The 112,123-nt window shown below is 65.0% G+C and carries 103 protein-coding genes, 6 tRNA genes, 1 other RNA gene, 4 pseudogenes and 1 riboswitch (1 of these 115 cut by a window edge); of the genes and pseudogenes, 73 read left to right on the forward strand and 41 right to left on the reverse strand.

All coding sequences use genetic code 11. The annotated features are described in order from the left end of the window. Window positions 1-161, forward strand: a pseudogene (locus tag AB4Y73_RS02235) (L-idonate 5-dehydrogenase); the annotation flags it as partial. A 42-nt stretch (window positions 162-203) separates the two neighbouring features. Here the strand turns inward: AB4Y73_RS02235 and AB4Y73_RS02240 are convergent. Next, the gene (locus AB4Y73_RS02240) at window positions 204-932 is read right to left on the reverse strand and encodes a FadR/GntR family transcriptional regulator (RefSeq protein WP_441867956.1); all 729 of its coding nucleotides are present in this window, start codon (window positions 930-932) and stop codon (window positions 204-206) included. Window positions 933-1,105: 173 nt separating this feature from the next. Here AB4Y73_RS02240 and gndA point away from each other — a divergent pair, with 173 nt between their 5' ends. Further along, window positions 1,106-2,542 carry an NADP-dependent phosphogluconate dehydrogenase gene (gene gndA / locus AB4Y73_RS02245; RefSeq protein ID WP_441867958.1) on the forward strand — a complete coding sequence of 479 codons (1,437 nt, stop codon included), beginning with the start codon at window positions 1,106-1,108 and terminating at the stop codon, window positions 2,540-2,542. A gap of 109 nt (window positions 2,543-2,651) precedes the next feature. After that, window positions 2,652-3,506 (forward strand): oxidoreductase, encoded by an 855-nt coding sequence (locus tag AB4Y73_RS02250; protein WP_441867960.1) that lies wholly within the window; start codon window positions 2,652-2,654, stop codon window positions 3,504-3,506. 3 nt (window positions 3,507-3,509) lie between these two features. On the opposite strand, the gene epsC is transcribed toward AB4Y73_RS02250, so the two are convergent. The 3 genes from epsC to msrA form a co-directional block, all read right to left on the reverse strand. After that, window positions 3,510-4,094 carry a serine O-acetyltransferase EpsC gene (gene epsC / locus AB4Y73_RS02255; protein WP_441867962.1) on the reverse strand — a complete coding sequence of 195 codons (585 nt, stop codon included), beginning with the start codon at window positions 4,092-4,094 and terminating at the stop codon, window positions 3,510-3,512. Window positions 4,095-4,133: 39 nt separating this feature from the next. Beyond that, window positions 4,134-5,069 (reverse strand): cysteine synthase A, encoded by a 936-nt coding sequence (cysK, locus tag AB4Y73_RS02260; protein WP_441867964.1) that lies wholly within the window; start codon window positions 5,067-5,069, stop codon window positions 4,134-4,136. A 65-nt stretch (window positions 5,070-5,134) separates the two neighbouring features. Beyond that, the gene (gene msrA / locus AB4Y73_RS02265) at window positions 5,135-5,659 is read right to left on the reverse strand and encodes a peptide-methionine (S)-S-oxide reductase MsrA (protein ID WP_441867966.1); all 525 of its coding nucleotides are present in this window, start codon (window positions 5,657-5,659) and stop codon (window positions 5,135-5,137) included. A gap of 99 nt (window positions 5,660-5,758) precedes the next feature. Between msrA and AB4Y73_RS02270 the strand changes: the two genes are divergently transcribed. Further along, the gene (locus tag AB4Y73_RS02270; protein WP_441867968.1) at window positions 5,759-6,676 is read left to right on the forward strand and encodes a Nif3-like dinuclear metal center hexameric protein; all 918 of its coding nucleotides are present in this window, start codon (window positions 5,759-5,761) and stop codon (window positions 6,674-6,676) included. 77 nt (window positions 6,677-6,753) lie between these two features. Further along, window positions 6,754-7,491: a zinc ribbon domain-containing protein gene (locus tag AB4Y73_RS02275; protein ID WP_441867970.1), complete on the forward strand. Its 738-nt coding sequence runs from the start codon at window positions 6,754-6,756 to the stop codon at window positions 7,489-7,491. Window positions 7,492-7,557: 66 nt separating this feature from the next. Here AB4Y73_RS02275 and AB4Y73_RS02280 read toward each other — a convergent pair whose 3' ends face one another. After that, on the reverse strand, window positions 7,558-8,322 hold the full coding sequence (locus AB4Y73_RS02280) for a YaaA family protein (RefSeq protein ID WP_441867972.1): 765 nt from the start codon (window positions 8,320-8,322) through the stop codon (window positions 7,558-7,560). Window positions 8,323-8,383: 61 nt separating this feature from the next. Further along, entirely contained in the window at window positions 8,384-9,211 is an 828-nt protein-coding gene (locus AB4Y73_RS02285) for a slipin family protein (protein ID WP_441867974.1), read from the reverse strand. 131 nt (window positions 9,212-9,342) lie between these two features. On the opposite strand from AB4Y73_RS02285, the gene rnpB reads away from it, so the two are divergent. The 4 genes from rnpB to AB4Y73_RS02305 all read left to right on the forward strand — a co-directional run bounded on the left by rnpB (window position 9,343) and on the right by AB4Y73_RS02305 (window position 12,645). Further along, window positions 9,343-9,728, forward strand: an RNA gene (gene rnpB / locus AB4Y73_RS02290) — RNase P RNA component class A. A 256-nt stretch (window positions 9,729-9,984) separates the two neighbouring features. After that, entirely contained in the window at window positions 9,985-11,463 is a 1,479-nt protein-coding gene (locus AB4Y73_RS02295) for a glyceraldehyde-3-phosphate dehydrogenase (RefSeq protein WP_441867976.1), read from the forward strand. A gap of 81 nt (window positions 11,464-11,544) precedes the next feature. Further along, entirely contained in the window at window positions 11,545-11,748 is a 204-nt protein-coding gene (locus tag AB4Y73_RS02300) for a hypothetical protein (RefSeq protein WP_441867978.1), read from the forward strand. 99 nt (window positions 11,749-11,847) lie between these two features. After that, window positions 11,848-12,645, forward strand: coding sequence for an HNH endonuclease family protein (locus AB4Y73_RS02305; RefSeq protein WP_441867980.1), 798 nt, complete (start codon window positions 11,848-11,850; stop codon window positions 12,643-12,645). Between the two features lie 15 nt (window positions 12,646-12,660). Here the strand turns inward: AB4Y73_RS02305 and def are convergent, their stop codons facing one another. The 3 genes from def to orn all read right to left on the reverse strand — a co-directional run bounded on the left by def (window position 12,661) and on the right by orn (window position 14,173). Beyond that, entirely contained in the window at window positions 12,661-13,233 is a 573-nt protein-coding gene (gene def / locus AB4Y73_RS02310) for a peptide deformylase (protein WP_441867982.1), read from the reverse strand. A gap of 114 nt (window positions 13,234-13,347) precedes the next feature. Further along, window positions 13,348-13,420, reverse strand: a tRNA-His gene (locus AB4Y73_RS02315). A 129-nt stretch (window positions 13,421-13,549) separates the two neighbouring features. Beyond that, complete coding sequence (gene orn, locus AB4Y73_RS02320; RefSeq protein ID WP_441867984.1) at window positions 13,550-14,173, reverse strand: oligoribonuclease; 624 nt, start codon at window positions 14,171-14,173, stop codon at window positions 13,550-13,552. A gap of 163 nt (window positions 14,174-14,336) precedes the next feature. Between orn and mptB the strand changes: the two genes are divergently transcribed. After that, window positions 14,337-15,893, forward strand: a complete 1,557-nt coding sequence (gene mptB / locus AB4Y73_RS02325) for a polyprenol phosphomannose-dependent alpha 1,6 mannosyltransferase MptB (protein ID WP_441867986.1) — start codon at window positions 14,337-14,339, stop codon at window positions 15,891-15,893. Here mptB and AB4Y73_RS02330 read toward each other — a convergent pair. Both AB4Y73_RS02330 and AB4Y73_RS02335 read right to left on the reverse strand, forming a co-directional pair. Continuing rightward, entirely contained in the window at window positions 15,890-16,573 is a 684-nt protein-coding gene (locus AB4Y73_RS02330; RefSeq protein WP_441867988.1) for a DNA alkylation repair protein, read from the reverse strand. The two genes, mptB and AB4Y73_RS02330, sit on opposite strands and share 4 nt — an antisense overlap. 69 nt (window positions 16,574-16,642) lie before the next feature. Then, window positions 16,643-17,737 (reverse strand): LacI family DNA-binding transcriptional regulator, encoded by a 1,095-nt coding sequence (locus AB4Y73_RS02335; protein WP_441867990.1) that lies wholly within the window; start codon window positions 17,735-17,737, stop codon window positions 16,643-16,645. A 177-nt stretch (window positions 17,738-17,914) separates the two neighbouring features. Here AB4Y73_RS02335 and AB4Y73_RS02340 point away from each other — a divergent pair, with 177 nt between their 5' ends. Genes AB4Y73_RS02340 through AB4Y73_RS02350 form a run of 3 tightly spaced genes read left to right on the forward strand, consistent with a single transcriptional unit; the run spans window position 17,915 to window position 21,152 of the window. Further along, entirely contained in the window at window positions 17,915-19,084 is a 1,170-nt protein-coding gene (locus tag AB4Y73_RS02340; RefSeq protein WP_441867992.1) for a Gfo/Idh/MocA family protein, read from the forward strand. Further along, on the forward strand, window positions 19,084-20,298 hold the full coding sequence (locus tag AB4Y73_RS02345) for a dihydrodipicolinate synthase family protein (RefSeq protein WP_441867994.1): 1,215 nt from the start codon (window positions 19,084-19,086) through the stop codon (window positions 20,296-20,298). The genes AB4Y73_RS02340 and AB4Y73_RS02345 overlap by 1 nt, the downstream gene beginning before the upstream one ends. Beyond that, entirely contained in the window at window positions 20,295-21,152 is an 858-nt protein-coding gene (locus AB4Y73_RS02350) for a sugar phosphate isomerase/epimerase family protein (RefSeq protein WP_441867996.1), read from the forward strand. Before AB4Y73_RS02345 ends, AB4Y73_RS02350 begins: the two co-directional genes overlap by 4 nt. 123 nt (window positions 21,153-21,275) lie before the next feature. On the opposite strand, the gene AB4Y73_RS02355 is transcribed toward AB4Y73_RS02350, so the two are convergent. After that, a tRNA-Arg gene (locus AB4Y73_RS02355) sits at window positions 21,276-21,348 on the reverse strand. Between the two features lie 215 nt (window positions 21,349-21,563). Here AB4Y73_RS02355 and AB4Y73_RS02360 point away from each other — a divergent pair. The 3 genes from AB4Y73_RS02360 (at window position 21,564) to ettA (ending at window position 24,511) form a co-directional block, all read left to right on the forward strand. After that, complete coding sequence (locus tag AB4Y73_RS02360; protein WP_441867998.1) at window positions 21,564-22,094, forward strand: single-stranded DNA-binding protein; 531 nt, start codon at window positions 21,564-21,566, stop codon at window positions 22,092-22,094. 107 nt (window positions 22,095-22,201) lie between these two features. Then, window positions 22,202-22,783, forward strand: a complete 582-nt coding sequence (locus tag AB4Y73_RS02365) for a DUF6993 domain-containing protein (RefSeq protein ID WP_441868000.1) — start codon at window positions 22,202-22,204, stop codon at window positions 22,781-22,783. Between the two features lie 45 nt (window positions 22,784-22,828). Continuing rightward, on the forward strand, window positions 22,829-24,511 hold the full coding sequence (gene ettA / locus AB4Y73_RS02370; RefSeq protein ID WP_441868002.1) for an energy-dependent translational throttle protein EttA: 1,683 nt from the start codon (window positions 22,829-22,831) through the stop codon (window positions 24,509-24,511). 82 nt (window positions 24,512-24,593) lie between these two features. On the opposite strand, the gene AB4Y73_RS02375 is transcribed toward ettA, so the two are convergent. Then, window positions 24,594-25,577, reverse strand: a complete 984-nt coding sequence (locus tag AB4Y73_RS02375) for an acyl-CoA thioesterase (RefSeq protein ID WP_441868004.1) — start codon at window positions 25,575-25,577, stop codon at window positions 24,594-24,596. A gap of 63 nt (window positions 25,578-25,640) precedes the next feature. Here AB4Y73_RS02375 and AB4Y73_RS02380 point away from each other — a divergent pair, with 63 nt between their 5' ends. Then, window positions 25,641-26,297 (forward strand): hypothetical protein, encoded by a 657-nt coding sequence (locus tag AB4Y73_RS02380; protein WP_441868006.1) that lies wholly within the window; start codon window positions 25,641-25,643, stop codon window positions 26,295-26,297. Here the strand turns inward: AB4Y73_RS02380 and AB4Y73_RS02385 are convergent. Continuing rightward, entirely contained in the window at window positions 26,294-26,746 is a 453-nt protein-coding gene (locus AB4Y73_RS02385) for a globin (RefSeq protein ID WP_441868008.1), read from the reverse strand. The genes AB4Y73_RS02380 and AB4Y73_RS02385 overlap by 4 nt on opposite strands. 4 nt (window positions 26,747-26,750) lie before the next feature. Beyond that, window positions 26,751-27,443: a mechanosensitive ion channel family protein gene (locus tag AB4Y73_RS02390; RefSeq protein ID WP_441868010.1), complete on the reverse strand. Its 693-nt coding sequence runs from the start codon at window positions 27,441-27,443 to the stop codon at window positions 26,751-26,753. Between the two features lie 117 nt (window positions 27,444-27,560). Here AB4Y73_RS02390 and AB4Y73_RS02395 point away from each other — a divergent pair, with 117 nt between their 5' ends. Beyond that, window positions 27,561-28,553 carry an NAD-dependent epimerase/dehydratase family protein gene (locus AB4Y73_RS02395; RefSeq protein ID WP_441868012.1) on the forward strand — a complete coding sequence of 331 codons (993 nt, stop codon included), beginning with the start codon at window positions 27,561-27,563 and terminating at the stop codon, window positions 28,551-28,553. A gap of 83 nt (window positions 28,554-28,636) precedes the next feature. Here the strand turns inward: AB4Y73_RS02395 and AB4Y73_RS02400 are convergent, their stop codons facing one another. Together AB4Y73_RS02400 and pepN are read right to left on the reverse strand one after the other, a co-directional pair. Beyond that, window positions 28,637-29,110, reverse strand: a complete 474-nt coding sequence (locus AB4Y73_RS02400) for an OsmC family protein (protein WP_441868014.1) — start codon at window positions 29,108-29,110, stop codon at window positions 28,637-28,639. 9 nt (window positions 29,111-29,119) lie between these two features. Continuing rightward, window positions 29,120-31,687, reverse strand: a complete 2,568-nt coding sequence (gene pepN, locus AB4Y73_RS02405) for an aminopeptidase N (protein WP_441868016.1) — start codon at window positions 31,685-31,687, stop codon at window positions 29,120-29,122. A 109-nt stretch (window positions 31,688-31,796) separates the two neighbouring features. On the opposite strand from pepN, the gene AB4Y73_RS02410 reads away from it, so the two are divergent. The 3 genes from AB4Y73_RS02410 to AB4Y73_RS02420 are packed head-to-tail and all read left to right on the forward strand — an operon-like array spanning window position 31,797 to window position 34,246. Next, window positions 31,797-32,813, forward strand: a complete 1,017-nt coding sequence (locus AB4Y73_RS02410; protein WP_441868018.1) for a hypothetical protein — start codon at window positions 31,797-31,799, stop codon at window positions 32,811-32,813. Window positions 32,814-32,864: 51 nt separating this feature from the next. Beyond that, window positions 32,865-33,359: a ribose-5-phosphate isomerase gene (locus AB4Y73_RS02415; protein ID WP_441868020.1), complete on the forward strand. Its 495-nt coding sequence runs from the start codon at window positions 32,865-32,867 to the stop codon at window positions 33,357-33,359. Next, window positions 33,359-34,246 carry an Fpg/Nei family DNA glycosylase gene (locus AB4Y73_RS02420; RefSeq protein WP_441868022.1) on the forward strand — a complete coding sequence of 296 codons (888 nt, stop codon included), beginning with the start codon at window positions 33,359-33,361 and terminating at the stop codon, window positions 34,244-34,246. Before AB4Y73_RS02415 ends, AB4Y73_RS02420 begins: the two co-directional genes overlap by 1 nt. 63 nt (window positions 34,247-34,309) lie before the next feature. On the opposite strand, the gene AB4Y73_RS02425 is transcribed toward AB4Y73_RS02420, so the two are convergent. Beyond that, a tRNA-Gly gene (locus tag AB4Y73_RS02425) sits at window positions 34,310-34,383 on the reverse strand. A 144-nt stretch (window positions 34,384-34,527) separates the two neighbouring features. On the opposite strand from AB4Y73_RS02425, the gene AB4Y73_RS02430 reads away from it, so the two are divergent. From AB4Y73_RS02430 to AB4Y73_RS02455, 6 genes are all read left to right on the forward strand, one after another. Beyond that, window positions 34,528-34,602, forward strand: a tRNA-Pro gene (locus AB4Y73_RS02430). 83 nt (window positions 34,603-34,685) lie between these two features. Continuing rightward, window positions 34,686-36,074 (forward strand): trigger factor, encoded by a 1,389-nt coding sequence (gene tig / locus AB4Y73_RS02435; RefSeq protein WP_441868024.1) that lies wholly within the window; start codon window positions 34,686-34,688, stop codon window positions 36,072-36,074. A gap of 252 nt (window positions 36,075-36,326) precedes the next feature. Next, complete coding sequence (locus AB4Y73_RS02440; protein WP_441868589.1) at window positions 36,327-36,950, forward strand: ATP-dependent Clp protease proteolytic subunit; 624 nt, start codon at window positions 36,327-36,329, stop codon at window positions 36,948-36,950. 38 nt (window positions 36,951-36,988) lie between these two features. Next, the gene (locus AB4Y73_RS02445; protein ID WP_441868026.1) at window positions 36,989-37,648 is read left to right on the forward strand and encodes an ATP-dependent Clp protease proteolytic subunit; all 660 of its coding nucleotides are present in this window, start codon (window positions 36,989-36,991) and stop codon (window positions 37,646-37,648) included. 178 nt (window positions 37,649-37,826) lie between these two features. Further along, a complete protein-coding gene (gene clpX, locus AB4Y73_RS02450) occupies window positions 37,827-39,107 on the forward strand; it encodes an ATP-dependent Clp protease ATP-binding subunit ClpX (RefSeq protein WP_441868028.1) in 1,281 nt (426 codons plus the stop codon). 62 nt (window positions 39,108-39,169) lie between these two features. Continuing rightward, a complete protein-coding gene (locus AB4Y73_RS02455) occupies window positions 39,170-39,781 on the forward strand; it encodes a mycothiol-dependent nitroreductase Rv2466c family protein (RefSeq protein ID WP_441868030.1) in 612 nt (203 codons plus the stop codon). A gap of 375 nt (window positions 39,782-40,156) precedes the next feature. Here the strand turns inward: AB4Y73_RS02455 and valS are convergent, their stop codons facing one another. After that, on the reverse strand, window positions 40,157-42,775 hold the full coding sequence (valS, locus tag AB4Y73_RS02460; protein ID WP_441868032.1) for a valine--tRNA ligase: 2,619 nt from the start codon (window positions 42,773-42,775) through the stop codon (window positions 40,157-40,159). A gap of 82 nt (window positions 42,776-42,857) precedes the next feature. On the opposite strand from valS, the pseudogene AB4Y73_RS02465 reads away from it, so the two are divergent. Beyond that, window positions 42,858-43,662 (forward strand): annotated as a pseudogene (locus AB4Y73_RS02465) (SDR family oxidoreductase). A gap of 12 nt (window positions 43,663-43,674) precedes the next feature. Here the strand turns inward: AB4Y73_RS02465 and AB4Y73_RS02470 are convergent. Continuing rightward, a complete protein-coding gene (locus AB4Y73_RS02470; RefSeq protein ID WP_441868034.1) occupies window positions 43,675-44,739 on the reverse strand; it encodes an endonuclease/exonuclease/phosphatase family protein in 1,065 nt (354 codons plus the stop codon). A gap of 403 nt (window positions 44,740-45,142) precedes the next feature. Between AB4Y73_RS02470 and ileS the strand changes: the two genes are divergently transcribed. Genes ileS through ndk form a run of 4 tightly spaced genes read left to right on the forward strand, consistent with a single transcriptional unit; the run spans window position 45,143 to window position 50,744 of the window. Continuing rightward, on the forward strand, window positions 45,143-48,475 hold the full coding sequence (gene ileS, locus AB4Y73_RS02475) for an isoleucine--tRNA ligase (protein WP_441868036.1): 3,333 nt from the start codon (window positions 45,143-45,145) through the stop codon (window positions 48,473-48,475). 3 nt (window positions 48,476-48,478) lie between these two features. Beyond that, window positions 48,479-49,837 (forward strand): bifunctional folylpolyglutamate synthase/dihydrofolate synthase, encoded by a 1,359-nt coding sequence (locus tag AB4Y73_RS02480; RefSeq protein WP_441868038.1) that lies wholly within the window; start codon window positions 48,479-48,481, stop codon window positions 49,835-49,837. 2 nt (window positions 49,838-49,839) lie between these two features. Next, window positions 49,840-50,286 (forward strand): DUF4233 domain-containing protein, encoded by a 447-nt coding sequence (locus AB4Y73_RS02485; protein WP_441868040.1) that lies wholly within the window; start codon window positions 49,840-49,842, stop codon window positions 50,284-50,286. Between the two features lie 38 nt (window positions 50,287-50,324). Beyond that, complete coding sequence (gene ndk / locus AB4Y73_RS02490; RefSeq protein ID WP_131683949.1) at window positions 50,325-50,744, forward strand: nucleoside-diphosphate kinase; 420 nt, start codon at window positions 50,325-50,327, stop codon at window positions 50,742-50,744. Window positions 50,745-50,838: 94 nt separating this feature from the next. Here the strand turns inward: ndk and AB4Y73_RS02495 are convergent, their stop codons facing one another. Further along, entirely contained in the window at window positions 50,839-51,543 is a 705-nt protein-coding gene (locus tag AB4Y73_RS02495) for a vitamin K epoxide reductase family protein (protein ID WP_441868042.1), read from the reverse strand. A 465-nt stretch (window positions 51,544-52,008) separates the two neighbouring features. On the opposite strand from AB4Y73_RS02495, the gene AB4Y73_RS02500 reads away from it, so the two are divergent. The 13 genes from AB4Y73_RS02500 (at window position 52,009) to AB4Y73_RS02560 (ending at window position 65,604) form a co-directional block, all read left to right on the forward strand. Continuing rightward, window positions 52,009-55,365, forward strand: coding sequence for an Rne/Rng family ribonuclease (locus AB4Y73_RS02500; protein ID WP_441868044.1), 3,357 nt, complete (start codon window positions 52,009-52,011; stop codon window positions 55,363-55,365). A gap of 118 nt (window positions 55,366-55,483) precedes the next feature. Then, window positions 55,484-55,581: riboswitch (TPP riboswitch) on the forward strand. 93 nt (window positions 55,582-55,674) lie between these two features. Next, a complete protein-coding gene (locus tag AB4Y73_RS02505) occupies window positions 55,675-57,246 on the forward strand; it encodes a bifunctional hydroxymethylpyrimidine kinase/phosphomethylpyrimidine kinase (RefSeq protein WP_441868592.1) in 1,572 nt (523 codons plus the stop codon). 272 nt (window positions 57,247-57,518) lie between these two features. Further along, complete coding sequence (gene rplU, locus AB4Y73_RS02510) at window positions 57,519-57,827, forward strand: 50S ribosomal protein L21 (protein ID WP_441868595.1); 309 nt, start codon at window positions 57,519-57,521, stop codon at window positions 57,825-57,827. 59 nt (window positions 57,828-57,886) lie between these two features. Continuing rightward, complete coding sequence (gene rpmA / locus AB4Y73_RS02515) at window positions 57,887-58,150, forward strand: 50S ribosomal protein L27 (protein ID WP_009372867.1); 264 nt, start codon at window positions 57,887-57,889, stop codon at window positions 58,148-58,150. Window positions 58,151-58,266: 116 nt separating this feature from the next. Further along, on the forward strand, window positions 58,267-59,856 hold the full coding sequence (gene obgE, locus AB4Y73_RS02520) for a GTPase ObgE (RefSeq protein WP_441868046.1): 1,590 nt from the start codon (window positions 58,267-58,269) through the stop codon (window positions 59,854-59,856). After that, window positions 59,846-60,997 carry a glutamate 5-kinase gene (proB, locus tag AB4Y73_RS02525; protein ID WP_441868048.1) on the forward strand — a complete coding sequence of 384 codons (1,152 nt, stop codon included), beginning with the start codon at window positions 59,846-59,848 and terminating at the stop codon, window positions 60,995-60,997. Before obgE ends, proB begins: the two co-directional genes overlap by 11 nt. A 26-nt stretch (window positions 60,998-61,023) precedes the next feature. After that, window positions 61,024-62,400 carry a glutamate-5-semialdehyde dehydrogenase gene (locus tag AB4Y73_RS02530; protein ID WP_441868050.1) on the forward strand — a complete coding sequence of 459 codons (1,377 nt, stop codon included), beginning with the start codon at window positions 61,024-61,026 and terminating at the stop codon, window positions 62,398-62,400. A 79-nt stretch (window positions 62,401-62,479) separates the two neighbouring features. Next, window positions 62,480-62,713 carry a hypothetical protein gene (locus AB4Y73_RS02535; RefSeq protein ID WP_441868052.1) on the forward strand — a complete coding sequence of 78 codons (234 nt, stop codon included), beginning with the start codon at window positions 62,480-62,482 and terminating at the stop codon, window positions 62,711-62,713. Then, window positions 62,652-63,383, forward strand: coding sequence for a nicotinate-nucleotide adenylyltransferase (nadD, locus tag AB4Y73_RS02540; RefSeq protein WP_441868054.1), 732 nt, complete (start codon window positions 62,652-62,654; stop codon window positions 63,381-63,383). The genes AB4Y73_RS02535 and nadD overlap by 62 nt, the downstream gene beginning before the upstream one ends. A gap of 7 nt (window positions 63,384-63,390) precedes the next feature. Further along, window positions 63,391-64,662: a hypothetical protein gene (locus tag AB4Y73_RS02545; protein ID WP_441868056.1), complete on the forward strand. Its 1,272-nt coding sequence runs from the start codon at window positions 63,391-63,393 to the stop codon at window positions 64,660-64,662. A 45-nt stretch (window positions 64,663-64,707) separates the two neighbouring features. Then, window positions 64,708-65,109 (forward strand): ribosome silencing factor, encoded by a 402-nt coding sequence (rsfS, locus tag AB4Y73_RS02550; protein ID WP_441868058.1) that lies wholly within the window; start codon window positions 64,708-64,710, stop codon window positions 65,107-65,109. A gap of 98 nt (window positions 65,110-65,207) precedes the next feature. Then, window positions 65,208-65,280 (forward strand) — tRNA-Ala (locus AB4Y73_RS02555). A 248-nt stretch (window positions 65,281-65,528) separates the two neighbouring features. Then, window positions 65,529-65,604: transfer RNA gene (locus tag AB4Y73_RS02560), tRNA-Ala, on the forward strand. Window positions 65,605-65,688: 84 nt separating this feature from the next. Here the strand turns inward: AB4Y73_RS02560 and AB4Y73_RS02565 are convergent. Further along, window positions 65,689-66,996: a class I SAM-dependent methyltransferase gene (locus AB4Y73_RS02565; protein WP_441868060.1), complete on the reverse strand. Its 1,308-nt coding sequence runs from the start codon at window positions 66,994-66,996 to the stop codon at window positions 65,689-65,691. 84 nt (window positions 66,997-67,080) lie between these two features. Between AB4Y73_RS02565 and AB4Y73_RS02570 the strand changes: the two genes are divergently transcribed. The 4 genes from AB4Y73_RS02570 (at window position 67,081) to AB4Y73_RS02585 (ending at window position 71,086) form a co-directional block, all read left to right on the forward strand. Next, a complete protein-coding gene (locus AB4Y73_RS02570; protein ID WP_441868062.1) occupies window positions 67,081-67,434 on the forward strand; it encodes a zinc ribbon domain-containing protein YjdM in 354 nt (117 codons plus the stop codon). Between the two features lie 19 nt (window positions 67,435-67,453). Further along, window positions 67,454-68,512: an NAD(P)-binding domain-containing protein gene (locus AB4Y73_RS02575; protein WP_441868064.1), complete on the forward strand. Its 1,059-nt coding sequence runs from the start codon at window positions 67,454-67,456 to the stop codon at window positions 68,510-68,512. A gap of 41 nt (window positions 68,513-68,553) precedes the next feature. Further along, complete coding sequence (locus AB4Y73_RS02580) at window positions 68,554-69,726, forward strand: class I SAM-dependent methyltransferase (RefSeq protein WP_441868066.1); 1,173 nt, start codon at window positions 68,554-68,556, stop codon at window positions 69,724-69,726. 157 nt (window positions 69,727-69,883) lie between these two features. Beyond that, window positions 69,884-71,086, forward strand: coding sequence for an ROK family transcriptional regulator (locus AB4Y73_RS02585; protein ID WP_441868598.1), 1,203 nt, complete (start codon window positions 69,884-69,886; stop codon window positions 71,084-71,086). A gap of 24 nt (window positions 71,087-71,110) precedes the next feature. Here the strand turns inward: AB4Y73_RS02585 and AB4Y73_RS02590 are convergent. Further along, a pseudogene (locus tag AB4Y73_RS02590) lies at window positions 71,111-71,836 on the reverse strand (integrase catalytic domain-containing protein); the annotation flags it as partial. Window positions 71,837-72,008: 172 nt separating this feature from the next. Further along, the gene (locus tag AB4Y73_RS02595) at window positions 72,009-72,344 is read right to left on the reverse strand and encodes a hypothetical protein (RefSeq protein ID WP_441868068.1); all 336 of its coding nucleotides are present in this window, start codon (window positions 72,342-72,344) and stop codon (window positions 72,009-72,011) included. A 217-nt stretch (window positions 72,345-72,561) separates the two neighbouring features. On the opposite strand from AB4Y73_RS02595, the gene AB4Y73_RS02600 reads away from it, so the two are divergent. Genes AB4Y73_RS02600 through AB4Y73_RS02610 form a run of 3 tightly spaced genes read left to right on the forward strand, consistent with a single transcriptional unit; the run spans window position 72,562 to window position 75,710 of the window. Beyond that, window positions 72,562-73,914 carry an extracellular solute-binding protein gene (locus AB4Y73_RS02600; protein WP_441868070.1) on the forward strand — a complete coding sequence of 451 codons (1,353 nt, stop codon included), beginning with the start codon at window positions 72,562-72,564 and terminating at the stop codon, window positions 73,912-73,914. Between the two features lie 3 nt (window positions 73,915-73,917). After that, complete coding sequence (locus AB4Y73_RS02605; RefSeq protein ID WP_441868072.1) at window positions 73,918-74,829, forward strand: carbohydrate ABC transporter permease; 912 nt, start codon at window positions 73,918-73,920, stop codon at window positions 74,827-74,829. Further along, window positions 74,826-75,710, forward strand: a complete 885-nt coding sequence (locus AB4Y73_RS02610; RefSeq protein ID WP_441868074.1) for a carbohydrate ABC transporter permease — start codon at window positions 74,826-74,828, stop codon at window positions 75,708-75,710. The genes AB4Y73_RS02605 and AB4Y73_RS02610 overlap by 4 nt, the downstream gene beginning before the upstream one ends. A 19-nt stretch (window positions 75,711-75,729) precedes the next feature. Here AB4Y73_RS02610 and AB4Y73_RS02615 read toward each other — a convergent pair whose 3' ends face one another. Further along, complete coding sequence (locus AB4Y73_RS02615; protein ID WP_190988178.1) at window positions 75,730-75,927, reverse strand: hypothetical protein; 198 nt, start codon at window positions 75,925-75,927, stop codon at window positions 75,730-75,732. A gap of 155 nt (window positions 75,928-76,082) precedes the next feature. Between AB4Y73_RS02615 and AB4Y73_RS02620 the strand changes: the two genes are divergently transcribed. The 8 genes from AB4Y73_RS02620 (at window position 76,083) to metE (ending at window position 85,054) form a co-directional block, all read left to right on the forward strand. Continuing rightward, window positions 76,083-77,090 (forward strand): AAA family ATPase, encoded by a 1,008-nt coding sequence (locus AB4Y73_RS02620; protein WP_441868077.1) that lies wholly within the window; start codon window positions 76,083-76,085, stop codon window positions 77,088-77,090. A gap of 8 nt (window positions 77,091-77,098) precedes the next feature. Further along, the gene (locus tag AB4Y73_RS02625; RefSeq protein ID WP_441868079.1) at window positions 77,099-77,983 is read left to right on the forward strand and encodes a DUF58 domain-containing protein; all 885 of its coding nucleotides are present in this window, start codon (window positions 77,099-77,101) and stop codon (window positions 77,981-77,983) included. Then, on the forward strand, window positions 77,973-78,440 hold the full coding sequence (locus AB4Y73_RS02630; RefSeq protein WP_441868081.1) for a hypothetical protein: 468 nt from the start codon (window positions 77,973-77,975) through the stop codon (window positions 78,438-78,440). The genes AB4Y73_RS02625 and AB4Y73_RS02630 overlap by 11 nt, the downstream gene beginning before the upstream one ends. After that, window positions 78,440-79,426, forward strand: coding sequence for a vWA domain-containing protein (locus tag AB4Y73_RS02635; protein ID WP_441868083.1), 987 nt, complete (start codon window positions 78,440-78,442; stop codon window positions 79,424-79,426). The genes AB4Y73_RS02630 and AB4Y73_RS02635 overlap by 1 nt, the downstream gene beginning before the upstream one ends. Then, the gene (locus AB4Y73_RS02640) at window positions 79,423-80,529 is read left to right on the forward strand and encodes a vWA domain-containing protein (RefSeq protein ID WP_441868085.1); all 1,107 of its coding nucleotides are present in this window, start codon (window positions 79,423-79,425) and stop codon (window positions 80,527-80,529) included. Before AB4Y73_RS02635 ends, AB4Y73_RS02640 begins: the two co-directional genes overlap by 4 nt. Before the next feature lie 143 nt (window positions 80,530-80,672). Further along, window positions 80,673-81,365, forward strand: a complete 693-nt coding sequence (locus AB4Y73_RS02645) for a hypothetical protein (protein WP_441868087.1) — start codon at window positions 80,673-80,675, stop codon at window positions 81,363-81,365. A 318-nt stretch (window positions 81,366-81,683) separates the two neighbouring features. Further along, window positions 81,684-82,664 (forward strand): methylenetetrahydrofolate reductase, encoded by a 981-nt coding sequence (locus tag AB4Y73_RS02650; RefSeq protein ID WP_441868089.1) that lies wholly within the window; start codon window positions 81,684-81,686, stop codon window positions 82,662-82,664. A 50-nt stretch (window positions 82,665-82,714) separates the two neighbouring features. Beyond that, window positions 82,715-85,054: a 5-methyltetrahydropteroyltriglutamate--homocysteine S-methyltransferase gene (gene metE, locus AB4Y73_RS02655; protein ID WP_441868091.1), complete on the forward strand. Its 2,340-nt coding sequence runs from the start codon at window positions 82,715-82,717 to the stop codon at window positions 85,052-85,054. Between the two features lie 68 nt (window positions 85,055-85,122). Here the strand turns inward: metE and AB4Y73_RS02660 are convergent, their stop codons facing one another. From AB4Y73_RS02660 to AB4Y73_RS02670, 3 genes are all read right to left on the reverse strand, one after another. Further along, window positions 85,123-85,827: a DUF4386 family protein gene (locus AB4Y73_RS02660; protein ID WP_441868093.1), complete on the reverse strand. Its 705-nt coding sequence runs from the start codon at window positions 85,825-85,827 to the stop codon at window positions 85,123-85,125. A gap of 61 nt (window positions 85,828-85,888) precedes the next feature. Next, a complete protein-coding gene (locus AB4Y73_RS02665) occupies window positions 85,889-86,395 on the reverse strand; it encodes a DUF2004 domain-containing protein (RefSeq protein WP_441868095.1) in 507 nt (168 codons plus the stop codon). Window positions 86,396-86,440: 45 nt separating this feature from the next. After that, the gene (locus AB4Y73_RS02670) at window positions 86,441-87,358 is read right to left on the reverse strand and encodes a LysR family transcriptional regulator (RefSeq protein WP_441868097.1); all 918 of its coding nucleotides are present in this window, start codon (window positions 87,356-87,358) and stop codon (window positions 86,441-86,443) included. A 124-nt stretch (window positions 87,359-87,482) separates the two neighbouring features. On the opposite strand from AB4Y73_RS02670, the gene AB4Y73_RS02675 reads away from it, so the two are divergent. Genes AB4Y73_RS02675 through AB4Y73_RS02685 form a run of 3 tightly spaced genes read left to right on the forward strand, consistent with a single transcriptional unit; the run spans window position 87,483 to window position 90,993 of the window. Further along, window positions 87,483-88,886 (forward strand): NAD(P)/FAD-dependent oxidoreductase, encoded by a 1,404-nt coding sequence (locus AB4Y73_RS02675; RefSeq protein WP_441868099.1) that lies wholly within the window; start codon window positions 87,483-87,485, stop codon window positions 88,884-88,886. After that, window positions 88,883-89,614, forward strand: coding sequence for a DUF1365 domain-containing protein (locus tag AB4Y73_RS02680; protein WP_441868101.1), 732 nt, complete (start codon window positions 88,883-88,885; stop codon window positions 89,612-89,614). The genes AB4Y73_RS02675 and AB4Y73_RS02680 overlap by 4 nt, the downstream gene beginning before the upstream one ends. After that, window positions 89,611-90,993, forward strand: a complete 1,383-nt coding sequence (locus tag AB4Y73_RS02685; RefSeq protein WP_441868103.1) for a class I SAM-dependent methyltransferase — start codon at window positions 89,611-89,613, stop codon at window positions 90,991-90,993. The genes AB4Y73_RS02680 and AB4Y73_RS02685 overlap by 4 nt, the downstream gene beginning before the upstream one ends. 85 nt (window positions 90,994-91,078) lie before the next feature. On the opposite strand, the pseudogene AB4Y73_RS02690 reads toward AB4Y73_RS02685, so the two are convergent. Then, window positions 91,079-92,580: pseudogene (locus AB4Y73_RS02690) on the reverse strand (DUF222 domain-containing protein). Between the two features lie 202 nt (window positions 92,581-92,782). On the opposite strand from AB4Y73_RS02690, the gene AB4Y73_RS02695 reads away from it, so the two are divergent. After that, complete coding sequence (locus tag AB4Y73_RS02695) at window positions 92,783-94,570, forward strand: long-chain-fatty-acid--CoA ligase (protein ID WP_441868105.1); 1,788 nt, start codon at window positions 92,783-92,785, stop codon at window positions 94,568-94,570. 9 nt (window positions 94,571-94,579) lie between these two features. On the opposite strand, the gene AB4Y73_RS02700 is transcribed toward AB4Y73_RS02695, so the two are convergent. Then, window positions 94,580-95,095 (reverse strand): TspO/MBR family protein, encoded by a 516-nt coding sequence (locus tag AB4Y73_RS02700; protein ID WP_441868107.1) that lies wholly within the window; start codon window positions 95,093-95,095, stop codon window positions 94,580-94,582. A 410-nt stretch (window positions 95,096-95,505) separates the two neighbouring features. Here AB4Y73_RS02700 and nrdH point away from each other — a divergent pair, with 410 nt between their 5' ends. The 4 genes from nrdH to nrdF all read left to right on the forward strand — a co-directional run bounded on the left by nrdH (window position 95,506) and on the right by nrdF (window position 99,541). Further along, window positions 95,506-95,751 carry a glutaredoxin-like protein NrdH gene (nrdH, locus tag AB4Y73_RS02705; protein WP_190988196.1) on the forward strand — a complete coding sequence of 82 codons (246 nt, stop codon included), beginning with the start codon at window positions 95,506-95,508 and terminating at the stop codon, window positions 95,749-95,751. 53 nt (window positions 95,752-95,804) lie between these two features. After that, entirely contained in the window at window positions 95,805-96,278 is a 474-nt protein-coding gene (gene nrdI / locus AB4Y73_RS02710) for a class Ib ribonucleoside-diphosphate reductase assembly flavoprotein NrdI (RefSeq protein ID WP_441868109.1), read from the forward strand. A 74-nt stretch (window positions 96,279-96,352) separates the two neighbouring features. Then, window positions 96,353-98,473 carry a class 1b ribonucleoside-diphosphate reductase subunit alpha gene (gene nrdE / locus AB4Y73_RS02715; RefSeq protein ID WP_441868601.1) on the forward strand — a complete coding sequence of 707 codons (2,121 nt, stop codon included), beginning with the start codon at window positions 96,353-96,355 and terminating at the stop codon, window positions 98,471-98,473. Window positions 98,474-98,566: 93 nt separating this feature from the next. Then, window positions 98,567-99,541, forward strand: coding sequence for a class 1b ribonucleoside-diphosphate reductase subunit beta (gene nrdF, locus AB4Y73_RS02720; RefSeq protein WP_441868111.1), 975 nt, complete (start codon window positions 98,567-98,569; stop codon window positions 99,539-99,541). Between the two features lie 190 nt (window positions 99,542-99,731). Here the strand turns inward: nrdF and AB4Y73_RS02725 are convergent, their stop codons facing one another. The 3 genes from AB4Y73_RS02725 to AB4Y73_RS02735 are packed head-to-tail and all read right to left on the reverse strand — an operon-like array spanning window position 99,732 to window position 101,769. Next, on the reverse strand, window positions 99,732-100,499 hold the full coding sequence (locus tag AB4Y73_RS02725) for an SCO1664 family protein (RefSeq protein ID WP_441868113.1): 768 nt from the start codon (window positions 100,497-100,499) through the stop codon (window positions 99,732-99,734). Then, window positions 100,499-101,053 carry a DUF3090 domain-containing protein gene (locus AB4Y73_RS02730; protein WP_441868115.1) on the reverse strand — a complete coding sequence of 185 codons (555 nt, stop codon included), beginning with the start codon at window positions 101,051-101,053 and terminating at the stop codon, window positions 100,499-100,501. The genes AB4Y73_RS02725 and AB4Y73_RS02730 overlap by 1 nt, the downstream gene beginning before the upstream one ends. Window positions 101,054-101,076: 23 nt before the next feature. After that, window positions 101,077-101,769, reverse strand: a complete 693-nt coding sequence (locus AB4Y73_RS02735) for an MSMEG_4193 family putative phosphomutase (RefSeq protein WP_441868117.1) — start codon at window positions 101,767-101,769, stop codon at window positions 101,077-101,079. A 285-nt stretch (window positions 101,770-102,054) separates the two neighbouring features. Here AB4Y73_RS02735 and AB4Y73_RS02740 point away from each other — a divergent pair, with 285 nt between their 5' ends. Beyond that, window positions 102,055-102,318 carry a hypothetical protein gene (locus tag AB4Y73_RS02740; RefSeq protein ID WP_441868119.1) on the forward strand — a complete coding sequence of 88 codons (264 nt, stop codon included), beginning with the start codon at window positions 102,055-102,057 and terminating at the stop codon, window positions 102,316-102,318. 99 nt (window positions 102,319-102,417) lie between these two features. Here the strand turns inward: AB4Y73_RS02740 and AB4Y73_RS02745 are convergent, their stop codons facing one another. The 4 genes from AB4Y73_RS02745 to AB4Y73_RS02760 form a co-directional block, all read right to left on the reverse strand. Continuing rightward, entirely contained in the window at window positions 102,418-103,014 is a 597-nt protein-coding gene (locus AB4Y73_RS02745) for a hypothetical protein (RefSeq protein ID WP_441868121.1), read from the reverse strand. A gap of 110 nt (window positions 103,015-103,124) precedes the next feature. Next, window positions 103,125-103,754, reverse strand: a complete 630-nt coding sequence (locus AB4Y73_RS02750) for a TMEM175 family protein (RefSeq protein ID WP_441868123.1) — start codon at window positions 103,752-103,754, stop codon at window positions 103,125-103,127. Next, on the reverse strand, window positions 103,751-104,314 hold the full coding sequence (locus AB4Y73_RS02755) for a hypothetical protein (protein WP_441868125.1): 564 nt from the start codon (window positions 104,312-104,314) through the stop codon (window positions 103,751-103,753). Before AB4Y73_RS02755 ends, AB4Y73_RS02750 begins: the two co-directional genes overlap by 4 nt. A gap of 7 nt (window positions 104,315-104,321) precedes the next feature. Next, on the reverse strand, window positions 104,322-104,849 hold the full coding sequence (locus AB4Y73_RS02760) for a hemerythrin domain-containing protein (protein ID WP_441868127.1): 528 nt from the start codon (window positions 104,847-104,849) through the stop codon (window positions 104,322-104,324). A 142-nt stretch (window positions 104,850-104,991) separates the two neighbouring features. On the opposite strand from AB4Y73_RS02760, the gene AB4Y73_RS02765 reads away from it, so the two are divergent. Further along, the gene (locus AB4Y73_RS02765; protein ID WP_441868129.1) at window positions 104,992-105,819 is read left to right on the forward strand and encodes a VOC family protein; all 828 of its coding nucleotides are present in this window, start codon (window positions 104,992-104,994) and stop codon (window positions 105,817-105,819) included. Window positions 105,820-105,876: 57 nt separating this feature from the next. Here the strand turns inward: AB4Y73_RS02765 and AB4Y73_RS02770 are convergent, their stop codons facing one another. The 3 genes from AB4Y73_RS02770 to AB4Y73_RS02780 form a co-directional block, all read right to left on the reverse strand. Then, window positions 105,877-106,725 (reverse strand): SDR family NAD(P)-dependent oxidoreductase, encoded by an 849-nt coding sequence (locus AB4Y73_RS02770; RefSeq protein WP_441868131.1) that lies wholly within the window; start codon window positions 106,723-106,725, stop codon window positions 105,877-105,879. 94 nt (window positions 106,726-106,819) lie between these two features. Continuing rightward, window positions 106,820-108,007: a TerC family protein gene (locus tag AB4Y73_RS02775; protein WP_441868133.1), complete on the reverse strand. Its 1,188-nt coding sequence runs from the start codon at window positions 108,005-108,007 to the stop codon at window positions 106,820-106,822. Window positions 108,008-108,207: 200 nt separating this feature from the next. Continuing rightward, on the reverse strand, window positions 108,208-108,402 hold the full coding sequence (locus tag AB4Y73_RS02780; protein ID WP_441868135.1) for a three-helix bundle dimerization domain-containing protein: 195 nt from the start codon (window positions 108,400-108,402) through the stop codon (window positions 108,208-108,210). 90 nt (window positions 108,403-108,492) lie between these two features. On the opposite strand from AB4Y73_RS02780, the gene AB4Y73_RS02785 reads away from it, so the two are divergent. After that, window positions 108,493-108,906, forward strand: coding sequence for a hypothetical protein (locus AB4Y73_RS02785; RefSeq protein ID WP_441868137.1), 414 nt, complete (start codon window positions 108,493-108,495; stop codon window positions 108,904-108,906). 204 nt (window positions 108,907-109,110) lie between these two features. Here the strand turns inward: AB4Y73_RS02785 and AB4Y73_RS02790 are convergent, their stop codons facing one another. Next, complete coding sequence (locus tag AB4Y73_RS02790; protein ID WP_441868139.1) at window positions 109,111-109,848, reverse strand: DUF4386 family protein; 738 nt, start codon at window positions 109,846-109,848, stop codon at window positions 109,111-109,113. Between the two features lie 325 nt (window positions 109,849-110,173). On the opposite strand from AB4Y73_RS02790, the gene AB4Y73_RS02795 reads away from it, so the two are divergent. Together AB4Y73_RS02795 and AB4Y73_RS02800 are read left to right on the forward strand one after the other, a co-directional pair. Beyond that, the gene (locus AB4Y73_RS02795) at window positions 110,174-110,920 is read left to right on the forward strand and encodes a hypothetical protein (protein WP_441868141.1); all 747 of its coding nucleotides are present in this window, start codon (window positions 110,174-110,176) and stop codon (window positions 110,918-110,920) included. Window positions 110,921-110,930: 10 nt separating this feature from the next. Beyond that, a protein-coding gene (locus AB4Y73_RS02800) for an HAD-IA family hydrolase (RefSeq protein WP_441868143.1) crosses the window boundary here: on the forward strand, window positions 110,931-112,123 show its start. The gene runs 1,972 nt beyond the window's last position; 1,193 of the gene's 3,165 nt are visible here — the first part of the coding sequence; it begins with the start codon at window positions 110,931-110,933; its stop codon lies off the right edge, out of view.

The following is a 112,123-nucleotide window of genomic DNA, read 5'->3' on the forward strand; positions in this document are numbered from 1 at the left end:
ACGAAATCGACGACGTCATCACCGCCCTCGCCGACGGCACCCTGCACATCGAACCCGTCATCACCCACGACTACCCGCTCACCCAGGGCCTGGAGGCCTTCACCACCGCCAAAAACTCCGCCGAATCAGGCAAAGTCCTGCTCAACTTCGGGCCCGAGTAGGGCCCGTGGGTGCGGCCGATCGGGTCAGTTCCTGCACTTCGTTCAGGTCCGGCGGACCGGGATAAACACCCGGGGCTGATCTGTCCAGGTTCCAGAAAGCCTGGAGGTGGTGCGCCGCATGATCTGTTCGGAGGCGCTGCGGGCGGCCGCGGCGTCTCCTGCTGCCACGGCCTCGGCCAGGTCAATATGCCACTGCAGGGCGCCTTCATGGGGGTGCTCCGGCATCAGGCCATGGACGGTGCGGCCGGTGAGGGTCTCGGCCACCTGGCCCATCAGGTTGGCGAACATTTCGTTGCCCGAGCCGGAAAGGAGTACCGAGTGGAAGGCGATGTCCAGCTCCAGGAACTTCTGCGCCTCCCCGTTGTGGCCGGCGTCGCGCATGGCATGGGCAATGTCCACAAGTTCAGTGCGCAGCTCCGCCGGTGCGTTGTTCGCGGCAAGTTCTGCAGCGGCGGGCTCGACGGCGGACCGCAGTTCGATCAGCGACCGCAACTGGGCGCCCCGTCCGTCACTGGAAAGCCGCCAACGGATCACCTGCGGATCAAAGGGATTCCAGCGGCTGGGCGGCAGTACACGGATGCCAACACGCTTGATGGTTTCCACGAGACCCAGCGACTGAAGAACACGCACAGCTTCACGGACCACGGACCGGGAAACCTTCAGCTCTTCCTCCAGCTGCTCGGCCAGCATAACGTGTCCGGTGGGGAGGTCGCCCTTGATGATTCGGGTGCCAACATTCTCAATGGCACGGTGATGCAAGCTGGTGGACATGGTGTCAAGCCTAAACGGGGTTTGGCCGGCTGTGTTCCACGAAGTGGGAGCCGCTTCCCCTCAGCGCGTCGAATATATATGCTTTAATCGGATCCATCGGTTCGTGAGAGCGTGCTTCGCAGCGAACGCGGAGCCATCTGCACGTCCATTGCACACAATGAATTGGAGTTTTGATGTCTGCACACATCGGTGTCACCGGCCTTGCGGTGATGGGAGCCAACCTGGCCCGCAACCTAGCCCGCAACGGTTTCACGGTTGCCCTGCACAACAGGTCCGTGGAAAAGACTGACGCACTGCTCGAAAAGCACGGCACGGACGGCAACTTCGTCCGCACCGAAACCCTGCAGGAGCTGGTCGACTCCTTGGAGAAGCCGCGCCGCGTCCTGATCATGGTCAAGGCCGGCAAGCCGGTGGACTCCGTCATCGAGCAGCTTGAACCGCTGCTGGAAGCCGGTGACATCATCATCGACGCCGGCAACTCGCACTACGAGGACACCCGCCGCCGCGAAGCCGCACTGGCCAAGAAGGACCTGCACTTTGTGGGCGTCGGCGTTTCCGGCGGCGAAGAGGGCGCGCTGAACGGCCCGTCCATCATGCCCGGTGGTTCGAAGGAGTCCTACAAGGCCCTCGGTCCGCTGCTCGAGAAGATCTCCGCCAAGGTGGACGGTGAGCCCTGCTGCGCCTGGATTGGCACGGACGGCGCCGGACACTTCGTCAAGATGGTCCACAACGGTATCGAATACGCCGACATGCAGGTCATCGGCGAAGCCTTCGACCTCCTCCGTTCAGGTGCCGGCATCGAGCCCGCCGAACAGGCCAGGATTTTCACCGAGTGGAACAAGGGCGATCTGTCCTCCTTCCTGATCGAAATCTCCGCCGAGGTCCTCGGTCACGTTGACGCCAAGACGGGCAAGCCGTTCGTTGACGTCGTGGTCGACGCCGCAGGCCAGAAGGGTACCGGCCGCTGGACGGTCATCTCCGCCCTTGAGCTCGGTTCGCCGGTTTCCGGTATCGCCGAGTCCGTTTTCGCCCGCGCTCTTTCTTCCCAGGCCGAGCAGCGCAAGCTCGGTCAGGAGCTGCTGGCAGGCGGGGAAGCCGCCGTCGAAATCCCGGAAACCTTTGTTGAAGACGTCCGTAAGGCACTGTACGCCTCCAAGCTGGTCTCCTACGCACAGGGCCTGGACATGCTGACTTCCTCTGCCAAGGAGTACGGCTGGGACCTCAAGCTGGACGAGATTGCCTCCCTGTGGCGGGCCGGCTGCATCATCCGCGCCGAACTGCTCAAGGACATCACCAAGGCCTATGCCGCTGACGAGAAGCCCGCAAACCTGTTGTTCGCGCCGGCCTTCACCCAGGCCATTGCCGACGCCCTGCCGGCCTGGCGCCGCGTGGTGGCCACGGCTGTCCAGCTGGGCATCCCGGTGCCGGTGTTCTCCTCCTCCCTCGCGTACTACGATGGCCTGCGCCGCAAGCGCGTGGCTGCCGCCCTGATCCAGGGTCAGCGTGACCTCTTCGGCGCCCACACCTACGGCCGCGTCGACGCCGAGGGCACGTTCCACACCCTCTGGGGCGAGGACAAGTCCGAAATCGAAGCGGTGGACACGCACTAACACCGCTTACTGCATCACCCTGCGGCCGGCACTTCCGAAGATAGTCTGGGAGTTGCCGGCCGTTGGTGTGTGCGCCAACCGCGGTGTCCGTCCAGCCAAGGAGTCCAAGGTGCCCAAGCCAGTCGCATTCATCACGGGAGCGTCCACCGGAATCGGGTTCGAGGCGGCAAAAGCGCTCAGCGGCCATGGCTTCCTGGTGTATGCGGGAGCCCGCCGGGTGGACAGGATGGAGGCGCTGGCGGCGCTCGGCATCCAGGTCCTGGCACTTGACGTGACAGACGAGGACTCGATGCGTGCCGCCGTCGGACGTGTCCTGGAGGAACGGGGACGGATAGACGTCCTGGTCAACAACGCCGGCTACGGATCCTACGGGGCGCTGGAAGAGGTGGATTTGGCCGAAGGCCGGCGCCAGTTCGAGGTGAATGTCTTCGGGCTGGCCAGGATGACGCAGCTGGTTTTGCCCGCCATGCGGCAGGCCGGCCGGGGCAGGATCATCAACATTTCGTCCATCGGCGGAAAATTCTATGAGCCGCTCGGGGCCTGGTACCACGCCTCGAAGTTCGCGGTGGAGGGCCTCAGTGATTCGCTGCGGCTGGAGCTGAAGCCACACGGGGTCAGCGTGTCGATCATCGAGCCCGGCGGCACCATTTCAGAATGGGGGCGCGTGGCCGCCCGGGGGCTGTATGAGACCAGCGGCACTGGACCATACGCCTCCCAGGTGCAGCTGATGTCCGGTGCCTTGGCCTCCACGGACCGGGCCGAAACCTCCACACAGCCGGGGGTTATCGCCGCGGCGATCGTGCACGCAGCCACGTCACCCCGGCCCCGGACCCGCTACCCGGCCGGAAGGGGAGCCCGGGCAATCCTGACCCTGAGGCGGATCCTTCCCGACCGTCTTTTCGACCCCCTGGTGATGCTGGTGCTGAAACGGGTCGCCGGAGGAAAAGCCGCAGGACGGGAGTAAGCGTCAGATCCGGTATTCGATGTCGTACTCGGCGGGGTCAACCGCGGGTTTGGTCTCGCGCTGGGCGTCGCGGTGGCGCCATCTGGCCGGCACACCCGTAACTATCGACTCCGGCGGCGCGTCCTTAACCACCACGGCGTTGGCGCCCACGGCGCTGTCCCGGCCGATGGTGATGGGCCCCAGGATCTTGGCGCCGGCACCGATGGTCACCCGGTCCTCGATGGTGGGGTGGCGCTTGACCTTAGCCAGAGACCGTCCACCGAGCGTTACGCCGTGGTAAATCATGACGTCTTCACCGATGTCGGCTGTCTCCCCAATGACCACGCCCATGCCGTGGTCGATGAAGAAACGGCGGCCGATCGTGGCGCCCGGGTGGATCTCGATCCCGGTCGCAAACCGTCCGAGCTGAGACAGCAGGCGTGCGGGAAAGCGCAGCGCAGGATTTTGCCACAGCCGGTGCGTCAGCCGATGGATCCAGATGGCGTGCAGCCCTGAATAGGCGAAAAAGTTCTCAAAAGAACCTCGAGCCGCCGGGTCGTGGGACCGGGCGGCGTCGAGGTCTTCCTTTAGTCTTGCGAAAAAGCCCACAAAGTTCTTTCTACAGGAAACGGGGCGACAACGGCTGGATCAGCCGCGGATGTCGTCATAGAGCACGGTGGAGATGTAACGCTCGCCGAAGTCGCATACAACGGCAACGATCAGCTTGCCGGCGTTCTCGGGGCGTTTTGCAAGTTCCAGGGCGCCCCAGACGATGGCGCCGGAGGAGATGCCGCCGAGGATGCCTTCCTTGACGCCGAGGTCACGTGCCACCCGCACGGAATCCTCCAGGGTGGCGTCCAGGACCTCATCGTAGACGCTGGTGTCCAGCAGTTCCGGGATGAAGTTGGCGCCCAGGCCCTGGATCTTGTGCGGGCCCGGGGCGCCGCCGTTCAGGATGGCTGAGTCCTTCGGTTCCACAGCCACGATCTGGACCTCGGGCTTGCGCTCTTTCAGGACCTGTCCGACGCCGGTGATGGTTCCGCCGGTGCCGATGCCGGAGACAAAGATATCCACCTTGCCATCGGTGTCGGACCAGATCTCCTCGGCGGTGGTTTCGCGGTGGATCTGGGGGTTTGCCTCATTGGCAAACTGCTGGGCCCAGATGGCGTTCTCGGTGTTGGCCACGATTTCCTGGGCCTTCTCCACGGCGCCGCGCATGCCCTCGGAACCCGGGGTCAGCACAATCTCGGCACCGAACGCGCGGAGCATCACGCGGCGTTCGGTGGACATGGTTTCCGGCATGGTCAGGATGACCTTGTAACCGCGGGCTGCGCCCACCATGGCGAGGGCAATGCCCGTGTTGCCTGATGTGCCTTCAACAATGGTGCCGCCGGGCTTGAGGGCCCCCGACTTCTCGGCGGCGTCCACGATGGCTACGCCGATGCGGTCCTTGACGCTGTTGGCCGGATTGTAGAACTCAAGCTTGACCGCCACGGTGGCGTCCAGTCCTTCGCTCAGCCGATTCAGTCGAACCAGCGGGGTTCCGCCGACCAGCTGCGTTACATCGTCATAGATCCGTGCCATGTACATACGCCTATCTCAAGAAGGATGAATACTGAGGTCAGCCTAACGACGGCCTGCTGCCGCTGCTAAGCATTAAGCCATGCAGAGTAATATTTCCGGGCCTTGGCCAGCTTGGGGTTGATGATCACCTGGCAGTAGCCCTGCTCAGGGTACTTGGCGTAGTAGTCCTGATGGATGTCCTCAGCCACATGGAACCGTGACAGCCGGCTGACTTCGGTGACGATCGGACGGGACCACAGGGCCTGGTTCCGGTCAATGGCCTCTTCGAAGAGAATCTTTTCCTCAGTGGTCTCATAGAACATCGCCGACCGGTACTGCGTACCCACGTCATAGCCCTGGCGGTTAAGCGTGGTGGGATCGTGCAGCGCAAAGAACATGTCCAGGATGACTTCCGCGGGAACGACGGCCTCGTCGAAGGTCACTGCCACCGCTTCGGCATGGCCGGTGGTTCCACTGCAGACCGAGTAGTAGTCAGGCTGCGGATCGTGGCCGCCTGTATAGCCGGAGATCACTGAGCTGACGCCCTTGGTTTTCTGGTAGACGGCGTCCAGGCACCAGAAGCAGCCTCCGCCGAGAACAAAAGTTTTCATGACCTCTTCAATGGTTGAGCGCCCCGGATGATTCCCTGACCACCCTACGAGACTGTGGCACGTGCCTGCCAAACGGCGTGATGGGGTAAAACTGAGTCTATGGAATCTGCAGACACCGGCGTTACAGATGCGGACAGGGACGGCACCGGCTCCGGGGACAGCACTGAGGCAGAGGCCCCGCTTGCGCCCACCCTGGGCCAGGTCCTGCTCGCCGTTGAGGAGCTCTGGCCCGAGTCCCTGGCCGAAAACTGGGATGAAGTGGGTCTGGTGGCAGGCCACCCCTCTGCTTCCGTAACCCGGGTGATGTTTGCCGTGGACCCCACGCTGGCGGTAATAGACGAGGCCGTGGAGTGGGGTGCCGAGCTGCTGATTACCCACCACCCGTTGCTGCTTAAGGGGGTCACGTCGGTGGCTGCCACCACCGCCAAAGGTCAGGCAATCCACCGGCTCATTGAGTCCGGTACGGCGTTGCTGACCGTGCACACCAACGGCGATTCCGCCGTCGGTGGAGTTTCTGATGTCCTGGCCGATGCGCTCGGACTGGAGGATGTTGCGCCGCTGACCGTCGCGGCGAACGGGCTCCCCGAGGAGGGCATTGGCCGCGTGGGTGATCTTTCGGAGGTCATGAGCCTGGGTGATTTCGCCGCGCGTGTTTTCGGCATCCTGCCGTCCGTAGCCGGGGGAGTCCGCGTTTCCGGCGACAAGGACGGCCTGGTGCGGCGCATTGCGGTTTGCGGTGGTGCTGGAGACTCGCTGTTCGACGAGGTGCGGGCAAGCAGCGCCGATGTTTATGTCACCGCCGACCTCCGGCACCATCCCGCGTCCGAAGCCCGGGAATCGGCAGTGAACGGCAGGCCTTACCTCATCGACGTGTCGCACTTCGCCAGCGAATGGCTCTGGCTCCCGGCGGCCGCATCGGCACTGGGCAATGTGCTCGCTGACCAGGGCCACGATGTGGAGATCCGCGTCAGCGACACCAACAGCGATCCGTGGGACTTCATTCTGACTCCCGGCTAAGCAGGCTAGGCGCTAGAGTCTAGGGAGCGCCGATCGGTGCCCGGTTCCGGCCGGCAGGAATTAAGCGGAGGTAGCAGTTGGCTAAGGCAGCACCGGCAGAACAGTTGAAATTGCTCGAACTGCAGGGGCTGGACGCAAAGCTCAAGTCCCTGTCGAACCGCCGCCGCACCCTTAACTCTGATCCGCGGATCACCGATCTTGAGGCTGCACTCTCTGTCGCCAACGGCGAACTTGGCGGGGCCAAGGTGGCTGTCCATGACGCCGAAGCCGAGCTGAAGCGCGCGGAGGCCGACGTCGAGCAGGTCGCCAACCGCATTGAACGGGACGAGGCCCGGCTCAACAGCGGAACGGGCCTGTCCAAGGACCTCGTGGCACTCCAGAAGGACATCGCCTCGCTCAACAAGCGCCGCTCAGACCTTGAGGACGTGGAACTCGAAGTTCTGGAACGCCTCGACTCCCTGCGGGCCCGGCAGGCCGCCCAGCAGCAGATTGTTGACGACATTCAGGGCTCCTTCAGCGGCATCCGTGCCGAGCTCGATGCGGCCCTGGCTGAAGTGGATGCTGAAGAGCAGGTTGTTCGAAGCCAGCGTGACGAATTCGCCGCGGGGCTCGACGCCGGAATGCTGGCTATTTATGAAAAGACCCTCGCCAAGCGCGGCGTGGGCGCAGCACGGCTCTTCCACGGCACGTCCGAGGCCTCCGGAATGAAGCTGAGCCCCGGGGATCTTGCGGAGATCAAGGCCGCCGCCGAGGACGACATCGTGTTCTGTCCTGACTCCGGCGCCATCCTGGTGCGCTCCGCCGAATGGAACTAGGCTTTCCTGGGCCCACGCCGCCAGGGTTCCCTGGCCGAGCTTGCGAGGCGAGGGTGGCGGTGGGGATTAGTTGGGCAGGATGATGTTCAGCGCGTGGGGTTTCCGCTCTGAACCGTCCACCAGCTCCGCATCCCACTTTTCGCGCGTGGCTTTGAGCAGCTGAGCCGGGGATTGCGGGGCATTGCCGCGGCGGGACAGCAGGTGCCGTGCCAGCTCACCGCGGGTATGTTTCGCGAAGTGGCTCACCACCTTGCGCACGCCGTTCACCTCAGTGAACACGTTGACCGCCACGGTTTGCGACGGCGGGGGCGCCCACGCCGCGGCGTAGGTGCTGGAGCGGCAGTCCACCAGCAGGTGCCCGGCAGCCGCCTCAGCGAGGGCTTCCGAAAGCTGCGGCTTCCAGAAAGAGGCAAGGCGGCCGACGTCGGGCAGTGCAGTTCCCATCGACAGCCGGTACGCAGGTACCCGGTCAGCGAAGCGGATGGCGCCCCAGAGCGCGGAAACCACCAGTACCGATTCGTCCGCTTTGCGGCGCTGCGTCGACGTCAGCGTTTTGTACCCGAGGGCGTCGTACAGAACGCCGGAATAGATCTGGTGGGCGGGCGCCGCGGGTTCGGCATGGAGCCGGGTGTTGCGTTCGACGTCGTCCCTTAGTGAGGCGCCCACGCCCAGCAAAGCGAGCGCGTCCTCGTGCGCGCTGACCGTCCCCAATGCTTCGAGGGCTTTCGCCCGGTACGTGTTGAGTGCCGGAAAGCTCAGCGCGGGCCAGTCGACGGCGGATCCGCGGACTGCGGGGGTCTTGCCTTCGGAGGGGGGAAGCAGAATCAGCACCGTACGATCCTACCGGCGACCGCCCCACGCAGTTGTCGGGCGGGGATCAGATCCGCAGCCTTTAGGCAGCCTTGATGGGAGTGGCGGCCGCGTTCCCGGCATTGTGGGCCTGCGCCGCGAGGTTTTCGCGTGCCAGGAATGCGGAGAGCTCGCCGATGGTGCTCATCAAGGGGGCGGGGAACACCACCGTGGTGTTCTTGTCCACGCCGATTTCCACGAGCGACTGCAGGTTCCGCAACTGCAGAGCCAACGGGTGGGCCATCATGGTGTCCGAGGCGTCCCCGAGGGCAGTGGCCGCGATGGATTCGCCTTCGGCGGCGATGATCTTGGCCCTCTTCTCACGCTCAGCCTCAGCCTGCCGCGCCATCGCCCGTTTCATCCCCTCAGGGAGCTGGATATCCTTCAGTTCGACAAGGGTCACCTCCACGCCCCAGGCGAGGGTGAGCGCGTCCAGGATCTCCCGGATGTCACTGTTGATGCGCTCCGTCTCGGACAGCGTCTGGTCCAGGCTGTGCCTGCCGACTACCTTCCGAAGGGTGGTCTGGGCGATCTGGTTGATCGCCGCGGCGACGTTCTCGATGGCCACTACTGACTTCACGGCGTCCACGACCCGGTAGTAGGCCACCGCAGAGATGTCCACGCTGACGTTGTCCTGGGTGATGATGCCCTGTGACTGGATCGGCATGGTCACGATCCGCAGGCTGACCAGCGGAAGCCTGTCAACCACAGGAATGATGAAGCGCAGTCCCGGCATCCGCACACCGGCCACCCGGCCCAGCCGGAACAGGACACCCTGCTCGTATTGGCGCACAATCCTGGCTGACATCCTGGCGAGGATGACCACCACAAGCAGGACGAGGAGGAGTACAACAACGGCGGTGAGGTCCATATGATCACTTCCCGGTCTGGACGGTCCCGGGCCGTCACTAGCGGCCGGTTCCTCCCTCAATTGTCCCACCAGGCCCGCGGAAAGGATCCGGCGACGGCGGGGCCTCCTTCCCCGGTAGACTTGGTTCCGGATGGGTTGACCAGGCGGCCGCGCGTCACGAAAGTGGCTCGAGGAACGTCCGGGCTCCGTAGGGCAGGGTGGTGGGTAACGCCCACTCGGGGTAACCCGCAGGCCAGTGCCACAGAGAACAGACCGCCTGTGTTTTCCGTTTTCGGAAGGCTGCAGGTAAGGGTGAAACGGTGGTGTAAGAGACCACCAGCTTCCCGGGTGACCGGGAAGGCTAGGTAAACCCCACCCGGAGCAAGGCCAGACAGGGCACGTTTGAGGGCAGCCCGCCCGAGTGCCCGGGTAGGCCGCTGGAGGGCGTCGGCAACGGCGTTCGTAGATGGATGGCCGCTACTCCCGTGCTGGTAACGGCGCGGGAGCACAGAACCCGGCGTATCGGTCAACCCATCCCGCTAGATCTGCATGAATGGCATGTGAGTGACTTCACGTCCTCCACGGCTGTCCGGCACGGGCGCCCAGCCTAGAATAGAGAGCGAACGTAGAAGTTCTACCACCGGGTCTGCGTTCGCGCCGGTGGTTTTTCTTTGCGCTTCTCCACGGCACCCGGGATGAACAGAATCCCGCCGGTGCCAGAGCCCCTGGACAACGTCAGGTGGCCGACAACCGCATACGAGGACGTATGCGGCTGAACCGAGGAAGGTAGTTCTGTGAGCCAGACGTCAGATTCTTGTCTTGATACGTGGATGGGCCGGGAGGCTCTCGCCGAGGCCATGATTCCGGTGATTGGCCGGCTGTACCGCGAAAACAACGTGGTGACCAGCATCCACGGCCGCAGCCTGATCAACAAGTCCACCATGAACATCCTCAAAGCGCACCGGTTTGCCCGCCGCATGAGCAACACCGAGCTTCTGCTCGAAGAGACCGCGCCGCTGCTGAACGCCCTGGCCGAGCTGGAGCTCGGCGCGGCAGCCATCGATGTGGCCCGGCTGACCGAGAAGTTCAAGCTCGAAGGCAACGGCGCTTCCCTGGAAGAGTTCCTCCGCGCCGAATTGGCCGATGTTGTTGGCAAGCGCGGCGCTGATGACCGCACCAGCACCGACGTCGTGCTGTACGGCTTTGGCCGGATCGGCCGCCTGCTGGCCCGCCTCCTGATCGAAAAGGCAGGCGGCGGGCACGGCCTGCGCCTGCGCGCCATCGTGGTCCGCCGCGGCTCGGACAAGGACCTCACCAAGCGTGCCAGCCTGCTGCGCCGCGACTCGGTCCACGGCTCCTTCGAGGGCACCATCCGCGTTGACGAGGAAGCCAACACCATCACCGCCAACGGCGTCCAGGTCCAGGTCATCTACTCGGACAACCCGGCAACGATCGACTACACCGCCTACGGCATCAAGGATGCCCTGGTGGTCGACAACACCGGCCGCTGGCGCGACGCCGAAGGCCTGTCCCAGCACCTGCAGAGCAAGGGCGTTGCCCGCGTGCTCCTCACCGCTCCGGGCAAGGGCGCGCTGAAGAACATCGTGCACGGCATCAACCACGGCAGCATCGAGGATACTGACCAGATCGTCTCGGCGGCCTCCTGCACCACGAACGCCATCACTCCGGTCCTGAAGGCCATCAACGACAAGTTCGGCGTGATCCACGGGCACGTGGAAACCGTCCACTCCTTCACCAACGACCAGAACCTGATCGACAACTTCCACAAGGGCGACCGCCGCGGCCGTTCTGCCGCGCTGAACATGGTCATCACCGAAACCGGTGCGGCCACGGCAGTAGCAAAGGCACTGCCCGAACTCCAGGGCAAACTTTCCGGCAGCTCCATCCGCGTCCCCACGCCGGACGTCTCGCTGGCCATCCTGAACCTGAGCCTGGAAAACGGCACCACCAAGGATGAGGTGAACGATTACCTGCGCCAGATGTCCCTGCATTCGGACCTGCGCAAGCAGATCGACTACATCGATTCCCCAGAGGTGGTGTCAACGGACTTCGTTGGTTCCCGCCGCGCCGGCATCGTGGACGGCCTTGCCACCATCTCCAATGACAAGAACGTCATCCTCTATGTCTGGTACGACAACGAGTTCGGCTACAGCTGCCAGGTTGTCCGGGTCATGGAGGAGATGGCCGGAGTCAACCCGCCGTCCTTCCCTGCGAAGGAAGCTGCTGCAGCGTTGGCCGCAATCGCCGTCTAACTGAGGGCCGCGGCAGGGCAGGATTCCGACATCCCGGCTGATTCGCTGGAATCAGCCGGGAATCGGGACCACACTGGTGCCATGGATAACGAGACTCTTCACGAGACCACCCTTGAACACGCCCTTGACGTGGCCAAAGCCAACCACAAAGAGGCCGTCAGGCTCCTTGAGCAGGCCCGTGCCGCCCGGGCATCCGGCGACGTCGGCGAAGACCGCGTTCGGCAGTTGGAAAGCCTCCTCCACTTGGCCGAAGAAGATCTTCGACGAGTAGTCCGGGAGCAATAGCTCCGGCCACTGGTCCTCCCCACTGTGGATAACCGTCCCCGTGTCAATGGGGTGGCCTAGGCTCTTCTGGTGCGTACCATATCCGGAAGAGCTCCTTAGGTGACGGTCAGTTGGAGTGCCTACCGCCGTGCCCGCCGGCGCTCAAGACAGGCTTGGGCCTTGCTGGTGGTGTTGGCGCTGTCAGTGCTGGCTTCAGGCGTGTGGTTTTTCACGGCCGGCCAGTTCGCAGCCGCTGAACCCGCTGTTGCCGGACCAAGCGAGGCGCCAGTGTTCGACGGGACCTGGATGAAGCCGGTGGTGCCCGTTTACCCGGTACCGCAGGGGAGTGCCCGGGCCGCCTTGGAGGGGCTGGCCGTCACGGGACGTGCGCCGAAGGACACGTACCAGCGGGAGGCGTTCGGGCAGGCGTGGCAGGATGTTGACCGGAACGGCTGCGACACCCGCAACGACATTCTCCGGCGGGACCTCGCTTCTGTGGGCTTTACGGAGGGGTCCAAGTGCCTGGTAGCGTCGGGCGCCATCGTGGAGCCGTACACGGGCAGGGCCGTGGAATTCCGCCGCGGGCCGGAGAGCAGCAAGGAAATCCAGATTGACCATGTTGTAGCCCTCGGGGACGCCTGGCAGAAAGGCGCCCAGGGGCTAACCCCGCAGCAGCGCCAATCCCTTGCCAACGATCCGCTGAACCTCATCGCCGCGGACGGCCCCGCGAACCAGCAGAAGAGTGCCGGCGACGCCGCCACCTGGCTGCCAAAGAATAAGAACATCCGCTGCCACTACGTGGCCCGCCAGATCTCGGTCAAGGCATCCTACGGACTGTGGGTCACCCAGCCGGAGAAGGATGCCATGAAGCGGGTCCTGGACTCGTGCCCGGATCAGCCCACCATTACTGCCAGGTAACCCTAGGCAGAAGCCTTAGTGCCCGAACGGGTCCGGGTCCACGCCCGGCATCCAGGTCAGCCCGGGAACGCCCCACCCGCTCTTTTTGGCCAGTTTCAGGGCCTTCCGTGAATAACGGTCCAGTAGCCGGTTGACATACAGCTTGCCGTCCAGATGGTCGTACTCGTGTTGGATCACCCGCGCAAACCAGCCGGTCGCTTCGAAATCGACCGGCTGACCGTGGCCGTCGAAGCCCTGGACCCGGGCCCACTCCGCTCGCTTGAGCGGGAACTGCCCACCCGGGAATGAGAGGCAGCCTTCCTCCTCTTCGTCGGGGTCGGGCAGCGCGCCTGAAACCTTGGACAGCGTCAGGACGGGGTTGACCAGTACCCCGGCCGGGGGAGCGCCGTCCTCGTTGGCGAACTTGTAGACGAAGATTCTCTTGCCCACGCCAACCTGCGGAGCCGCCAGGCCCACGCCGTTAGCCGCATCATTGGTTTCGAACATGTCGGCAATCAGGGTGCGCAGGTCGTCGTCGAACACTTCCACCTTGGCGGCGCGGCGGTGAAGCACCGGTTCTCCCCAGATCGTGATCGGCAGAACTGTCATGGCGGGTGACCCTTCGTGCGTGCGGCATGTCGCCGGCATTTGTGCAAAAAAGAAGGCCGTACCGGATATCCGGTACGGCCTCCAAACTGGCGGCTTCTACTGCCGCCCTGTGAGGGTGAGCTACGGGGGTTGAACCCGCGACCTCCTGGACCACAACCAGGCGCTCTGCCAACTGAGCTAAGCCCACCATGTGCCCTGCAGCTGTTCCGGTGACCCGGTCCTCTGGAAAGGCAACTCAAATAGCTTACCTGCTGTTGGGCGGTGCTTGTGCCACTTTTGCCGTTTTCGCGGAAAATTCCCGGAAACGTGGCGCAGATTACTGTTCCGGGGTGTCGTTTCCGCCAGTAACGCGCTGGGCAATGCCGCGTGCTGTCACGCTGTCCGGTCCGGGAGCCGGCACAAAGACAGCCTCGCGGTAGTAGCGCAGCTCGTCAATGGAATCCTTGATATCGCCGAGGGCGCGGTGGCCGCCCTTCTTGGCGGGGGACTGGAAGTATGCCCTGGCGAACCACCGGCGGGAGAGCTCCTTGATGGTACTGACGTCAATCACCCGGTAGTGCAGGTGCTCAACGACGGCCGGCATGTCCCGCGAGAGGAAGACGCGGTCCGTTCCCACGGAGTTACCGCCCAGCGGAGCCTTGCGGGGGTCCGGTACCCACTTTTCGATGTATTCCATGACGGCGGCCTCGGCCTCTGCCATGGTCTTGCCGTGCGGCAGCTCCTCGAGCAGCCCGGACCGGGTGTGCATGTCCCGGACAAAATCGTTCATCTGGGCGAGCGCGGCGTCCTCAGGTTTGATCACCACGTCCACTCCGTCGCCCAGTATGTTCAGCTCCGAGTCCGTCACCAGCGCCGCCACCTCGATCAGGGCGTCGTTCTTGATGTCCAGGCCGGTCATTTCGCAGTCGATCCAGACGATGCGTTCGTTAGTTATAGGCACCGGACCAGCCTACCGTTTAGCTCCGCCGTACCCGTGCGATGCTAGGATTTCCGGTACAGAGAGGCTGGGATTGCGGCCGCTGTGCTGTGCCTGCGTGGCCCGGGCGGCCACCACGGCCCGCTGGGCCGAAGCGCTGAAAGCAAAGAGATTGGACGATCCTGAGATGACGGCGCCTGTGCCTGCAACGGGGGAGATGGCCGCCGCCGTGATCCCCAGGCCCGGTGCGGCCGAAGTGGATAACCCGCGGTCCCCGATCCTGGCCGGTTTTGTCGGCTCGGTCTTTATGGCCATCGGGTCGGTAGGCGTCGGTTGGCTGGCGCCGGTTTCCGAGCTCCGCCGGGTGCCGATCTTTATCTGGATGCGCACAGAAGCCATCGGGGTGGCACTGGCCATCGTGCTGGTGGCAATCGGCGGAATGCTCCTGGTGCGCTCCTGGCTGCGGCTGGGCCAGCGCGTCCGGGTCTGGGGGCCTGAAGCGCGCAAGGCCACCCTGCAGGCCGTCGCGGCGTGGGGCCTGCCGATGGTGGTCAGCGTCCCGTTGTTCAGCCGTGATGTGTACGCCTACATCGGCCAGGGACGTTTGATGGTGGAGGGGTTCAACCCGTACGAGAACGGCATCTCCGCGCTGTCCAACTACTTCCAGCTCGGTGCGGACAGGCTGTGGACCGAAGCTCCGGTGCCGTATGGCCAGCTGTTCCTGTGGATTGAGCAGTTTGTGGTCTGGTCCACCAACGTCCATCCCGAAGCCAGCGTGATGCTCTTCAGGCTGGTGGCATTGGCCGGCGTGGTGCTCTGCATCATCTACGTGCCGAAGCTGGCAGTGCTTCACGGCGTCAACCCGCACCGCGCCCTCTGGCTCACAGCAGCCAACCCCTTGTTCCTGACCAACTTCATCGCCAGCGTCCATAACGATGCCCTGATGATCGGGCTGGCGCTGGCCGGACTGTATTACGCGGCCACGCGGCGGGTGGTGCTCGGAATTGTCCTGGTGACGCTCTCCATCGCGGTTAAACCCATCACGGTGGTGTTCCTGCCGTTTATCGGCCTGATGTGGGCCGGCAAAAAGGCCGGCTGGGCCAGGAAGTTTCTCTTCTGGGCCCTCACAGGCGGCCTGAGCCTGGCCATGCTGTACGCGTTGAGCCTGGTCAATGGATTCGGCTTCGGCTGGATCAACGGCCTCTCGGCCCCCGGGAGCATCTTCATCTGGTACGCCCCGGTGGGGCTGGTGGGCCTGGTGGTTGCCTCCATTTCCAACGCTTTCGGGCTGGACGGCGGGACTTTGGCGGGGTGGGTGTTCGACGCCGGCAAGCTACTTGCCGTGGGCATCGTCGCCTTCCAGATCTTCAAGGGTGAGCATGAGCGCCTGATCCGGCGGCTCACCCTGGCTTTCGCGGCGGTGGTGGTGCTGGCGCCGATGATCCAGTCCTGGTACGTGGTGTGGCTCATCCCGCTGTTTGCGGTCACAGGCATCCGCAACGACTGGCAGGTCAAGGCTCTATATTTCATCGTTTCGTTCTTTATGATCTACGCGATTTCCGACCAGCTGGAAGTCTTTCCCTATCTGCAAACCGAGGATCTGGGTCTGGCCCTGATCCTGGCCCGTTTTGCCGCTGCGATCACTGGCCTGCTTTTCGGCCTCTACCTGGTGTTCATGGACCCGCGGACCAAGCGGCTCTTCCGGAAGACGGGGGAGCCCGTCACGGAGCGTCCGGTCATTTAGGGATTCAAATGCCGGAGCGCTTCCTTCCGGGACAGGGGACTCAGCTGCGTGGCATGTTCCGTCACGAAGTCCCGGACCCACGCGGGATTGGTCTTGGCGAACTCCCGGAGGGCCCAGCCGATGGCTTTCCGGATGAAGAACTCCGTGTCGTCCAAATTGGCTTCTATCACGGCGCGCAGCAGCTCGGTATCGGTCGCGGCCTTCGCCTTCAGCTGGGACGTGATGGCGGCGCGCCGGATCCAAAAGTCATCAGCCGTGCTCCACTTAAGCAGCACGGGCGTCATCAGCGCCCGGTGCGCCAGCAGCAAACCGCAGATCCGTTGGCTGACTCCGTCCACGAAGTCCCACCAGGCCCCCGTTCGAATGATCTCCTCATACACCGGGAGCATCAGGGGGTCCCTGGCCACCAGCCGGAGCCCGGTGAGGTCGATAGCCGCGTACTGTTCTTCCCGCCATTGCGCTTCCCGCCACAGCACCAGGACGGTCGCGCGCAACTGTTCCGGCGACTCCATCGGAAAGGCGGCGGCCGCGGCCATTACGCACCGGCGAACCTCCGGAACCCTGACGCCGAGGGAAAGGATGGATGACTTCATATAGGCCTGGGCGCCTGCAGCGCGCGCCGGGTCGGCCCGCTCCATCAACATCGTTCGGATCGCTGCCACGAGTTCGCGGTTCTCCATCCAGTAACTTTAGGCGGAGCGGCAGGCGAGGTGCCCCGCGTCCTGTCGGGCCGGCGTCGGACGTTCCTGCTAGCCGCTCCCTTCCGGCGGCAGCGCGCCTTCAGTGCTGCGCCGGAGCGTGACATGTCCGGTGAGGGTCGGCGGCGCAGCGTCTTCGGCCAGCGTTCCTGCTGCCCTGCGCGTGGCCTGCCGGCCGATTTCCTCGAGCGGCAGGTACACGGTCGAGAGGGCCGGGCGGAAGTCCCGGAGAGTCTCAATGTCATCAAAGCCGGCGATGATGGCATCCCGGGGGATGCGCAAGCCCTCGGAGCGCAACGCCGCGGCCGCCCCGATGGCCATGACGTCGTTGACGGCAAAGATGCAGATCCGCTTCGCTTCTCCGGAGGGGTTTGCCGCCGCCCGGGAAGTTTTGATCCGGGCAGCCAACGCGACGCCGGCGTCGAATCCGCCGGAGCGGTTGAACTCTGTGCGGATGATTTCGGCCGGCGGCAATCCGGCCTCCGCCAGGCCGCGCTGGAAACCACGGATCCTGTCGTCTGACGTGAACAGGCCGGCGGGACCGCCGATGATGACGAAGTGGTGGTCACCTGCAACGGACAGCTCGGATGCGAGCTTGGCGGCCAGTTCCTCGTTCGGCACGGTCACCACGTGGTAGCCCTCGGTAGAGGAGGCCCCGACGACGGGGTGGCCGACAACAGCTACCTGACCGCCGTTGCGGCAGTAGCGGTCAAGCTCCGCCGCCAGCCCTGCGTTCCCTTCGCCGTCCTCGGGACGGGCCGAGCGTGATCCGGCGATCACGATCGAATCTGCCCGCCGGGCGGCAAAGGCGGCCACCGCTTCCCTCTCGTCCGCCGGGGCACCGGCGGTTGTTGCGAGGAGGACCATCCTGCCCTGTTCCCGGGCGGCTTCCTGTACCCCGCGCGCGATGGCCGAAAAGTACGGGTCGGCGATGTCGTGCACGATCAGTCCGATCAGGCCGGAGCTGGACTTGGCAAGCCCCTGGGCCTGGGCGTTGGGAATGTAGCCCAGGGATGCCGCAGCGGTGCGAACGCGCTCCGCGATGTCCTGCCCGGGGGTCCTGGCCGAGCCGTTGAGGACCCGTGACGCGGTGGCCGGCGAAACGCCGGCCAGTCGTGCAACCTCGGAAAGGGTACTGGCAACCACAGCGTCTCCTGTTCGGGCAATTCTGGGGGCAAATGGTTCTCGGTTCAGTATGGCAGTTAGGGAATGTTTGGGAAAGCGCTTGCCAAGGAAGAGCGGGCCAGTGCATCATGGGTGCAGTGGGAATGCGCTTTCCCAGTTTGCTTGAGCATCACTACACTCACTCACCGTGGAGGAAACATGGGCTTCGAAACGAAGACGATCCGGATAGCCATGAACGGAATTACCGGCCGGATGGGGTATCGCCAGCACTTGCTGCGTTCCATCCTTCCCATCCGGGAGGCCGGCGGTTTCACGCTGGAGGACGGGACGAAAGTCCAGGTCGAACCGATCCTGGTAGGCCGGAACGAAGCCAAAATCCGCGAGCTCGCGGAACTTCACAAGGTGTCCGAATGGACCACAGACCTGGACTCCGTCATCAACGACCCCTCGGTGGACGTCATTTTTGATGCCTCCATGACCAGCCTCCGGTCCGCGACCCTGAAGAAGGCCATGCTGGCCGGGAAGCACATCTTCACTGAGAAGCCCACCGCCGAAACGCTCGAGGAGGCAATCGAGCTGGCCCGGATCGGCAAGGACGCTGGCGTCACCGCGGGGGTAGTGCATGACAAGCTCTACCTGCCCGGTCTGGTCAAGCTGCGCCGCCTGGTTGACGAGGGCTTCTTCGGACGCATCGTGTCCCTTCGGGGTGAATTCGGCTACTGGGTCTTCGAGGGCGATGTCCAGGCGGCACAGCGCCCCTCCTGGAACTACCGGAAGGAGGACGGCGGCGGCATGACCACGGACATGTTCTGCCACTGGAACTACGTCCTGGAAGGCATCATCGGCACGGTCAAGAGCGTCAATGCCAAGACCGCCACCCACATCCCGGCCCGCTGGGACGAGGCCGGCAAGGAATACAAGGCCACCGCAGACGACGCCTCCTACGGCATCTTCGAGCTCGTTACCCCGGCCGGCGAGCCTGTCATCGGCCAGATCAACTCCTCCTGGGCTGTGCGGGTGTACCGCGACGAGCTGGTGGAATTCCAGATCGACGGCACGCATGGTTCCGCCGTCGCCGGTTTGAACAAGTGCGTTGCCCAGCAGCGCGCCCACACCCCCAAGCCCGTCTGGAACCCGGACCTGCCCGTGACCGAATCCTTCCGCAGTCAATGGCAGGAAGTCCCGGCCAACGCAGAGCTGGACAACGGCTTCAAGCTGCAGTGGGAGGAATTCCTCCGCGACGTTGTTGCAGGCCGCGAACACCGCTTTGGCCTGTTGTCCGCGGCCCGCGGCGTGCAGCTGGCGGAACTGGGCCTGCAGTCCAGCGACGAACGGCGCACCATCGACATCCCTGAGATCGCGCTCTGATGACTTCCCTGATCCTTCCCTCACATGACGGCGGCACCCGCGAGTACCGCCTCCGGGGCGGTACACCCTGGGCCCGCCCCACCGCCCCGCTCACTGCCCGCCGTGCCTACGCCGCTGCCCACGTGATCCCCGAAGTCCTGGCGGACAATACTCCCGGAGCCCCTGCCTCCGTCGACTGGGAAGCCACCATGGCGTACCGCCATGAGCTGTGGTCCTACGGGCTGGGCGTGGCGGATGCCATGGATACAGCCCAACGGGGCATGGGGCTGGACTGGGCAGCAACCCAGCAGCTCATCAAACGCACCGGTGTGGAAGCGGCCTCGGTGGTCTCCGCCGGTGACGCCGCCACCAAAGGCAAATCTGTTCGCGACCTGGTTGCCTGCGGGGCCGGAACGGACCAGCTGGAGCTGCAGCAGCTGCCTAAAGGAGCCGCAGGCATCGAAGCGGTCATCAACGCCTACCGCGAGCAGATCGCCGTCGTCAGTGAAGCCGGACCCAAGGTCATTCTCATGGCCTCCCGCGCGCTTGCCCGCGTGGCCAACGGTCCGGACGACTACCTGCACGTCTATTCGACTCTGCTGCAGGAAGCGGACCAGCCGGTGATTCTGCACTGGCTCGGGACCATGTTCGATCCCGCCCTCGCCGGTTACTGGGGCTCGGATGACGTCGCCACGGCCACCGAAACGTTCCTGCGTCTGATCCGGGACAACGCGGACAAAGTGGATGGCGTCAAAGTCTCGCTTCTTGACGCTTCGCACGAGGTTGCGCTGCGGGCGGCCCTACCGGCGGACGTCCGCCTATATACGGGCGACGACTTCAACTACCCGGAACTAATCGACGGCGACGGCACACACCACTCGGACGCACTGCTGGGCATTTTCGCCGCGATCTATCCGGCCGCCTCGGTGGCCCTGCAGAATTACGACGCCGGGGAGCCCGCCAAGGCCCGGGCCATCCTTGATTCCACCCGGGAACTGGGCAAGCACATCTTCAGTGCACCGACTTTCTACTACAAAACCGGGATCGCTTTTATGTCCTGGCTCAACGGCAAGCAGCCCGGCTTTCAGATGGTGGGCGGCCTGCATTCAGGCCGGTCCGTGTGCCACCTGGCCAAGACCTTCGAACTCGCCGACCAGGCAGGCCTCCTGAAGGACCCCGCCCTGGCCGCGTTCCGGATGTCCGATTACCTGCGGATCAATGGAGTGGGAGTATGACTTTCAGTTCAGGACCGTCCCCTTTTTCGCGGCTGTCCCTCAACAGCGCCACCACCAAAAAGTGGAACCTTGCCGAAGTGGTGGACGGGTGTGTCCGCGCCGGCGTGCCCGCAATCGGCCCTTGGCGGGACCGCATTGAGGAAGTCGGGCTGGACAAGGCCGCGAAGCTGATCCGGGACGCGGGCCTCCGCGTATCCTCGCTCTGCCGCGGCGGGTTCCTCACCGCGGTAGACGCCGAGGGACAAACTGCTGCGCTGGCGGACAACCGCGCCGCCATCCTTGAAGCGGCTGCGCTGGACACCAGGGAACTCTTCCTGGTGGTCGGCGGGCTTGCGACGGGGGAGAAGGACGTGGTGGCGGCCCGCCAACGGGTGGCCGACCGGCTTGCGAATCTGGTTCCATTCGCGGCCGAGAACGGGATACGGCTGGTCCTCGAGCCGCTGCACCCGATGTATGCTGCCGACCGCGCCCTTATCTCCACCCTGGGGCAAGCGTTGGACCTGGCTGCGCCGTTCGACGCGCATACCGTTGGCGTCGCCGTCGACACTTTCCATGTCTGGTGGGATCCGGAGCTCAAGGCGCAGATTGAACGCGCCGGCCGGGAGGGGCGCCTCGCCTCCTACCAGGTCTGCGACTTCAACATGCCCATCGCGGCTGATCCGCTGCTGTCCCGCGGGTACATGGGCGACGGCGTCATTGACTTCGCCACCATCACCACCTGGGTCCGGGAGGCCGGCTACACAGGCGATATCGAGGTCGAAATCTTCAACCAGGAGATCTGGGACGCGGACGGCGACACCGTGATCGAGACGGTCAAGGCGCGTTACGCCGAGGGCGTGCTGCCGTTCGCCTGACGCCTTTCTGTGGCCGGGCCCGAGCGAAACGCGCCAGCAGCTGAGAACACCCCGGTCCGAAGACCGGGGTGTTCTTGTCCGAGTCGACGCGTCCTCGGAGGAACATTCAACTCATTACCGTTGTGCCCCAGGAGGGAATCGAACCCCCGACCGGCGGATTAGAAGGCCGCTGCTCTATCCCCTGAGCTACTGGGGCACGTGGCGCCACGACCAGAAATCCGGCGCATGAAAAAGTTTACATTGCCCCGCGTGCCGCTGCGTCAAAGCCGCGCCACGGGTGGCACTTGTCCTCCACACAGCAGTACCAGCCGGGGTTGTCCACATACGGAAGTCTGTCCCTCGCGGCCTGATGCTGTCCGCGCGATGCTGGTTTTGCCGCTACGGCACCACCTTCCGAGACAGGACAAGACAATGAGCGATTACATGACGTTCCGGGGCTTCGTCGCCACCGACATCAAGACCTCCACCACCACAACCGGAGTGGGAACCGCCTCGTTCCGCCTCGGGTCAACGGCCCGGCGTTTCGACCGGAATACCAGCACTTGGGTGGACACGCACACCAACTGGTTCACCGTCCAGGGCTACCGCCAGCTGGCCGGGAACATGGGCTGCAGTATCAAGAAGGGTCAGCGCGTGATTGTGGTGGGCCGGCTCAAGCTGCGCACGTGGGAGAAGGACGGCCGCATCCACTTCGCGCACGAAATCGATGCGGAGTCTGTGGGCCACGACCTCATGTGGGGTTCGGCCAACTACATCCGCACAGTCAACAATGGACCGCAACATGCACACGAGGCAGGCCCCGCCGATCCTGACGAGGGCGGGGAGCCGGACGATGAGGAACATGTCGACGGCGATGCGGCTGCGGTCTTCCTCGAGGACGCTGACGGCAATTACGTCCCTGTTGACGCTGAAACCGGCGAACTCGTCGATTCCGCCGTCTGAGATGGAGCCTGAAGTCACCGGGCAGGGCGCGCGCCGCCGGGGTGCCGGCGCTCGTCCGGCACCCCGGCGGTTCCATTGGGGGCTTGGCGCCGTGACAGAATGGCGGCATGAAGCGCGCGACCGAAAACCGGCAGGCAACCCCCGTCACCAGCCGGCCGGCGCTTACCCGGCAGCGCACAACGGCCATGGGCAGGGCCTTGGCGCTGCTGACAGCGGGCGGCCTGACCGCCTTTGCGTTGACGGGCTGCACCGGCGGTTCGTCGGCCGGCACACAGCCGGCTGCCAGCCCCTTGGCGGTGGAACCCACCGTGTCGGGCACCACTGCGGCACCTGAGCCAGGCAGCTCAAAGCAGGGCACGGCAGGGGCGCCCGGGGCCACCACCACGGAGAATCCCGCCACCGCCGCAATGAAACAGACGGTCACGGATGCGCTGAGCCGGCTTGCAGCCGGAACCCCCAAACCGGCAACAGCGCAGGTTAAGGAGGCCCTCACCGGTGCCGGTGTCGCCCCGGCGGCCCTTGAAGTATCGGCGAGCCGCACGCCCACCGGGCTGGAGGCCGATGCCATCGAATCCGCTGTGCTGCAGGGCAAGGACTGCGTGCTCGGCCACATCCGCGACGGGAGCGTATCAGTTACCATCCTGCCGGTCCTTGCCAGCGGGAAGTGCTTCGTGGGGCCAGCGGCCTAGGCACCGAATGTGAGTTATGCCCGCCAACCCACTAGATTTGGAACCATGGCGGAATTTATCTACACAATGACCAAGGCCCGTAAGGCCGTTGGCGAAAAACTCATTCTTGACGACGTAAGCATGTCCTTCTTCCCTGGCGCCAAGATTGGTGTTGTTGGCCCGAACGGCGCCGGTAAGTCCACCATCCTGAAGATCATGGCCGGCCTGGACACTCCCTCCAACGGTGAGGCCCGGCTCAGCCCCGGCTACACCGTGGGCATCCTGTTGCAGGAGCCGCCGCTGAACGAGGAAAAGACCGTCCTGGGCAACGTCCAGGAGGGCGTTGGCGAGATCTACGGCAAGATCCAGCGCTTCAACGAGATCTCCGAGGAAATGGCCAGCCCCGACGCTGACTACGACGTGCTGCTCGAAGAAATGGGCCAGCTGCAGGAAGCCATAGACGCCGCGGACGCCTGGGACCTCGACTCCCAGCTTGAGCAGGCCATGGACGCGCTCCGCTGCCCGCCGGCGGATGCCGACGTGACCCTCCTATCCGGCGGTGAGCGCCGCCGCGTGGCGCTCTGCAAGCTCCTGCTGCAGAAGCCGGACCTCCTGCTCCTGGACGAGCCCACCAACCACTTGGACGCCGAAAGCGTTCTGTGGCTGGAACAGCACCTTTCCAGCTACGCCGGCGCAGTCCTGGCCGTCACTCACGACCGGTACTTCCTTGACCACGTCGCGGAATGGATTGCTGAGGTCGACCGCGGCCACCTTTACCCCTACGAGGGCAACTACTCCACCTACCTGGAGAAGAAGCGTGCGCGCCTGGAAGTCCAGGGCAAGAAGGATGCCAAGCAGGCCAAGCGCCTGACCGAGGAACTCGAATGGGTTCGTTCCAACGCCAAGGGGCGTCAAACAAAGTCCAAGGCCCGTCTGGCCCGCTACGAGGAGATGGCTGCCGAGGCAGACCGCACCCGCAAGCTCGACTTCGAAGAGATCCAGATTCCGCCAGGCCCGCGCCTCGGCGGCCTCGTCCTGGAGGCCAAGAACCTCCGGAAGGGCTTCGACGACCGCACCCTGATCGACGGGCTGTCCTTCACGCTGCCGCGCAACGGCATTGTGGGAGTCATCGGTCCCAACGGTGTGGGCAAGTCCACGCTGTTCAAGACCATCGTGGGATTGGAGCCGCTCGACGGCGGCGAGCTGAAGATCGGTGATTCGGTCAAGATCTCCTACGCGGACCAGAGCCGTGGCGGCATCGACCCGAACAAGACGCTCTGGGAAGTTGTTTCCGACGGCCTGGACTACATCCAGGTGGGCCAGGTTGAAATGCCGTCGCGTGCCTACGTTGCAGCTTTCGGCTTCAAGGGACCTGACCAGCAGAAGAAGGCTGGCGTGCTGTCCGGTGGTGAGCGAAACCGCCTCAACCTGGCGCTGACACTCAAGCAGGGCGGAAACCTGCTGCTCCTTGACGAACCCACCAACGACCTCGACGTCGAAACGCTCAGCAGCCTCGAGAACGCGCTGCTGGAATTCCCCGGCTGCGCCGTTGTGGTTTCGCACGACCGCTGGTTCCTGGACCGGGTGGCCACGCACATCCTGGCCTATGAAGGCGACGAGGAAAACCCCTCCAAGTGGTACTGGTTCGAGGGCAACTTCGAGTCCTACGAGGAGAACAAGGTCGAGCGGCTCGGTCCTGATGCGGCCAAGCCGCACCGTGTAACGCACCGGCGCCTCACGCGCGACTGATCCCCGCGACTGATTCGGGTCCAGAAAAGGCCGGCTCCCTGTGTGTGTGAAGGGTGCCGGCCTTTTTGCTGCCAAAGTGAAGTCAGTCCCGAACGGCCTTGCGGATCTGGTGCCGCAGGAGTTTGGACTGGACTGCACCCACCACTTTGTCCTTCAGGTCGGTGGGCAAGCGGATCATGCCCTCCTGTGCCACGGAGGCGACGTGCTGGCCGGCCTGGTTGAAGATCTTTCCCGTGGCGAGGCCCCGCGCGCCCTGGGCGCTGGGGGACTCCTGGACATAAAGCAGCCACTCGTCCACGCGGGCGGGCCGGTGCCACCACATGGCGTGGTCCAGGCTGGCGACGCTCATCCCGGGGGTGATCCAGCTGAGGCCGTGGCGGCGCAGGATGGATTCCAGCAACGTGTAGTCGCTGGCGTAGGCCAGTGCGGCCCGGTGCAGGTTCGCATCGTCCGGCATGCGGCCGAAGGTCTTCATCCAGACGGCGTTCCGGGCTTCCTGCTTCCCCTTGGCGGAAACGTAGATGGGCGGGTCCACGTGCCGGATGTCGAAGGGCCGTTCATAGGCCCAGTGCTGGGCGACGGGATGGTCGAATTTGCCCAGCAGTTCGGCTGTGCTGGGCAGCGATTCGGGGCTGGGAATCCCGGCAGGCATGTGCGACTCGTGGTCAAGGCCTTCATCCGGGTCCTGGAACGACGCGATCATCGACAGGATGGGCACGCCTTCCTGGTATGCGTGGACGCGCCGGGCCGAAAAGGACCGGCCGTCCCGCAGCCGCTGGACCCCGAACGTGATGGGCTTGTTGGCGTCGCCGGGCCTCAGGAAGTAGCCGTGCATGGAGTGGACGTAGCGGTCCGGGTCCACCGTACGCATGGAGGCAATCAGTGACTGCGCAAGCACTTGGCCGCCGAACACCCGCCCACGGGGCTGCGGTTGCGCCGACGGCCCCAGGAAGATGTCTTCGTCCGTCCTGGCCCCTTCCAACTCGCCCAGGTCGAGCAGTTGGATGAGTGTGGACGTGGGGTCGCCGCTGGGCGGCGCCAGCAGTCCGGTTTCGGCTTCAGTCATGGTTCGACTCTAGACGCAGCCCCGGCACCGCTCAACCAAGGCGCAGCCGGTAGTGTTCATGGTGTGTCTGATCTCCTCACCCAGTCCTTGCGCTTCACCGATCCGCGAGATCTCGCCGATCTCCGCACCTTCGCCACCCGCGCCAAAGCAATTGACGACGGCGCCATCCGGCTCCAGGCCTCCGGCTCCGTATTAGCGGCGTACGTGTGTGTCCTGCGGCCGCGGCTGCTGGGCGAAAGCACGCCGACCATCCTGGGACTGCGGACGATCGGGCTGGCGGAGCCTTCCACGGTTGACGCCACCGTTGCGTTGTCAGCGGTCCTGGACCGTCTGGCCAGGGCAGGGGAGGACGACGTCGAGCTGCCGGTTCCCGCGTCCACCGTCACCGAATCGTGGACGGGAGTCGGCGCGCCGCGGACGGGCTGGGAGCGGATCGGCCAGCTGCAGGATTCCGAACTCCGCCGGGCCGCTGAAGCCGGCATCACCGAGGTGGCGGGAATTGTTCCCGCGCAGCCCGGGGCCCTGATCGTCAACAACGCGCGTGCCGCGGTGTGGGGACGTGCCCTGGACGACTCCGGCCTCCCGGCAGGAGCAGCCTTCGCGGCCCTCACCCTGGGGTTCCTCGCCGAGGGGGAACAAGTGCTTTACCGGGCAGGCCGGTGGTTCCGTCTTAGCGGTTCACGCGGGCACGTTCTGGTGCGGACAGGCAGTGGCCTCTAGGCGTCTGTAGGACTGTTCACCATGGACAGGGCGGCGCGTTCCATGTAGTCCCAAAGCGTTCCCTCGTACAAAGGAGGCAACTCCAGGGAGTCCACCGCAGTCCGCATGTGGAACAGCCAACGTTCCTTTGCCTCAGGGGTGACCCGGAACGGCATGTGCCGCATCCGCAGGCGCGGGTGGCCGCGTTCGTCGCTGTAAGTGGTGGGCCCGCCCCAGTACTGTTCCAGGAACATCCGGAAGCGTCGTTTGGCTGGTCCAAGGTCCTCTTCCGGGTACATCGGGCGCAGCAGCGGGTCCGTGGCCACGCCGTCGTAGAACACATCTATAAGCCGGACAAAAGTCTCATGCCCGCCCACGGCGTCATAGAAATTGTCGGTGTAGCCGGGCTGGCTGAACGGATCGTTCTGCATGAGCTGGCGTGGCCGCTGCGGTTCGACGGGTATGGTCATGGCTCTATTCTCCCGCCTTCTGGTCAGTCTTCTTAGTCTCGGTGTTCGTGGCCGGTTCGTGCAAAGCGGCCTCGTTGTCCTCAGCCGGAACCTCGACGGGTACGTAGGTCCCCTGCGAACGGTTGCCCACGCGAAGGATTTCACCGTTGCGGAGGTACCAGATGGCGCCGTCCTCGGAGCGGACGCGGGTGATGCGCAGCCCCATGGACTCCACTACGCCCACCACCTCGCTGGTTTCGATGACGTCGCCGATCCCGTACTGGTCCTCGATGGTGATGAAGATGCCGGCGAGGAAGTCTCGGATCAGCTGCTGGGCGCCGAAACCGATGGCAACACCCAGGATGCCCACACTGGTCAGCAGCGGGGCGATGTTGATGTCCAGGTTCTGCAGTACGTACATGCTGGTGATGACCGCCACGAGCACACCGACGATGCTGTTGAGAAGCGAACCGATGGTCTCAGCCCGCTGCACGCGGCGTTCATGGTCCAGGGCCCGGATGGCGGGGGCAACCCACTTGAAGTGAGCCTTCTTGAAGAAGTTGCTCCCCGAGGCCACCCGCTTGCTGATCCGGGAAATGACGAACGTCGCCACCAGCCAGACAGCAATGCCAACTCCGAGGCTGATCACGATTCCTGTGATGCTGATGCCGTCGGGTTTACTGGCGGCGGATGGAAGGATCGACAGCATGCTGAACATAAAGGGTGAAACTCCTTGGGGTCTCCGGCGGCGGCCGGGGATAACGTAGGCCTGCGCGGGTTCGCCCGGCGCTTAAGGCTCTGTTCTCCTTCAACATTAGCGCCGTACCGTGGACCCATGCGCATCCTCGTCCTCGGCGGAACAGCCTTTCTCTCCTCTGAAGTCACCCGGCAGGCAGTGGCTGCGGGGCATCAGGTCACATGCTTGGCCCGTGGTTCTGTGGCGGAGCCACCATCGGGCGTCCGGTGGGTGCAGGCAGACCGTTCACTCGGCGCGAAAAGTTACCTGGAGGTGGCCGGGGACTGGGATGCCGTCATCGACGTGGCCCGTGATCCTGTGCCGGCCAACGAAGCGCTGGCAGCGCTGGCTAGCCGGACGGGCCACTGGACGTTCGTGTCGAGCTGTTCCGTCTACGCGGACCATTCAACGCCGGAGGCGGCCGAGGACGCCGCGCTTCTGCAGCCCCTGGCGCCCGGCACCCAATCCACTCCCGAAAACTACGGGGAGTCCAAAGCAGCCATCGAACAGGAAACACTCGAGGTCACCGGAGGCAACGCGCATCTCTGCCGTGCCGGCCTGATCGGTGGTCCCGGGGATGGGACTGACCGCTATGGTTACTGGCCGGCGAGGTTTGCGCGGGACAACCGGGCCGCCGTCGTCCCTGACATCGCCGGTCACGCCACCCAGGTCATTGACGTGCGGGACCTCGCGGCTTGGATCCTCACTGCGGCGGAGCGGGGCGTGACTGGCCCGCTGAATGCGGTGGGGGACCACGTGCCGTTCGGCGACTACATTGCGGAGTCGCGGACCGCCGCCGGGTTCGAGGGCGAAGAGCTGAGCGCTCCGGAGGAATGGCTCGTGGCCCGCGGCATCGACTACTGGTCCGGACCGGATTCCCTGCCGCTGTGGCTGCCACCCGGCCACGACGGGTTCTCCACCCGTAGCAACGACGCGGCCAGGGCCGCGGGGCTGATCACGAGGCCCTGGCAAGAGACCGTGGCGGACACGCTCGCGGACGAGCGCCGCCAAGGCCTGGCGCGCCACCGTAAGGCCGGACTGGCACCGGCAACGGAAGCCCGGCTCGCTCAGGAGCTTCTGCTAAGCCGCTGATTTCTGCCACCCCAACTGGCTCGCATTAAACGCACTCAGACGACGATTTGAGTGCGTTATCTGCGAGCTAGTTGGGTTTCGGGTCAGGCCGTCACAGTCACGGGGGAGTGCAGCACCGGGAAATTGACGCTCCGGGCGATGAAGCAGACCTGGTTCGCTTCCCGGTGAAGCTGCTCTGCCAACTCCACATGGGCCGGATCCGCCACCGTGACCCGCGGGTTCAGTGTGACGGACTCGAACTGTCCACTGCCGTCCTGGTTAAGGTGCAGGCGTCCCGTGGCCTCGTCCCGGTAATCAGTGACAACCACCCCGTGCCGCACCGCCACGTGCAGGAAGGACAGCATGTGGCACTGCGCCAGCGCCGCCAGCAGCAGCTGCTCCGGGTTGTACCGCTCACGGTCCCCGTGGAACGTCGGATCGGCTGAGCCCTTGAGAACCGGCAGTCCGGGGATCGCGATGTCGTGGTCGCGTGAATAGCCGCGGTAGGACGACGTCCCCTCGCCCAGGTTGCCGGTCCACTGAACCGCCAACGAATAGTGGTGCTGACTCAGGCTCATGCCGCCAGCCTACGCATCGCCCGGAAGGACGTCAGCCGCGCGTGCCCGCAGCGCCCGGGCCACGCCGTCGCGGTTTTCCAGCATCATCCGCCGCAGCGCGGCACTATCCGCCGGGAGGCCGGCCAGGAACGCGTCCGTCCGGTCCACCGTGGCCTGCGTTGTCAGCAGCGCCGGGTAAAGCCCGACGACGATCTGCTGGGCCAGCGCATGGGTGCGGTTCGCGACGATCCCCGGAACGGCGTCGAAGTATTTTTCCGCGTACGGCTCCAGCAGTGACCGGTCCAGGACGCGCATGAAGCCGTTGACTGCCGAACCCTGCAGCGCATTGGAGAGCTCGCCCTTGACCACGATCGAGTCCCAGGCGGCAGCCTTGGCCTCCGGGGTGGGGATGGCCGCCGTGGCCAGTGCGGCAGCGTTCTGCCCGCTGGCCGTGTTGTCGCGCTCCAGTTCCGCGTCGATCTCTTCCTTGCCCAGCCGACCGCCCGCCACCAGCGACGCGAGCAGTTCCCAGCGCAGGTCCTGGTCCATTGCCAGTCCCTCCAGCGCTACAGAGCCGTCCAGGAGGCCGCCCACGGTGTCCAGCTGGGTGCCACTGGAAGCCAGCAGGGCGAACGACTTCACAAACTGAAGCTGGGCGTCCGAGCCACCGGCTGCTGCGCTGGCCAGGTCCCACAGGGTGTCCACAGCCGCCACGGTGGTGGCTGCGCGGTGCTCCTCGGCAACATAGAAGTTCAAGGTGGTGGCCAGCTGCCGCAACTGGACCAGAATGACGGACGAGTCCGATTCGGCCGCCACGTTGGCCAGGATCAGCTCCACGTACCGGCGTGCGGGGGACTCGCCGTCGCGGGCGGCGTCCCACGCGGAGTTCCAGACCAAGGTGCGCGGAAGGCTGTCGCCGAAATCCTTCAGGTGGGCCGTGGCCGTGGCCAGCGACTTCTCGTCAAGCCTGACCTTGGCGTAGGCGAGGTCGTCATCGTTCACGAGGATCAGGTCCGGCTGCGCCAGCCCAACCAGCGCGGGCACCTCGGTGTGTTCGCCGTCGACGTCGAGTTCCTCCCTGTGAACGCGTTCCAGCTTGCCGGCGCTGTCCAGGTTGTAGAACCCGACGGCCAGCCGGTGCGGACGGATGGTGGGCCACTCAGCCACGGCGGACTGGACGATGCTGAAGGCGGTGAGTTTGCCGTCCGCATCCGCCTCGAGTTCGGGCGTAAGGGTGTTGACGCCGGCGGTCTCCAGCCAGAGCCGGCCCCACTGGTCAAGGTCGCGGCCGCTGGCCTTTTCCAGTTCCGCCATGAGGTCGCTGAGCTCGGTGTTCTGCCACGCGTGCTTGGCGAAGTATTCGCGGACGCCGGCCATGAACTGTTCCGGCCCCACCCAGGCCACAAGCTGGCGCAGCACCGAGGCGCCCTTGGCGTAGGTGATGCCGTCGAAGTTGACTTCCACGTCCTGCAGATCGTTGATTTCGGCGAAGATCGGATGCGTGGTGGGGAGCTGGTCCTGGCGGTAGGCCCAGGATTTCTCCACTGATGCGAACGTTGTCCAAGCACTCGTGAAGGTGGTGTTTTCCACCGCGGCGAGGTGCGACATGTATTCGGCGAAGGACTCGTTGAGCCAAAGGTCGTTCCACCAGCGCATGGTCACCAGGTCCCCGAACCACATGTGGGCGAGCTCGTGCAGCACGGTGATGGCACGGCGTTCGATCTGCGCGCCGGTGACTTTGCTGCGGAACACATAGCCCTCAAGGATGGTCACAGCACCGGCGTTCTCCATGGCACCGGCATTGAACTCTGGCACAAACAGCTGGTCGTACTTTTCGAACGGATACGCGACGCCGAACTGTGCCTCAAAGAATTCGAAGCCCTGCCGGGTCAGTTCAAAGATGTTGTCCGCGTCCAGATACTGCATCAGTGATTTCCGGGCGAAGACGCCCAGCGGGATCACCCGGCCGTCGGAGCTGGCCACTTCGCTGCGGATTGATTGGTACGGGCCGGCGATGAGTGCTGTGACATATGAGGACAACCGCGGCGTGGGGGCAAACGCCCAGACGGAGCTGGGGCCGTCGTCGCTGCCCGAAGCCGTAGGCACCGGCTCGGGGGTGGGGGAGTTGGAGATGACGTCCCAGTGCGACGGTGCCGTGACGGTGAAGGCGAACGTGCCCTTCAGATCCGGCTGTTCGAAGACCGCGAACATGCGGCGCGAATCGGGCACTTCGAACTGGGTGTACAGATACGCCTCGCCATCGACCGGATCCACGAAACGATGCAGGCCTTCGCCCGTGTTCATATATGGCGCGTCGGCCACCACGGTGAGTTCGTTGGTATCTGCCAGGTCCGGCAGCTGGATGCGGACGCCGTCGGAGACAGTCGCCGGGTCCAGTGCCTGCCCGTTGAGGGTGACGCTGTGCACTGAATGGGTGACGGCGTCGATGAAGGTGGAGGAGCCGGGCACGGCCGTGAACTTCACCGTGGTGGTGGTCCCGAAGACCTGCCCGCCCCTGGTGAGGTCCAGAGCGACCTCGTAGGAGTCGACGTTGATGAGTTCGGCACGCTCGCGGGCTTCGGCGCGAGTCAGGTTCATACCTGGCAAGTGGGGCCTCCAGAAGTATTCGGTTGCCGGCGGGCGGTGGCCTGCTCCGGCACAAGTGAAGTCATTCTGTCACGGCCGCTGGCGGTAGTAGCGTTAGAGCATGGGAAAGTTCCGGGATTCGGTGGATGCCAGGGCGCTGCGCTTCGCGGTGGGCTTTCCGGTGGTCCTTGCCGGCGCTTTTGTGTTTAGCGCCTTTTTGCTGCGTGCCGATCTTCCGAACCCGGTTGCCATTGGCTGGACGTCCGACGGCGGCGCTTACTTTGCGCCGTTCGGTGCCTATGCGGGGGGCGGTGCTGCGCTGATCCTGGCCGCCGGCTGGCTGGTGCTGTCCCAGGCGGTGCCCCTGTCCCGGCCCACCGTGATGCGGCGGATCATGATGGGCGCCGGACTGTCCGTGAGCCTCTTCGTCACCACTGTCCTGGCGGCGGGGCTGGTAGGCCAGACCGGGCTCGCCGATGCCCGGGAGTCCCACGTGGACGCGATCGTCCTTGCGATGGGAAGCGGCGCGGCATTGGCGCTGGGAGTCATCATGGGTTTCGTTTTCAAGGCTGACAGCCAGTGGTCGCCCGACGATGACCGCGCCCTTGAGCTTGCGCTCGCCCGTGAGCTGGATCCCGATTTGGCAGGGGACACGTACCGGCTCTGGGTGCACGCCCGAAGCTCCGTGTTTGTCATGATTGCCGTTGCCAGCCTCTTTCCGTCCGCCCTGATTGCCGTGGCGCTTCCCTGGCTTGGTGCCCTCCTGGCGGGCCTTGCCGCGGTGGCCGCCGCGTTCCTCTTCGCCCGGGTCAAGGCCGACCGCCGGGGCCTGCGCGTGCTGGTGGCCGGCGTCCTGCCGGTCATGGACGTCCCCGCGGCCGCGATTTCCGCCGCCAGTGCCGCGGACGTCCGCGCAGCCGACTACGGGGGGTGGGGCTACCGTAACCACGGCGGTACCGCCGCGATGCTGGTCAGCAGCGGCCCCGCCGTCGTCGTCCGAAAAACTGACGGACACAAGGTGGCGGTCAGCGGCGGCAGCGCTGCGAAGGCCGCCCGGCTCGCTGAGGTCCTGACGCGCGTCGCAGCGAGGGCGCAGCGCGGGGGCACCGGTCCGGGTCCCGGCGAGACCGGATCCTAGTATTCTTGTCGATGTTGATCTGACCCCGGCCCGAAACGAACGGACACTGCTGTGACTTCTTCCCCTGCCTTCCCGCGGGTACACATCGCCACCGACCACGCAGGCATGGAACTCAGCGCCCACCTGGTCAGCCATCTCACTGCCAAGGGTTATGACGTGGTGGACCACGGCCCCAAGGAGTATGACGCGCTGGATGACTACCCGTCGTTCTGCATCAACGCGGCGCTCGCCGTGGTGGCGGACCAGCAGGCGGGCGTCCATGCACTGGGCATCGTCCTGGGCGGTTCGGGCAACGGCGAACAGATCGCGGCCAACAAGGTCAAGGGCGTCCGCGCAGCACTCGCGTGGAACCACTCCACCGCCACGCTGGCGCGCGAACACAACGACGCCAACGTGGTGGCCGTCGGGGGCCGCCAGCACACAGTGGAGGAAGCCACGGAGCTGATCGAAGCTTTCCTCGCCGAGCCGTTCAGCAACGACGAGCGCCACGTCCGCCGGATCGGCAAGATCGCGGCCTATGAGGCCACCGGCGAGGTCATCGAGTAGTGCCGGAGGGGCACTCAGTCCGCCGCCTGGCCCAACAGTTCGGCGACGTGTTTACCGGCGAACCATTGTCCGTCAGCAGCCCGCAGGGCCGGTTCGCGGCCGGCGCGGCGCTCCTGGACGGCCAAGTGCTGACGGACTCCCGTGCCCACGGCAAGCACCTCTTCCTGCATTTCGACCACGCCGTGGTGCTGCACGTCCACCTGGGGCTTTACGGCGCCTGGGACTTTGGCGGCGATGCCACCTTCCGCGGCGCGTCCAGCATCGGTGCGCCGCGGAAGATCGGTGAGAACGAACTTTTTGAGGACCCAGATGCGGTGGGGTACGCGGGGCCGCCCGAACCCAAAGGCGCCGTCCGCGTCCGCCTCGTGAGCCGGCACGGCTGGGCGGACCTCCGCGGCGCCACCACCTGCGCCGCCATCACCGAGGCCGAGGCGCGCGCCGTCCTGGCCCGGCTCGGACCGGACCCGCTGCGGAACCTGCGCGAGGACAAGGCCCGTTTCGTGACCGGCGTGTTGTCGAGGAAGACGCCCATCGCGGCGCTGCTGATGGACCAGAAGGTGATAGCCGGCGTCGGAAATGTCTACCGGGCCGAAGTGCTGTTCCGCCAACGGCTCAATCCGTGGCTGCCCGGTAACGGTTTAGCCGCAGGGGCTGCCGGGTTGCTGTGGGACGATACAGCCGCGGTAATGGCCGATGGCGTCCGCGACGGGCGGATCATCACCACGCCGGCGGCGTATTGGGAGGAAGGCGCCGTGCTGCCCTCGGGGGACGAGGCGCATTACGTGTACAAGCGGGAAGGGCTCCCGTGCAGGGTCTGCGCCGCACCGGTGGCCATGACAGAACTGGTTGGCCGGAAGCTGTACTGGTGCCCGGCCTGCCAGGAATAGCAGGGACGGGAGCCGCAGTTTGGAAACAAAAAAGCAGGGCCCCGTCGAGGGGCCCTGCCTGTCTGGAGGGGACGACGGGAATCGAACCCGCGTAATCAGTTTGGAAGACTGAGGCTTTACCATTAAGCTACGTCCCCGGAAAAAGCAGATTCGCCGGTATGCCGGTCTGCTGCGTTCTTCGGGCTGGCTGTTGAAGCCGGATACAACTAAACCTAATTCATGCCCCACGTGTCAAATGTGCAAACAGGGCAGGAATGACCGTAGACTTGCCTGTGCACTTACGGGGTGTAGCTCAGCTTGGCTAGAGCACCTGCTTTGGGAGCAGGAAGTCGCAGGTTCAAATCCTGTCACCCCGACTCTGCGGCCTCGACCGCCTACGCGGCCCGGGGAAGAATTGCTTGCAGATACCCATCCCACAAACCCCAGGAGTACTTAGACCGTGAAGAGCGCTGTCGAGAACCTCACCCCCACGCGGGTCAAGCTCAATGTTGAGGTCCCCTTTGAGGAATTGAAGCCCAGCATCGACGAGGCCTACAAGACTGTTGCTTCGCAGATCCAGGTCCCTGGCTTCCGTAAGGGCAAGGTCCCCTCCAAGCTGATCGACCAGCGCGTCGGCCGCGGCTACGTCCTGGAGACGGCCATCAACGAAGGCCTCAACGGCTGGTACCAGGCTGCAGTTCAGGAATCCGGCATCCGCCCCCTGAGCCGTCCCGAGGTTGAGATCACCGAAGTTCCGGACCCCACCTCCACCGACGGGGAACTGAAGTTCCACGCCGAGGTTGATGTCCGCCCCGAGATCGAACTCCCGGACTACGCCGGCATCAAGGTTGAGGTAGCGGCCGCTGAATCCTCCGACGAGGACGTGGACAAGGCCCTGGACGAACTGCGTGGCCGCTTCGGCACACTCAAGTCCGTGGACCGTCCCGCTGCCGATGGCGACTTCCTGACCATCGACATCACCGCCACCATTGACGGCGCCGACGTTGACTCCGCTGCCGGCCTGTCCTACCAGGTAGGCGCAGGCACCATGCTCGAAGGCCTCGACGAAGCCGTGACCGGCCTCAGCGTCGACGAAGATGCCATCTTCGACACCACCCTGGTGGGCGGCGACCACGCCGGCGAGTCCGCCCAGGTCAAGGTCGTCCTGAAGGCCGTCAAGGAGCGCGAGCTCCCCGAGGCCGACGATGACTTCGCCCAGCTGGCTTCCGAGTTCGACACCCTCGCTGAACTCCGCGAAGACCTGGCCAAGCAGGCTGCGGACTCCAAGGTTGTCGAGCAGGGCGTAGAGGCCCGCGACAAGGTTCTGGACAAGCTCGTTGAGCTCGTCGAGGTCCCCGTTCCTGACTCTGTGGTTGAAGAGCAGCTCGAAGCCCACTTCAAGGAGGGCAACGGCCACGGTGAGGGCGAGCACGACACCGAGGAGCACCGCGAAGAGGTCAAGGCCAACACTGCCCGCGCCTTCCAGAACGAAATCATCCTCGACGCGATCGCGGAAAAGGAAGAAGTCAACGTCAGCCAGAACGAGCTGATCGACTACATCGTCTCCACCGCCAGCCAGTACGGCATGGACCCGAACCAGTTCGCCCAGATCATCGATCAGAGCGGCCAGGTCCCCATGATGGTTTCCGAGGTCCGCCGCCGGAAGGCACTGGCCGTTGTCCTGGGCCAGGCCACCGTAACTGACACCGACGGCAAGGCCGTTGACCTCAGCGATTTCGTCCGCCCCGGCGGCGAAGAAGAAGCTCCCGCCGTTGAAGAGTCCACCGAGGACGCCACCCCGGAGACGGAAGCCACCCCGAGCGACGACCCGGCAGCCGTGAAGTTCTAATACGCCCTCGGCAGTGCAACTGACGGCAGCCCCTGGACCAACCGGTCCAGGGGCTGCTTTCGTTAAGGCCGCGGCCCGGGAACGGCATTGCTTCGCTGGCTGCCGGGGGATCGTGCGCCGTCAGCGAACAGCGCGATTCCGGCGAACAAATCGGCCAGTAAACCGGTTAGTGTCCAAGTAGTGAAGTTCAGTGATGTCACCGTCACCAGCGAGAGGTAAGTACACATGTCACAGCACGCAGAGACCCCCCGGATGGCGACTGTCGATCCGGCCGCCCAGGACAACTACATCTATAACCGGCTCCTCAAAGAGCGGATCATCTGGCTGGGCTCCGAGGTGCGCGACGACAACGCCAACGCCATCTGTTCGCAGTTGCTGCTCCTTTCCGCGGAGAACCCGGAAAAGGACATCTACCTCTACATCAACTCGCCCGGCGGATCCGTCACGGCTGGCATGGCCATCTACGACACCATGCAGTTCATCCCCAACGACGTCGTCACCGTGGCCACCGGCCTCGCAGCCTCCATGGGCCAGTTCCTGCTGTCCTCGGGCACCAAGGGCAAACGCTATGCCACGCCGAACGCACGCGTTCTGATGCACCAGCCCTCCGGCGGCATCGGCGGCACGGCCTCGGACATCAAGATCCAGGCTGAACTGATCCTGCACATGAAAAAGGTCATGGCTGAACTGACTGCGGACCAGACCGGCCAGTCCGTGGAAACCATCCTCAAGGACAACGACCGCGACAAGTGGTTCACTGCCACCGAAGCCCTCGAGTACGGCTTCTTCGACAAGATTGCGGCCCACGCCGGTTCCGTGTCCGGCGGTGGGGGCACCGCCAACGGCACCTCCGGCGAGTCGGCATCCGAGAAGTAACCCGGCACTTTCGAACATTCAGATCAGGAGCAACAAAAATGACCTACAACTTCGGATCGACTGCCGGTAACCTTCCGACCAGCCGCTACGTACTTCCCCAGTTCGAAGAGCGCACGCCGTACGGCTTCAAGCGCCAGGACCCGTACACCAAGCTCTTCGAAGACCGCATCATCTTCCTCGGTGTCCAGATTGACGACGCCTCGGCCGACGACGTCATGGCCCAGTTGCTGGTGCTCGAGTCCACCGACCCGGACCGGGACATTACGCTCTACATCAACTCCCCGGGCGGCTCCTTCACGGCCATGACCGCGATCTACGACACCATGACGTACATCCGCCCGGAGATCCAGACCGTCTGCCTCGGTCAGGCCGCAAGCGCTGCTGCCGTCATCCTTGCCGCCGGCACCCCGGGCAAGCGCCTTGCCCTGCCCAACGCCCGCGTCCTGATCCACCAGCCTGCCCTCTCCGGCGGCCAGGGCGGTCAGGCCTCGGACCTCGAGATCCAGGCCGCGGAGGTCATGCGGATGCGCTCCTGGCTTGAGGACACGCTGGCCCAGCACTCGGGCCGCACGCCTGAGCAGGTCAACAACGACATCGAGCGAGACAAGATCCTGACGGCCGCCGAGGCCCTGGATTACGGGCTCATCGACCAGGTGCTTGATTCCCGCAAGATGAAGCCGCAGGCAATCACCAGGTAGCAAGGCTCTTCAGCGGCCGGTGCAGTCCAGTATTTGGGCCGCACCGGCCGTCGCTTTCCACCCTTGCGGCCAATTGTGACTTAGAGTGGAAGGTGTCACGGCCGGCCCTCCGAGGCCCGCCACGATTCCAGCAACGGTGCACAGCTGCCTGGCAGCAAGATACTAAAGGGGTTCACATATGGCTCGGATTGGCGAGAGCACGGATCTGCTGAAGTGTTCTTTCTGCGGAAAGAGCCAGAAGCAGGTGCGCAAGCTCATTGCCGGGCCCGGTGTTTACATCTGCGACGAATGCATTGAGCTCTGCAACGAGATCATTGAGGAAGAGCTCGCGGAAGTCGCCGATCTGGGCAGCTTCGAACTGCCCAAGCCCCGCGAAATCTTCGACTTCCTGCAGGAGTACGTCATTGGCCAGGAACCCGCCAAGCGTTCCCTCGCAGTCGCCGTCTACAACCACTACAAGCGGATCCAGGCCGGCCACGCCCCCAAGAGCGGCAGCCTCGCGGACGGCGGCCACCACGACGACGTCGAAATCGCCAAATCCAACATCCTGCTGATCGGCCCCACGGGCTGCGGCAAAACCTACCTTGCCCAGACCCTGGCGCGGCGGCTGAACGTTCCGTTCGCCGTTGCCGATGCCACGGCGCTGACCGAGGCCGGCTACGTGGGTGAGGACGTGGAGAACATCCTCCTCAAGCTCATTCAGGCGGCGGACTACGACGTCAAAAAGGCTGAACAAGGCATCATCTACATCGACGAAATCGATAAGATTTCGCGCAAGAGCGAAAACCCCTCCATCACCCGGGATGTTTCCGGTGAAGGTGTCCAGCAGGCCCTTCTGAAGATCCTGGAGGGAACCGTTGCGTCGGTACCGCCGCAGGGTGGTCGCAAGCACCCCCACCAGGAATTCATCCAGATCGACACCACGAACGTGCTGTTCATCGTGGCAGGCGCCTTCGCCGGTCTCGAAGAGATCATCGGCTCGCGCTCGGGGCGCAAGGGTATCGGCTTCGGCGCGCCGCTCAACGATGCCAGCAACAAGGTGGACTCCTATGGCGAGGTCATGCCTGAAGACCTGCTGAAGTTTGGCCTGATCCCGGAATTCATTGGCCGACTGCCCGTGATCACCACGGTTTCGAGCCTGGACCGGGACGCTCTCATCCAGATCCTTTCCACGCCCAAGAACGCGCTGGTCAGGCAGTACCAGAAGATGTTCCAGATCGACGGTGTGGAACTCGCTTTCGACGACGACGCACTCAATGCCATCGCAGACCAGGCTCTGGAGCGCGGCACGGGTGCCCGTGGCCTCCGCGCGATCATGGAGGAAGTGCTGCTGCCGGTCATGTTTGACCTGCCCAGCCGCGAAGACGTGGCCAGCGTAGTCATCACCGCGGACGTCGTCCTGAAGAAGGCCGAACCCACCCTGATCCCGCACGTAGCCAAGCGCCGTAAGTCCGCCTGATCTGTGCGGCCCCGCCTCCGAACACTACATCCGCAATACCCAACAACCCAGAGGATTTAAGCATGCCTGAGAGCACCAACCAAGCAGATTTCTGGTTCGATCCGCTGTGCCCGTTCGCCTGGGTCACTTCGCGCTGGATCGGTGAGGTGGAAGCAGTCCGCGACATCAAGACCATCTGGCACGTGATGAGCCTTTCTGTCCTGAACGAGGGGCGCGATCTTGACGCCGGCTACCGGGAGCTCATGGATAGGGGCTGGGGCCCGGTGCGCGTCATCATCGCCGCCAAGGAGCAGCACGGTGACAAGGTGGTCAAGCCACTGTATGACGCCATGGGTACGCTGATCCATGTTGGCGGCGAGAAGGACGTTGGCATCGTCATCAGCAAGGCCCTTGCCGAGTGTGGCCTTCCGGCAAGCCTGGCGGACGCTGCCACTACGGACGCCTTCGACACCCAGTTGCGGGCAAGCCACGAAGAAGGCATCTCGTTGGTGGGCCAGGACGTCGGCACGCCGGTTGTTGCCTTCAACGGAATAGCATTCTTCGGTCCGGTGCTGACCCGTATTCCGCGGGGTGAACAGGCCGGGCAGTTGTGGGACGCCACGGTTACCCTGGCCTCTTACCCGCACTTCTTTGAGATCAAGCGCAGCCGCACCGAAAGCCCCGAATTCAACTGATCCCGGTTGGCCGGCGGCATTTCGGGCAGCAACGAGCCCCGGAAGAATTACTCTCATGTAGTTCTTGCGGGGCTCTTGCGCTTCCCTCGGGGCGCGACCAGAATGGTTCTTACCCACTTCGAAAGAAGTGAGACGCAGAAACCAAAGATTCAGTGATATATATCTGACGCAGCCTTCGGCAAAGTCAGATATAAGCTACCAGTGACGAGGTAGGAAGACCTGAAATTCCAAGGATCCTGCCAGACCATCAAGACGTCACCAGATGGCCGCAAAGTCGAAGCCCCACCAACGGCAAAACGCTGATGGGGCTTCCCCTTTGCCAGGAAACAGGCTGACGACCCTCAGGCACGCGGACCCTACGGGGCCCGGCTGAGGTCAGGCGGTCGGCTGCTCCTCCGGGGCTGCCAGGACCACGTCACTGACTGTGAGGTCGCCGTCGCCTGCCACCAGGGTCAGTTCGCGGGCGTTCGCGGCGGCCTTCAGGTCGCCCAGCCCGGCCTTGAGCTGCGTGGTCAGGGACTCGGAGGCCGTGATGGTTGCGGACAGGACCTCGGTGCGCTGTTTGACCTTGGCCTCGGACTTCGCTTTGCGGACACCGCTGAGCGCAGTGCCCACGGTAGCCAGCAGAGTGGTGTCGCCATCCACCTCAACGGCGGTCGGCCATTCAGCACGGTGCACTGAACCGGTCCGCCACCAGCCCCAGACCTCTTCGGTAGCGAAGGGAAGGAACGGGGCAAACAGGCGCAGCAGCGTGTCCAGGCTCGTGGCCAGGGCGGCCAGGACGGATGCCTGCTCGGCTTCGCCGGCAGCACCGTAGGCACGGTCCTTGATGAGTTCCACGTAGTCGTCCGTGAACTGCCAGAAGAAGCTCTCAGTGATCTGCAAGGCACGGGCGTAGTCGTAGTTGTCGAACGCTTTGGTTGACTGCTGCACCACGTCGGCAAGCTGGGCCAGCACGGCACGGTCCAGGGGGTTGGTGAGCACCGCCAGGTCCGTGGAGACCACGGAGTTCTCGGTGGCCCCCAGGTTCAGCACAAATTTGGACGCGTTCAGCAGCTTGATGGCCAACCGGCGGCCAATCTTCATCTGGGCAATCTCGTAGGCCGTGTCGGCGCCGAGCTTGGCCGATGTTGCCCAGTACCGGACTGCGTCGGAACCGAACTCGTCCAGCACATCGGTGGGAACAACCACGTTGCCCTTGGACTTGGACATCTTTTTCCGGTCCGGGTCCAGAATCCAGCCGGAGATGGCGGCATGCTTCCACGGCGCGACGTTCTGCAGTGCGTCTGCCTGAACCACCGAGGAGAAGAGCCAGGTGCGGATGATGTCGTGGCCCTGGGGGCGCAGGTCAAACGGGAAGACCTTTGCGAAGAGGTCCTCGTCCCGGCTCCAGCCGCCCACGATCTGGGGCGTGAGGGAGGAGGTCGCCCAGGTGTCCAGGATGTCGGCGTCGCCGGTAAAGCCGCCGGGAACATCGCGCTGCGCCTCGTCATAGCCCGGCGCGGCGTCGGCGGCTGGATCCACCGGAAGCTGTTCGTCCGAGGGCACAATGGGTGCGTCGTAGTCGGGGTTGCCGTCGGCGTCCAGCGGGTACCAGACGGGGATCGGCACACCGAAGAAACGCTGGCGGGAGACCAGCCAGTCGCCGTTCAGGCCGGAGATCCAGTTTTCGTAGCGGGACCGCATGAAGGCCGGGTGAAAGTCGATCTCGTGGCCGCGGGCGATCAGGCGTTCGCGGCGCTCTTCGTCGCGGCCTCCGTTGCGGTAATACCACTGGCGCGACGTGACCACTTCGAGGGGCCTGTCGCCCTTCTCGTAGAAGTTCACCGGGTGCATGATCTTCTTCGGCTCGCCGTCGATCAGGTCCTCGGCGGTCAGGCGCTCCACCACGGTTTCCTTGGCGCTGAACACTGTCTTGCCGGCGATGGCCTCAAAGGCGGCGCGGCCGGCATCGGTGGTGATCCAGTCCGGGGTGTCGCCGATGATCCGGCCGTCACGGCCCACGATGGCGCGGGTGGGCAGTTGGAGTTCGCGCCACCAGGTGACGTCCGTGAGGTCGCCGAAGGTGCACACCATGGCGATGCCGGAGCCCTTGTCCATCTTGGCCAGCGGGTGGGCCTTGACCTCAACCTCGACGCCGAACACGGGGGACGTGACTGTCTTGCCGAACAGCGGTTGGTAGCGCTCGTCGTCGGGGTTTGCCACGAGGGCGGCGCAGGCGGCGAGCAGTTCGGGACGCGTGGTCTCGATGTAGATCTTTTCGCCGTCTTGGGTGAAGAACGGGTACCGGTAGTAGGCGCCGGCCACTTCGCGGTCCTCGAGTTCGGCCTGGGCCACGGCAGTGCGGAACGTGACATCCCACAGGGTGGGGGCTTCCGCCATGTAGGCGTCGCCGGCGGCCAGGTTGGCAAGGAAGGCGCGCTGGGAGACTTGGCGCGAGGAGTCATCGATGGTGCGGTACGTCAGCTGCCAGTCCACTGAAAGGCCGAGCTGCTGGAACAGGCTTTCGAAGACCTTCTCGTCCTCCACGGCCAATTCTTCACACAGTTCGATGAAGTTCCGGCGCGAGACGACGTCGAAATCGCGCTGGTTCTTGGCGGGCTGCGCCGGCGGGCGGTAGTCGGCGTTGTACGGGATGGCAGGGTCGCAGCGGACGCCGTAGTAGTTCTGGACACGGCGTTCGGTGGGCAGGCCGTTGTCGTCCCAGCCCATCGGGTAGAACACGTTCTTGCCGATCATGCGCTGGTAGCGTGCAAGCACATCCGTCTGGGTGAAGGAAAACATGTGCCCGACGTGCAATGAACCTGACGCGGTGGGCGGGGGAGTGTCGATCGAGTAGACCTGCTCCCGGGTGGTGTCCGGGTTGAACTTGTAGGTCCCTTCGGCAAGCCAGCGCTGCGTGAGGGCAGCTTCGAGCCCCTCAAGGGCGGGCTTATCCGGAACGTTGATAGGGGCGGTGGAGGGCGTGTCTGTACCCTGAGTGTCATCAGCCATCTGGCAATTGTTTCATGGTCTGGACTTCATCCGGCGACATCACTCGGGGCAGGGACGCGTCCGGGGCCGTTAGGGTGGTGCCATGACTGACGATTCGCAGACCACCTCAGTGCCTAACCAGACAGCACAAATCGATCCACGCCAGAACCGGGCGGCAGTTGTGACCGGCGCCAGCACCGGCATCGGCGAGGCCACTGTCCGCGCCCTGAGGGCGGAAGGCTGGACAGTCTTCGCGGTGGCGCGCCGAGCTGAACGTCTGGCAGCGCTGGAAGCTGAGACCGGCGCCGTCGGGATTCCCGCCGACATCGCCGAGGACGACGACGTCGAACGGCTCCTCGCCCGCGTGACCGAAGCCGGGGGCGTGGGAACGCTGATCAACATCGCCGGCGGCGCGAAGGGCGCGGACCATGTGGGCGCCGCCAATATTGAGGACTGGGAATGGATGTACCGGGTTAATGTTCTGGGCACCCTGAAGCTCACGCGGGCTTTCCTGCCCATGCTCCGGGCCAACGGGGAAGGAACGGTCCTGAATCTCACCTCAACCGCCGGTCTGGTGGCCTACGAGGGCGGTGCCGGCTATAACGCCGCCAAATTTGCCCAGCACGCGCTGACCGGTGCGCTCCGGTTGGAGGAAGCGGAGAATAACCTTCGCGTCATCGAGGTTGCGCCCGGCCTGGTCCAGACCGAAGAGTTCGCCTTGAACCGGCTCGGCGATGCACAGGCGGCGTCGAACGTCTACCAGGGCGTGGAGAAGCCGCTCACGGCAGAGGACGTGGCCGACGTCGTCCGCTACGCCGTCAGCGCACCGCACCACGTCAATCTGGACCAGATTGTCATCCGGCCTTGTTGCCCAGGCCGCCACCCATAAGCTCATCCGCAAGGGCTGACGGGTAAGGCCTTTAGTCCGGGAGCAGCAGTTCCGCCACGACGCCGGCATGGTCGGTACCCGGAACCGAGACGGTGGCGAAGCTTCGGATCCCGATGCCACCCGTGACCAGGACATGATCCAGGGTCACGAATGGCGGGATCCGTGAACCGGCAGGCCACGTGGGCGCCATGCCCATGCCAGAGGCCTGTGCCGCGTCCGTGAACCCGGTGGCCAGCAGGCCCCGGAACTCACGGTGGTCGTAGCTGGCGTTGAAATCGCCCAGCAGGATGGCCGGAGCGGCGCCGGCCACGTCCTGCCGGGCCTCGCCCACCTGGTGCAGCTCCCGGCGCCATTCGGGTGTGCGGCCGGGACGGGGCGAATCGATGTGGACGGCCGTCAGGTGGATCGGCCCCGCCGCGCCAGGAACCGTCACAACACCCCTGCTCTGGTAGAACGCGCTGTCCGGCACACGCCCCGAGGCCTGCAGCGGGAACCTTGAAAAGATCGCGCTGCCCACCCCCGCCCAATCGACGTCCACGGATCGGTATGGAAAGACCGCTGCGATTCCGGCGGTCTCCAAGGACTCCAGCCCTGGAGGGCCCAACTCAGGTAGTGCCAGAATGTCAACCTTTCGGGCACGGGCCTCTTTCAGGAGCACCGTGGAGTCAACTCCCTTGGAGCCCACATTGAGGGCCATAACGGTCACAGTGCGGCCCGGGCCGGGGCCGGGAGAGACAGCTGTTCCCGCGGCCTGGGGCGCCAATCCGGTTCCGTCAAGGGGCATCAGGCCCGGGGCCACCAGCTGCAGCTGAACCAGCAGAAGGGCCGTCACCAGAGCGGCGAGGATCGTTTGACTGAACCGGGAATTCAGGCAAACTGCCAGCACCGCGGCCGCGAGTGCCGCCGTCGTGAGCACAATGCTGGCCGGAAACAGGGACAGCAGCTGGATCCAGGGCGTTCCCATGTCCGCCTGGACCAGGCGCAGGACTGTCAGCGAAGCGCCCGGCAGGCAGAGGATTGCCGCCGCGGCCCAGCAGAACCAGGCGCTGACACGCCGGAATCGTCTGCCTTGGCTGCGTACGCCGGCCGTCTGCATACCGTCCATTATTGGGTGCGGGCAGGCGTCTTCGTACGAGTCGGGCTCCCTAACCATCCCCCAATCTTCGAGGACGCCCGGGAATGGCGGTGGACGGCCCGGCGATAGTAGACTCGATGGTGGCTACGACCCGGCTATCACCGGTGAGCTTCCGGAAGAACGCACTGACGGCCAGGCAACTGGCAGCGGTGTTATTAGAACCGGACGGGTATGCCCGTCACAGCAGTAATGAGCGGCCGGTACGCCGCCACGGCTCTTCGCGGAGCAGGTGGAGTGCCGGTAAGTGAGGTGGTACCGCGGTGAGTGTGCAGTCCAAGGACAGCGCAGGAGCCGTCCTCGCATCCTGAACGGAACCCTTCAGCAGCGGCTGGACGGTTCACCAGCTCAACCCAGGATGTCGAGAATGACGTATTACCCCAAAGCCTCATCTTCCCCTTCGGTCGCTGCTTCGAGCGGCGCTGCCGCCGGCGTCTCTGCCTCCGTGAAGTTCCCGGAGATCGAAGAGCGCATCCTCAAGTATTGGGACCAGGACGGAACGTTCCAGGCCAGTATCGACCAGCGCAGCGCCGATGCGCCGGGCGGTGAACCTGGCAGCAACGAATTCGTGTTCTACGACGGCCCTCCTTTCGCCAACGGGCTCCCGCACTACGGCCACCTGTTGACCGGCTACGCCAAGGACCTGGTGGGCCGCTACCAGACCCAGCGCGGCCGCCGGGTTGAGCGCCGCTTCGGCTGGGACACCCACGGGCTGCCCGCCGAACTGGAAGCCATGAAGCAGCTGGGCATGACGGACAAGACCCAGATCGAAGCCATGGGCATCGACAAGTTCAACGACGCCTGCCGTGCCTCGGTGATGAGGTACGCCGACGAGTGGAAGAGCTACGTCACCCGCCAGGCCCGCTGGGTGGACTTCGACAACGACTACAAGACCCTCAACGTGGAGTACATGGAGTCCGTCCTCTGGGCGTTCAAGCAGCTGCACGAGAAGGGCCTGACCTACAACGGCTACCGGGTCCTTCCATACTGCTGGAAGGATGAAACACCGCTGTCCAACCACGAGTTGCGGATGGACGACGACGTCTATAAGAACCGCCAGGACCAGACGGTCACGGTGACGTTCCCCATCACCGTAGGGGAGTCGGAGCTGTCACGGCAGCTGGCCGGCGTGCAGGCGCTCGCCTGGACCACCACCCCTTGGACGCTGCCCACCAACCTGGCGCTCGCCGTCGGGCCTGCCATCACTTACGCGGTCCTCCCCGCCGGCCCCAACGGGGTGAAGGCCGCCTCCGCGGACGCGCCCGTCACCGGAAGCTTCCTCCTCGCTGCCGACCTGCTGGGCGCCTACGCCAAGGACCTTGGCTACGAGGACTTCGCTTCCGCGGAGGCCGCCGTGGTTTCCACGCACATCGGCGCCGACCTCGAAGGGTTGCAGTACGAGCCGCTGTGGCACGACTTCAGCGATACCGAAAAGTACGGCACCCAGAACGCGTGGCGGTTCCTGGTGGCGGACTACGTCACCACCACCGACGGTACGGGCATCGTCCACCAGGCCCCGGCCTACGGCGAGGACGACCAGAAGGTCTGCGAAGAGGCCGGCATCCCGGTGGTCCTGTCCGTGGACGAGGGCGCGAAGTTCCTTCCACTGTTCAGCCACGGCGACCTGCACGACATCGTGGGCCTGCAGGTTTTCGAGGCCAACAAGCCCATCACCCAGGTGCTCCGCGCCCAGGGCCGCCTGGTCCGCCAGGCCAGCTACGAGCACAGCTACCCGCACTGCTGGCGCTGCCGCAACCCGCTGATCTACCGCGCCGTGTCCTCCTGGTACGTGGAAGTGACCAAGTTCAAGGACCGGATGTCCGAGCTGAACCAGGAGATCAACTGGATCCCCGGGAACGTCAAGGACGGCCAGTTCGGCAAGTGGCTGGCCAACGCCCGCGACTGGTCCATCAGCCGCAACCGCTACTGGGGCAGCCCCATCCCGGTGTGGCAGTCCAGCGACCCCGAATTCCCCCGCACCGACGTCTACGGCTCGCTGGCCGAGATCGAGGCGGACTTCGGCCGACTGCCGCTGAACAAGGACGGCCAGGTTGACCTGCACCGCCCCTTCATCGACGAACTAACCCGCCCCAACCCGGACGACCCCCGCACGCCCGAAGAGGGCCAGTCCGTGATGCGCCGGGTCGAGGACGTCCTGGACGTCTGGTTCGACTCCGGCTCCATGCCGTACGGCCAGGTCCACTACCCGTTCGAGAACGAAACCTGGTTTGACACGCACAACCCTGCGGACTTCATCGTGGAGTACATCGGCCAGACCCGCGGCTGGTTCTACATGCTGCACATCCTGTCCACGGCGCTGTTTGACCGCCCGGCGTTCCGCAACGTCATCAGCCACGGCATCGTGCTCGGCTCGGACGGACAGAAGATGTCCAAGAGCCTGCGCAACTACCCGGACGTCTCCGAAGTGCTTGACCGCGACGGGTCCGACGCCATGCGCTGGTTCCTCATGTCCAGCCCCATCCTCCGTGGCGGGAACCTGGTGGTCACCGAACAGGGAATCCGCGACGGCGTCCGCCAGGTCATCCTGCCGCTCTGGAATGTCTACAGCTTCTTCACGCTCTACACCAACGCCGCGGGCGGTGGCATTGGCTACGACGCGAAGCTGCGCTACGACGGGTATGCCGACACCCTGGACCAGTACCTGCTGGCCAACACCGGCGACCTGGTCCGCAACATGACCGCGCAGCTGGACAGCTACGACATCTCCGGTGCCTGCGACGAGCTCCGCAGCTACCTGGACATGCTCACCAACTGGTACGTCCGCCGCAGCCGCCAGCGCTTCTTCGACGAAAGTGCTGACGCGTTCGACGCCCTCTACACCGCACTGGAGACCGTGTCCCGCGTGGCCGCCTCGCTGCTGCCGCTGGTCTCCGAGGAAATCTGGCGCGGCCTCACCGGCGGGCGCTCCGTGCACCTGGCCGACTGGCCGGACGCCACGCTGTTCCCGGCGAACGCGTCCCTGGTGGAAGCGATGGACCGCGTGCAGCAGATCTGCTCCACCGGATCCTCGCTCCGGAAGGCCGCGAACCTGCGTGTGCGCCTGCCGCTCCAGGAGCTCACCGTGGTGGCACCCGGTGCGGATGCGCTGGAAGGTTTCGCCGCCGTCGTCGCTGATGAACTGAACATCCGTTCGGTGCGCCTGCTCGACGCCGAGAGCGCCTCCCCGGAGGAGTTCGGCATCGAGCAGAAGCTCGTGGTCAACGCCCGCGCGGCGGGGCCGCGCCTCGGCAAGAACGTCCAGCAGGCCATCAAGGGCTCCAAAGCCGGTGACTGGTCAGTGAGCGAGGAAGGGGTGGTCACCGCCGGCGGCCTGGAGCTGGAGCCGCAGGAGTATACGCTGGAGACCGTCGTGGCGGAAGCCGCGGCCGGTGCCGGCTCGCGTGCCGCTGCCGTCCTGCCCGGCGGCGGCTTCGTGGTGCTCAACACCGAAGTTACTCCTGAACTTGAGGCTGAAGGCCTGGCCCGTGACATGGTCCGCGCCATCCAGCAGGCACGCAAGGACGCCGGACTGAACGTCAGCGACCGCATCCGTACAAGCGTCACCGCCACACAGAGTGTCCTTGATGCCCTGCTGGCCAATGCCGAGCTGGTGAAGACGGAAACGCTGACCCTTGAGTTGGACACGGTTCCGGCCGAATCCGGCGACCCCCGCATCACCGTCGAAAAGACAGAGGCCTAGGTTATGACGGACGAATTCTCCGTAGAGAGTGTCTACGCCGAGCTGCTGGGGCGTGCGCCCGAAAACAAGATGGAACCGCGACTGGCACCGCTGTTTCGAGCCATGGACGTTCTGGGTGAGCCCAACAAGGCGTTTCCGATCATTCACGTCACCGGCACCAACGGCAAGACGTCCACGGCCCGGATGATCGAGGCAGGATTGCGCGCCCATGGACTGAGCACAGGGCGCTACACCAGCCCGCACCTGTCCAAGGTCACCGAACGGATCAGCATCGACGGCCACCCCGTCAGCGACGAGACGTTCGTCCGCATCTGGGACGAGATCCGCCCGTACCTGCAGATCGTCGATTCCGAGCTGGAGGCCGAGGGGCAGCCCCGGCTCACGTACTTTGAATGCCTGACCATCCTCGGTTTCGCTATCTTTGCCGACCAGCCCGTGAACGTGGCCGTCATCGAGGTGGGCCTGGGCGGCATCACGGACGCCACCAACGTGGGGGACGGACAGGTCTCGGTGATCACCCCCATTTCCCTGGACCACACGGACCTGCTGGGCGACACCACCGAAGACATTGCCTACGAGAAGGCAGGCATTATCAAGCCCGGCGGCTACCTCATCAGCGCGGCCCAGCCCGTGGATGCTGCCCAAGTCCTGCTTGAGAAGGCCAGGGAAGTGGGGGTGCCGTACCGGTTCGAGGGCGTGGAATTCGGCGTCGAGTCCCGGACCGTTGCCGTGGGCGGGCAGGTAGTCAGCATCCAGGGCATCGCGGGCCGGTATCCGGAGCTGTTGTTGCCGCTGCACGGTGCGCACCAAGCCCAGAACGCCGCCGTGGCCGTGGCTGCGCTCGAAGCCTTCTTCGGCGGCGAGAAGGAACTGGACGCCGAGGTGCTGCAGGAAGCTTTCGCGTCCGTCACCTCGCCCGGCCGGCTCGAGGTTGTCCGGACCGCGCCCACCATTATCGTGGACGCAGCGCACAACCCGGACGGCATCAGGGTGTCGGCCGAGGCCATCCAGGAGGCCTTCACCTTCACCCGGCTCGTCCCGGTGGTGGGGGTCCTCAAGGAGAAGGACGCGGAAGAGATCCTGCGCCAGCTCAAGGAATCCCTGGGAGACCTCTCCGAGGAGTACTGCTTCACGCAGTCCAACTCACCGCGCGCCGTCCCGGCAGCCGAGCTGGCGGAACTGGCCGTGGAGCTGGGGTTCGGCGAGGACAACATCCACATCGCGGAGAAGCTCGACGACGCCCTGGAGTGGGCTGTGGAACGTGCCGAAGCCAACGATGACCTGTCCGGCGGCGTGCTGGTCACCGGTTCCATCACCCTGGTGGCGGAAGCACGGATCCTGCTCGGAAAGACGGAGGCCTAGCCGTGGCAAAGCTGACCAAGGCGCAGCGTGAATGGCGTCCGGGGATGCCCAAGAAGCGCCGTTCCACCAAGGTAATGTTCGCCTCCACTGTCCTGCTGCTCGAAGCGTTTGTGGTCTTTTTTGCCACCCTGGCCGTTTTCGGGCTCAGGCGCGGTGAATTTCCGCCGGCGCTGATCCTCGGGGTGGGCATCGCGCTCAGCCTGGTCATGGTGTTCGCGTGTGCGGTGCTGTCCAAGCCGTGGGGCGTGGGACTGGGCTGGATCCTGCAGATCGTGCTGATCCTCACCGGGATCATTGAACCCACGATGTTCCTGGTGGGCGCCCTCTTCGGCCTGGCCTGGTGGTACGGGATCCGGACCGGCATCAGGATCGACTCGGAGTCCGCGCAACGCGAACGCGAGCAGGCCGAATGGAACGCCACGCACGGGGACACCCCGCCGGCCTCGTAGACTTGTCCCGAAACCCCCACCAACGCATTGGAGCAACTGTGAGCATTGAGCGCACCCTCGTTTTGATCAAGCCCGACGGAGTGGCCCGCAACCTTAGCGGCGCCATCCTGAGCCGCATTGAGGCCAAGGGGTACACCCTCGCCGAGCTGAAAAAGGTTGACGCCAGCCGCGAACTCCTGGAGCAGCACTACGAGGAGCACGTGGGCAAGCCGTTCTACGAGCCCCTCGTGGAATTCATGCTCAGCGGCCCGGTTGTGGCAGCAATCTTCGAAGGCCACCGCGTCATTGAGGGCTTCCGGTCCCTGGCCGGAACCACCGACCCCACCACTGCCGCCCCCGGCACCATCCGTGGCGACTTCGGCCGCGACTGGGGCCTGAAGGTCCAGCAGAACCTGGTGCACGGCTCCGACTCCGTGGACTCGGCAGAGCGCGAGATCAAAATCTGGTTCCAGGCCTAGCACCTGAACCCACCCGCCTCATCGAGGTGACAGATAAGGCCAATGTCCCGCCCGGACATTGGCCTTAACTGTCATCTCGCGGGAACCAGGAAAGCTAGAAGCCGGACGTGCCGGCGAACACCTGGATGAAGGCGAAGAAGATGGTGGCGATGACAGCCACATAAAGCAGCGCGGTGATGATCCAGCCCGAGTCGGCCAAAACCTTGGCCGCGCCGGCGGGCATGGGGATCACGCCGTGGCTGATGTTCCTGATGGTGACCCAGGCAAACAGCGGGATCATGGCGGCCCAGACAATCATGCAGAACGGGCACAGGATGTGAATCGAGTACAGGGCCTGGGACCACAGCCACACCACAAACGCGAAACCCAAGGTGACTCCGGCCTGAAGTCCTGCCCAGTACCAGCGGGCGAACGTGGCGCCGGACAGCAGGGCCATACCCACGGTGATAATAATGGCGAAAGCCACAATGCCAATAAACATGTTGGGGAACCCGAACACCGAGCTTTGCCAGGTCTGCATCACCTGGCCGCAGGAGATCCAGGGATTCACATCGCAAACGGTGGTGTGGTTGGGATCCTTCAGGACCTCCAACTTTTCCAGGACAAGCGTTCCCGAGGCCAGCCAGCCGATGACTCCCGTAATGACCATGAGCCAACCGAGGGGCCGGTTACGGGCCATGCGCGGCAGGGTGGAGGTCTTCGAGGCCGTCGCTGCGCCAGACGGCGCTGCAGTGGGGGAAACCCCTGCCGCGGGGGAGACGTGTGGTGTGTCGGTACCGCGCGGGGAAATGCTGGGCATGATCTGTGGCGTCCTTTGCTTCGGGTGCTCCTAGCCCGATTGTAACGCCGGCGCCTGAACTGACCCTCCAGCCAGCACCTCGGCCAGAGGCTTAGAGGGCGGATACTTTGACCCCGCTTCCGCGGTCTTGGGGCCGGGGTGTGAGAGAATGAACTTGGCTGGAGGCCGACCCACATTCGGACTCCGGTCCGGTGGCTTGTTTCAAGACCGCCAATGATGAGCAGGGCGGGCTTTGGATCCTCTGATCCGGCCTCCCGCAATTCCATTGGTCGGCACCTGGTTGTGGCGTGTAGAACAACGGGTTTCAGGACACAGCCGACGGCTCCCACGGGCTGCCGCACCCCAATGCCGGTGCGAACCTGGGAGTATCCACTTGACTTCTGTCAGCGCCTGCGGGTTTTGACAATATGTGCCCCAATGGGTGCCGGATGTGGCGGTACGTCAGGGGCAGGAGTGTAGCTACATATGGAAAATGAACACGTACCAGCCGTTAATGCTGAAACAGGGGCACCTGAAACCGCCGAGGCGCCGCCGAAGGTCACCAGGACCCGGCGTAAGGCAGCCCCGAAGGCAGCCGGCGCAGCCTCCACCGCTACTGAGTCCCTGACCGAAGCGGCCCAGCCCGACGCCGAGACTGCCGCGGTCCTTGAAGCAGTTGCCGTCGTTGAGACAGCGGCGGACGCGAAGGTACCCGTCCGCCGGACCCGCGCCCGCAAGAAACCAGAAGCCGCGGAACCGCTGCCCGCCTTCGCCGTTGAAGACACCGAAACACCCGAAGCAGGCAGGGCAGAGACGCCCACTGCACCCGAGCCCGCAGCACCGGCTCCGACCCAGGACGACGCTGACGCGAAGCCGGTCCGCCGCCGTCGCGTAGCCACCCGCAAGACCTCAGCGCCGGACGTTCCAGCAGCGCCGGACGCTGCCTCTGTGCCGGAACAAGAAGCCGCTAAGGCCGATGCCGCGCAGACCCAGGAAGCTCCTGAAGCCGCCGCCCCGGCAACAACGTCTGCTGCACCTCCCGAAGCCGCCACTGGCGCGAAAACCCTTGGCGCGGAAACCCCGGCCGCGGAAACCGCTGACCAGGCAGCCGCTCCGGCGGAAGAGCCGGCTGCCGCGCCCGCCAGCCCGTTCGGTTCGCTGTTCCTGGAACCGGGCTCAGCCACGTCCGTGCTCTTCCAGGCGCCGGACCTGACCGCCGTTGTCCGGCCTGTCCCGGCCCCAGTGGAAGAGCCGGAAGAGGACGACGCCGAAGAGGGCGAAGGGGACGATGCCAACAGCCGCCGCCGTCGCCGCAGCCGTGGCCGCCGCGGCCGTAGCCGCGCCGGTGACAACGATGCTGGCGCTGACACCGATGGTTCTGAAAGCGGCCAGGACGGTGCCAGTGAGGACGATGAAGAGGCCGCCGGCCAGAACGATGAAGGCGTGACGTCCCGCCGTCGTCGTCGCCGCCGCCGTGGCGACCAGGATCTTGAGCTGACCGGTGGCGGAGATGACGATCCGCCCAACACGGTGACGCGTGTACGGGCACCGCGCGCGGTGACCGAAGCGCCGGTCAACAACCGGGTGACCAGCGTGAAGGGCTCCACCAGGCTTGAAGCCAAGAAGCAGCGCCGCCGCGAGTCCCGCGACACGGGCCGCCGCAGGACTGTGATTACCGAGGCCGAGTTCCTGGCCCGCCGCGAATCGGTAGACCGTCAGATGATCGTCCGCCAGCGCGACGACAGAATCCAGATCGGCGTCCTCGAGGACGGCGTCCTGGCGGAGCACTTTGTCTCCAAGACCCAGCAGGACTCCCTGATCGGCAACGTCTACCTCGGCAAGGTGCAGAACGTCCTGCCCTCCATGGAAGCGGCATTCGTTGACATTGGACGCGGCCGCAACGCCGTGCTGTACGCCGGTGAAGTAAACTGGGAAGCCGTTAACCTCGAAGGCAAGCAGCGCCGGATCGAAAATGCGCTCAAATCGGGCGACACCGTCCTGGTCCAGGTGACCAAGGATCCCGTGGGACACAAGGGTGCCCGGCTGACCAGCCAGATCTCCCTCCCGGGCCGTTACCTCGTGTACGTGCCGGGCGGCTCCATGACGGGCATTTCCCGCAAGCTGCCCGACGTCGAACGCAACCGACTCAAGCGCATCCTCAAGGACCGCCTGCCCGAGCATGCCGGAGTCATTGTCCGCACCGCCGCAGAGGGGGCCTCGGAAGAGGAACTCACGCACGACATCAACCGGCTGCGCGCCCAGTGGGAGGGCATCGAAAGCCAGTCCACGTCCACCAAGATCCTGGCCCCGGAGCTGCTTTACGGCGAACCGGACCTCACCATCAAGGTGGTCCGCGACGTCTTCAACGAGGACTTCTCGAAACTGATCGTCTCCGGCGAAGAGGCATGGGACACCATTGAGGCCTACGTCACTTACGTCGCTCCGGACCTGGTGGGCCGGCTGGAAAAGTGGACCAAGGACCAGGACATCTTCGCCGCCTGGCGGATCGACGAGCAGATCCACAAGGCACTGGAGCGCAAGGTCTTCCTGCCGTCCGGCGGCTCGCTCGTCATTGACCGCACCGAAGCCATGACCGTGGTGGACGTCAACACCGGCAAGTTCACCGGCAGCGGCGGCAACCTCGAGGAAACCGTCACCAAGAACAACCTCGAAGCGGCCGAGGAAGTGGTCCGCCAGCTACGGCTCCGCGACATCGGCGGCATCATTGTCATCGACTTCATCGACATGGTCCTCGAATCCAACCGCGACCTCGTGCTCCGCCGCATGGTGGAATGCCTGGGCCGTGACCGCACCAAGCACCAGGTGGCGGAAGTGACGTCGCTGGGTCTGGTGCAGATGACGCGCAAGCGCATGGGCACCGGACTCCTGGAAGTCTTCGGCGAACAGTGCGAGACCTGCGCCGGCCGCGGAATTGTCACCCACGACGATCCAGTGGAGCACCGCCGCGCCAACACTGTCGCTGCCGAGCACCACGTGCAGCGTGCGGACAACCGTCCGGATACGCAGCGCCCGGACAACCAGCGCAATGACACCCGCCCGGATGCCCAGCAGGGCGCCCGGACTGACCGGAAGCGCCGCCGCGGCCGCGGCGGCCAGCCCTTGGATGTGGCGCCGGCAGCTCCGGTGCAGATCCATACTGTCCACCCTGATCCGAGCGACGCCGAGCGCCACGCCAAGGCTGAGGCTACGAGGGCGGCCCTCGCCAACATCGCGGCCGCCGCGCATGCCGCCCACCTGCACGACGACGAAGTAGCCCACGCCGCTGCCGGCAAGGCCTCCGCCACAGAAGCCCCGGCTCCTGCGCCCGCACATCCGTCCGAGACGGACAACACGGGCCGCCCTGCCGCTGTGCTGACGTTCGGTGGCGAGCAGGTAGTGCTGCCGTTTGTGGAGCACCACGAGGAGCAGCCGCAGGCTCCGGCACTGACTCTTGACCGTCTGGCGGAGGCGTTCGCCAAGCTTGGCGAACCGGCACCGGTTGCCGCAAGCGCTCCGGCCGAAAGCCAGCAGGCCGCAGAGCCGGCCCGTCAGGCGCCTTCGCAGACTCCCGCCCAGGCCCCTGCAGCGGTTGAGAAGGACTACTCCGACCACACCGAGCAGCCCCGTGCCCGCCGTCCGCGGCGAAACCGGAGCGCCAGCCGCGCGCAGGGCGCAGCCAACGCCACCACGGTGGAGCATCACGAGGCAGTTCAGACCGCCCCCGCAGGCCATACCCATGCTGCCAAGGCGCCGGAGCGCACCGGTGTCCCGGCGGCTGTTGCGCCGAAAGAAACCAATGCGCCGATTATCCTCGGCGTAGGCGTACCCGCCTCGGAGCTCTGACTCTTCGCGGGGATACCCGCCAGGATGCCCGTACCTGCCCCCTTCCCGGGGGCGCGTGCGGGCATCCGTCGTTCCGCCTTCATCTGACGTTGCGGGGGGCGCGGAAACGCTAGGGTGGATTACTGACACGGGGTGCCGCGCAAAGGGCCGGCTGAGATCCACACCCGTTGAACCTGTCCGGTTAGTACCGGCGAAGGGATGTCTCCTGTGGCTTCTACCTATGTCCTTCCTCCCGCAACCCCCGAAAACCCCGAAAACCCCGAAAACCCCGAAACTTCTGATACCCCGGAAAGCCCGGACGCTGCTTCAATGCGTGCTGCCCGGCGCCCCGCGCTCGGGTCATCGACTTCCGAGGCCGTACTGCGTGATACCCCCCGCGTTCTGTCCATCGCCGGATCGGATCCCTCCGGCGGGGCAGGTATACAGGCCGACCTCAAGAGCATTGCCGCCCTGGGTGGCTACGGCATGGCGGCCATCACCGCCCTGACCGTTCAGAACACCCGGGGTGTCCAGGATGTCCACGTGCCGCCTGCCGCCTTCCTGCGCCAGCAACTCGATGCAATCAGCGATGACATCATCATCGACGCCGTCAAGATCGGCATGCTGGGAAATGCAGAGGTGATTGACACGGTCCGCAGCTGGCTGGAGAAGGTGCGTCCCGCCGTCGTAGTTCTGGATCCCGTCATGGTGGCCACAAGCGGGGACCGGCTGCTGAAGGAATCGGCGGAAGCTGCACTGCTCGCCCTGCTGCCGCTCGCTGACCTGATTACCCCCAACCTCGCTGAGCTGGCCATCCTCGCGGACCAACCGCAGGCCCGCGATTGGGCCACCGCGCTGGAGCAGGGCAATCGCCTGGCCGCGGCTAGCGGCGCCACCATTCTGGTCAAGGGAGGCCATCTCGACGGCGGTGCGTGCCCGGATGCCCTCGTCAACGCCGCGGGGCTGCTCTCCGGGCCGGTGGTGGAAGTGGCCGGAGACCGGATTCCCACCCGCAACAGCCATGGCACCGGCTGCTCGCTTTCCTCTGCCATGGCCACGGCACAGGCCCGGCTGGGGGACTGGGAAGCGTCCCTGCGGCAGGTGAAGCCTTGGCTTGCCGGCGCGCTGCGGGCTTCGGGACTGCTGGAGGTTGGGGGCGGCAACGGTCCCATCCACCACTTCCACCATGTCCAGCAACGGCCGGCTATAGGGAAACCTGCCACCGGGGAACCCGTTGCCGAAGAATTCGTAGCCGGCGAGTTCGCCGGGACCCTCCGCCAGGCGGCGGCCCCCGATCTGGACGCCATCTACCGGCTCGACTTCATCCGCGGGCTGGCAGCCGGGACCCTGGGGGAGGACCAGTTCGCTTACTACCTCGCCCAGGATGCCATCTACCTCAACGGCTATTCACGTGCGCTTGCCCGAGCCAGTGCACTGGCTCCCACGGAAGCCGCCCAGCTGTTCTGGGCCAGGTCCGCCCAGCAGTGCCTCGAGGTTGAATCGGAACTGCACCGCACCTGGCTCAGCACACGCACGGTGGAGCACGTCCTGGGCGCGGTCACCAAGTCCTATGTGGACCACCTGCTGGCAGCCTCCGCCGCCGGCAGTTACGGAGTGCTGGTTGCGGCTCTTCTGCCGTGCTTCTGGCTCTACGCTGAAGTGGGCCAGACCCTACATGCCCAGTTCCTGGCCGCGGGAGCACCGGAAGAGCACCCGTATGCCGAGTGGCTCCGGACCTACGCTGACGAGGCCTTCGCGCAGGCAACGCGCGAAGCGATCGCCTTGGCCGACGAGGCAGGCAGCAAGGCGTCAGCGGACGAACAGGCCGCCATGCTCCAGGCGTTCAGGCACTCGTGCCGTTTCGAAGTGGATTTCTTCGACGCGCCGCGCCTGCATGCCTGAACCTCTGCGGTGGCTGGAGCCGGTACGATAGTCGGGCACGGTTTCGGATTGTCAGGACTGGGCCTCCTAGTGGGACCTATCACAGACAACCGGCCGTAACCAGCCTCATTTGCAGCCGAAGGCGAAATTAGCGTATTCTAGATCTTCGGTGCTTACGCCAACACTTGGGTTATGACCCCACGGCGTTGAGGCACAGCGGGAAACCCAGCCAGTTTTGGTTCCGGGCCCGCACGCAAATTTAGTTATAAACGTCGAGAGAAGTGAGTTCCCAAGTGGTGTACGCGATTGTCCGCGCAGGCGGCCGGCAAGAGAAGGTCTCCGTTGGAGACTTCGTTACCCTCAACCGCGTCGCCGGTGGAGCTGGCAGCACCATTGAGCTGCCTGCCCTGCTCGTGGTAGACGGTGACAAGGTCACCTCCGCAGCTGCGGACCTGGCCAAGGTAACTGTTACGGCTGAGATCCTCAACGACCTCCGTGGTCCGAAGATCGTCATCCAGAAGTTCAAGAACAAGACCGGTTACAAGAAGCGCCAGGGTCACCGTCAGGAACTGACCAAGGTCAAGATCACTGGTATCAAGTAACCTTCGTTACTGTTCAGGTTTTCAGCAGATTCCCCAGAATTTAGAGGCAGGCATTTCAAATGGCACATAAAAAAGGCGCGAGCTCCACTCGCAACGGTCGTGACTCCAACGCCCAGTACCTTGGCGTCAAGCGCTTCGGCGGCCAGGTAGTTTCCGCAGGCGAGATCATCGTCCGCCAGCGTGGCACCCACTTCCACCCGGGCGCCGGCGTTGGCCGCGGCGGCGACGACACCCTGTTCGCACTGACCCCGGGAGCCGTCGAATTCGGCACCCGCCGCGGTCGCCGCGTCGTCAACATCGTTGCTGCTGCAGCTGCAGAGTAACAAATAGTTCTGAAGCGGTGGAGCGGGCCATTTGGTCCGCTCCACTGTTCTTTTAACCGCATTACAATCGTCTTGGCGCCTGTGGGCGTCCAGAAAAAAGCACTGAGGAGATCCACGTGGCGAGCTTTGTAGACCGGGTAGTACTGCATGTATCCGGCGGTACCGGCGGCCACGGCTGTGTCTCCGTCCACCGCGAGAAGTTCAAGCCCCTGGGCGGTCCCGACGGCGGCAACGGCGGCGACGGCGGCGACGTCATCCTGCGCGTTGATCACCAGACCACCACCCTGCTGGACTACCACCACGCCCCGCACCGCCACGCCACCAACGGCGGCCCCGGAATGGGGGACTGGCGCGGCGGCAAGAGCGGCGAGACGCTCATCCTGCCCGTTCCCGACGGAACCGTGGTCAAGTCCAAGGACGGCACTGTCCTGGCGGACCTCGTGGGCGAAGGCGCCGAATTCATCGCGGCGGCCGGCGGCCAGGGTGGCCTGGGCAACGCATCGTTGTCCTCCCAGAAGCGCCGTGCCCCGGGCTTTGCGCTCCTGGGCATCGAAGGCGAGTCCAGCGACATTGTGCTGGAACTGAAGTCCATTGCAGACATCGCGCTGGTGGGGTTCCCGTCCGCCGGCAAGTCCAGCTTGATCGCAGCCATGTCTGCAGCGCGCCCCAAGATTGCCGATTACCCGTTCACCACGCTGATCCCCAACCTGGGTGTTGTCCAGGCAGGGGACGTCCGCTTTACCATCGCCGATGTCCCCGGCCTGATCGAGGGTGCCAGCGAGGGCAAGGGCCTTGGTCACCACTTCCTGCGGCACGTCGAGCGCTGCGCCGCCCTGGTGCACGTGCTGGACTGCGGCACGCTCGAGGCGGACCGGGACCCGCTGTCAGACCTGGCCATCATCGAAGCGGAACTGGAAAAGTACGCCGTTGACATGAGCTACGCCGGCACCGACGGAGAAGTGGTTCCGCTGAACCACCGTCCTCGCTTGGTCGCCCTGAACAAGGTGGACCTCCCGGACGGCAAGGACATGGCGGAATTCGTGCGCCCTGAGCTGGAATCACGCGGATACCGGGTCTTCGAAATTTCGGCCACCAGCCACGAGGGCCTCCGCCAGCTCGGCTTCGCCATGGCGGAGATCGTCCAGGCTGCCCGCGACACCCTCGCCTCCGCGCCGCCGAAGGTTCAGCCACCCGTCCTGAGGCCCCGCGCGGTCAACGAGGCCGGCTTCAAGATCCGCCGCGAAGAGAAGAACCTGGAGCCGCTGTTCCGTGTCCTCGGCGACAAGCCCGTGCGCTGGGTCAAGCAGACCGACTTCACCAATGAGGAAGCCATCGGCTACCTCGCTGACCGCCTTGCCAAGCTGGGCGTGGAAAACGAACTGTTCAAGCAGGGCGCCAAACCGGGCGACACCGTGGTGATCGGCGAGGACGACGGCGTCGTCTTCGACTGGGAGCCCACCATGATGGCCGGTGCGGAACTGCTCGCCTCGCCCCGCGGCACCGACGTCCGCTTCGCCGATATCGGCGACCGCCCCACCCGCGGCCAGAAGCGCGACGAGCAGCAGGAACGCAAGGACGCCAAGGCGGCCGCCCGCGCAGAACTCGAAGCCGAGCGCAAAGCCGGGATCTGGACCGAATCGGTCAGCAGCCGCCGGGTCGCCAAGCCGCTCAAGGAGAGTGGACTGGGCGCAGAAGATGACCAATAGCGCCGCCACCGCCGTGACGCAGCAGCGGACCGCCGACCGCAGTGTGCTTGCTGGAGCCCGCAGGATCGTCGTCAAAGTCGGTTCGTCGTCGCTGACCAGCATCAAAGGCGGCATCTCCGAGGAAGCGCTGACCGCGCTGGCGGACGCCCTGGCGGCCAAGCGCAACGCCGGCACCGAGATCATCCTGGTCTCCTCGGGTGCCATCGCGGCGGGCCTGGCACCACTGGGCCTCGTGAAGCGCCCCCGGGACCTGGCCACGCAGCAGGCGGCGGCCAGCGTGGGCCAGGGCCTGCTGATGGCCCGCTATACCCAGGCTTTCGGTGCCCACGGCGTGACCGTCAGCCAGGTGCTGCTCACCGCAGACGACCTCATGCGCCGCAGCCAGCACACCAACGCCTTCCGCGCCCTGGACCGGCTCGTCAACCTCGGCGTGGTGCCCGTTGTCAACGAAAACGACACCGTGGCCACGCACGAGATCCGTTTCGGAGACAATGACCGCCTGGCTGCGCTGGTGGCACACCTGGTGAGGGCTGACGCGCTGGTGCTGCTCTCCGACGTCGACTCCCTGTACGACGGTCCGCCCTCCCACGGGGCCAAACGGATTCCCCTGGTGGAAGGCCCGCGCGACCTCGACGGCGTCACCATCGGCAAGGCAGGCAAAGCCGGGGTGGGTACCGGCGGCATGACCACTAAAGTCGAAGCCGCTACGATCGCTGCCGGCTCCGGCATCCACGCCCTGGTCACATCCACCGCCAACGCAGCGGCAGCGCTGGCCGGTGAGGACGTGGGCACATGGTTCACGGCAAACGGCGCCCGCAAGCCCGTACGGCTGCTGTGGCTGGCGCACCTTGCCTCGGTCCAGGGACGGCTGATCCTCGACGACGGCGCGGTCAAGGCCGTACGCCACCGCCGCACCTCCTTGCTCCCCGCCGGCATCACCGCCGTCGACGGAGATTTTGAAGCGGGCGACGCCGTCGAAATGGTCAGCCTGGACGGCACCGTCATCGCCCGGGGGCTGGTCAACTACTCCGCGGCGGAACTGCCCCGGATGCTGGGCCGTTCCACGAAGGAACTGGGCAAGGCCCTGGGCCGCGGCTACGACCGTGAAGTTGTTCACGTTGATGACCTCGTGCTGGTCTGAGCCCCCAACTCGCCTAAACTTGGATCATGACTGAGGCACTGACCCACACCACTGCTGCGACTTCCGGAGCCAACGCGGGACTTTCCGCCGCGGCCAAGGCGCCGGAAGCGACATCGCCGGAGACTGCAGTGCCCCTTTCGCCGGAGGACGTCGAGGCCGCCGTCCACGCCATCGCCGACCGCTCCAGGCAGGCAGCCCGGCGGATGTCCCGGGCCAACCGGGCATGGAAGGACCGTGGCCTCCGCGCCATCGGGGCCGCTCTGCTGGAACGGAAGAGCGCCATCCTGGCCGCCAATGCCCAGGACGTGGCGGCAGGCAAAGCCAACGGGACTTCGGCTGCCATGCTGGACCGGCTTACGCTTACCGAAGCCCGAATCACCGGGCTGGTTGACGCCTTGGAAAATCTCGCCACCCTGCCGGATCCCGTGGGCAATGTGGTCCGAGGCCAGACCCTGCCCAACGGCCTCCGCCTCCGCCAGGTCAACGTGCCCATGGGCGTGGTGGCCGCCATCTACGAGGCCCGCCCCAACGTGACCGTTGACATCGCCGGCCTTGCGCTCAAGAGCGGAAACGCAGTCATCCTCCGCGGCGGCACTGCCGCAGCTGCCACGAACGAAGCCCTGGTCCAGGTGCTCCGCGACGCCCTGCATAGCGTGGGGCTGCCCTCCGACGCTGTTCAGACGGTGGACCAGTACGGGCGGGAGGGAGCCAACGCGCTGATGCGGGCGCGCGGCCGCGTGGACGTCCTGATTCCCCGCGGTGGCCGGGACCTGATCCAGTCCGTTGTGTTGAACGCCGCCGTCCCGGTCATCGAAACCGGTGAAGGCAACGTCCACATTTTCATCGACGAATCCGCCAGTGAAGAGATGGCGGTGGATATCCTGCTGAACGCGAAGACCCAGCGGCCCAGCGTCTGCAACACAGTGGAAACGCTGCTGGTCCACTCCCGCTCCACCGTGCTGCCGGCCGTGGCCGCCGCCCTGCGCGACGCCGGAGTTACCCTCCACGCGGACGATCGCATCCGTGCCGCCCTGCCTGCTTCCATTGAGTCCACGCCGGCCACGGATGAGGACTGGGGAACCGAGTACATGGACCTCGACCTCGCCGTGGCCATGGTGGACAGCCTGGACGAGGCCGTGAAGCATATCCGCACCTGGTCCACAGGCCATACCGAAGCGATCCTCACGAACAACCTCGCCAATGCGGAGCGGTTCATTGCGGAGATCGACTCGGCGGCAGTCATTGTCAACGCGTCCACCCGGTTTACCGACGGCGGCGAGCTGGGCCTGGGTGCCGAGGTGGGCATCTCCACCCAGAAGCTGCACGCCCGCGGACCGATGGGCCTCACCGAGCTCACAACCACGAAATGGATTGTGCAGGGCGAGGGCCAAGTCCGCGGCTAGCAACGCGGTAACATAGACAGAAGACCGGAACGGCGGGGAAAGATCCGCTGCCCACATCCTTGAAAACCTAGGGGAGAAAATGCTGCTCCAGCAGATCGCCATGACCGTTGCCGCCGCCGCTGAACATGAGGAAGCAGCGCCGCTGATTGCGCCGCCGTTTGTTATCGGCGGCACCATGTTCGTGATCCTGCTGGCGCTGATGTTTGTCACGCTGTCCTACTCCAACCTGGGCAACCGTCACGCCGCAACGGATGAGCACGCCGATCCGCACCGTCAGCACCCCAACAAGCACGACCACGGCCAAGGCCACTGACATTTCCCGTGTTCTGCACCGTGAAGGTGCGCAAGGACGGCTGCGCCTGGGCGTGATGGGCGGGACATTTGATCCCATCCATCACGGCCACTTGGTGGCAGCCAGTGAAGTGGCCGCCAAGTTCGGCTTGGACGAAGTGGTCTTTGTCCCCACCGGGCAGCCGTGGCAAAAAACGCATAAGCAGGTCAGCAAGCCTGAGCATCGCTACCTCATGACGGTGATCGCCACGGCGTCCAATCCGCGCTTCACCGTGAGCCGGGTGGACATCGACAGGCCTGGCCCCACGTATACGATTGACACTTTGCGTGACCTGCGGACGCAGCGCCCGGATGCGGATCTGTTCTTTATCACCGGCGCGGATGCACTGGCGCAGATCCTGTCCTGGAAGGACATTGATGAGTTGTGGTCACTGGCTCATTTCGTCGGCGTCACCCGGCCGGGGCATGTGCTCGATGGCATGGGCCGGAAGGATGTCAGCCTGCTGGAGGTGCCGGCCATGGCCATTTCCTCCACGGATTGCAGGACCAGGGTCGCAGCGAACAATCCTGTCTGGTACCTGGTGCCGGACGGGGTAGTGCAATACATCGCCAAATACGGACTGTACGCCGAGGGCCTACCTTCCGAAGCTGCGCGAATTACCGAAACAGACGAGCCAGTAAGTACTGAATGAGTTCTCAATGAGTCAGGAACAGCCCCCCGTCCGCAGCCGCCGCGACCTTCGGCAGGCCAGAGATGAGAAGACGGCTCCCGGGTCCACAGGCCCGGGCCAGGTTTCGCCTGCCTCGAAACAACGCCGCGCAGCCGATGCGCCGGTGGATTCAGTCCCGGAACAGACCCAGGCCCAGCGGTCATCGCAGATCCGGGCCCGGGACCGCGCAGCCTTGCGCACCATCAAGGAACTTGAAGAAAAAGAAGGACAGCTCTCGGCCGGCGGTCCTCCCACCCGCCGGCAGTTGAGGCTTCAGCAGCTCAAGGAACAGGCCGTCACCTCGGCCAACCCCATCATCGCCGCCCCCATGGGCAAGCCGCTTCCTGCTGCTCCCGGCTCTCCGGCCGGCGCCAAGCCCGAACCCGCGGCTCCCCGTCCGGCATCAGTACCCGGCACATCCGCACCCGCACCATCCGCACCCGCACTCGGCGGGGGAGCGGGCCTTCCGGACGGCATGAGCGTGGAGCAGGCCCTTGCGGCCCGCGCCCTCATTGCCGAGCAGGCCAAGAACCAGCTCGCCAAAATGGAGCACATCGCCTCCCTCGACCCCGAGGCCGTGGATCCGGACATCCTCGCGGAACAGATCGCCCTCGCAGAGCGCGCTGCCGTCCTTAACCGCCGGGCGATGGCCAAGCAGAAACTGGCCGAGCAGGCGCTGGCGCCCACCGCGCAGAGCGTGCCGGCGCAAGGACAGCACGGGCACGGCGCACCTACGCACGCCGTACCGTCGCCTGGTCAGTCAGGCCCGGCCACCGCCGACAACCTCGCCATGGTCACGCCGCTTGAATACGTCAAGGTTCCGGGTGTTGACCGGCCTGTCATGAAACCGCCGGCAACCACTTACGTACCGGTCCAGACCCAGCCCGGGGCCAAGGTCCGGGGCAAGAGCCGCCGTCCATCCGCCGCATCCCGGCAGGCTGCCGGGGCGCCGGCCCCGGGGGTATCGTCAGGCCGCTCCCGGGTCATAGCCCGGGCCGAAGCCGCCGCCCGTGCAGCTGCCGAACCCAAGCGCCTAGTTCCGGTTGTGCCGGAGGATCCGGCGGGGGAGACGGAGGGTCTTTTCGAGGACCTGCACCGCGTTCCTGCCCGCTCGGCCCATGGCCTTGAGCCGCTGGACGCGGCGACGGCAGGGCTGGCCCGCGCAAAGCGGCTCAGGCTCATGCAGGTCCTCGTCCTGGTTTTCGGGATTGTGGCCCTCATTTCCGGCGTCATCCTCATCGCCACCGGCCTCTCCCGCTGACCGGCTGCGCCTCTTACAAAGCTTTAGAAAACTACAAGGAGTCCCGTGACTGCATCAGATTCATCCATCGCCATTGCCCGCCACGCCGCCAAGGCCGCCGCGGACAAGATCGCCCATGACATCGTGGCGCTCGACGTCAGCGAACGCCTTGCCCTGGCGGATGTCTTCCTTATCGCATCCGCACCAAGCGAACGCCAGGTCAACGCCATCGTGGACGGCATTGAAGAAGAACTTTCCAAGCAGGATCTCCGTCCGGTCCGCCGCGAAGGCCGCGCCGGCGGACGCTGGGTACTGCTCGACTACTCGGATATCGTCATCCACGTCCAGCATGAAGAAGACCGCGTTTTTTACGCCTTGGAGCGCCTCTGGAAGGACTGCCCCGTCGTCGACCTGCAGCTTGCTGAGGACGTAACTGCCAAGGCATCTGCCGCTTCAGAAACCGAATAAGCGGCCCCGCCTGCCCGAATATGCCCGATTTGGAATTTTCGGAAACGCTGGTCTAAGATATTTGAGTTGCTCCGGAGATCACGGAGTAACGAAGGTCCGGGGCTGTGGCGCAGCTGGTAGCGCACCTGCATGGCATGCAGGGGGTCAGGGGTTCGAGTCCCCTCAGCTCCACCGGATAGTCCGCCGGAATCGAAAGATTCCGGCGGACTTTTTCTTGTCCCCGCCGTTCCCCCTCGAATGGTCATTTCCCCTCGGCGTCCGCGGGGGATATGTCCTATCGGCGGGGAGTTCTCCACATCACATGCCGCCGGCAGCCCCGGCAGACCGGCAACCGGCTCCCGATTGGCGCACAGCCGGGATTTCCATTAAGCTAATCAGGTTGCTTCGAGAGGCCTGAACGGTTTGGAGAGCATCGGTTTGGGGCTGTGGCGCAGCTGGTAGCGCACCTGCATGGCATGCAGGGGGTCAGGGGTTCGAGTCCCCTCAGCTCCACCAAACCGGACAATGTCCACGGAAGAGAGCCACCCGGCCGGGTGGCTCTCTTCGTTTAAGCGCTTACTTGCCTGCGTTGCGCAGCACCTAAACCCAGCCGGTCCGGCGCAGCGGCGGCTGGTCTCCGCCGGCGCGCTGGACAAGGATCTGGTTTACCCCCGTCAGGCCTGTTTCAAAGCCGAGGGCGCTTGAGGCCATGTACAGCCGCCAGATCCGGGCCCGTCCCAAGCTGGTGAGGGCAACCGCTTCCTCCCAGCTGGTCTCCAGCCGGCGAACCCACGCCCGCAGGGTCAGGGCGTAATGCCGGCGCAGGGCCTCAACGTCAAGGACTTCGAACCCGCCACCCTCCAGGGCAGTGACCATCTCGCCGAGGCTGAGCATTTCGCCGTCCGGGAAGACATAGCGTGGAATGAAGGAGTCAGGGTCCGGCTCCGTGGGCCCGGCATTCCAGGAGATGGCGTGGTTGAGCAGCCGGCCGCCCGGACGGAGCAGGCCGTGCAGCACCTCCACATAGTGCGGCGTCTGTTCCCGGCCAACATGCTCGGACATGCCGATGGAACTGATCGCGTCAAAGGGGCCGTCGTGGATATCCCGATAATCCTGCACCCGGATGTCGATTTTTTCGGTCAGGCCTGCCTCGGCGGCCCGTTTGCGCGCAAGCACAGCCTGCTCCGAGGAAAGGGTGACACCCACCACCGTGACGCCGTAGTTCTGGGCAGCGTGCAGGGCAAAGCTGCCCCAGCCGCAGCCCACATCCAGCACCCTCATGCCGGGTTTGAGCCCGAGCTTCCGGCAGACCAAGTCCAGCTTGGCCTTCTGCGCACCGTCCAGTCCGGCAGGAAGGCCATCGGTGTCCGCAGAGGAGGCCTCACCCCACACTGCGCACGAGTAAACCATGGACGCCCCCAGCACCAGGGCGTAAAAGTCATTGCCGACGTCGTAATGGTGCGAGATTGCCGCCGCATCCCGCTGCCGCGTGTGAAGCCGGCCCTTCCGGGTGACCCGGGCCTCTTCCGGCGGCGGGGCAGGGTTGGGACCCACCGCCCCCAGCCGGACGGCCGCACCCAGAAGCGTCGCCAACTGGCGGGGCGTCAGCGGCCGGAAGGGGCCGGGTTCGGAAAACTTGCCTACCGAGCTCAGGGCCGTGAAGGCGGCGAAGATGTCGCCGGGAGCGTCGATGTCCCCGGCCACGTACGCACGGCTCAGGCCGAGTTGTCCGGGGGACCACAGAATCCGCCGCAGCGCCCGGCGGGACCTGAACTCGAGCACCGGAGCCTCGGGCGGCCCCGCCTCCGAACCATCCCATGCACGCAACCTGAGCGGTATCTCATCGGTACCAAGGACGATGCCCAGCGCTTTTGCCAGCAGCGGAGCTGCCCGGTTGTCTGTTGCCATGGTGGGTGCCTTTCTTCAGGTATGGCCCAACAGTACGACGGCGGCGGGCGCCTGTCAGCGCAGCGGCCCGATTATCATGGGGGAGTGAATGAGACTCTGCCGCCGTGTCCCGAATGTTCCAGTGCCTACACCTATGAGATGGGTGCGCTCCTGGTGTGCCCCGAGTGCGGACACGAGTGGACGGCGGAATCAGCCCCTGAGGCCGAGGAAGCCGGCCCGCGGGTCATCAAGGATGCGGTGGGCAACGTCCTGGCGGACGGCGACACCGTGACGGTGGTCAAGGACCTGAAAATCAAGGGCAGCTCGAGCGTCATCAAGGTGGGCACCAAAGTCCGCGGGATCAGGCTCATGGACGGCGTGGGCGATCACGACATCGACTGCAAAGTGGACGGCGTGGGCCCCATGCAGTTGAAATCCTCCGTGGTGAAGAAGGTCTAGCGGAACCCTGCCAGCAGCCATGGAAAACGGAACCGCCGGCGTTGTGGTCATCGGTGCGGGGCAGGCGGGGCTTTCCGCCGCCTACAACCTGAAACGGCGTGGGGTGGCATACATGATCCTCGACGCCGAGCAAGGCCCGGGGGGTGCATGGCGGCACCGCTGGAAAAGCCTCATCATGGAAACGGTCAACGGCATCAGCGACCTTCCCGGAATCGCCAAGCCCGACGTGGACCCGGCCGAACCCAGTTCAGAGTTCCTGAGCAGGTACTTCGACGCCTACGAACGTGAACTCGGTATCGAGGTCCTGCGCCCCGTCAAGGTCACTTCCGTTGCCAGGGAAGACACGGATCCGGCTGGCAGGCTGCGCATCAGCTCTGACCGGGGCGACTGGTCAGCCAAAGCGGTCATTAACGCCACGGGTACCTGGACCAGGCCGTTTTGGCCCATCTACCCTGGCCGCTCCACGTTCCTGGGCCGGCAGCTGCATGTGGCCGATTACGTCTCTGCAGAAGAATTCCGCGGCAAGCACGTCATCGTGGTGGGCGGCGGGATTTCCGCCGTCGGCCTGCTGGATGAGATTTCACAGGCCACCACCACCAGCTGGTTCACCCGGCGCGAGCCCGAATGGCGTGACGCCACCTTCGACGCCCGGGCCGGGCACGACGCCGTCGCCCTCGTCGAAGAACGCGTCCGGCGAGGCCTGCCGCCCCAAAGCGTCGTGGCCGTGACCGGCCTGATCTGGACGCCAGCCCTGCGGGCTGCAGAAAAGCGGGGCGCGCTGCAGAGGCAGCCCATGTTCAGTTCCATCGAGCCCGACGGCGTCCGGCTCACCGATGGCAGCCTCCTCCGGGCGGACGTGATCCTGTGGGCCACCGGCTTCCGGGCGGAGCTCGAACACCTCGCGCCGCTCCGCCTCCGGGGTCCCGGCGGCGGGATCGCCATGGACGGAACCCAGGTGGCAGCCGAACCGCGCGTTCACCTGGTGGGCTACGGCCCGTCGTCGTCCACCATCGGCGCGAACCGCGCCGGCAGGGCGGCCGTGTCGGCCATCCTGAAATTACCGGCGTTTCAGCAGTGACATCCCAACCACCCCGCACACTCCCGGACGGCAGGAACCACGTGGCAGAAAACAGCCTTGAGGGCATCTTCGGCATGCTCAGGCGGTACCCGGATATCGAGGCACCCAACCTGCAGGCCTGGGATGCCACGGACAAGCTCCTGCTCGAAGCTGCGGCCAGCCGGGTTGATCCCGACGGCAGCCTGGCAATAATCGGTGACCGCTATGGTGCCCTCACGTTGGGGGCTTTAGCCTCCCTGGGTATGCGGCGGGTCCGCGTCCACGAGGATCTCATCACGGGAGAGCGTGCCCTGCGGAACAACGCAACCGCCCTGGGGCTGGCAGGCTACGAACAGCTGCCGCTGGGGGAGCAGTTGCTTGCCGGTGCCGGGACAGTGCTGCTGCAGTTGCCCAGGACCCTGGCGGAACTCGAAGAAATCGCCGAAACCGTGGCCCGGCACGCAGCCCCGGACGTTGTGCTCATCGCCGGCGGCCGGATCAAGCACATGTCACGGGGGATGAACGCCGTCCTGGAGCGCCACTTCCACACCGTCCAGCCCCAGCTGGCACGGCAGAAGTCCCGGCTCATCATCGCCAGCGGTGCCAGGCGGGCCCCTGCGGATACAGTCACGGAGGAAACAGCCGCACACACCCCCCAATCCGGCGTCGGACGCCCCGCATTCGAGCACCTGGCCGAGCTGGACCTCGACGTTGCCGCGCACGGCGCCGTTTTCGCCGGCACCAAGCTGGACATCGGCACCAGGTTTCTGCTGACTTTCCTGCCGGAGATGCCCGCGGCCCGGCATGCGGTCGACCTCGGTTGCGGCACCGGGATCCTCGCTGCCATGTATGCCCGGCAGAATCCCGGAAGCCACGTTACGGCCACGGACCGCTCGGCCGCTGCTGTCGCTTCGGCCGAAGCCACGGCCCGGGCCAACGGCCTCGCGGACCGGATCACCGCGCTGCAGGATGACGCCATGAGCACGCTGCCCGCGGCGTGTGCCGACCTGGTTCTGCTGAATCCGCCGTTCCATCTGGGCGCCAGCGTACATGCGGGGGCCGGCATCAAGCTGTTCGAAGCGGCAGCCAAGGTGCTTACCCCGGGCGGTCAGCTGTGGACAGTGTTCAACCGGCACCTGCAATATCTCCCTGCACTGGAGCGGCTGGTCGGCCCCACCACGGTCCGGGGCAACAACCCGAAATTCACGGTGGCGGTCAGCACCAAGCGGGCCTAGCCATCCGGCCGCGCCGTGGGCCGCCTAAGGCTCTGGGCGTGCGTCAGGCGGTAACGTACCATTCAGACATCATGAGTACCCGCCGCAAACCCTAGGGGAGACCGTGTCAGAAATACGCCAGCCCTCGGCTCCACGGCGCGGGACCAATCTGCCGCGCATGGGCGACTTCAACCTCACGGTGATCCTCGATGCCATCCGCCGGTCCTCCGGGGGCCTGAGCCGCGTTGAACTCGCCCAAATCGTAGGCCTCTCGCCGCAGACCATCTCCAATATTTCGCGCCGGCTGCTGGACCAGCACCTGATTGTCGAAGCCGGAAAAGAAGGCAGCGGTCCGGGCAAACCGCGCACTATGCTCCGGCTCAACCCGGCCGGGATGTATGCCGTGGGCGTCCACCTGGACCCCGCCGTGACCACCTTTGTGGTCCTTGACCTTGTCGGTGCAGTGGTGCAGCATGCCCGCATCAAAACTCCCGGTGGGAACGATCCTGCCGCCGTGATCGCCACCATGGCCACCGAAATCGGGCAGTTGGTTGCAGAATCTGGCGTGGACGCGACCAAAATCGCGGGCCTGGGCCTGGCTGCCCCCGGCCCGATCGATTTGGACAACGGCACAGTGGTTGACCCGCCGCTGCTCCCGGGCTGGGACCGGGTTGAACTCCGGGACGCACTGGCCAAGGCCACCGGGTACTCCGTGCTGGTGGACAAGGACGTGACGAGTGCCGCCGTCGCAGAAACCTGGGCCGGCGGCCCCAGCGGCGCAGGGAGCTTCGTGTTTATGTACATGGGCACCGGCATCGGCTGCGGGATTGTGCTCAACGATGAAGTGGTACGGGGAACGTCCGGGAACGCCGGCGAAATCGGCCACATCGTGGTGGATCCGGACGGCCCGGCCTGTGACTGCGGCCTGCGGGGTTGCGTGAAGTCCTCTGTTATTCCGAAGGTGCTGGTGGCGGAAGCCGCCGCTGCCGGGATTCTGGACGGCTCCGCGAACCACAACAGCGGCGCCGAGGTGCAGCAGAGCTTCGCACAACTGTGCGACCTCGCCGACGCCGGAGATGAGAAAGCGCTGGCCATCATCGACAAATCCGCAGTCCTCGTGGCCCGGGCTGTCTCGGTGGTCACCAACACGCTCGATGTGGAAAGGGTGGTGTTCGGCGGCCCGTTCTGGAGCCGGATCGCGGACCGCTACCTCGAGAAAATCCCGGCGCTGGTCGATTCCAACAGTGCGGCACGCCTGATCCATACGATCGAGGTCGTGGGCACCGGAGTGGGTGAGGATGTCGGCGCCGTTGGAGCCGCCTGCCTGGTCTTGGAGCACACCCTGGCGCCCCGGGCACAGCGGTTGCTCCTGGAGGTCTAGCCGCGGCGCCCGTAACGACTCATGTCAAGATGCTCGCGAAAGTGTTGTGCGTGCCTCATCTATTTCTGCTCGCGTGGATGATGCTTCCAGGGCCCGTGTTTTGGCGGCGGCGAGAGCGATGAGTTGGGTCTGAATTTTGGTGATGCCGCGGGTGAGTTCGGCCGGGTTGGTGGTCTCCATCAGGTCGGCGAGTTCGGCGGCTTTGGCTTCGGTGAGGATTCCGGAGTCGATGACCCGGTGGTACGGGGTCCGTGGCTTGTCGTAGATGCGGGTCTTCTTTCCGTGTTTGTTCGAGCGCCAGCCGACGGCTTTGGTGGTGGCGGTGAACAGGTTCAGCCGGATTCGGACGAGGGCGTAGAGAGCGTTGAGGAGCTTGAGTTCCGCGGCGGTGTCGTAGCGGTAATGGAAGGCGTGCCGGCGGACCACGTCACCGTTTTTCTGCTCGACGTGGGCGTTGTCGTTGGACTTATACGGCCGGGAGCGGGTGAAGTAGATGTCTTTGTCACCGGCCCAGGCGATCAGGGCATAGTTGATGAATTCCCCGCCGTTGTCGGTGTCCAGACCGACCAGCGGGAACGGCAGCCGCGCCACGACCTCATCCATCGCTGCGAGCACCCATTTGTGCGCCCCGTTGCGGACCGCGACGTTCTCGGTCCAGCCGGTGAACACGTCCGTGGCGGTCAGGGTCCTGGCGAATTCCCCGGCCAGGGTGGGGCCGCAGTGGACGACCATGTCCGCTTCGATAAACCCAGGTGCCTGTTCGTGCTCGTCCCGGCTTTGCGGACCGTGATCGAGTTCCGCAGCAGCGGCCCGGCTTTGGTCGCGGGCAGGCCCTTGGGTTTGGCTGCGTCCTTGGTGGGTTTGAGGAGCCGGTCGATCGTGGCCCCGGAGACCGTCAGTAACTGCGCCCGGACCGCCGGGGTCAGTCTGTTCGCGTCCAGTTCTCCGAAGGCTTCCAGCTTGGGCACCACAGGTCCATCGTCGCCGCTAAATACTTGCCTGAGGGCATCCCGGCAAGCCGCCACACACTGATCAGGACCTTCAAGGTGTCATAGCCGTAGGTCCGTCCCCGCGGCTTCCGCGTTACCGATTTCGCCGGGCCTTTACGCTTCCGCGCGGTGGACAGTGCCCGGCGCGCGTTGGCCCTGGACCACCCCGTAATCGCGATCAACTCGTCCAGGATCAGCCCCTTGGCGTTCTTCGACGACTTCGCGTAATCGGCGGCGTACTTCTTCGTGATTTCCCTACGCGTTGCCATCGACAGGTCCATCCCTCATCGTCACCGCCGTGCCCGAAGCGGCCCGTGATTTCGCGAGCGTTTCTCAAATGAGGCATGCACCCCGTTTCGCGAGCACTATAGGTGAGTCTCGTCGGCGCCTTGCCTGAGGCGGGAGCCCCATCTAGCATGTGGATATCGCCGCGGCTGGGGGCCCGCAGTTCAAAAGGGACGGCAGCCATTGATTGAATGGAGCACCATGCGTCCTTGGCCCTTTATAGTCACGTCACTGACTGCCGCTGCGGCCCTTGTGCTGACGGCATGTTCACCCGCCGCGCCACAAACGGAAGCCAAAACCCTCAAGGTGGTCTACCAGAAGACGGACTCCTTCAGCGCACTGGACAGCCTGTTCCAGTCGGCCAAGCAGGAATTCGAAGCCGCGAACCAGGGCGTCACCGTTGCCCTGGAACCTATCCAGGCGAACGACGACGACTACGGAACCAAACTTGCCTTGGCGCTCCGGTCGTCCTCCACAGCTCCGGACGTTTTCTACGAGGACACGTTCAAGGTGCAGTCCGACGTCGACGCCGGCTATCTCCTCAAACTCGACAGCCACCTCGAGGGGTGGAAGGACTGGGAGAAGTTTGAGGACGGCGCCAAGGCGGCGGGGCTGGGGGACGACGGCGGGACGTACGCGGTCCCGCTGGGCACCGACACCCGGGCCATCTGGTACAACAAGAAAGTCCTTTCAGCCGCTGGCGTCAACGTCCCCTGGGAGCCGCACACCTGGCAGGACATCCTGGACACGGCCCGGAAAATCAAAGCCAGCAACCCCGCTGTGGTGCCGTTCAATATGTACGCCGGCAAGGCCACCGGTGAAGGCACCGTGATGCAGAGCTTCTACGAGCTGCTGTACGGAACCGGGGCCGAACTGTACGACGCAGATGCCAAGAAGTGGGTGCTGGGTTCCAAAGGATTCACCGACTCGCTCGCCTTCCTCAAGACCCTCTACGACGAAAAGCTGGCTGTCTCCCCGGCCGAAGCCCTTGATGCCAACGTGTGGAAGAAAGTCTTCGGGGAATGGCTCCCGCAGGGCAAGATGGCTGCCACGGTGGAAGGTTCCTATACGCCTTCCTTCTGGCAGAAGGGTGGCAGCTACGAATGGCCGGAGTACGGCCAGGACATGGGCGTGACGGCTTTCCCCACGCAGAACGGCCAAGCGCCTGGCGGAGTCAGCATGTCAGGCGGGTGGACGCTGGCGGTCGGGGCTGGGACCAAGGACCCCAAGCTGGCGTTCGATTTCCTCGCCACCGCCTTGAACCAGAAAAACTCCCTGGCCTTCGACATCGCAAGCTCCCAGATAGCCGTGCGGAAAGACGTCGCCGCTGATGCCGCGTACCAGGGGGCCAACCCGTTTGTGAAGGACGTGTCCAAGCTTGTGTCCGTGACGCACTACCGCCCGGCAACGGCCGACTACCCGCGGATCTCGGCGGCAGTCCAGGAGGCAACTGAGGCTGTGATCACCGGGGCAAAATCCCCTGAGCAGGCCGCCGCCGCGTACGACACGGCGGTGAAGGGCATCGTTGGTGACGCCAAAACCGTCGTGAAGTAGCTTGTGGCAACTACGACTTCCCAGCTGCGACGCCCCCTAGGCCGTCCGCTGCTCCGGCGGCGGGTGCGGCTGCTCCCGGTACTCCCGGCCGTGCTGCTCCTGCTGGTCTTCCTGGCCGGCCCCGTGCTGTGGGCCTTCCACGCCTCGTTCACCAACGCCGCCCTGACCGGCCGCAACGCCCGCAGTCCCGGCTGGATAGGGCTCGAGAACTATCAGCGCCTCTTCACCGATCCAGTCCTGCCCCTGTCCCTTGCCCTGACCGTCATCTTCGTCGCAGGCTCCGCCATCGTGGGCCAGAACCTGCTGGGACTGGCCATTGCCATCCTGATGAGGCGGGCGCGCCGGCCGGTGGCCGCCGTGGTCGGAACGGCGGTGGTGGCGGCCTGGGTGTTGCCGGAGATCGTGGCGGCGTTTGCCGCGTACGCGTACTTCAGCCGCGACGGGACGCTCAACCGGATACTGGGCGGTCTGGGCCTCGGCCAGCCCGACTGGCTGTATTCCTTCCCGATGGTGGCCATCATGCTCGCCAACATCTGGCGCGGCACGGCCTTCTCCATGCTGGTGTACCGCGCGGCCCTGGATGATGTTCCCGGTGAGGTCACTGAGGCCGCCCTGATGGACGGCGCCAGCGGATGGCAGCGGCTGGCCTACGTGACCATCCCCATGATCCGCGGCAGCATCACCACCAACCTCATGCTCATCACCCTCCAGACACTGGCTGTCTTCACCCTCATCTGGGTCATGACGGCGGGCGGGCCAGCCAATGCCAGCACCACACTGCCCGTGCTGGCGTACCAGGAGGCATTCAAGTTCGGTGACATCGGCTACGGAACGGCTGTGGCGTCCGTCCTGATCCTGATCGGCCTGGTTTTCGGCGCGGTCTACGTCCGGCTCCTACGGGAGTCCAAGCCATGACGACGCCGGTGCGTCGCAGCGCGGGGACCGGGCAGCGGATTGGAGGGGGTACGGTGTCGCGGGCGCAGCAGCGTGCCCGCCTTCCCGCAGACGCTGCCCTCATCCTGATTGGAGCCTGTTTTGTCCTGCCGCTGCTATGGCTGGTGCTGGCCTCCGTTGATGCCACCGCCGGACATGAGGCCAAGCTCCCGGGCGAGGTATCCCTGACCAACTTTGCCGCGATCATGACACCCGGGCTGCTGTTCCAGCCACTGTGGAACAGTATGGTCCTCTCTGCCGGGACCGCCGTGGTCAACCTGGCCGCAGCGGTCTTGGCCGCCTACCCGCTTTCCCGGTACCAGTCCCGGTTCAACCGGCGGTTCATGTATACGATCCTGTTCGGGACGTGCCTGCCGATCACCGCCATCATGGTCCCTGTCTATGGCCTGTTTGTGCAGCTTGACCTGTTGGATTCCATGCCCGCAACGATCTTCTTCATGGCAACCACCACGCTGCCGATGGCCATCTGGATGACGAAGAACTTTATGGACGCCGTGCCGGTATCGCTGGAAGAGGCAGCCTGGGTGGATGGCGCCTCCGCGCTGATGGCACTCCGGACCATCGTGCTGCCGTTGATGCGGCAGGGGCTGGGCGTGGTGTTCATTTTTGTGTTCATCCAGGCCTGGGGGAACTTCTTTGTTCCCTTCGTGCTTCTCCTGTCCGAAGCACGGCAGCCCGCGGCAGTTTCGATTTTCAGCTTCTTCGGACAGCACGGGGCAGTGGCCTATGGCCAGCTGGCCGCTTTCTCTATCCTGTACTCAGTGCCGGTCCTGGCCCTCTACGTCATTGTGGCCAGGGGTGCCGGCAACTCCTTCGCCCTGTCAGGTGCAGTCAAGGGCTAGACCTGCCCGGCCGAAGCAGTCAGTCGATGTCTTCGATGACGGTCCCGAACGGGATTGAATCGTCCAGATGTGCCTGGTGTCCATGGGGCAGGTTGAGCACCCGCACGCCGTGGGACTGATCCGCCGCTGACTGCATCAGGATGGGCCGCACAGTGTTGATGAAACTCTCGCTTTTTCCTGCGAGATACTCCTGGTAGCTGGCTGGTAGCTGGATCATTTCAACAGGATAGACCGGACGGACCCGCAATGGGGAGGGGTGCCCATTGCAGCTATTTGCGCAGGTGGCTTGGATAGGATGGCGGGCGGAGAGCCGCCGTCCGGCTACACCAGCAGTCCACAGTCACCAGGCACCAGCCATCAGGGGGAAATCCGTTGCTTCAGACCAGTGCGCCCGCACGAATCGACCCGGCGGAACTGGCCCGTGCACAGCAGGTGGCGGCGAACATTTCCCGCAGCTTCGATGCCAAAGTGGTGGGCCAGGCACGGCTTCGTGAGTCTTTGCTGGTGGGCCTCCTGACCGGGGGTCACATCCTCTTGGAAAGCGTTCCAGGGCTGGCGAAGACCACCGCCGCCCAGACCGTGGCCGAGGCTGTCAGTGCGGAGTTCCGGAGGATCCAGTGCACCCCTGACCTGCTGCCGAGCGACATCGTGGGAACGCAGATCTACGACGCCGCCAAGGGCACCTTCATCACGCAACTGGGCCCCGTGCACGCCAACATCGTCCTGCTTGACGAGATCAACCGCTCCAGCGCCAAGACCCAAAGCGCCATGCTCGAAGCGATGCAGGAACGCCAGACCTCCATCGGTGGGCGCGAGTACAAACTGCCCTCGCCGTTCCTGGTGCTTGCCACCCAGAACCCGATCGAGCAGGAGGGCACGTACCAGCTGCCGGAGGCGCAGATGGACCGCTTTATGCTCAAGGACGTGCTGGATTATCCGTCGCCCGCCGAGGAATCGGAGATCCTCCGCCGGATTGATGCCGGGATCTTCACCGCCGAGCAGAAACCTGCCGCGGCTGCTTCCCTGGACGCCGTGTTGGGAGTGCAGGAGCTGGTGCGCCGGATCTACATCGACCCCGCCATCATCAACTACATTGTGGGCCTGGTATTTGTCACCCGCAACGCCGGGCAGTACATTGACCGCCGGCTTGCCGGGTTCATCGAATTCGGCGCCAGCCCCCGCGCCAGCATTGCCTTTAGCCAGGCTGCCCGGGCCGTGGCGCTCCTCAACGGCAGGGACCACGTGATCCCGGAGGACGTGAAGGCACTCGCCCACCGTGTCCTGCGGCACCGCCTCATCCTGGGTTTCGACGCCGTTGCGGAGCAGGTGCCGGTGGAGACGGTCATCGACGCCATCGTGGCTTCCGTCCAGACGCCCTGAGCCCGGCAGTGACCAGCCTCCTCCGGCGCGTGAAGTCGAAGATGGCCATCTTCGCCCACCGCAAAGCCCGCGGCATGCTTGACGGCGAATACGGTTCAGTTTTCCGGGGCCGCAGCCTCGACTTTGACGACCTCCGCGCCTACGTCGCCGGCGACGACGTCCGCGACATCGACTGGAAGGCTTCCGCCCGGCACGGGTCACCGCTCATCAAGCGGTATGTTGCCGGGCGGCGGCAGACCGTCCTGCTGGTGACAGATACCGGCCGGAACATGGCGGCCGACGCCCGCGATGGCGAACCCAAGAAGGACATCGCCGTGATGGCCCTCGGTGTGGTGGGCTACCTCGCGCAACGGCACGGTGACGTGGTGGGCCTGGTCTGCGGGGACGGTCTGGGAACGCGCTCCATTCCGGCCAAGGCCGGCGAGGCGCACCTTGAACGTCTCCTGCGGGAGATCGATTCGGCCACAACCTTGGACTCCGGTCCGAGCCGGATCGAGACGCAGCTGGACCATGTGGCCCGCACGGTCAAGGGCCGGTTCCTGCTTTTCGTCGTGGCGGATGAACTCGCCGCAGGCAAGGAGATCGAACAGCTTCTGCGCCGGTTGCGTGCCCAGCATGAAATCCTCTGGCTCACCGTCCGCGACGCGGATCTCGCGGGGGAAGGCCGCACTGACCTGGACGCGTTCAGCGTGGCTGACTCCGCGGCGCTGATGGGGCACCTGGCCGCATCCCCGGCCATCCGCGAAGCGTACACACAGATGGCGGGGGAGCGGGATGCCGGCAGGGAGGCCATGTTCCGCCGCGCCGGCATCACGGAGGGCCACGTGACCGGCAGCAGCACGGTGATGACGGAATTGTTCGCGCTCCTCGAGAGGCACCGGCGTGCGGGCTGATCCCGGCCTGATCGGGCCGCTTCAGTACAGCCCGGGCTGGATGTGGGCGGGCCTTGCCCTCCTCGCACTGGTCCTGGGCTGGTACTGCTTCGTGTTCCTCAGTACCCGCCAGCGGTGGCCGGTGCTTCCTGCCCGGTTCACCGCGCCGCCGGACCTTCATGACCTCAAGGAGGCCTACCTGCAGCGGATTGACGCCGTGGTTGCCGACGTCGACGCCGGGTTGCTGACGGCCCGCCAATCGCACCAGGAATTGAGCCTGTTGGTGCGCAGGTTTGCCCGGGACGTTAGCGGCGTGGACGCGCCCAGGATGACCCTGGCGGAGCTGCACGGGCACCCGCTTCCCGGCATCGCCGAGGCGGTCCGCAGCATCTATCCCGGCGAATTCGGGATGGAGCCGCTGCCGCCGGTTCGGCAATCGGCCGAGACGGCCCGGCAGGCCGTGTGGCAATGGAACTGATGTTCTGGTGGTTGATCCCGCCCGCGCTGCTCCTGGCGGCCGTGGCATTCTGGCGCGCCTTCCGCCCACATCCGCAGGCAAACGCACGACGCCGGCCGGTGGCCCATGCGGACCGCCTCACCGCGCTGCCCGAATACCAGGCCGCCCTCCGGCGCCACCGCCGCTGGCTCGCCGTGGCGGCGGTCGCGGCCGGGACCCTGCTGGTGTCACTGGTTGCCGCAGCTGCACGCCCGGCCGAGCTGACTACCATCCGGCCGGAGCAGCGGAACCGGGACATCATGCTGTGCCTGGACAGTTCCGGCTCCATGAGCAGCGCCGACGCTGCTGTGGTTGAGATCTTCGGCACCCTGGCGAAGGAGTTCGACGGCGAAAGGATCGGCCTCACCATCTTCGATAGCAGCGCAGTCCAGGTCTTTCCGCTGACTGACGACTACGAGTACGTGCAGGAACAGCTCAAGCGGGCCAAGGCCGCTTTCGACGGCGACCCGGGGAGTGCGGGCTTCCTGGACGGCACCTGGAGCGGCCGGGGGTCCTCGCTGATCGGCGACGGCCTGGCGTCCTGCGTCAATGGTTTCCCGCCTGCCGGCGCCGGCACAGCCAAGCAGCGCTCGCGTTCGGTTGTGCTGGCGACGGACAACTACCTCTCCGGTGATCCGATCTTCACCCTCGAACAGGCGGGCACCTTGGCGCAGGAGCGTGGTGTCCGGGTGTACGCGCTGAATCCCGGTGACTTCGACTACGGCCCCGGGCCCGGGCAGCCCGGTGCCAGGCTGCGCGCAACGGCCGAAGCCAGCGGCGGGGCGTATTACCCGTTGGACAGCCCGGATGCCGTGGCGGACATCGTTCGCAGGGTGCAAGACACGGAAGCTGCCGCGATACAGGGCGCACCGCGCGCCGTGGTTTCGGACGTGCCCGACGTGCCACTGACGGTGGCACTCATCTCCGGGCTGGTTCTGGCAGGCGCGTCCTGGCGGCTGAGGCCATGACCCTGCAACCTGTCCTTCCCTGCTGGCTCATGGCTGCAGTCATCGCTTCCGTTGGGCTGTTTCTGGCCTGGCGGCTGGTTCTGGCCTGGCGGCTGGTCCAGGCTTCACGGGATCGCGGCGCCGGCAGCCGGAGCGTCGGCAGCAGCAGCGCTGGCAGCCAGTTACGTGAGTGGCTGTTCCGGAGCGCCCTGGTGCTGCTGCTCCTGGCCGCTGCCCTCAGACCGGGGATTGCCGGCGGCAACGCCCACGCCGCCACGGCGGACGTCAACGTCTTCTTTGTGGTGGACACCAGCAGCAGCATTGTGGCCGAAGACTACGGCAACCACTCACCACGGCTGGACGGTGTCCGCCAAGACATTATGGCCATCGCCGGCGAACTGGCCGGAGCCCGCTTCTCCCTCCTGACGTTCGATAGCAACGCCGTCGTCCGGATGCCGCTCACCACGGACACCTCCGCGCTGGACACGGCCGTCGCGGTCCTGCAGCCGCAGGTGACAGCCTTTTCCAAGGGAAGCAGCGTGACGTCCGCTGCCAAACTGCTGGCAGAGCGTCTGCGGTCCGCGCGTGACAGCCACCCCGAACGGCCCCGGCTGGTCTACTACCTGGGCGACGGGGAACAGACCAGCGGCGCGGCGCCGGAGGCCGTCAAGGTCGACGGCGGCCTCGTCAGCGGGGGAGCCGTGCTGGGATACGGCACACCGGAAGGCGGCCGGATGAAGGCGAACACCGGGCCGCGTTCCGGCGGCGAAACCGGGACCGACTACATCCAGGACCGCACCTCAGGAAGCGGCAGGGACGCACTGTCCGTCATCGATGAAGGGAGGCTGGAGTGGATCGCCGGACAGTTGGGGGTCCCCTATGTCCACCGTTCGGCGGGGGATGCCGTGGCACCGATGATGCGGGCGGCGGACCCCGGCAAGCTCGAACGGGCACCGGAGGGCGCCGGCCTTGACGGCCGCGTTGAGCTTTACTGGATCTTCGCCCTGGGAGCGTTCCTGCTGGGCCTGCGGGAAGCTGTTTTGCTGCTGCGCCACTGGCGGCAGCTCCCGGCTGCACGGTTGAGGCCGGACGCAGGCCGGCCCCTGGCGGAGGCACGGAAATGAACCACCCGGCAAAGGCACCTTTGAGCGTCCCGGCCCTGTGTTTGCCGTCCTTAAGTGACCAGTCCTCAAATAACCAGTCCTCAAATAACCGGTCCTCGGGTGACAGGGTGCAGCGCCGCCGTCGTCTACTCTGGTGGTCCTTCGTGCCGGTCCTGCTCATCCTCTGCCTGGCCGCCAAGCTGCTTAGTGTGGGTGTGCTCGGCGGGAATGCAGGCAGGGCTTTCGACACCGGCGACTCCCGCGCATTGACGGACGCCGCGGCCTGGCTGCGCATCGCCAATTTCGCCGAGCCGCACAAGGCGCCTTTCGCGGAGGGCGACGGTCTATTCCTCGCCGGGGACTACGCTGGCGCCCGCGGCAGCTTCGAGGAGGCACAGTCGGTGGCGGGCCCGGCTGACGAATGCGTCATCCGGGTCAATCTGGTGCTCAGCATCGAACGGCTCGGTGATGCGAAGGCCATTGCGGGGGACCCGACGGCGGCGGGCCGGCTTTTCGCCGAAGGCCTGGCGGTTGTGAAGGCAGCCCCGAAGGGATGCTTAGACGCCACTGCCGAGGGCGGCTCCGGCGGCACCGACGCTGCGGCGGCGGCGGTCAAGCTAAAGCAGGCGGCGGAACGGCTGACGCGGAAAGGTGAAGAAGCTGCAGGCACCGCCGCCCGCGAACCGAGAAGCAAACCCGCGGAGTCCAGCCAACCGCCTGATCCGGGGAAACAGAGCCAGCTCGACCAGCTCAAGGACAGCAGCCGCCAGGCCCAAAGCGAGCGGAACTCCGGGCAGGAGCGGGACGAATACCTCCGGGACGACGAGTTCCGTACCGGGGCCGACAGGCCGTGGTAGGCGAAGAATATTCTGTACCGTCACGAAACAAGGCGTAAAGCTGCGTCTTAATTCGGGAACGAACTTGAACCGGGGACCGCCGCCTCCTAGAGTTCTATACAAGTTACCGAGGTAACGTGTCAGCGATCCTCCGATCCGGAGGGTGTGGGTGCCCCCATGTGGGCCTGACATTTGCTCACGGAGAACTTCGTTTCAGGCGTAACAGTCGCGGCTGCGTCCCTGTGAAGTTTTTCCGTGTTCCCAAACTCAATTCATTGCCGGCTTGCCGTCACATTTTTGTTGACCGAAAGCCGCCAATGGCCAAAGCCAAGGACGCAAATGTCACCGCCAAGCCTTATCGAAACGCATCCAAATCTCTCCGAGACCGCTCCCGTGGCGCTCTCCTATGAACTCTTTCCGCCGCGTTCGCCGGCCGCTGCTGAGTCGCTCTGGACCACCATCCGGGAACTGGAAACCACCGAGCCGGACTATGTCTCCGTCACCTACGGTGCCAGCGGCTCAAACCGGGACACCGCCGTCGAACTCATCAACCGGCTCCTGCTGGAAACCACCCTCCGGCCACTGGCCCACCTGACCTGCGTGGGCAACACGCCGGAGGAACTGGCCGAGATCATCGGGGACCTGCTGGACACCGGGGTGCGCGGCATCCTGGCGCTCCGCGGCGACCGTCCCCAAGACGGCGCGCCGCCCGTGGCCGGGTCACTCCGCTATGCACAGGACCTGATTGAGCTCATCCGCCGGGTTGAACAGCGGCGTTCGGCGCTGCTGTGCGCCGGGAGGATCGCTGTTGGCGTGGCCGCCTACCCCACCCGGCACCCGGAATCACCCAGCGAGGCGCACGATGTCGAGGTCCTGCTGGCCAAGCAGCGCTCCGGCGCCGACTTCGCCATCACTCAGGTCTATTTCGACACCGAGCAGTACGCGGACCTCATCAGCCGGGCACGACGCGCCGGCGTCACCATCCCCATCATCCCCGGCGTCATGCCACTGACCAGCCTGCGGCGCGTCACCCGGCTCGGTGAGCTGGCAGGCGTTCAACCGGCACCGGAACTCCTGGCCCGGCTGGCCGGGGCCCACACCGATGCCGAACGCCTCCGCATTGGCGTCCGCGCCACCGTTGACCTGGCCAACGCGGCCCTCGACGCCGGTGCACCGGGCATCCACCTCTACACGTTCAACGAACATGTCAGCGCACTGGAGGTGCTGGACAAACTGGCACTCCCGCGCCACGTGCGTTCAGTTGGCCGCCGCAGCGCCGCTGTCCGGTCCAACGCCGCGGCCCGCCAGCTCGCCAGCTGACGCCCGCAACCCCCACCCCACACTTGCCTCCAACCTTCAAGGAATCTCCCATGCCTGAAAACAACACCCCCACCACTCCGTTCCCGGCCGCCTCCCTCCTGGGATACCCGCGCATCGGCCGCCGCCGCGAACTCAAGAAGGCAGTCGAAGCCTACTGGGCCGGCAAGATCGACGCCGCTGCGCTGGACGCGACCGCAAAGGACATCCAGCTCACCATCGCCAAGCGCCTGCAGGCGTTGGGCCTTACGGAGGCCGCCGCCGTTCCCGGCACGTTCTCCTACTACGACCAGGTCCTGGACGCCACCGCCCACCTCGGCGCGGTTCCGGCCCGTTTCGGCAACCTCCTCAACGCGGAGGGCCAGCTGGACATCGACGGCTACTTCACCCTGGCCCGCGGCACCACGGACCAGCAGCCGCTGGAAATGACCAAGTGGTTCGACACCAACTATCACTACCTGGTTCCGGAAATCGGCCCGGAGACCGCTTTCAGCCTCGCCTCCAACCGCATCGTGGAGGAATTCGAGTTCGCCCTCGCCAACGGTATTGAGACGCGCCCGTACCTCGTGGGCCCGGTGACTTACCTGCTGCTCTCGAAGGCCTCCGACGACGCCCCTGCCGGATTCGCGCCGCTGTCCCGCCTCGAGGATGTCCTGCCGGTGTACACGCAGCTGCTTGAAAGGCTTGCCGCTGCAGGCGCCAGCTGGATCCAGCTCGACGAGCCCGCCCTGGTGGTGGACCAGGACACCCCGGCCGCCGAGATTGAAGCGGCAGTGGCCCGCGCTTACGAGGTGCTCTCCGGTGCAGCCAAGCGCCCGCAGATCCTCGTGTCCACCCCGTACGGCGCCCTGGACGGCCAGCTCGGCACGCTGGCCGCCACCAACATTGACGCCCTGCACATCGACGCCTTCAAGGGCGCCGTTCCCTCCGCAGCGGCACTTGCTGCCCTGGGGAACAAAACCCTGGTTGCCGGCGTCGTTGACGGGCACAACATCTGGCGCAACGATCTCGCCGTCTCGGCCGCCAAGCTGGACGAACTGAAGGCTGCCGCCGGGAAGCTCGCAGTCAGTACCTCCACCTCCACCCAGCACGTCCCGCATGACGTCACCGAAGAAGGCCAGCTCTCCGACGAGCTCCGCAGCTGGCTCGCCTTCGCCGACCAGAAAGCTGTTGAGGTCAAGACCCTAGCGTCCTACCTGGCCGACCCGGCTTCCGCCAAGGCTGCCATCGACGAGGCGTCGGCCGTCATCGCCGCCCGCGCCAATGCGGCCGGGGTGCGACGCGACGACGTCCGCGCCCGCACCGGTGCGCTGACCGCCGCCGACTTCAGTCGCTCGGCGTACGCCGTCCGAGAAGCCGCCCAGGAAGAGGCGCTGCACCTGCCGCCGCTGCCCACCACCACCATCGGCTCCTTTCCGCAGACCTCCGAGATCCGCTCTGCCCGTGCCCGCAACAACAAGGGTGACCTCACCAACGGGCAGTACGAGCAGCTCATGAAAGACGAGATCAAGCGCGTTGTGGAGCTGCAGGAAGAACTCGGCTACGACGTCCTGGTGCACGGCGAGCCCGAGCGCAACGACATGGTCCAATACTTCGCCGAGAACCTCGAAGGCTTCGACGTGACGGTTCACGGCTGGGTCCAGTCCTACGGCTCACGCTGCACGCGTCCGTCCATCCTCTGGGGCGACGTCACCCGCAGCGCTCCGATCACGGTGGCCTGGGCCGAGTACGCCCAGTCCCTGACCAGCAAGCCCATGAAGGGAATGCTCACCGGTCCGGTCACCATTCTGGCGTGGTCCTTCGTCCGCGACGACCAGCCGCTGGGTGAGACCGCCAACCAGGTGGGCCTTGCCCTCCGCGACGAGATCGCCGACCTCGAGGCGGCCGGGATCAAGGTCATCCAGGTGGACGAGCCTGCACTGCGCGAGCTCCTGCCCCTGCGCAAGGCCGACCACGCGGCGTACCTGAAGTGGTCCGTGGACTCCTTCCGCCTGGCCACCGCCGGCGCCGCCGACGCCACGCAGATCCACACGCACCTCTGCTATTCGGAGTTCGGCGTGATCATCGACGCGATCGACGGCCTCGACGCCGATGTCACCTCCATCGAAGCTGCCCGCTCCCGCATGGAGGTTGTCCACGACCTCGAGTCCCACCACTTTGGCCGCGGCGTCGGCCCGGGTGTCTACGACATCCACTCGCCGCGCGTTCCGGGCGAAGCCGAAGTCACCGAACTGCTGGCCACGGCCGTCAAGCACGTCCCGTCCCGCCAGCTCTGGGTCAACCCGGACTGCGGCCTGAAGACCCGCGGCTACGCCGAGACCGAAGAGTCCCTGCGCAACCTGGTCAAAGCCACCAAGACGGTCCGCGCAAGCCTGCTGGCGTCCGCGAAGTAGGAATCAACAACCGATTAAAAAGCGCGACGGCGGCCGGTCACTTTAGGTGACCCGCCGCCGTCGGGCGTTTAAGCCCTGCTGGTTGAGCGTGTGGGTGCCTTCATCCGCAGGGCACTGACGAGTAACCACACGGACCAGGCCACGGTGGCTACAATCCCGATCAGGGTGGGCCACCTGTTAGCGGCGGCGAAGCCTTCGGCTCCGATGATCCAGCCCTGAACCAGGTAGGCCACCCCTGACAGCACCATGAGATAACCGATGACCCGGGAGACCTGCCGTGTGGCGGCGATAACTATGCCAAAAAGTACCAGGGCGGTGCCGAGCATGAAGCTCTGGTAGCTCCGCATGCCCCACTCGAGCCAGCGGATGCCCTCCGCGGTGGCAAAACGCATCGCCTTCTCCGGCTCGGCAGCGGCTGCCCAAGCATCGGCGGCATGCTTGAGGGCGACGCCGTCCACGGCTTGCAGCGCGCCATAAAGTGCGAGGGCTGTGGCCGCGGCAAGGGCACCGAAGCGGGCGGTCACGGCGAGGAGGCCCGGCCGGATTATCAGGGCCGGCAGCAGGACAAACAGCCCGGAGATGAGCAGGGCCATGCCAGCAAACTGGCCCAGATGCACAAGGGTCCAGATCCCGCTGGCGGCATATGCAGTGAATGAGGCCACATGGTCGTTGGCGTCTTCTGATTCAGCGTGGAACAGCCCGGCTGACAGTGAAACCACCACGCCCGCAACCAGTAGCCAGGCTGCCAGCCGCCACCTTCTGCGCTTGTCCATGATCAATCGTGGAAGCCTGTCGGCGGAGTTGGCTAGTGCTAAAAGCCCCTAATGAATGGTGTTACGACTCCCAGACGATTTCGTCGTCCACGACGCCGTCCTCGTCGGCGGAGGCCACCAGCACCTCGTCGGTGAAGTGGGCGCCGAGGGTGAAGTCCAGGACGAAGTAGCGTTCGGGCTGGCCGGGGTAGATGCCCACATGCCCGAGCTTGAGTGCTTTGAGGAAGACGTCCGGCGTGAGCTGGCTGCGGTCCTGGACTCCGAAGATTCTCTGCAGCGTCTCGGTCTTAAGGGCGCTGCAATGGAAATTGAGGTACTCCTGCGGGCTGGTGCCTTCCTGCCCCAGTTCCTCGGCGATCATTTCCCGGACTTCGTCCACAAGCTCAGGGAGGAAGCGCAGCCGGTAGTCCACCTTGTGCATGGCAGCTTCGTCGAAATGGTCGTGGGCGTTGATGTTCAGGTCGAGTTCCAGGGTCTGGCCGCCGAGCTCATGTCTGGTAGCGACGTTGTGGTCCCTGCCGTGGTTGAGTTCGATTTCTCCAAAGTGCTGGCTCGCTACCCTGTTCATACCTTCAACATAGACCCCAAGCGCCACGCATTCCAGCGTTCGGCACTATTTACCGGCAGTCCCCAGGCCCGCCAGCGTTTCGGCAAGCAGGTCCACAAACAGCTGCACGCGGGCGGTTTTTTTCTCGTTGATGAGGAGCGCAAAGACGTTCCGGGCCAGCCGGATCTCCGGCACATCCAACACCACGACACCGGCGGGCCGGTTCCGAAGTGCAAGCTCCGGTACCAGCGCAGCACCCAGTCCGGCCGCAGCCATTTCCAGGCTGGCATGGAAGTCGTCGCTGCGCGCGACCACGCGCGGGTGCAGGTTGCAGCCCGCAAAGAGCCGGTCGATCACCACGGCGTCGGGACTGCCGGGATGGTGCATGATCCAGGGCAGTTCGGACAGGTGGTCCGCAGCCACTTTCGCTTCTGCCCCGAACCCCCAGCCAGCCGGCAGCACCACGCGGAAGTTGTCGTCGCCGATCCACTGCCGGTTGAGGGTGTGCGGCCAGGCCAGTCCGGACTGGCCCACCTGAAAGACCAGGGCTACATCCAGGTCACCGCCGGAGCGCAGTCCCTGGATGGTCTGCGAGGGTTCGGCGACGGACACCCTGAGGTCCAGGCCCAGGTCCTTCCACGCAGGATTCTTGAGGATTCGCGGCAGGACGTAGGTGGCCAGGCTGGGGAAGATACCGAGCCTCAGTTCCTGGCTGGTGCTGCCCTGGGTTTTGGCGGCGGCGGCCATCAGGGCTTCAATGTCGGTCAGCACCTTCGCGGCGTGACGGGTCATCACCACCGCGGCCTCGGTGGGGACCACGCTGCGGGCCGAGCGCTGGAAGAGGATCACGCCCGCGTCACGTTCCAGGGCCGACATTTGCTGGGAGACCGCCGACGCCGTGTAACCCAGGCGTGCCGCGGCGGCTGCGAACGAACCCAGCCGGGTAACCTCAAGGAGGGTCTTCAGATGTACGGGATTGACCACCAGCCCACACTACTGCTGCCGGCTCGCTGATGAGAAAGTTCCGCCCCGTCTACCCATCCACCACACTCGCTGTTCCGAATTGCCCTTGTCTATCCAAAGGCAAATGGTCAGCAGAGGAGCAAAGTTGTCACTGAACCCAGCATCGAGCGGAGGCGCGGGCCGGCGCATCGCCGTCGTGGGCAGCGGAGTGGCCGGCCTGACGGCCGCCTACATCCTGAACCGGCATGACCATGTCACGCTCTTCGAAGCGGACAGCAGGCTGGGCGGCCACGCCCATACGCATAGCGTCCCGCAACTGGACGGCTCCTCTCTCGGCGTGGATACCGGGTTTATCGTCCACAACGAACGGACCTATCCCACCCTGTTGCGTCTGTTTGCGGAGCTGGGCGTGAAGACCCAGAATTCTGAAATGAGCATGTCCATCAGGTGCGACGGTTGCGGCCTGGAGTACGCAGGGGCGCGCGACGGCGGGAAAGGAATCATCGCCCGGCCGTCCAGCCTCCTGCGTGGCCGCTACCTGCTGATGCTGGTGGAAATCATGCGCTTCTACCGGCGGGCGCGGGCGCTGATCGATGCGAAGACAGCGTCCGACGGCGGCACCGGCGGCTCTGGCACCGGCGGCGAGGAGCCCACCCTCGGCGAATTCCTTGAGAAGGAGCGTTTCAGCCCCTACTTCATCTCCCACTTCATGACGCCCGTGGTGAGCGCAGTCTGGTCCTGCGACCCCACAACGGCTCTGTCCTATCCGGCGAGGTACCTCTTCACGTTCCTGGGCCACCACGGCCTGCTGGGCGTTAAGGGTTCGCCGCAGTGGCGGACCGTGACCGGCGGGTCGGGCCAGTATGTGGAGAAGCTTGCCGCCACGCTCCCGGACATCCGGCTCAACAGCCCCGTCACCGCCATCCGCCGCCACGCCCTCGGTGTCGAAGTGGACACCGCCGAGGGGATCGAGGACTTCGAGGCGGTGGTCATCGCCACGCACCCGGCCCAGGCCCTGGGCTTCCTGGCCGACGCCACACCGGCCGAAAAGGAAGCGCTCGGTGCCATGCCCTACTCGGTCAACCACACGGTCTTCCACCGGGACCCTGCCGTCCTGCCTACAGCGGACAACGCCCGGGCATCATGGAACTACCGGCTCCCCGGTTGCAACGCCCGGCCGGACAAGGTCCTGGTCAGTTATGACCTCACCCGGCTTCAGCGCCTCCAGCCGGCTGATGGCCTGCCGTACTTGGTGAGCCTGGGGGAATCGGAACTGATCAAAGAGGACAGTGTCCTGGAGCGGATGGTGTACGAGCACCCGCAGTACACCCCTGAGTCACTGCGCGCGCAGCAGCAGATTGCGGCGCTGAGTGATGACCGGATCGCCTACGCCGGCGCCTACCTGGGCTGGGGTTTCCACGAGGACGGCGCACTCTCCGGCGTCCGTGCCGCCGCCAGCCTGGGACGCACGTGGGACGCGCCCGGCGTTGAGTCACCCGAGACGCCTGCCGGCGAGCCGGAACTCATGGTTGCATCGGAGGGCGCATGAGCCGAACGGCAGCGATCTACCGCACCTCGATCTCCCACGTGCGGCAGACCCCGCTGAAGAATGCGTTCACTTACCGGAGCTACAGCTGGTTCGTGGACGTGGACCGGCTGCCGAGCCTGCCCCGAATACTGCGGCCGCTGGCCGACTTCCGGGCCGCCGACCATCTGGGCGATCCTGCGGCAACCATCCGCAGCAACGTGGAGCGTTTCCTGCGCACGCGGGGGATAGAGCCCGACGGCGGCGCCATCCATATGCTGACCAGCGCCCGGGTTTTCGGTTACGTCTTCAACCCGCTGTCGCTGTTCTGGTGCTACCGGCAGTCCGGCGAGCTGCAGTGCGTCGTGGCCGAGGTCCACAACACCTACGGCGAACGCCACTGTTATCTGCTGGAGACGGACGCGGCCGGGCGGGCCATGGTGCCGAAGGAATTCTACGTCTCACCGTTCAACGACGTCGACGGGCAGTACCGCATGAAACTGCCGGCGCCGGAGGACCGGCTTTCCGTGTCCATCGTCCTGGAGCGGGAGGGCCACCGACCCTTCGTCGCGACCATGGACGGGGACCGGCGTCCGGCCACCGTCCGCAACATCCTGGCCGCCGCCATCGCCGTGCCAGCCGCGCCGCTGCTGGTATCTGCCTTGATTTTCTTTCAGGGCGTTAAACTCTGGGCAAGGCGCCTGCCCGTCATCAAAAGGCCACATCACCCCTCACAGGAGGCAGTTCAATGACAATGACCGACGAGAACGGAACGGCCGCTGCGCAGGTTCCCGCCGCAAAGTCCGCACGGCAGCCCCTTACCGGGCATAACACTGCAGGGCACAACGCTGCCGGGGTACCGGCGTCGCCCGCTACCATCGATCCGGAGGTCTGGCCCGGTGTTGCGCACGCGCCGTCGGGCACGAAAGCCGTTATAGCCGGCAAGGCCGCCGGCCTGCTCTTCAAGGCAGCGGTCCGACGGTTGCCCTTGCAGGTCGCCTACCCGGACGGTTCGATGGTGGGCACCGGCGGCCCCGGGGCTCCGGTGATGACCATGCTCCGGCCCGAGGCGTTCGAGCGGCGGATCGGGGACAACGGCCTGATCGGACTCGGCGAGTCGTTCATGGCAGGGGACTGGGAAGCGTCGGACCTGGCCGGGGTGCTGGAGGTCTTCGCGGCGTCTGTGGACACGCTGATACCCAAGCCGCTGCAGACATTGCGGACCCTGTACCTTCCCCGCACGCCGCACCATGAGCGCAACGAAGAGCAGAACACGCGCAGCAACATTTCACGCCACTACGATCTCTCCAACGAGCTCTTCGCGAACTTCCTGGACACCACCATGAGCTATTCATCGGCGCTGTTCCCACGGAGCGAGGATGCACTGGATTCGGTGCCCTGGGAGGCTTTGGCGGAGGCGCAGCAGGTCAAGATCGACAGGCTTCTGGACAAGGCCGGCGTCGGCTCCGGCACCCGGCTGTTGGAGATCGGCACCGGCTGGGGCGAGCTGGCCCTCCGGGCCGCTGCCCGCGGCGCGACTGTCTACAGCGTGACGCTGTCCAGCGAACAGCGGGCACTGGCGCAGGAGCGGATCGCGGCCGCCGGCTACGCGGACCAGGTGACGGTTGCGCTGCAGGACTACCGGGCGGTGGAAGGCGAGTTCGATGCTGTCGTGTCCGTGGAGATGATCGAGGCGGTTGGCTATGAATACTGGCCCATCTACTTTCAGACCATCGACAGGGTGCTGGCCCCGGGCGGAAAGGTGGCCATCCAGGCCATCACCATGCCGCACGGCCGCATGCTGGCCACGCGCAACGCCTACACCTGGGTGCACAAGTACATCTTCCCCGGCGGCTTCCTGCCCTCAGTGCGGGCGATTGAAGGCGTGACCCAGCAGCACACCACGCTCCGGGTCCGCGAGCGGATGGGCATGGGCGACCACTACGCGGCAACGCTGCGGCTGTGGGAGGAGCGCTTCATGGCCCGCTCACAGGAAGTGGGGGAGCTGGGCTTCGATGCCGTTTTCCAGCGGATGTGGCTGTTCTACCTCTGCTACTCCCGCGCCGGCTTCCAGTCCGGCTACCTGGATGTACAGCAGATTGTCCTCGACCGCCGGGAGGCGCAGCTGTAGCAAACGGTTTCGCTGTAACAGACCCGCCCACCGGCCCGTCCCACGCTCGGGCGTCTCAGGCCCGGGCGTCTCAGGCCCGGGCGTCTCAGGCCCGGGCGTGGAGGAGCTTCTCCAGGCCGTCTTCTCCGAGGGAACGTCCGATGTGGGCAAGGTCCGGGTAGCCGCCCGGTTGATGTTCCTGCCGTCCGGGTTGGGCGGGCCAGTGTGGTGGTTCCCAGTCCTGGTGTTCGCTTTGGTATCTTCGCCCCGAGGGTGAGATCCAGCCGGGTGGTTCGGTTAGGGTGGCTGGGGTGGGCCGCCAGGCACTGGTATGCCTTAGGCGGTGGTGTTTGGGGCAGCGCTGTCCCAGATTCGCTATGCCGGTGGTGCCGCCCTTGGCCCAGGAGAGGAGGTGGTCGGCCGCGTTGTCCAGGGACTGGTTGGAGCAGCCCGGGAAGGGACACTTGCCGTCCCGCAGCCGCAACCACTGCCGCATGGCCTTGCTCAGCCGGTAACTGGACCGCCCGATCTCCAGCGGAGCCCCGTCCCGGGGGTCAACCAGAACCCGGTAGAACGAATCTGCCCCGTTCGCCACGAGGTCACGGGCCATCGACGCCGGGATCGGCCCGTACCCGTCAAGCATTGCCGGTTCGTCGGTGGCGCCGAGCAGCGAGAACACCGGCACCGTCACCAGTACCTGGGCCCGCGGCGGCGGAACCTGCCCGGGATCGTGTCCTTCCGGGCAGATGTTCTCGCCGTCGTCAGTGCTGAGTCCGGGAGTTCCGCGTCCGTGGGCTCCGCCGGTCAGGAGGGTGGCGGCAAGGGCGTCCGCGCGGAGCTGGGTGAGGGTGCGGGACTCGTCCGGGCCCTGCAAACCGCGGGCGATCGCGGTGGTGCGGTTCCAGATTGCGACCGCCTGGTCCGCGGGGAGATAGCCCGAGAGCCAGGCCATCCCGTCCTGGTCCGGGGTGTACTCGACCCGCCGGTCCAGGACCCCTTTGGCGTGGCGCTTCTCGATGCTCTCGGCGTGGTGGCGTTCGCGCCAGATACGGGCCTTGTGCCGGAACCGCGACGCCGGCATTTCCCCGGCAGCACACCCGCGGGCAGGGTCCGGGGCGTCCGGACCCAGGAAGTGGGCCTCCAGCGCGGCTGCCCCCGCCCGGTCCAGGGTGGCGGCTTCATCCGCCATGACCCGGGCATGCTGCCAGGACATGGTGCCCGCCTGCAGGGCGGCCAGAGTCAGCGGCAATGTGCTGGTCAGGGCGTGGGAAACCCCCAGGAACGAACCCGCCGCCCGGTCACCGATCGTCAGCGCACACGCAACCTCCGCGGTCACCGCCATCTCCTGGGCCTGCACCGAAGCTTCCGGAGGAGCCACCGCGCGGGCAACATCCGCGTACTTCACGGCAGCCCCGGCCTTCAGGCCCGCGATCTGCGCATCCACTGCCGCAGCCCCGGTAAGAATATCGAGGCAATCCTCGGACAACCCCTCAACGGATCGGCCTCCGCAGAAAGTCCAATGAAACCGTGTTCGGTCACCACTCCGTTGAGCACGGCAACGGCAGCGGTGATGTCCGCATATGCCTTTGCCACTGCCGGGTTCCTCATGTATTCATCATGGCAAGGGGGTCTGACATTCAAGTGCTGCCGCAGTCGACGGTCCGCTCATTTGTCCGCGCCGCGCTGCAACAGACGTGTGGCTGGTGATTGACATACCGGAAGGCACCGCTCATCCGTCCTCGCACCGGTAGGATTCTTGCGGCGTGCAGGTCAGGGCGCCTGCTCCAGCAGATACCAGCGGCAAGGACTGATGATGAAGAGGACCACGCGGAAGGCGCCCGACGGCGGTACGGGGCAGGGCGGGATTCCTCCGTTCGGGGGGCCATGGGCTGATCGACCATGGACCAGTTCGTACGGGCCGGGCGTCCCGGCAGATCTGGTGCTTCCGGAGGGTTCGCTGGTGGACCTCCTGGATAAGTCAGTGCGCCGCTATGGTTCCAAGACAGCCCTGGAGTTCTTCGGCGCCGGCACCAGCTACCGCGAGCTCGGGAAACTGATCAGCCGGGCCGCCGCGGGCCTTAAGAAGCTGGGCGTCAAAGCGGGCGACAGGGTGGCCCTCGTGATGCCGAACTGCCCGCAGCACGTCATCGCTTTCCATGCGGTGCTGCGGCTGGGCGCGGTGGTGGTCGAGCACAATCCGCTCTACACGGACCGTGAACTGCGCCACCTGTTCGAGGACCATGGCGCCGCTGTCGCGATCGTTTGGGACAAGACCGTGGAGCGGGTCCGTCAGCTGCCGGCCGACGTCGGGCTGCGCACTATTGTCTCGGTGGAACTCATTCCCGCCATGCCGTTGCCGCAGCGCCTGGCGCTGCGGCTTCCGGTGGCCGCCGCCCGAAAGGCCCGTGCCGCTCTTACCGTCGGCCGGGGCGACCCGAAGGGCCGGCCCGCGCCCGCTGTGCGCCCGGTGCTGCCGTGGCGGCAGCTCCTCGAAGCCGGAGAGCTCAAGAAGAAACATCCGCGTCCGGCCGCCCGGGACCTTGCCGTCCTTCAGTACACGTCCGGCACCACAGGCTTGCCCAAGGGCGCCATGCTCGCCCATGCCAGCCTGCAGGCCAACGCCGCGCAGGGCAGGGCGTGGGTGCCCGGGCTGAAGGAGGGCAGGGAGACCGTCTATGCGGTGTTGCCGATGTTCCACGCCTACGGCCTCACCCTGTGCATGACGTTTGCCCTCAGTATCGGCGCGAAGCTGGTTCTATTTCCCAAGTTCGACGTGGACCTTGTGCTGAAGGCGCTGAAGAAGTCTCCGGCCACGTTCCTGCCTGCCGTACCGCCGATCTATGACCGCATTGCGGCCGCTGCGGCGCAACGCGGCATAGGGCTGGACAGTATCCGCTTCTCCATCTCCGGGGCCATGAACCTGCCCACAGCGACGGTGGAGACCTGGGAGAAAGCGACCGGCGGCTACCTCATCGAAGGCTACGGCCTGACCGAAACTTCCCCCATCGCCATTGGCAACCCCTTCGGACCGAGCCGGAAGCCCGGCACCGTAGGCGTGCCGTTCCCGCTGACGGACATCCGGGTGGTGGATCCGAAAAACGTGGCCCTGGACCGCGCCCCGGGGGAGGAGGGGGAACTCCTAATCCGTGGCCCGCAGGTGTTCGCGGGCTACTGGAACCGGCCGGAGGAGACTGAAGATGCCCTGCTCGACGGCGGCTGGTTCCGCACCGGAGACATCGTTTCGGTGGATGATGACTACTTCGTCACCATCCGGGACCGCATCAAGGAGCTGATCATCACCGGCGGCTTTAACGTCTCGCCCAGTGAGGTGGAAGACGTCATCGCCGCCTTCCCGGGCATTTCGGAAGTCTCCGTGGTGGGCCTGCCACGGCCAGGCGGGGGCGAGGACGTGGTGGCAGCGGTGATCCCGATCCCGGGCACCACCATCGATCCTGATGCCCTGCTTGCCTTTGCCCGGGAGCAGCTGACGGCCTACAAGGTGCCGCGCCGGGTGGTGGTGCTCGATTCCTTGCCGCGTTCTCTCATTGGCAAGGTCCTGCGCCGGGAGATCCGGGACAACCTCGTGGCGCGGTCTTGAATCGGCGGCCTACTTTTGCCGGAAGCCTGCTCCGGAGTTGAGCCTTGCGATTGCCGTTGACAGCACTGTGGCGAATCCGCACCACGCGGCATAAGGGGCAAGGGACACCCCGGCCCGTTGGTTCAGGCGGTATGTTCGCCGCACCAGATCCGCGCTGCTGGCCGCCAGTACGGCACACTCCGCCGCAGCCAGCCATGGCCGCTTGGAGCGCCAAAAGAGCCAACTCCACGTCGCATTGAGAATGAGGTTGGTAGCCAGAGCGCCACGATAAGCGCGGATCTCCGGTCGCGTGCCCGGCTCGCCGGTAGCATCAGTTTCTCCCGTACTGTCCAGGGCGACGGCGGAAGTCACGGCAAGATCCGCATAAAGGGCGGTCCACACGACGGGAAAGGCAATCGCGGGCGGCTGCCAGACCGGCTTGCGCAGGCGCCGGTACCAGTTGCTGGCAGGGTCTGTCGCCGCCCCGCCGGCCGCTGCCGTAGCTGCCGTCGCGGCCGCCGTCCAGGCTAGCGTCATGAGTTTCATCTGTGGTCCTCTGTTCCTGTCGATTCCCGCGCTGGCCGGCACAGTCGTCCGCCCACGATCGATAGTAGGCTCCCGGGGCGTCCTTCGTCGCGTGTCAGGGACCACTAGATGTAGTGGTCCAGGACGCTTCAAAGTGCCCCCACCACCAGGCGCGACACGCCGTCCAGAAAACGACACGCGGGCCGTTAATTGTGCCTAACTACTCCACAGGGTGTGGATTTCGTCCGCAAAAAACGCTGGAATCCGGACATTTTGAAGGCCCCTGCCTGTGGATTAAAAGTGCATAAAATGACATACTTGTAATACATCATCTTGGGGTTCCGAAGAGCCGTCTGCACTACATGTAGTATCGACGTACAGCTTGGGCGGGACAAAGACGAGCGAAGATTTCGATAAAGGGGACAGGGACCATGACCGTTACGGTTTACACCAAGCCTGCGTGTGTGCAGTGCAACGCAACGTACCGAGCGCTGGACAAAAAGGGCATCGCTTACCAGAGCGTTGACATCTCCCAGGACGCCGACGCGCTCGAGCGTCTGAAGGCACTTGGCTACATGCAGGCACCTGTTGTAGTCACTGACCAGGACCACTGGTCGGGCTTCCGTCCGGACAAGATCGAGGAACTGGCACAGGCTGCCGTCTCCTCCGTGGCCTAGCCTCCACTTCCAGCCAACCGGCAATCTTTCGACCCACACATGAGGTGACTCCCGTGGCAGCACTGGCAGAGGCCAGGGCCCAGGCGGCCCCGTTGCCGCCTGCCACCACGCAGAGCCGGCTCATCTACTTTTCCTCCACCTCCGAGAACACCAGCCGCTTCGTCACGAAGCTGGGCATGGATGCGGCGCGGATCCCGCTTCAGGCAAAGGACGCGCCGCTTCTCGCCACCCAGCCGTACGTGCTGGTGGTTCCGACGTACGGCGGCACCGGGGGAGAGGGCTCAGTGCCCAAGCAGGTCATCCGCTTCCTGAACAACCCGCAGAACAGGCAACTGATCCGCGGGGTTATCGGTGCAGGCAACACAAACTTTGGGGATAACTACTGCATGGCCGCGGACATCATCGCCGCGAAATGCCAGATACCCCGGCTTTATCGCTTTGAACTTATGGGCACGCCAGAAGACGTCGCCCGCGTAACCAATGGATTGGACACGTTTTGGACACGACTGTCGCAGACACAGAAGTAACCAGGGCCGAAGGCCAGGGCACCCGCGCGAGTGCCGCCGTCGAGAAGCATGGCGTCGACCTCGAGAAGCCCGAGATGCCGGCTGCTTACAAGGGCCTGGGCTATCACGAGCTCAACGCCATGCTGAACCTGTACGGCCCGAACGGTGAGATTCAGTTCGAGGCCGACCGCGAGGCTGCCCACCAGTACTTCCTGCAGCACGTTAATAACAACACTGTGTTCTTCCATGACCTGGAAGAGAAGCTCGACTACCTGGTGAAGAACCAGTACTACGAGCGTGAAACCCTCGACCAGTACACGATGAACTTCATCCGCGAGCTCTACAACCGCGCGTACAAGAAGAAGTTCCGCTTCGAGACGTTCCTTGGCGCGTTCAAGTTCTACACGTCCTACACACTGAAGACCTTCGACGGCAAGCGCTTCCTGGAGCGCTATGAAGACCGCGTCTGCATGGTGGCCCTGCACCTGGCCCGCGGCGACGAGAAGCTTGCCCTGCAGATGGTGGACGAGATCATCGAGGGCCGCTTCCAGCCGGCCACGCCCACGTTCCTGAACGCCGGCAAGAAGCAGCGCGGCGAGCTGGTCTCCTGCTTCCTGCTCCGCATCGAAGACAACATGGAGTCGATCGGCCGGTCCATCAACTCCGCGCTGCAGCTGTCGAAGCGCGGAGGCGGTGTGGCGTTCGCGCTGACCAACATCCGCGAGGTGGGCGCCCCGATCAAGCAGATCGAGAACCAGTCCTCCGGCGTCATCCCCGTGATGAAGCTCCTCGAGGACAGCTTCTCCTACGCCAACCAGCTCGGTGCCCGCCAGGGTGCCGGCGCCGTGTACCTGCACGCCCACCACCCGGACATCTACCGCTTCCTGGACACCAAGCGGGAGAATGCGGATGAGAAGGTCCGCATCAAGACCCTCTCGCTGGGCGTTGTCATCCCGGACATCACGTTCGAGCTGGCCAAGAAGGACGAGGACATGTACCTGTTCTCCCCGTACGACGTCGAAAAGGTCTACGGCATGCCGTTCTCCGACGTCTCGGTCACCGAGAAGTACTACGAGATGGTGGACGATTCCCGGATCAAGAAGACCAAGATCAAGGCGCGCGAGTTCTTCCAGACCCTCGCCGAGATCCAGTTCGAATCCGGCTACCCGTACATCATGTTCGAGGACACCGTGAACCGGGAGAACCCGATTGACGGCAAGATCATCATGTCCAACCTGTGCTCGGAGATCCTCCAGGTTTCGCAGCCCACCACGTACCACGATGACCTGTCCTACGACCAGACCGGCAAGGACATCTCCTGCAACCTGGGCTCGCTGAACATTGCCAAGACCATGGACAGCCCGGACTTCGGCCTGACCATCGAGACGGCCATCCGGTCCCTCTCGGCCGTCTCGGACATGTCCAACATCACCTCGGTGCCGTCCATCGCCCGCGGCAACGACCAGAGCCACGCCATCGGCCTCGGCCAGATGAACTTGCACGGCTACCTGGCCCGTGAGCGGGTCCATTACGGTTCCGAAGAGGGCCTGGACTTCACCAACATCTACTTCTACTCGGTGGTGTACCACGCCATCCGCGCGTCCAACCTGCTGTCCATCCAAACCGGGCAGACCTTCGGCGGCTTCGAGAAGTCCAAGTACGCCTCCGGCGAGTTCTTCGACAAGTACACGGAGCAGGAGTGGGTGCCGCAGACCGAGAAGGTTGCGGAGCTGTTCAAGAACATCCACATCCCCACCCAGGATGACTGGCGCGAGCTGAAGGCTTCGGTCATGAAGCACGGCATCTACAACCAGAACCTGCAGGCTGTGCCGCCGACGGGCTCGATTTCTTACATCAACAACTCCACCTCCTCGATCCACCCGGTGGCGTCCAAGATCGAGATCCGCAAGGAAGGCAAGCTGGGCCGCGTGTACTACCCGGCGCCGTACCTTACCAACGACAACCTGGAGTACTACCAGGACGCGTACGAGATCGGCTACGAGAAGGTCATCGACACGTACGCCGCCGCCACCCAGCACGTGGACCAGGGCCTGTCGCTGACGCTGTTCTTCAAGGACACCGCCACCACGCGCGACATCAACAAGGCCCAGATCTATGCCTGGAAGAAGGGCATCAAGACCATCTACTACATCCGTCTCCGCCAGCTCGCGCTGGAAGGGACTGAGGTGGACGGCTGCGTCAGCTGCATGCTTTAATCTTCAACTAAATCGGTGAGAGTACGACGGCGGGCGCCCGCCCGCCGTCGTACGCTTAACTTCAAAGAACCAACCCAACTTTTAGGGGATGACATGACCGAGAAGGTCAAGCTGCTTAGCCACGTCGAGGCGATCAACTGGAACCGTATCCAGGACGATAAAGATGTTGACGTCTGGAACCGCCTGGTCAACAACTTCTGGCTGCCGGAGAAGATCCCGCTGTCCAACGACGTGCAGTCGTGGGCCACGCTGACCCCGGACGAGCAGCAGCTCACCATGCGCGTCTTCACGGGCCTGACCCTGCTGGACACCATCCAGGGCACCGTTGGCGCCGTCTCCTTGATTCCTGACGCGATCACCCCGCACGAGGAAGCTGTCTACACGAACATTGCGTTCATGGAGTCGGTGCACGCCAAGAGCTACTCCTCGATCTTCTCCACGCTGGCTTCCACCAAGGAGATCGACGAGGCATTCCGCTGGTCCACCGAGAACGCGAACCTTCAGAAGAAGGCGCAGATCGTCATGGACTACTACCAGGGCGATGACCCCCTGAAGCGCAAGGTGGCCTCGACGCTGCTGGAGTCCTTCCTGTTCTACTCCGGTTTCTACCTGCCCATGTACTGGTCCTCACGGGCCAAGCTGACGAACACGGCTGACCTGATCCGCCTGATCATCCGCGATGAGGCCGTGCACGGCTACTACATCGGCTACAAGTTCCAGAAGGGCCTCGAAGGCCTGTCCGAGGAGCGCAAGCAGGAGATCAAGGACTACACGTTCGAGCTGCTCTTCGAGCTGTACGAGAACGAAGTCCAGTACACGCACGACCTCTACGACTCCGTCGGCCTGGCCGAGGACGTCAAGAAGTTCCTGCACTACAACGCCAACAAGGCGCTGATGAACCTGGGCTACGAGGCCATGTTCCCGGCTTCCGTCACTGACGTGAACCCGGCGATCCTCTCGGCCCTGTCCCCGAATGCTGACGAGAACCACGACTTCTTCTCGGGTTCGGGTTCGTCGTACGTCATCGGCAAGGCCGTCAATACTGAGGATGAGGACTGGGACTTCTAGTCCCCCCACCATTTCCATAAACCAAGAGAAGGCGCCCGACTGTTGTCGAGCGCCTTCTCTGTATTGATGCGATTGTCTATGCGTGACTGCGTGTGGGCAAAGCTGTGGTTCGTGGCCGCCCTCGCATCCTGCACATTAACCGTTCAGGCCTTCAGCATGGCAGGCTGCGAAGCCCATAGCCGTGATTCCTTCAGAACAGCGGCCAGGGCACCGCCGGCATCTCCCCGATCGGAGCCGGGAACCGCCCGGCCAGGCGCAGCCGGGCGCAGCGCGCGGCGAGCGAGACCATCTCTTCGGCGCTGAGCAGGTCCGCCAGGTTTCGGCCCAGCTCACCGTCCAGGCCTTCGCGGACACGATCGATGCCCGCAAGTTCCTCGACGGTCAGAGCATCTCCCAGCCACCCCCACAGCACTGTGCGCAGCTTGTGGTCACGGTGAAAGGTAAGCCCGTGGTCCACCCCGTGCCGGTGTCCGTCTGTCATGGCAAGGATGTGATCGCCTTTACGGTCGGCGTTGTTCACGACGACGTCGAACACCGCCATGCGTCTTAGTGCCGGAGAGTCCTCGTGTATGAGGGCGACCATCCGCCCATTCTCATCCTGACCTTCGAGGACGTGTTTCCAGCCGATCTCCGGTACGTCGTCCGCCCCAACAAGGTCCACCGCGTTCTGGTCGGGGTCTGTCTCCTGCCACAGCTGCACCATCCCTTCGCCGAACGGACCATCGCGCAGCCAGGTGCGTGGCACCACGTTCCAGCCGAGGACTTCCGAAACCAGGTACGCCGCAACCTCCCTGTGGGCCAGGAAGCCGTCAGGAAAATCCCACAGCGGCTTCTCCCCGGCTATTGGCTTATAGACGACTGTCGTGTCGCCGATGCTGCCTAGGAAGGTGGCGTTCGAAGCCGTCGTGATGCGGCCCGTAAGCGTCAGCTCGGCAGTCAGCAGGTCGGGCGCCTGCATCAGACCTCGGGCAGCGTGCAAACGTGCCCGTCGGCGTCTACGGGGTAACCGCACAGCGGGCACGCGGGACGCCCGGCGCCCACGATCTCACGGGTGCGCTTGGCGAATGCGCGGGCGGTGCCGACCGGCATCCGCACCAGCAGCATTTCGGGCACCTCGGCGTCGTCCTCGTCAAGCGATTTGTCGTTGTCATCAGCGTCGACATCGGCGATCGGGAAGGCCTCCACTACGACCTGAGCCGTCGTCGGATCCCAACCTAAACTCATGGCGCCGGTCCGAAACTGCTCGTGAACGGCCTCGAGCTGGTCGTTGTCAACCAATTCAATGGGAGTGCTGATGGGAACGCTGTGGGGGTTGCCCTCCACGGTCCGAAGCTGGTCCAGAATCTCGTCGATTTTATCGGCGAGCAGGGCCGACTGCTGCTTCTCCAAGGCAATACTTACCATCTGAGCTCCTGCCCGCACCTGAAGGTAGAAGGTGCGCGCCCCCGGAGGGCCAATGGTGCCAACGACGACACGATCAGGCCAGGCAAACTCGTGAACACGTGTAGGCATATAGGTATTTTAGGCCATGAGCTTCATGGGGCCTTCTGCCCCGCACCGCCGCCCACCGGAGCGTCGCCAGAGTGGATGCCTTTCGACAGCCACGAAAGATCCCCCGCGTCGGTGTTGGTTGCGTAGACGGTCGGCCGATCCGCGCCGTACTGCACGATCGATACGGAGGCGGGGCCCACGCTAATGCGCTGGAACAGGTCAAGGTGCATGCCGAGCGCGTCGGCGAGGATTGACTTGATGACGTCACCGTGACTCACCGCCACCCATACGGCTCCTGGCCCGTACTCGGCTTCGAAGGCTGCATCGTGGCGTCGAATCGCTGCCACCGACCGAGCCTGCATCGCGGCCATGGATTCACCGCCGGGAAAGATGACGGCGGACGGCTGTGACTGCACAGCTGGCCACAATTCATGGGTTGCGAGATCAGTGAGCATGCGCCCTTGCCACTGGCCGTAATCGCATTCCGTGAGATCGGGTTCCACCGGCGCGTACGGAGTGCCGGCCTGGCGATCGAGGATGAGCTGGGCGGTCTGCTGACAACGTTCGAGGGGACTCGATACCACCCCGACGACGGGCACGGCCGCGAGGCGGTCTCCAGCCAAAGCCGCCTGCTCGCGACCGGTCTGGTCCAGGCTGACACCGGCGGCCCGACCTGCCAGCAGTCCAGTGGCATTGGCTGTGGTGCGGCCGTGCCGCACGAGGATAACTGTGGCCATCCACCCAGCCTATCCACCCGCCGGCAAAGCTGGAGGGTCCTATCGGGCCGATGGCGACCACCACGCCGCCAATGGGTCCCGAGAAGGTAGCCGTCGTGGCGAGGCCTAGGGAATGACTTAGCCCGTTGACAGCCTGCCGGGGCCGGAGTAAGACAGCCTTGGACGGCTCATCCCGGGCCGCCGCAGGTAATTGTGCACGCGCCGTCGAGGATTATGGGTTGCGACGTTTACGACCCCAGGACCGGTCCGAAAGAATAGCGCGGCACGCTTCAAAGGAGAAGCACCATGACTGTCGCAATCATCCTTCACCGTGTCGCCGACTACGATGCCTGGCGCAAGGTCTACGACTCCGTTGGCGACATGCAGAAAGACGGCGGGGTGACCCAGGAATCGGTGCACCGGATGGTCGATGATCCGAACAACGTCCTCGTCATCCATCATTTTGGCGACGTGGAATCCGCCAGGGCGTTCTTCGGTAGAGATGACTTACGAGATGCCATGCAGCGGAGTGGAGTTCAGGGCGAACCGCGCGTCGAGCTCTTCGATTAGCCGCTGATTCCAAACGCACCCTGACGCAGCACCCCGACGGCCCGGTGCGGCAGCCCATGTTCGAAGGCTGGCCCACCGGCCTTACCGTTGGGTCGCCGTCTAGTCCAGGACGTCAGCCATGTCGTCCAGAACCAGATAGTCCCCGTCCGCCGCCCGGAAGCCGAACTCTTCCCAATAGCGGCGCAGCGCAGCCTTGGCCACCTCATGCTCCCGGGTGCCTTCCCCCGGGGCGCCGTCGGCGACGGCCGGGGCGGCCTGCAGGATCACCTGGACGGCGGACCGGCCGATGGTGCCGAGGATCGCCTTCAGGACGGCGTGGCCTAGCTTGTTGCCGCGGAACTCCGGCTCGATCCGCAGTGAGGAAACGATCAGCAGGTCCCCGCCCAACGCCATGTCCTCGATGAGGTCCGGGCGCTTAAGCATGAGCATTTCACCAACACCGGCCACCTCCTGGTTCACCGCATCCAAGGTGAGGAACAGATCGATGATGCCCGCATCCGGAACCAGATACAGGTGGGCTTCCGCGACCGTCACTTCAGCGCCGTCCGCGCCGTCATCATCCTCATCCCACACCGTCCCCCTCACGGTGACGGTCCACGACACTGGGTAGTCCTCCGAGTCGTGATGCACGCCCGGAACCCCCCGGAACTGGCAGCGGTAATCGTAGGTCAGATACTCGGGAATCAGGTCCGCCATGGAACTCCTTCAGAAGGGTGATGGGGTTAGCCTACGCCTGGGAATTTCGACGGCGGCAGCCGCGTACCAGAGGTGACGATGACGCGGTACTTAAGGCGGCGGACGTACTGTCACCCCTGCGCGCGGCGATCCCCGGCCTGGTCACTCACGCCGTCGGCCTGGTGCGCGCGGGTGACGAAATGCTCAACGCGGCGGTCGGGCACCAACCAGATCAGAGCCACCACGGTGTAGACAGCAATTCCCAGCAACGGTTGAACTACCCCGGCTGCGATGCCGATGAGGTAAATGAGTGGCGAGGACTTGCCCTTCCAGTCCCGGCCGACGGCCTGCCCAAGGGCGCCATCCCTGCCCTGCTGGCGAATCAGTGCCTGTTGCAGGATGAAGTAGGCAATCGAGGCGCAGAGGAGGTTGAGCCCATAGATCAGGACCGGAACCTGCACGAAGGAAGACTCATCCATCCACCGGGTGGAGAAAGGGAACAGCGAAAGCCAGAACAACAGGTGCAGGTTCGCCCACAGGATTGCACCGTTGACCCGGGCGGCCAAGTGGATCATATGGTGGTGGTTGTTCCAGTAGATTCCGACGTACACGAAGCTGAGCAGGTAGCTGAGGAACGTTGGCAGGACAGCGGCAAAACCATGCCAGGTCGGTTCATCGGGCGTGTGGAGTTCCAACACCATGATGGTGATGATGATGGCCAGCACGCCGTCGCTGAACGCCTCGAGTCGGTTCTTGTTCACGGGGTCCCCTCCTTCAAGGCAGCACCATGATCCCCGACCTGGCGGCGTCTGGCAAGAGCTGCGGCGCCGTAGCCTCCGGCGAGGACAACCATGCAGCCCGCCCAGCCGGCCGCCAGGAAGAGTTGACTCATCCGGTCGCTGTCCTCGAATGGCGTCAGCGACTGCCCGGCGACGACAACACCTCCAGGTGCCTGCCGCGCCACGACCGCCATCCGCAGGCCCGGCTCCGGCTGCCACGTCACTGTGTCGGATCCAAAGGTTCTTGCTGTCTCAAGCACCCCGGCGGGAATGACGGGAAGTTCCCCGTGGAGCATCACTGTGCTGGCCGCAGGTTTATTGTCCTCCCCGAAGACCATGACGAAGATCCCACTGTCCGCTGTCAGTTCCAGCCGGGGTTCCGCGGCCGGCCCGGAACCCATCTGTTGAACCTGTGCCGCGGCTGCCGCTGCTGGCGCTGCATTGGCTGAGTGGCGGCCGAACTGCTGGAGCGTGACATAAACGCTGCCAAAAATGAGCGTGATGATGATGGTTGCCGCCAGCCACCCGATGATCCTTCTCATGCGATTATCATCCGCCCGAACCACCGGTTCCGTGCGCCTCAGCGTGGTGGCCCTCAGTTCCTCCGACTAACTGATGCAACCCCCGTACCGCCTCAGCAAGGGACAGGTCAGGGGAGTCCACAATGAAAGGCATCAGCAGGCCGTTTTCCTTGTCGAGGTGCAGGGCAAACAACCGTTGGATGGTAGCGGCCGCCATTGCGGCAGAAAGTCCGGCCGACGTTCGCAGTTCTTCCACGAGGCCGAGGATCACGCGGTGTTCGGCCAGCATGCCCTCGACCAGCAGCCTCCCCTCAGGCGTAGCGCGGGGCCCGCCGTATAAAGGACCTTCTTCTGCCAACGCATGTGGAACAAGGTCGTTTTCGCACCAGTCCAAAAGTGCTGCCCGGGCTGCACCCTCGGCAGCAGCATTCCTTGCCTCAACCGCTTCGATCAGGTGGGCTACAAGCCCATCAAGGTGCTTCAGCATGGCAGCATGATGGCTCTCCACCGCGTGGAGTGCCTGTGCTTCAGCAGCAGCGTCTTTTCCCTCTATCATGGTCCCCTCTTCCTGACTCGTGCACACTCATCAACTATGCGCATGCTGCCCGGATCGCCGCGAGAGCAATTAGTCCCTTCATTCGTGGGGTATCGGGCTGGATCCGTGCTCGATAGGCTTTGGCCATGGACGGGAGTCAGACATGACCGCACGGACCTACCCGCAGGGAGTCCCATGCTGGATCGATACTGAGCAGCCTGACGTCGAGGCCGCCGTCGAGTTCTACGCCGGACTCTTCGGCTGGACATGCGAGGATGTCTTGCCGCCGGGAGCTCCGGGCCGCTACTTGATAGCCAAGCTCGACGGCCAGGACGTCGGCGGGATCGGCAGCGCCCAGGAGGGTGCCGCAGTGTGGAGCACCTACGTAGCGGTCGACGACGCGGATGCCGCAGTGCAACGGCTGGTCGACGCCGGCGCCACAGTGCGCGCGGCGGCCGCCGACGCGGGGGAGGGCGGACGAAGTGCGGTGCTGACCGATCCGGAGGGCGCCGAGTTCCGCATCTGGCAGGCGAGGCGACGCCTGGGGGCACAAGTGGCCAACCTGCCGGGCGCCTGGAACTTCAGCGATCTGCACACGCCTGACCCCGGCGCGGCCATTGCGTTCTATGAGCAAGCGTTCGGCTGGCAGGTCGACGACATCGGCTTCGGGATGATGATCCGCAGGCCCGGTTATGGTGATCACCTTGATGCCACAGTCGACCCGGGTATCCGGGCGCGGCAGTCAGTGCTGGCCGCCCCACCCGGTTTCGAGGACGCGATCGCCTGGATCGCGAGTGCCGCCCCGGACGAACCGCCGCACTGGCACGTCTCGTTTACGGTCGCCGACCGGGACCGGACGGTGGTCGACGCTGAACGGCTCGGCGCCAAGGTCCTCAGTGAAAGCGACACACAGTGGACGCGGACGGCACTGATTCGGGACCCCCAAGGAGCGGAGTTCACCGCAAGCGAGTTCACCCCACCAGCGGCATAGCCAATCCTGCAGCACCACGGCAGACCGCGTGGAGTTACATCCGGGCATTCAACCCGGTCAGCCTTGGCGGTCCCTCCCGAGAACTGTGACGTCCAGGGGCATGCGGTTAGCGCGCCGGAGGCGGCCGGCCAGGATGTTGCGCATTCCGCGGGTCACCAGTCTCGTCTTGGTCAGATACCGGAACTCGGCGGCGTCCGAGGTAACAAGTTTCAGGAGGGGGCGCGCGGCGTCGTCGGGGGTCTGCCCCCACAGTCCGACGACCACCTGCAGGCCGCCCAGTCGTTTCTCGTACCCGGGCTGGGACGTGACATGCCCCAGCAGGTCCGTCACCACCAGGCCCGGGTTCATGCCATGCACCCGCACGCCGGTGCCCCGGGTCTCCCGCCGCAACGTCTCGGTAAACTGCCGGACCCAGCGTTTGCTCGACGCGTACGCGTTCTGCAGCGCGACCGGCCTCTGGTCGCCTTGGCCGTAGACGTTGACGAGGTCGCCGTGGCCTTGGCTGAGGAACACCGGCAGCGCAACCCTTGAGCCGTGGAATGTGCCGAGGATATTAGTGCGCACCACTCGGCTGAAGTCGTCGACCGGAGTGGAAGCCGTGGGCCCGAAGACACCGGAGGTTCCGGCGTTGTTGACCCAGATGTCGAGTATCCCTCGGCTGAGGGCCTCATCGCGCAGGGCCTCGACATCGGCCAGCTCACCGGTGTCGCACTGACGTCCGGACGCGGCGATCCCCTCCGTCTTCAAGCGCTCGACGGCGGCCGCGACGTCGACGTCGGACCTGGACGCCAGCACCACCGTCGCACCCTGATGCCCCAGCAGCCGTGCCATGGCCAACCCCAGACCGCGTGTGGAGCCGGTGACAACCGCCACGCGTCCACGAAGATCGTCTCGTTGCGAACCCATGCTTCCCTCATACGCTTAGCGGCCGGGGAGAGCAAGAGCCCTTTTCCTCGGGCGGCTCGTGGCGGCGCAGGCCGCACCGCCACGGATGGCAAGGCTACCGGGCCAGGTACTCCGCGTGCTGCCGGTGTGCTTCGGCTACCTCGGTGCTGATAGTTTCCACGTCCTTGGCCTTGTTGCGGTACTTCGGGTCCATCTGTTCGATCTGCCGAACTTCTTCCAGCAGGGCGTTGTAGATACGCTCGCGCTCGCCGGGATCGGCAGTGTAGCTGAGGTCCAGGTAGCTGACGGCGTGCCGGCGGGCATTGTTGATAGCGGTTTGTGCCTTGCCTGCCTTGCTCAGCAGCGAGGCCACCACCGTGATGACCAGCGCGCCGATGATGACGGTCAGGGACAGGCCCGTGGTGATTTCGAAGACCGGAACGTGCTGGCCGTCGTTGATGAACGGAAGGTTGTTCTCGTGGAGGGAGTGCAGAATAAGTTTGACCCCGATGAAGGCCAGGATCGCGGCCAGGCCGTAGGAGAGGTAGATCAGCCGGTCCAGCAGTCCGTCAATGAGGAAGTACAGCTGGCGCAGGCCCATCAGTGAGAAGGCCGTGGCGGTGAAGACAACGTAGACATTCTGGGTCAGGCCGAAGATGGCCGGAATTGAGTCCAGGGCGAACAGGATGTCCGTACCGCCGATGGCCACCATGACCAGCAGCATCGGGGTTAGGACCTTCTTGCCGTTCTCCATGGTGAACAGTTTGTCGCCGTCGTAGTGATCGGTGGTGTGGAAGAACTTCCGGGCCAGGCGAATGATGAACTTGTCCGCCTCGCTGCCATGCTCGGCTTCGGGCTTAAGCAGGTTGCCGGCTGTGAGGAGCAGGATCAGGCCGAAGGCGTAGAAGACCCAGGCGAAGGAGTTGATCAGGGCCGCGCCGAGGAAAATGAAGCCGGTGCGGGCAATCAGCGAGAACACAATGCCGAAGAGCAGCACTTTCTGCTGGTCCTCACGGGGAACGCGGAAGCTGGCGATGATGATGAGGAAGACAAACAGGTTGTCCACCGAGAGCGCCTTCTCGGTGATGTACCCGGCGAAATACTCCGAACCCATGGCGGGTCCGCCGAAGACCAGAACGAGAATGCCGAAGAGGACGGCGATGCCCACATAAAGGCCGGACCAGACGGCGGCTTCCTTCAGCGTCGGGACGTGGGCCTTGCGGATATGGAAGAAGTAATCAAAGGCGAGAAGGGCCAGAATGACCACAATGGTAATGCCCCAGATCAGGGGAGAGACAGTCAACGTGTGCCTGCTTTCGTAAGGTGGGTAGCAAAGAGCCGGGTAAGTCTCTCCGCCCGCCGTCCGGCTGGCCGCTGCACCCGGCCAGGCATCTGTGCCTGACGTGTTGACGTGTGCAACGCTTCGGAATACTCCCTTACGTACCTACACTCTAACCGGGATGGCTGCCCAGTGACGAACCGGTGAGAGGTCGGCCCCGTCCCTTACGGACGTGCGAGGCGCAGTTTGGCGGCCCGTTCGACGAGGACGGGGACGTAGTCCCGGATGGGACCGTCGTCAAGCAACTCGTGCTCTTCGGCAACGATTTGCTCTATGGCCGAGCGGTCTTTATCGGGAAAGCGTTCGGCCAGCCGGTCCATGACTTCCATGAGCGCCCGGGCTTCAGGTTCTTTGGTCATTCCCAAAGTTTCGACCCCCGCACACAGGACAGTCAACAGGCATATGTCATCCCCGTGCGCACCAAACCCGGGGGCCGCTAGGCTCGCCTTGTGACGAGTTCGCAGAACGGCAACGAGCGCTATGTGGTCCGCCCCTGGTGGAGGGCCCGTTCACTGCCTTGGGCAGCTTTGGTTGTTGGCGCCATCATCGTGACAGCCATCGCCCTGGAACGGACAACGCTTTTTTTCTACGCGACGACCCCCGAGTTCATCGAGCGGCTGCGGGTGGGGCGGCTGGTCATGCTGGCCGGGGCTGCCATGTCGCTTGCAGCAGCTATTTGGTCGCAGGTCCGGGGTCATCCCCTCTGGGTGACGGTCTGCGTGGCCTCGCCGGCAGTACTGGTGGGCATGGCGATCATGATCATGACCGTGCCGTCCCCGGCTCCTCAAATCGCCGCTCTCATCGCCCTGCCGGCAGCAATCGCGGGACTCATCGGAGGCCTGTTTGCCCACCCCAGGGGCTGATCCTGATCGGGAAATAAACACCACATGATGGGGGGCCGACGGTGGCTGGGGGCGGTGCGCACGGTCTCGGTGCGCATCACTCACCGCCGACCCCGTTCACCACACTAGGGGCAGGCGCCGGCCTGATACACGAGTAGTCGCTACCTCATTCGCAGGTTTGGGGCTACCCGGGTGTACGGCAGCCGCGCCGGCCAGGTACGCGTCCTAGCCGTTTCCAGGCGTCGGGCGAAGGCGCATCAGGCTGACGCCCACGGCAATGAACCACGCCCACAGCAGCACCCCGTACACCCAGTAGAACTCCGGTACCGCAAAGCGCAGTGCCTCACTGAAGACTCCGAGGCCACCGGTGACCAGCCCGAGCCAGGCAACGGCGCGTGGCATGACCCCGCGGAGCATGACCAGGGAGATGAGGAAGATGCCCACCGGCGACAGAAGGCCGGCTATGGCGGGAGTGTTGTTCTCGGCAATGATCGCTTCCGCCGCCGTGGCGAAGACGCTCCGATCACGTTCCGTTCCGGCACTCGCATACATGTCGCTGAGGTACACCAAGCTGAGGGAACCCCGGCTCGACACCGGAACGGCCAGCAACAGAGCCCAGGGGAGTCCTCCGACGACGGCGGCCAGGAGCGCCAGGCTCCTGCCCACCGGGGCCAGAGCCACGAAGAGGGCAACGAACACGATGACCGGCAGGATGCTGGGGAGGATCCACAGCAGCTGCTCGCTGATGTAGAGGGCCTTGTTCGCGGCAATAAATTCAAGGGTCGTCGTACCACCGTGCACCGGCGGCGGCGCGATGAAATCGATGACCAGGGCGGCGATCAGCAGCACGACAAACAGGACGGCGGCCGCCCCCGCGAACCGGTACAGGGCAGACCACGCGTCGCTGGCTTCCTCACCCGGAGCAAGGGGGCGCGCGCTGCGGGCACGTTTCGGTTGCCTCATGACGCGAGGCTATAGGGGAATCGGCCGGGTGTTCAGGGCCGAAGGGCCCCGCAGCAGGTGATCCGCACTGAGTCAGCCCCGCACTCCGTAGGCCCCGTTCCGGTTCCCCAGCCGCCGGCGTCGTCCGTTGTAAAGGACCAAAGCCCCTGCCGTGGCGGCGGTTCGCATGCTTGAGTGGGCACGGCAGCTTCCATCGCGTCGTCAGGAAGGTCATGGGGTTGTGATCAGTAATCTTCGGTGTCACAGGGCCCTCTGGGCGGCCACCGGTCTTCTGGCCCTTGTCGCGGCGCTCTGGGGTGTCGCCGATCCAGGGATCTATTCGGGTGTGGTTACGCCTGACCTTATTCCCGGTGCCTATTCGCAGGACCTCATCTCCGTTGCGGCGTCGGCTGCCCTGATCTTCCTCGCGCTGCGAGCCGGACACGGCAAAACCAAGAGCCAGATTCTTGCCCTGGGCCTGCTTGGCTACCTCTTCTATGCCTACGGCATTTACGTCATCGAGCGAACCTACAACGGGTTTTACCTTGTCTACATGGCAATTTTCGCCCTCTCATTCTGGACGTTGATGGCGGCCGTAACAGCCTTCAGGAGGGATCCCCGGGTGCCGTCGCTTCCGCGTGCCCTTCGGATTGTGTCCGCGTCCGGGGCGCTCCTGCAGCCGCTGATTTTCTATCCGCTCTGGATTGCCATGCTGTTGCCCCTGATGAGCACCGGGAACCAGATTGATTCCCTGTACTCGGTCTTCATCCTTGACCTGTGCTTCATCATGCCCGCTTTCCTGCTGCTGGGTGTCCTGACGTTCAAGTCCCGGCCGCTAGGGTTGGCGCTCCTGCCAGCCCTTTACGTACTGGGTTTTACCCTCATCTTTTCCCTTGCGCTCGGTGAGCTGGTGAAGCCTCTGTTTGATGCGGACATGAATTTTCAGGCCTTCTGGCTTTCGCTTGCGCTCTCCACGTTTTTCGCGATCCTCGGCGGCCTGCACCTGCTCAAGCTGCAACTTCCCGCACAGCCGGCGGATGGGGACCGGCGGCAGGCAAAGCAAAGCCCGCTCGATGCCCCAACCAGGCACTGACGGGCACGCCATGGCTGAATCGCCTACCGCCGCCGCGGCGTTGTCGCCTTTCGACGCCGTGATCTTCGACCTCGACGGGGTGGTGACGGACACGGCGACCGTGCATGAGGCGGCCTGGAAACAACTATTTGATGAGGTTTTGGAAGACCCGCGGCTTACAGGGAAAGCCCGAACAGGACCATTCACCGCCGCTGATTACCTGGATCACGTGGATGGCAGGCCGCGCGAAGATGGCGTGCGGTCCTTCCTGGCCTCCCGTGGTGTCACGCTGCCGGACGGCAAGCCGAGCGACGCCGCGGGGGAACTCACGGTGAGCGGCCTGGGCAAGCGCAAGGACGGGCTCTTCAAAGAACTGCTGGGGCGCGATGGTGTCCGCACCTTTCCTGGGACGGTGGCCCTGATCGAACGGCTGCGCGCATCACGGATCCCCGTGGCCGTGGCAACCTCGAGCCGGAATGCGTCCGCTGTTTTGGCTGCTGCAGGCCTCTCCGCCATCTTCGACCTGGTGATGGGCGGAGTCATTGCCGCTGAGCTGGGCCTTCCCGGCAAACCCGACCCCGCGGTGCTCCTTGAGATCGTGCACCGGTTGGGCGTCCCGCCGGCGCGCGCCGTGGTGATCGAGGATGCCGTCGCAGGGGTGGAGGCCGCCCGGCGCGGCGGTTTCGGCCTGGTGGTCGGCATTGACAGGGCAGGCAGGCGGACCGAACTGGAGGCGGCAGGCGCCGACGTCGTACTGACTGATGTGGGACAGCTGGACCTCGGCCGCGTCCTCACCGACCCGTGGCGCCTCGTCTATGAAGGCTACGATCCCGCCCATGAAGGACACCGGGAGGCTCTGACCACCCTGGGGAACGGGTACCTTGCTGTCCGCGGCGCCGCTCCCGAAAGCAGGATGAGCGAGATCCACTACCCCGGCACATACCTTGCAGGGGTCTACAACAGACTGGTGAGCACGGTGCAGGGCCAGACTGTCGAGGACGAGCACATGGTCAACGCTCCCAACTGGCTGATGCTGGACGTTCGGCTGGAAGGTGCCGACTGGTGGTCCAGGGGTGGCCTGAAAGTTCTGCGGGAACGGCGGGTGCTCGACATGCGCCGGGCGACCCTCGAACGGGAAGCAGTTCTGGAAGCACCGGACGGGCGGCGGTTGGCAGTGAGCCAGCGCAGGTTCGTGTCGATGGCCCAACCGCACCTCATGGCCCT

Source organism: Pseudarthrobacter sp. TAF60_1, assembly GCF_052113505.1.
Lineage (GTDB): Bacteria > Actinomycetota > Actinomycetes > Actinomycetales > Micrococcaceae > Arthrobacter.

Excerpts from the sequence above, each read along its gene's own strand:
- AB4Y73_RS02790 (WP_441868139.1), bottom strand. The coding sequence starts at position 109,848 with ATGAGGCAACCGAAACGTGCCCGCAGCGCGCGCCCCCTTGCTCCGGGT.
- AB4Y73_RS02330 (WP_441867988.1), bottom strand. The coding sequence starts at position 16,573 with ATGGAGAACCGCGAACTCGTGGCAGCGATCCGAACGATGTTGATGGAG.
- AB4Y73_RS02360 (WP_441867998.1), top strand. The coding sequence starts at position 21,564 with ATGAGCGATTACATGACGTTCCGGGGCTTCGTCGCCACCGACATCAAG.
- AB4Y73_RS02760 (WP_441868127.1), bottom strand. The coding sequence starts at position 104,849 with ATGATAGAGGGAAAAGACGCTGCTGCTGAAGCACAGGCACTCCACGCG.
- AB4Y73_RS02345 (WP_441867994.1), top strand. The coding sequence starts at position 19,084 with ATGACTTCCCTGATCCTTCCCTCACATGACGGCGGCACCCGCGAGTAC.
- AB4Y73_RS02595 (WP_441868068.1), bottom strand. The coding sequence starts at position 72,344 with ATGGCAACGCGTAGGGAAATCACGAAGAAGTACGCCGCCGATTACGCG.
- AB4Y73_RS02445 (WP_441868026.1), top strand. The coding sequence starts at position 36,989 with ATGACCTACAACTTCGGATCGACTGCCGGTAACCTTCCGACCAGCCGC.
- AB4Y73_RS02770 (WP_441868131.1), bottom strand. The coding sequence starts at position 106,725 with ATGGGTTCGCAACGAGACGATCTTCGTGGACGCGTGGCGGTTGTCACC.
- ettA (WP_441868002.1), top strand. The coding sequence starts at position 22,829 with ATGGCGGAATTTATCTACACAATGACCAAGGCCCGTAAGGCCGTTGGC.
- AB4Y73_RS02565 (WP_441868060.1), bottom strand. The coding sequence starts at position 66,996 with ATGGCAACAGACAACCGGGCAGCTCCGCTGCTGGCAAAAGCGCTGGGC.
- AB4Y73_RS02400 (WP_441868014.1), bottom strand. The coding sequence starts at position 29,110 with ATGAGCCTGAGTCAGCACCACTATTCGTTGGCGGTTCAGTGGACCGGC.
- rpmA (WP_009372867.1), top strand. The coding sequence starts at position 57,887 with ATGGCACATAAAAAAGGCGCGAGCTCCACTCGCAACGGTCGTGACTCC.
- AB4Y73_RS02640 (WP_441868085.1), top strand. The coding sequence starts at position 79,423 with ATGACCCTGCAACCTGTCCTTCCCTGCTGGCTCATGGCTGCAGTCATC.
- AB4Y73_RS02480 (WP_441868038.1), top strand. The coding sequence starts at position 48,479 with ATGACGGACGAATTCTCCGTAGAGAGTGTCTACGCCGAGCTGCTGGGG.
- AB4Y73_RS02735 (WP_441868117.1), bottom strand. The coding sequence starts at position 101,769 with ATGGCCACAGTTATCCTCGTGCGGCACGGCCGCACCACAGCCAATGCC.
- AB4Y73_RS02765 (WP_441868129.1), top strand. The coding sequence starts at position 104,992 with ATGACCGCACGGACCTACCCGCAGGGAGTCCCATGCTGGATCGATACT.
- AB4Y73_RS02680 (WP_441868101.1), top strand. The coding sequence starts at position 88,883 with ATGAGCCGAACGGCAGCGATCTACCGCACCTCGATCTCCCACGTGCGG.
- AB4Y73_RS02440 (WP_441868589.1), top strand. The coding sequence starts at position 36,327 with ATGGCGACTGTCGATCCGGCCGCCCAGGACAACTACATCTATAACCGG.
- AB4Y73_RS02575 (WP_441868064.1), top strand. The coding sequence starts at position 67,454 with ATGGAAAACGGAACCGCCGGCGTTGTGGTCATCGGTGCGGGGCAGGCG.
- AB4Y73_RS02585 (WP_441868598.1), top strand. The coding sequence starts at position 69,884 with ATGGGCGACTTCAACCTCACGGTGATCCTCGATGCCATCCGCCGGTCC.
- AB4Y73_RS02780 (WP_441868135.1), bottom strand. The coding sequence starts at position 108,402 with ATGACCAAAGAACCTGAAGCCCGGGCGCTCATGGAAGTCATGGACCGG.
- AB4Y73_RS02660 (WP_441868093.1), bottom strand. The coding sequence starts at position 85,827 with ATGGACAAGCGCAGAAGGTGGCGGCTGGCAGCCTGGCTACTGGTTGCG.
- AB4Y73_RS02240 (WP_441867956.1), bottom strand. The coding sequence starts at position 932 with ATGTCCACCAGCTTGCATCACCGTGCCATTGAGAATGTTGGCACCCGA.
- AB4Y73_RS02700 (WP_441868107.1), bottom strand. The coding sequence starts at position 95,095 with ATGAAACTCATGACGCTAGCCTGGACGGCGGCCGCGACGGCAGCTACG.
- AB4Y73_RS02685 (WP_441868103.1), top strand. The coding sequence starts at position 89,611 with ATGACAATGACCGACGAGAACGGAACGGCCGCTGCGCAGGTTCCCGCC.
- AB4Y73_RS02650 (WP_441868089.1), top strand. The coding sequence starts at position 81,684 with ATGTCACCGCCAAGCCTTATCGAAACGCATCCAAATCTCTCCGAGACC.
- AB4Y73_RS02395 (WP_441868012.1), top strand. The coding sequence starts at position 27,561 with ATGCGCATCCTCGTCCTCGGCGGAACAGCCTTTCTCTCCTCTGAAGTC.
- AB4Y73_RS02500 (WP_441868044.1), top strand. The coding sequence starts at position 52,009 with ATGGAAAATGAACACGTACCAGCCGTTAATGCTGAAACAGGGGCACCT.
- nrdE (WP_441868601.1), top strand. The coding sequence starts at position 96,353 with ATGCCGGCTGCTTACAAGGGCCTGGGCTATCACGAGCTCAACGCCATG.
- AB4Y73_RS02530 (WP_441868050.1), top strand. The coding sequence starts at position 61,024 with ATGACTGAGGCACTGACCCACACCACTGCTGCGACTTCCGGAGCCAAC.
- AB4Y73_RS02365 (WP_441868000.1), top strand. The coding sequence starts at position 22,202 with ATGAAGCGCGCGACCGAAAACCGGCAGGCAACCCCCGTCACCAGCCGG.
- AB4Y73_RS02725 (WP_441868113.1), bottom strand. The coding sequence starts at position 100,499 with ATGCAGGCGCCCGACCTGCTGACTGCCGAGCTGACGCTTACGGGCCGC.
- nrdH (WP_190988196.1), top strand. The coding sequence starts at position 95,506 with ATGACCGTTACGGTTTACACCAAGCCTGCGTGTGTGCAGTGCAACGCA.
- def (WP_441867982.1), bottom strand. The coding sequence starts at position 13,233 with ATGACAGTTCTGCCGATCACGATCTGGGGAGAACCGGTGCTTCACCGC.
- AB4Y73_RS02730 (WP_441868115.1), bottom strand. The coding sequence starts at position 101,053 with ATGCCTACACGTGTTCACGAGTTTGCCTGGCCTGATCGTGTCGTCGTT.
- AB4Y73_RS02285 (WP_441867974.1), bottom strand. The coding sequence starts at position 9,211 with ATGGACCTCACCGCCGTTGTTGTACTCCTCCTCGTCCTGCTTGTGGTG.
- AB4Y73_RS02410 (WP_441868018.1), top strand. The coding sequence starts at position 31,797 with ATGGGAAAGTTCCGGGATTCGGTGGATGCCAGGGCGCTGCGCTTCGCG.
- metE (WP_441868091.1), top strand. The coding sequence starts at position 82,715 with ATGCCTGAAAACAACACCCCCACCACTCCGTTCCCGGCCGCCTCCCTC.
- nrdF (WP_441868111.1), top strand. The coding sequence starts at position 98,567 with ATGACCGAGAAGGTCAAGCTGCTTAGCCACGTCGAGGCGATCAACTGG.
- pepN (WP_441868016.1), bottom strand. The coding sequence starts at position 31,687 with ATGAACCTGACTCGCGCCGAAGCCCGCGAGCGTGCCGAACTCATCAAC.
- AB4Y73_RS02495 (WP_441868042.1), bottom strand. The coding sequence starts at position 51,543 with ATGCCCAGCATTTCCCCGCGCGGTACCGACACACCACACGTCTCCCCC.
- clpX (WP_441868028.1), top strand. The coding sequence starts at position 37,827 with ATGGCTCGGATTGGCGAGAGCACGGATCTGCTGAAGTGTTCTTTCTGC.
- AB4Y73_RS02745 (WP_441868121.1), bottom strand. The coding sequence starts at position 103,014 with ATGGCGGACCTGATTCCCGAGTATCTGACCTACGATTACCGCTGCCAG.
- AB4Y73_RS02665 (WP_441868095.1), bottom strand. The coding sequence starts at position 86,395 with ATGAACAGGGTAGCGAGCCAGCACTTTGGAGAAATCGAACTCAACCAC.
- nadD (WP_441868054.1), top strand. The coding sequence starts at position 62,652 with ATGAGCACGCCGATCCGCACCGTCAGCACCCCAACAAGCACGACCACG.
- AB4Y73_RS02535 (WP_441868052.1), top strand. The coding sequence starts at position 62,480 with ATGCTGCTCCAGCAGATCGCCATGACCGTTGCCGCCGCCGCTGAACAT.
- msrA (WP_441867966.1), bottom strand. The coding sequence starts at position 5,659 with ATGAAAACTTTTGTTCTCGGCGGAGGCTGCTTCTGGTGCCTGGACGCC.
- AB4Y73_RS02385 (WP_441868008.1), bottom strand. The coding sequence starts at position 26,746 with ATGACCATACCCGTCGAACCGCAGCGGCCACGCCAGCTCATGCAGAAC.
- cysK (WP_441867964.1), bottom strand. The coding sequence starts at position 5,069 with ATGGCACGGATCTATGACGATGTAACGCAGCTGGTCGGCGGAACCCCG.
- AB4Y73_RS02270 (WP_441867968.1), top strand. The coding sequence starts at position 5,759 with ATGGAATCTGCAGACACCGGCGTTACAGATGCGGACAGGGACGGCACC.
- AB4Y73_RS02300 (WP_441867978.1), top strand. The coding sequence starts at position 11,545 with ATGGATAACGAGACTCTTCACGAGACCACCCTTGAACACGCCCTTGAC.
- AB4Y73_RS02635 (WP_441868083.1), top strand. The coding sequence starts at position 78,440 with ATGTTCTGGTGGTTGATCCCGCCCGCGCTGCTCCTGGCGGCCGTGGCA.
- mptB (WP_441867986.1), top strand. The coding sequence starts at position 14,337 with ATGACGGCGCCTGTGCCTGCAACGGGGGAGATGGCCGCCGCCGTGATC.
- AB4Y73_RS02545 (WP_441868056.1), top strand. The coding sequence starts at position 63,391 with ATGAGTCAGGAACAGCCCCCCGTCCGCAGCCGCCGCGACCTTCGGCAG.
- AB4Y73_RS02470 (WP_441868034.1), bottom strand. The coding sequence starts at position 44,739 with ATGCAGACGGCCGGCGTACGCAGCCAAGGCAGACGATTCCGGCGTGTC.
- AB4Y73_RS02505 (WP_441868592.1), top strand. The coding sequence starts at position 55,675 with ATGCGTGCTGCCCGGCGCCCCGCGCTCGGGTCATCGACTTCCGAGGCC.
- AB4Y73_RS02755 (WP_441868125.1), bottom strand. The coding sequence starts at position 104,314 with ATGAGAAGGATCATCGGGTGGCTGGCGGCAACCATCATCATCACGCTC.
- AB4Y73_RS02340 (WP_441867992.1), top strand. The coding sequence starts at position 17,915 with ATGGGCTTCGAAACGAAGACGATCCGGATAGCCATGAACGGAATTACC.
- AB4Y73_RS02390 (WP_441868010.1), bottom strand. The coding sequence starts at position 27,443 with ATGTTCAGCATGCTGTCGATCCTTCCATCCGCCGCCAGTAAACCCGAC.
- AB4Y73_RS02695 (WP_441868105.1), top strand. The coding sequence starts at position 92,783 with ATGATGAAGAGGACCACGCGGAAGGCGCCCGACGGCGGTACGGGGCAG.
- AB4Y73_RS02375 (WP_441868004.1), bottom strand. The coding sequence starts at position 25,577 with ATGACTGAAGCCGAAACCGGACTGCTGGCGCCGCCCAGCGGCGACCCC.
- AB4Y73_RS02455 (WP_441868030.1), top strand. The coding sequence starts at position 39,170 with ATGCCTGAGAGCACCAACCAAGCAGATTTCTGGTTCGATCCGCTGTGC.
- proB (WP_441868048.1), top strand. The coding sequence starts at position 59,846 with ATGACCAATAGCGCCGCCACCGCCGTGACGCAGCAGCGGACCGCCGAC.
- AB4Y73_RS02740 (WP_441868119.1), top strand. The coding sequence starts at position 102,055 with ATGACTGTCGCAATCATCCTTCACCGTGTCGCCGACTACGATGCCTGG.
- ileS (WP_441868036.1), top strand. The coding sequence starts at position 45,143 with ATGACGTATTACCCCAAAGCCTCATCTTCCCCTTCGGTCGCTGCTTCG.
- AB4Y73_RS02600 (WP_441868070.1), top strand. The coding sequence starts at position 72,562 with ATGCGTCCTTGGCCCTTTATAGTCACGTCACTGACTGCCGCTGCGGCC.
- AB4Y73_RS02615 (WP_190988178.1), bottom strand. The coding sequence starts at position 75,927 with ATGATCCAGCTACCAGCCAGCTACCAGGAGTATCTCGCAGGAAAAAGC.
- gndA (WP_441867958.1), top strand. The coding sequence starts at position 1,106 with ATGTCTGCACACATCGGTGTCACCGGCCTTGCGGTGATGGGAGCCAAC.
- valS (WP_441868032.1), bottom strand. The coding sequence starts at position 42,775 with ATGGCTGATGACACTCAGGGTACAGACACGCCCTCCACCGCCCCTATC.
- AB4Y73_RS02350 (WP_441867996.1), top strand. The coding sequence starts at position 20,295 with ATGACTTTCAGTTCAGGACCGTCCCCTTTTTCGCGGCTGTCCCTCAAC.
- AB4Y73_RS02610 (WP_441868074.1), top strand. The coding sequence starts at position 74,826 with ATGACGACGCCGGTGCGTCGCAGCGCGGGGACCGGGCAGCGGATTGGA.